Consider the following 115,343-nt stretch of genomic DNA (forward strand, 5'->3'; position numbering starts at 1 on the left):
GGATGGCAGGTTTCTACAGCCTGCGTTCGAACCAAGTTGCGGCTCTGATGGTTTACCGAGATGCCGCCGGGGAAACGGGGGATAAGCGATCGAGGAGTCCGCGGGAGCGGTTGCGACGGGAGTTCGCCGGGCTCGGCGATGCGGTGGATCGGGTGCTGGAACTGTGCCCGGAGCATCCGTACGATGATGCTGTCGCGCAGATCATTATGCCGGGCTGGCAGAAGGGGCGAACCGTTCTCGTAGGGGACGCTTGCGGGGCAGTGTCGCTCCTCGCCGGGCAGGGCGGCTCGCTGGCCATCGCTGGGGCCGCGCTTTTGGGGGACATTCTCGGTCCCGTGCCCTCCCCTAAGGGAGTAGGTCCCGCCCTCGCTGAATTTGAGCGATGCTGGCGACCCGTCGTCGAGGATGCCCAGACGGCAGGGCGGCGCATCGCGTCGTCATTTCTGCCCAGGAACCACGTCCAGCGCTTTCTGCGGCGTTGGATCATCAGTGCAACTCATGTGCCGGGAATCGACCGTATGGTGGCACGCCGTATCGTGGGCAAAATTGCAAAGTAGGAATCAAGGGGAGCCGGCCGCCTAACCGGCAGGAACTACTGGGCTTCCGGGGACCTGCTAAGTTGCGGGGAAACCGAAGAGAAGACCCGGTGTCAGGTGACTGAGTTGCTTAATTGGGAACGTATGGGGCGTATTGCTCTAACGTCCCGTCGAGTACGGCCACGTCAAAACTTGTTGTGTCGCCTTGAGTACTGACTGTCAGGGCGGTCCGCGCGCCTGGGCTTGCTTCGGTGCTGGTTAAGACGGTCGGTGAATCCTGAAATTCAAGCTTTTCCCCGGCTGGAATGCTCATGGGCAGCTCGTCGTCGCGGTCCCCTATGACAAGATCGATGCTCTCGTCAGTCTTATTGAAGATCGTGCCCAAGATGCGGCCCGGTTCGTTCTCGGCCGCAGTGACAATGAATATGCTGCGCAGTTCAAGGCCAGCGAAGTCCTTATTTGACCCCACCGCTATCGCATACTGGTCCTCGTCAGGTGGGGGTGTGCACGCCGTTAGTAGTAGGGCCACAATGGTTGGCGCCAGCATTGCGGCGGGAAAGGGTTTTGCCTTATTCATGTGGTGTCCTTCCGGGTTGCCACCGATCCGACTGCTGGACAGGGCTTACTCAATCGGAACTTCAGAAAACCGCACCATCACCGACTTTCCCAAGGTTGCCGCTGAGCTTGCTGACTTCTGCCATTTTTTCTTCGGACATGGTGTTGTTCCTCCCTTGCGGGCGCACAAGAGCACACTAATGAGGCTGGGGCCCTTTTGCTGTGGGCTGTGTCCCGGACATCTCACGGGTCCGGGGTGCAGGTTCTGCGTCCTGTCCGCATTGTGGTTCCGTTACCGGTTCCGCAACGCCCTTCACTATTCAGGCTACGTGGCTGATCTGTACCGACAACCCCGTGTTATGCACCTGTGATGGGGTTCAGACATTCTTGACGCGCCCGTAACGCACAGCGCCGGGAGATTTTCGAGATGGAGTGGTTGATCCAGGACATTGACCGAAACGGGGTAGCGGCAACACCGCAGGAGGCTGATGCCCGCCCCGTCCCGGAGTACGAGGAGTCTGCAGAACGCAAGTGCCCGGGGCGCTAAGTCCTCCACCAGCACGCAAGCCTGGAGTGTTCACGATCGGAACGGGAGCTTGAGATTGCCCTTCTGCTGACAAGGCGTCAGTTGCGGCTATGCGCTTGAGCTGCTGAGCGGGCCAATCGGCGGCCGACGTCGATCGGTGAGTGGGGGTAGCCGCGCAGGAAGGCGGTAAGGGTTCCGCTGTAGGCCAGGAGTACCTCGTCGGCCAGGTCCTGGGCGCGGGCTCCGGCGAGGGGGCGTGAGAAGTGCAGGAGGCGGGTAGCGAGCAGCTCGGTATCCGCGGCGAGGACGGCGCTGATCTCGTCCGCAGCTGCGGGAAGCTCGGTGGCTGCGGCCAGAAAGGCGCACCAGCGTGAGGGGTGGTTCTGGTCGCGCCGGTAGGAGCTAAGGGCGTCAAACACTGCCACTAACCGCCCCATATCGTCGCTGGCGGCCACAATGTGCTGGTCCCACGCTGCCTGCCAGTCCGCGAGCCTGACCCTCAAGGCTTCAGCGACCAGCGCGTCTTTGCTGCCGAAATGCGTGTACAGGGTGGCGGCGGAGACCTCCGCCTGGTGGAGCAGCGCATCGACGGGCGTGGCCCGGATGCCCTGGTCGAACAGAACCTGGTCGGCTGCCTTGAGCAAGCGTGCGCGGGCAGGAAGTCGCTGGCCGGTAGTCACCACCCCACTGTAACTGCCCCTATTGCAGAACGCTAGTTCTCCTGTAGCGTAACGAGCGTTCTGGTTGTGTTGCGTGAGGAGGATCCCGTGCGGGCGATGGTGGTCAGTGGAATGGCACTGATAGCGGCGACCTATGGCCTGGCGCGCTTCGGTTACGGGCTTTTCCTGCCCCGGTTCACGGAGGCCTTTCAGATGGGTTCGGCCACTGCGGGGTTCATCCAGGCCGGCAGTTTCCTCTCATTCTGCTTCGCGGCGGTTCTCGCTTTGCGCCTCGCTTCCCGTCCTCGACTCGTCATCGTGTGCGCGGGGGTAACGGCTGCCCTGGGATCGATGGGAGTGGCGTTTGCGCCTAATGTCGAGGTCCTTGCGATGAGTGTCGTCCTGGCCGGTGCCGGCGCAGGGTTCGCAACCCCGGGCCTGGTGACGCTCATCGAAAGCAATGTCGTCCCGGCACGACAGGAAAGCGCGCAGACGATAGTTAATGCCGGCACCGGGGCAGGCATCGTCGTCGCGGGCATCTTCATGCTCCTCACCATTGGCCAATGGCGGCTCGGCTGGATGGCAATCGCGGCCCTGGTCGCCGTCGCCACCGTTGCCACCCTCCGTGCTGACCGGACTGCAGCCCGGGACCGCGCTCCCGGCCGGCAACCTCAGGTGCGGCCCCGCGAGCTGGCCCCACTGGCCTGGCCCATCGCCGCGGCAGTCATGGCCGGGGCGTCCAGTGCCGCGATCTGGACTTTCGGCCGCACCGTCATCGCCGCTTCCCGCACGGGTGAAGAAACATACTCCATCCTTGCGTGGATGATCCTGGGCGCCTTTGGGGTATTCGGCGCGACCGCCGGAAGGATCGTGCAGGCCTGGAGCCTACGGACTGCCTGGAACCTGACCTCGCTGGCCATGGCAGGGGCGACGATCCTCTTGGGCGTGGCACCGGGTAATGCCCTTACCTCGTATTCCTCCGTGGCACTTTTCGGCGCCAGCTACACCGCCTTGTGCGGGGTTCTTATCATCTGGGCAGTCCGCACTGTTCCCGACCAGGCCGCCGAAGGCACTGCCGTGCTGTTCATCGCCCTTGCCATCGGCCAGGCGCTTGGCTCTGCAACACTTGGAGTCCTGTTCGACCACGTCTCACCGGTACTGGCTTTCACGGTGGCCGGAATCCTCGGAATCCTCACAGTACTGCCGGCGATGAAAGGCCAGCCCGTCACACCGTCCCCTACAGCGATAGGACAGCGGGCCACATGAGGTTCGATGCATCCGATACGCGAACGGTTCGTGAGACTGTTTCCAATGCTTGATCGCAGGGTGTGGGGGTGCAGAAGCGTAGGGAGTTTGCTGTCAAAGTTCAGTGGCAGCTGTCCCCTTTGGCGGGCCGTTGTCTCCTTCGATTTATGGTCAACGACCTGCGTTTGGCGGTAACGCTGCAGTAACGCTCACGCCAATAGGGTCCCACTACCTTTACGTTGCGTTCACGGGTGCCCGGGGAGCTGATATGGCCAATCTCAGACTATGGAAAGAGATACAGGAGCAACTTCCGTCCAATCGACCCGATGACCGCTCACTTCGTACGGCGCTGTCATGAGCCTTTGGGACGATCTCCCGTCCGACGTCCGCAACACTGGAGCGCTGGATCCGCTGGAGAATGCCCTTAGGGCGATTGACACCGCCGGGCTGACGCCGCGCGAGGTCACCGATGTGGATGGCGCCTGGAGCGTGAGATCCGTTGCGGTGGACGTGCCGCAGCTCGTCGGGGTCACCGTCGACCCCGCGACCGGGCGCTGGGGCGGGGCCGGGTCATCCACGCCCATCGAGCTCACCGGCACCCAGGTCACCATCACGTACGGCCGCCACCTGAGCGGCCCGGGCGGCACGGAGGACGGCGGCTGGCACCTGGACCTGGACGTGCCCGGGATACGGCTGCTCGTGCCCTACCTAAGGGGTGCGATGCTGGACACCCGCGGCCAGCTGGTCTTCGACCCGGCCAACCCGCAGGTCCGGTTCATCCTTCCGCGCATCGTCATCCGGACCATGCAGCTGGCCGGCGCCGCGGTCGGCACCCGGCTGCGCTCGGCGTCGACCTCGGGCAGCCCCGTCGACGACATCTACTCCTTCATCCGCATGACCCCGGGCCACGCGCTCATCGGCCCGGGCAACACGGTCGGCTTCGCGTTCCGCACCGCCGAACTCGACCTGTCATCGCTTGCCGACCCGCCCGGGCTGCCACCCGGGGCGCGAGCCGTCCCCGGCGAGTGGCAGGGACTGCACCTGCCGGAGGTCCGGCTGTTCGTCGCCCCGGACGGGCTTGAGGGCCTGGCCGTCTCGGCGGGCGTCCGGGACCTGTGGATCGGGATCGGGGTGCACGACGGCGTGACGGGCGCCTTCAGTGCCGAGGTCGTCAACCGCGGCGGCTCCCCGACGGTGCTGGCCCGGTTCATCAGCCCGGCCGGGCGGCACATCGCGGCGGTCGCCGGTGGGGCGGTCGAGGCGCCGGACCAGAGCGTGTTCCTCGTCGATGCCTCGGGCGGGCTGGCCCCGCACACCATCAGGATCGAGGTCGTCGGCGGGCCGACCGTCGCGGGGGACCGGCTGCCGGTGACGGTGCCCGCGGCCGGCACTGTCGAGCTGCGGGTCACGGTCACCGACGCCGGCGGGCACTCCCACGGCCCGGTCTCCTTCCGGGCGCTGCGACCCGCGATTGGGGAAGGCGCCGCCCCGGCGCTCGCGAACCCGGCCGCCCTGCGGATGCTGACGCCCGAGCGCGGGCGGATGGTCATCGTCTCCCAGAGCGCCGCCGACGTGACCGTGCGGCTCGACCCCGAGGTGCCCGCGGACTGGGCCTGGCCCGGCGGCACCTCGACTGGGACCCGGGCCACCGTCCCGGTGATGGCCGGCAGCGCCGCGGCGGTCTCCGGCACCCCGACCCAGCCCGCGGACGCGCGCCCGGCCACGCTGGACTGCTACTTCCGGTTCAACCACCCCTCCCCGAGCGAGACCACCGACTCCTGGTGGCGCAACCCGGCCAACACCGGCTCGGCTCCCGCGTCCGGGCGGACCGCCGCCCCCGCTGGGCAAGCCTTCACCGACCTGGCGCGGTCGCGGCAGGCAGACATCGGCACCACCCCGCTCGTCGTGGACGGCTACGCCTCCTACGAAGGCAACGACACCCCCACGAAGCGGACCGACAACCTGGAGCTCAGCCGGCGCCGCCTCGACGCGGCGGTCGAAATCCTGCGCGACCTGGGCTACGCCGCAACCGCCGGCACCCCGCACGGCCACGCCGACGCCCGGGACCGCACGCCGCTGGACCCGCCCGAGGCGGCGCCGGCCCAGACATCGGGGGAGTGGTGGCTAGCCCGGGCCCGGGCCGCCGCGGCCCCCGCTCCGGAGGCCGTCCGTGCCGAACTGTCCCGCCCCCCGGCCAGCCAGCCGCCCGAGCAGCGCGACCCGCAGCCCCCGGGCACCGGCCGGCCCGACTGCTTCCGCCGGCTCGGCGTCGAGGTCGAGCTGATCAGGACCACGTTCGTCCGGCTCGAGGTCTGGGGTGAGTTCGACGTCCAGACGGCCATCGAGGCCTCGCTCGACGAAGGCGGCCAACCGCCGCTGGGCGGGCGCGGCCCCACCCCCGGCGACGGCCTGTGCGCGTTCCGGGTCCGGCTCCGGCTGGCCACCGACCGCGAGTCCTGGCAGGTCTTCGGGGAGTTCCGCGCGCTCGAGGCGGACCTCGACGGGCTGTGGGAGGGCCGCCACACGGACGCCGGCATCGACGCCGGCAGCCTCAACGTGCTTGGAGCCCTGGCAGTGATGGGACCTCTCGCCGCCGGCGCCGCCGACCTCTCCCCGGCCGCCGGGACCCTCGTCCAGCTCGGCTCGGTCGCGCTCGGCGCCAGTGATCTGGTGCGGACCCGCATCCTGACCCTGCGCGGCGCCGAGGTGATGGTCAGCGACGGCATTATCGCGCCGGACGGCTCGACCGCCACCAACCGAAGCACCCAGGTAAGCGTCCTGCTGGACGTCGAGGTGCAGTTCTGGTTCGACCTGACCGTCATCCGCGTGCCCGAGGACCGGCCCATCCGGACCCGCTACAAGGCCGTCGGCGTCCGGTCGGAGTGGGGCACTGGTGCGGAGGTGGAGTATGTGCCGATCCCCGTGTTCGACCCCAACCGGGGCTACGAGCTCGACATCCAGCCCGGCTCCCTCATCGCGAAGCCGCCGCTGGACGAGATCCTGCGCGTGTTCGGGATCCGGGTCAGCCGCGACAACCCGACCTACCTCGAGGTCGAGGCCGGCATCGACGTCCCGCTGGGCCCCGTGACCGTCGACACCATCCGGGTCCGGGCGAGGCTCGACGCCGTCGAGCTCCCGCAGTTGACCAAGCTCGGCGCCACGCTCGACATCCCCGGCACGGTCCACGGCGCGGGCTCGATCGAGCTGACTGGCGCCGGGTTCAAGGCGGCGTTCGACCTCACCATCGTGCCGCTGAGCATCCGCGCCGCCGCGACCCTGGCGATCGAGACCAAGGCCGGCGTCACCGGCCTCCTGATCGGCGTCGAGGTCGAGTTCCCCGCGCCCCTCCCGCTGGGCAACTCCGGCCTGGCGCTGTATGGGCTGCTCGGCGGGGTCGGCGTCAACTACGCCCGGCTCGAAAACCCGGCGGCGAGGGTCCCGGCGCTCGACTGGCTCATGGCACAGCTCGCCCCGCCGCGGAAGAGCGTGATGCACCCGGACGGCTGGACCCACAGAGCCGGCTCCTTCGCCGTCGCGGCCGGGCTGCTGCTTGGGACCACCGAGGGTGGGTTCATCCTGCACCTGAAGGGCATCATCCTCATCGAGGTGCCCGGGCCGCGGCTGCTGCTCGTGATGAAGGCGGACGTCCTGAGCCTCCCGCCCGCCATGGGCTCCACCCAGGAGGCGACCTTCCTCGCGGTGCTGGACATCGACTTCGGTGCCGGCACGATAACCGTCGGCGTCATCGCGGACTACGCGATCGAGCGGATCCTGCGCATCCACGTCCCGGTTACCGCGTTCTTCGACGCCCGGAACCCGGAGAAGTGGCTCGTCGACCTCGGCTCCTACGACGACCGGGTGACCGTGAAGGTGCTCGACGTGTTCACCGGCACCGGCTACCTCATGGTGCACGGCGACGGCATCGCCATCCCGCCACTGCCGGCCACAACCGGCCTGTCCGTGGCCACCGGCTTCCACATCCAGGCCGTGCTGATGGGCTCCAAGGCCGCCCGGCTGTACGTCGAGGCGGCGGCGGGGTTCGACGCCGTGCTCGGCTTCGACCCGTTCTTCCTGGCCGGCAAGGTCTACGTCCGGGGCGAGCTGCGGCTGTTCATCGTCTCGATCGGCGTGAGCGCCGAGCTCACGCTCATGGTGGGCACCCGGATCCAGGACGGCGTGCCCCGCGACGACCCGTACCTGCATGGCGAGGTTTGCGGCAGGGTGGACTTCTTCTTCTTCAGCGTCAAGGGGTGCGTCGGGATCACCATCGGGCACGAGCCTGACCCGGACCCGCCCGTGCGCGACCTCGTCGCAGGACTGTCCCTCGCCGGACGGACGCCGGCGCTGCTTGAGGGCACCGCCGGCCGGCCCGCCGACTCGACCGTCGGCCAGGCTGCAAAGGTGGACGGCGCCGTCGTCCTTGGCGAGGTGCCGACTGTGCCGCTCGACGCCGTCCCGGTGCTCCGCTTCCATGTGGCGCCCGACGCTGAGGGGCTGAGCGTGCTGGGCAATGCTCCGCTCGGCTCAACAGGCGCGGCGGGCGTCGGCGCCTGGCGCCGGATCGGGGAGCGCTGGTGGGCGTACAAGGTCACGGGCGTCACCCTCAGCGGCACCCTCACCGCGGGCACGACGCCGTCGGTCTGGTGGAGCGCGTCGGCCCCCGGTTCGTCAACCGCCGAGCCGCCGGCTCTGGCGCTGCTGCACTGGCTGCCGACGCCGTTCACCAGCACCGTCACGTACGGCGAGGTGCTGCGAGAGCAGGTCGAGCACCGCTGGGGGACCGTCTGCCGCCCGGCTTCGCCGCCGCAGCCGCAGCTATGGACCTTCCTGGGCGAGGCGCTCGGGCCCAGCGCCACCGGCCGGCGGCTCGACCCGGTGCTGTGGCCGGACCCTGACGGGCTGCTGCGGACTGCCCCGGCAGGCCGCAGGCTCCGGGTCACCGAGCCGTGGCGCACGGGCGACGCCGCGGCGGACCTGCTGGCCGGCGGAAACCCGGCCGAGGTGGCCGGCGACGCCGTCGGCTGCCCCATCGACCGCACCCCGCCCGAGGACCCGTTCAGCCGCTGGTCGGAGGAGAACGGCCCCCTCGACCCGACCACCTGGGCGGGGGCCGGGGCTGCCCCCTACGCCGAACTGGCAGAGTTGCTCGCCGCCGGCGCCACCGCCAACGACGTCGCCGGGCACTGGATCGAGCGTAGCCCCGACCCCGAGGCAGGCCGGCTCAAGGGCTGCGAGGGACGGATCCTGGCCTCGCCCGTGCGCACCGACGGCGAGGCGACTTTCGGCAGCAGGGCCGACCGGGAGCTGGTCGAGCGGGCCCGGCAGGAGGCCGGGTGGAAACCCGACCCGCTCGCAGACGCGGTCGCGCTCTCGCTCGGGGAGGACCTCGCCGCGTTCGACCTGCTACTGCTCGTGCCGCGCGAGAAGCACCGGTCCCTGCTCATCGAAGTCCGTTCGGGGACGGGGGAGACCCTCGACCGCCGCGAGGTGGACTGGCCCGCAATGGTAGGCCCCGACAACCCCTTGCCTAAACGCTGGGTCGCCCCCGACGGGCCCTGGGCCGAGCCGGTCGAACTGGCCGGGCGCATGGCGGCGAAGGTCGCCGGGACCGACCGGGACCGGCCGATGCTCGCCCTGATCCGCTGGGAGGAGCTGCCGGAGGGTGCGGCCGCCGTCGTCGTCGGCTGGGGCGAGGACCACGGCCAGCGGATCCGCGCCCAGCGCTACTGGGTGGTCGCGGCTGCTGGCCTGACCCGGGCCGAGGTGCGCCGGCACGAGTACGACGAGACGATCGTCTCCCGCGACCGGGATGCGCTCGAGACCGGCCTGGCCCAGGACCCCTCCGACCACGCCCTGCTCGAGCCCGGACAGACCTACGACGTCACCGTGAGCTGGACCTACGACGTCGAGGCCGGGGACTCGGTGCCGGCGCGGACACCGTCCTTCGCCGACGAACACACGCAGACCTTCCGGTTCGCGACCGCCCCGGCATCCGAGGTCCCCGCCGACCTGGGGCCGTGGCTGCTCGACACCAACCCGGGGATGGGCGATGCCGGCGTGTTCTGCCGGGAGCCGCTGCGGGTCACTCTCGCCACCCAGAACGTGCTGCGGCTGTTCGATGCCTACGACCACCGGCTCGAGGTGACCGTGCTCGCCGCCTCCGGCCACCACCCCGCCCCGCCCGGCGGGGGAGCACCCGGCCAGCCGCTCGTGCTCCCGGTCGAGGCGGTGCTCGCTGCCGGGTCCGTGCTGCAGCCTAAGGCCAACGCCGTCGTGCTCACGCCGTGGGACCAGGCCGTCGGGGAGCTCGTGGACGCCCTCGAGTGCATCCAGGCCGAGCACGTCACCCGGGAGGTAGAGGAAATCGTGCTGGCGTACGAGCTCGAGCCGCTGACCGACTACCTCCTCGACATCCACGCGGTGCCGACCGGCGGCGCCGGGCCGCGGAAGCGTGTGCACCGGGCGAACTTCACGACCTCCCGCTTCGACGGCGTCGAGCATCTGGCGTCGTGGATCGCGCCGGCACCGATCGACCACCGCGTGGTCCGCGACGCCGCCCCACTCGCCGGCCTGCCGGACAGGCCGACCGGGCGGGAGTGGGACGACGCCGTGCAGCAGGCCGGGCTGCCCGTCCCGCAGACCCCGTCGGCGCCGGCTGTGCAGGTCTGGTGGTCGGCGGACGCCGTACCGCAGCCGCTCGCCGTCGTCATCGAGTGCTCCGAGCAGCTCGTGCGGGAGCGCGTCATGCCGGTCCAGCTGAGCGCGCCGCCCGACGGCGTCGATCCCTCGCACGCGTGGTGGGCCGCCCGGCCGGCGACCTGGCTGGACGTGCGGCTCGCCGCGACGCCCCCGGACCCGGCGGCCGCCGCAAGCGTCGGGCGGGTGGTCCGCGGGCCGGGCGGCACCCGGGCGATGGTGCTGCTGGCTGCGGGGCAGCGCGGGCGGCGCCTGACCGTTGAACTGGTGCAGGCCCCCGACCCGCTCGCAGCCGACCCGGGCCGGGCCGTCACGATCGTCGACGTGACCCTTACAGGGGCACCGTGGGAGGTGGAGTTCTGATGCGCGTGCACGACGTGAGGAAGTTCCGGGCCGTGGGCGCACGGCTCGACTGGCTGGACATCGCCCGTCGCATGCTGCGGGCCGGACACGGCGAGGGGATCGACGACGCGCTGCTCGAGCGGCTCAAGGAGCGCGGCCCGGACACCCGGCTGGCCTGGGGTTGCTCCGCAGACCTGGGCGTGCCGCGCGATGCCTTCATGGTGTGGGGCCGGCCTGTGCGGGACCGCCGGTTGCGGGATGCCGAGCTGGTCGGCGTCCCCGTCGACGAGGGGGAGCTGGTCTGGTGGGGCGGTGAGGAGGCCGCGCACGTGCAGGTCCGGTGCCAGGTGCAGGACCCGGCCCGGCCGGTCGCGCTGTTCCTGCTGCGGACCGGGCTGGACCCGGCCGGCGCCGTCGGCACCGCCGCCGTGGCGCCTGCAGGCAGCCCCACCGTGACCCAGACCGCCAGCGCGGGTGCGGCCACCCACGCCGTCCTGGTCAACGCGCACGCGCTCGCGGTGCGGATCCAGACCGTGCAGGAGGTGGTCGACGCCGACGACTGGCAGCCGCTCGAGCGCGTCGGCCTGCCGGTTGACGGCCACGAGCTCGGCGCGTACGTTCCCGACGAGCAGGGCCTCGTCGTCGCCCCGACCGCTCCAACGAAGGCCGCCGCCCAGCGCATCGACCGGGCCGGGGTGCCGCTCGGCTGGTACCCCGTGACTGAGACCGGCCGGACCGCCCCGCCCTGGAAGCCCTCGGACCCCGACGGGCTGGTCGAGGAGACCCGCAAGTTCCTCCTGCCCGAGCTGCGCCCGCTCTACGCGTCCGGAACCGGCGAGACGGACCAGCACGCGCTCGAGGACCGGCGCGCCGTCGCCCCTCCCTCCCGCGCCGACGGCACCGCCGCCGACCAGCCTGCGACAGCCCGGCTCAAGCCGCTCGCCCTCCTGCTGCTGGCCGCGGGTACCGACCCGGCGGCGAACCTTGCGACGGGCTTCGGCACCGCCTACCGGGCCGCCGACCTGGCCGAGCTTATGCCCGACCAGCGGGGCGAGCTCGAGTACCTCGTCACCGGGCACTACCGGCGCTCGGTCCTCGGCGACGGCGTCGAGGTGGCCGCGTACATCCCGCCGGTGCAGCGGCATGCGGTGGTGCCGCCGGTCGTGGACCTGCGGGCCGCCCGGGCGGCGCTGCTGCCGCCCGCGCTCCCCAACGGGCCGTTCCACGAGGCGATCGAGGTCAGCTGGCGGCCGGGCCCGCGCCTGGCGACGATGACCGGGCCGGTGGCGCATGCCTTCGCCGGCTGGCGCCACGGCGCGGGATCTGCCGAGGACCTGATGCCGGAGCGGCTGCTCGGCGGGTCGCAGCCGCGGGCCATCCCCCGCCCCGACGCCCACGACACCACCGTGGCCGGCGGGGACCGGCCGAAGGTCGTCCAGGGCGACCAGGAGCTGCCCGTCGACGGGTCGATTGACCGGGGGTACGGGGTCGCGCAGTGCGACATCTTCGGCATCTGGTCGCGCTGGGAGGACGTGGAGCTGACCACCTCCTCGCCCGGTGTGGCGCCGCCGCGGCTCGCACACCTGGGGCTCGTGGCCACGTACGCGGGATCCCCGGTCTGCCCCTCCGTGCTGACCGCGGACCTGGCCACAGAGTGGACGCAGCGCACGCCCGCGGCGATTGAGCTGCGCGCGGTGTTCTACCCAATGCCCACCGGCGCGACGCCGCCGCCGTTCGGGGCGCCGCCGCCACTGCCCCCGCCGGCGCCCAACCTCGGGCTGGACAGCACCCTCACGTTCACAGGCGACGCGGCCACGGCGACTGCGGGGACCGTGGTGCCGCTGCGCGAGGACGGCTCGGTCGCGCCGAGCTGGGGCGCCCCGGAGCAGGGCGGCGAGGCGCGCTCCTACCGGTTCACGGTGCCCGGGCCCGGCCTGGACTTCGGGGCAGTCTCGCGCTGGGGAGTCCGGGTCTGGGCCCGGCAGACCGCGCCCGGCATAGCCGCCCCCAGCGTCTGGGTGCCCGTGCCCGCACAACCTGCCACGGCGGTCGCGGGCAACCCTGTCCCCGCCGTGCCCACGCCGCCGCCGCTGCCGCCGGGAGTGCCACTGGGCAGCACCCCGGACGCCCAGGGCGTGTCCCACGTGAAGGTGGGCTGGTCGGGCCTGTCCGGCCCGCACGTGGACCGGGTCGTCGTCTGGGAGGCCTCGGAGACCACGCTGCGCCAGCGGCTCGCACCCGGCAGCCCGCCGGACCGGACACTCCTTCCAGGCGTCCGGCTCCAGCAGTTGTGGGACCTGTACGACGCCGCGTCCGCCGCCCAGCGCCCCCTCGGTTTCCGCCGGGCCGCCGAGGTGCCGGCCGTCCCGGCCGCCGCCGATCTCACCCTGGCCCGGGGGAGCGAGGACATCCACCTGTTTCTCGTCACTGCCGTCACGACCACAGGGGTCGAGTCCCCCTGGCCGGGCCCGGGCGGCGGCCTGCCCGCGCACGCCCACCTGCAGGCGGCCGCCGCACCCCGGCTGCGGCGCCCTGCCATGCCCCTCGTCCGGCCTGCCGTCCAGCCCGACGGCAGCCTCACCGTGGCCATCGAGGCGGCCTCACCGATCCCCGTCACGGCCTTCGAGGTGTTCGCGACCCGCTCCGAGCTCGCGGCCCGCGACCACCTGACCATGGGGCCGCCGCTGGCACAGGTGCCTGCCGGCGCCGCGTTCGATCCGGTGACGGCGGATCCCCGGCTGGACCCGATCACCCGCCAGCGGGTCTGGACCGCGGACTGGTCCGGCGCCCTGCCGCCCTCGTGGGAGCCCTGGCACCTGCGGGCCGTCGCCGTACCGGAGCGCACGGTGCCCGTCTCCGCCGTGCGCGGCCTGGTGTCGCCGGCCTCGGACGTAGTCAGCGCCGTCGTCCTGCCCTCGGCGGCGCCGCAGCTCGACTCGCTGGTCGCGGAGGTGGTCGGGGCCGACCATACAGGCATGTTGATCCGCACCGGAACGTCCGCCGCCGACCGGGTGGTACCCGCGGGGTCGCACACGGTCCAAGTGGCGCTGGGCGCGGTCACCGCTCCGGTCCAGCCGCTCGAGGCGACGGCGCGCGTGGCGAATGAGTCCACCCCGCCGGACACCACCGCCGGCCCCGTCGTGCAGCGGCTGCCGCGCGAGGCCGGGCGCACGCCGCTGCTGGTCTGGGGCCGCCGCGACGACCCGTCCGTGCCGGTCCAGGCGATCGTGCGCGTGGCAGACCCGCTCGGGCGGGTTGCGGAGCAGACCCTGCTCATCCCCGGCTGGGTCGAGCCGCGGCCCGAGCTGACCCTGAAGATCATCGACGTCTTCCGGATCGCCGGCCGCGGCTACGTGGCGAGCCTGCTGACCAGCGCCGATCCCGCGACCGAACCGCCCCATGTCCTCACGGTCGTCGCTACACTGCCCGGCACCATTCCGCCGGGCCCCCTCAGGCGCCGTTCCTTGCGCGCCTCCTGGGAGCTCCCGGACATTCCGACACGGCGCTCCCCGGTGCCACCGCGGGGCGCAGAGATCACGGCCGTGCGGTCGAGGGGCTCGCAGGGGACAGAGATCGGACTGTGGATACCCGCCGCGCGGATCACCGGCCTGACCGCAGCCATCACCCACCCCGTCGAAGGAGAGGTGCAAGACGGCTGGCACCCGGCCTGACAGGCGGGGAAGCCGCCGGATGATGCAGAGTTAGCGGCACCGTCAGCAATGCCCCGAGGGGTGGGCCGGGTGGCCACCCGGTAAGAGGGGGTTTTCGGCTCCCGCCACGTTCTGCTGGCGCCCGAAGGCGTGCCTGCCTCAGGGACCGTACCCGATCCTTTCGATGCAGTCGGCTCCGTTCCGCGCTCCGTTCTGGGCGCGGAGGCGTCCGCCCGTGCGTGCGGTCGCTGCGATGACCGCGTGGTCGGTGAGGATGTCATGAATGGTTTGGCCGATAATTTCCGGGGGCACGCTTGCGGAGAGGGTGCGGCCGAGCATGTTGCGTTCGATGACCTTGCCTATGAGTGGCTGGTCGGACGAGGGGTCCAGCGGCAGCACCAGGAGGGGGATCCCGTGGGCGAGGGCTTTGAGGGTCGTGGAGTGTCCGCCGTGGCCGATGACAAGGTCGGCGTGAGGCATGATGTGCTCGTGGGGGATTCGGCCTAAAAGCTCCACGTTGGCTGGCAGCGGCTGCACGTTTTTTATCGGCACTCCGCCGGAGGTCACTATGGCCCGCACCGCTGATGCTCCCTTTGTCAGCTGCCCCAGCGCGGTGATGATCCTCCGGTACACGTCCTCTTGGTTCTTCTGCCAGACGGTACTGAGGCTGACCAGGACGAGCGGCGGGATTCCGGCAGCGCGGAGGGCTGGGGGAGTTGCGTGCTCCGTTGTGCCGATCCAGTCGAACGCGATCCGGCACCTTCCTTGCCCGGCCGGATCTATGTCGCGGTCAGTGGGCAGGAGCCGCGCAGCGCACCGCTCAAGGAGAGCCATGGGGCTGAGGCCAAACGGCCGGAGCGCCGCGTTCACGGCAGGGTTGCCCATGCCCTGCTCCCAGAACTTCCCAAGTGAATGAAACAGCACGGCGGACGGGGTGCCCGTACTGAGGGCTTCGCGCAGCGAAGTCAGCATGACGCCGTCAACAACGATCGCATCGGCGCGTTGTCTGGCAAGCAAAGACCGGACATCCCGGGCGGTCGCTCGCCCCAGTGCCATCCGCATTAGCGCAGGCCAATGTCCGAACGTCCCCGTAGGCCTGGTGACGTCCATTCGTGCCAGGGCGGGCAACTGCACCATCGTCACGCCTGCGGGGGCTGACCCCTGGGCGCGCACGCGCACGCCGGCAATGGTCACGTGATGCCCGCGCCGCGCGAGTTCTCCGGCGATCGCGAAAGTCGGCGGGAGGTTCCCCCCGATGTCACCGCTGAGGAATATGACGTCGAGCGGCAGGCGCTGCCGTGGCTGTCCGGTCATGACGGGATCGTCAGCACCGCATGCACGCGGCCGCCCCTTAACGTGCTCGCGGCGGAGGGCATGCCACCGGGCTTGGCCGCCCGCCCGCCCCTGGAGGTCACGACGACGGCCTGGCACAACGTGCCGCTTCTTTCGTTTGCTGCGACTTCGATCCCGAAGGCCACTTCACCCGGTGGCATACTGACCGCCGCAGGTGCCGAGGTGGTGGAGTGCCCTGATCGCCGTTCCCAGGCTCATAAACCCATTATGGCCGCGTCCTCTCTGGGCTGACGAGAAGCTTTTCCTCTCCACCAGGCCTGACTGGGCCAAAGGCAGGGGGATGCCAGACGTAGCTTTCGACTGGTAGCCCCTTTGGTCTCAATGGGCCGGTGAGGAGGTTCAGTCGGGGAGGCCGGCGATCTCCTGCAAAGCACGCAGGTGCGCGCCGAAGGCGTTTCGCCCTGCCGGGGTGAGGGCAATCCAGGTCAGGCGGCGGGCGTCGCTGCGAGAGACCGATGCGGCTTTGCTCAGGCTGACATATCCAGCCTCCGTCAGGGTCTTGAGGTGCTTTGAAAGGGTCGCGTCTGAGACGTCGAGGGTGTCGCGCAGTACAGCGAAATCCATCTGCTCTACCTGCCGCAACAACCCGCAGATCCGGAGCCGTACCGGGGCATGGATCAGTTCATCGAACAGCGCTTTGGTCATCGTCGCAGCTGGTCCAGTGCCGAGCGGAAGGCGATGCCGCCGAGCCACGTGACCAAGCCGAAGGCGGAAAAGCTGGTCAGCAGGACCGCCCAGCGCGCGCCGAAGGAAACCAGACCGAGCGAGATTGAGAACAGGATCAGGCAGAGCACGGGAATGGCAGCCATCACCAGGGCCGCCCGGGGCCCCATCTTGCGGAAGCGGATTCCGGTTTCGCGGCGGATCAAGTGAGCTATCACCAAAGCTGCGACCAAGCCCAGCCACCCGGACGTTGGCGGCTCGTAGTTCCCACCCGGGTTGGCCACTGCAGCCCCAGCCACCCACCAGGCAGCCACGCCTCCGAGCGCGGCCAGCAGCATCGTCGGGACCTGCACCCTATCGGCCAGGGCCTGCCTGTCGGCACCCAGGTCCCGGAGACTGGCAGCGGCCTCCTCGGACGATGGACGCCCTTCAAAGTCGTTTTCCATATTGGAAAGTCTATAAAGAGACTTTCCGATTCGGCAAGTTATTCGGTTTGCCGTAATGGGGAGTGTGGTTAGCCCACGCTTGATAACGCTGGGAAGATGCCCGCCCTGCGTCACTCCGCAATTCTTCCTGAGCCCTAAGCTGCTGCACCCGGGCCAAGCGGGCCGGTTTATGGGCTCAAGGGCGGTGCCGGTGGCGCCCGGTCTAAGCTAAGCGGCCCTTTCTTCGGAGCTTTGGATCTCCGCACCCTGGAGTGCGTGTCTGACTTCTGTGGGCGGCCGGCGCCGGTCTTTGACCCGAACAATCAGCATGGTCAGGATGGTGACCGTCCAGGCAATCGCGGTGAGGAACACCAGGCCGATCGCCACTAAGGGGTGCATGCCGAAAGTCTAGGACCGAGGAGCCGGGAATCCCGGCCGCAACACCGCAGCATCAGAGCACGAAAAAGGTGCGCCCCGTTCGCTGAGCGCACCCTTCTCGATTCCCCTCACAGTCGCATCCCCATCCGACTGGAACCATCATAAGCATGCTTAGGATTATGTGCGCAAGCCCGATACCCACACCGAAGCACTGAGGCAGACGGCTCCGAACAGGACAGGGGCTGCTCGTGGGTTCACGCTTGCTGCTGGGCGCGGTCGGCCTGACCCCTGGTCGGCATGTTCGCTGACAATGCGGTCTGGGGCCAGATCCAGGCGGAGCGCAGGATGAAGGCCAGGAGCAGCACCTCGATTGCGATGTGGAAGCCGTAGTAAAGAGCCCAGTCCCAGGACGCCCCTGCCGCGTTGAACACCGTGATGGGGATGTAGAGCGTTGCCACGACGAGGTTCGTGGCGCGGTTCACCCGGGCGGGCAGCGTCATGGAGAGCATCACCATCAGGGCCGGGATTCCTATGACCGCGACGAAAATGGTCATCAACGTCGGGGTGATGTTGAACTCAAAGATGCCGCCACCCCGGATTTGGTCGATGGCGCCGGGTTGGTAAAGGTGGAAGTAGTCGATGTAGATGTAGAAGAACATCAAACTGGCCCAGGCTGCGGCGAGCTTGGCTTGCACCGGGATCCGCTGGTCTTCCAGTGTGGTGGTGGGTTGACGTGTTCTCATCATGGACTCCGTTGTTGTGGTGAGGATCGGTAGTTCCACGATCGCTGAGTCCGGCGGCGGGCACATCGGCCCGGAGGCTGGAGTTTGACTGGCCGATGGCATGGTCTCCTTCTCGTGCTTTCGGCTGATCCGCCGGTGCCGCTCTGGTTCTAAGCTGGACAGATGGTGACGAAGGCGTTGCGCTCGTTGTGGGCTGAGCCTCGACCGGCGAATCCGCCGCGGCGGGTGTGGCGGGATGGGGTGCTCGTCGGGGTGCTCCTGGTGTGGTCGGTGGTGGAGGCGGTGCTCCGTGAGGACATAATGTGGCGCCCGCTGGTGCTCGCCGCCATGGTTGTGGTCCTTGCTCCCTTGTGGTGGCGCCGCACCCACCCGCTGGCGGCGGTCGCGGTCTCCTTCGGCACGCTGACGGCTGTCGACGTTGCGAGGATCCTCGCGGGCGAGGATGCTCGTCTCTTGACGAGCATCGGGGGCGTGCTCGTCTTGGCCTACGCGCTGTTCCGGTGGGGAGCCGGCCGGGAGGCAGTGATCGGTCTGGTGGTCATCCTGGCCTGGCTGGTCATCACGCACGTCGCCGATCCGACCAGCCAGGCAGATGTGGTGGGTGCATTCGCCTTCTTCCTGTTCGCGGCAGCCCTGGGCGCTGCAATCCGTTACTACGCGTCCGCGCGCACCCGCGACATTGACGAGGCCAAAGCTCTGGAGCGTGAGCAGTTGGCGCGTGACCTCCACGACACGGTCGCCCACCACGTCTCCGGGATCGTCATCCAGGCCCAGGCGGGACGTGCCGTCGCAACATCGCACCCTGAGCGTGCCGCTGAGGTTCTTGCGGTCATCGAGGACGCGGCCTCGCGAACGCTGACCGAGTTGCGCACCATGGTGGGTGTCCTGCGTGCCTCCGAGGGGGCGGACTTCGCGCCAAGCCAGGGCGTGGCGGACCTCGGGCGGCTCGCCGGTCAAGCCGGGGGAGTGCCACAGGTCGATGTTGAGCTGTCCGGTGAGCTCGACGATCTCAGCCCTGTGGTTGGTGCCGCGCTCTACCGGCTGACCCAGGAGTCGGTCACCAACGCGCGACGGCACGCCCGCTCCGCGACGCGGGTAGACGTGCGTGTCGTGGGTGACGCCGAGCAGGTGCGGTTGACGGTCGATGACGATGGTGCCGTCAGCACGGCCGGCGGCAGCCCGTCGGGCTTCGGCCTGGTCGGTATGCGGGAACGCGCCGAGCTGCTGGGTGGCACGTTCCACGCCGGCCCGTCCGCGGGCGGTGGCTGGCGGGTTGAGGCGATACTGCCCCGAGCGGGCGCCCCCCGATGACCATCCGGGTGCTCATCGCCGACGATCAAGACATTGTGCGCAGCGGCCTGACGATGCTGCTGAACGCCCAGCCCGACATCGAGGTCGTGGGTGCCGCCACCGATGGGCGACAGGCGGTGGCCCTGGCGCGTCAGCTGCACCCGGACGTGTGCTTGTTCGACATCCGCATGCCGCTGATGAACGGTATCGAAGCCACCCGCCAGCTCGCCGGACCCGAGGTCACCGACCCCCTGCCGATCGTGGTGATCACCACTTTTGACCTCGACGAGTACGTCCATGGGGCGTTGAAGGCCGGCGCCCGGGGCTTCCTGCTCAAGGACGCCGGACCTGCGCTGCTGACCCAGGCGATCCATGCCGCAGCCGACGGTGATGCCCTGATCGCTCCCGGCGTGACCGTCCGCCTGCTTGCGGCGTTTGCCAGGTCGCAGAAGGCACCGTCCGCGCAGCCGATAGAACCGCTCACCTCCCGGGAGGAGCAAGTGCTCCTACCCGTGGCGCAGGGCCGAACCAACAGTGAGATCGCCATCGATCTCCACATCAGTCCCAGCACCGTTAAGACCCATCTGGCCAGCCTGATGCGCAAGCTGGGCGCGCGTAATCGGGTCGAGCTCGCCATGTGGGCTCATGAGACAGGCCGCACCTGAGGTTGCGGCGGGGGCCATAGATGCAAGCGTCGGGGGACGTGTGGCCCTCCTGGACAAGCCACACCTTGGGTATCGCCTGAGCCGGGCGTTGACCTGGTAAGGCCTTCTACAGCGTGGATGGTTACTTGGCACCGGCCGGGTCGAGCGACGAGCTCGCGACCTTGTGCACGGACTGACCGGTGACCGTGCGCTGCTCGCGCCACAAGGAGAATCCGAGGGCGACCAGGGCGACAGCGTTGGGCAAGGCGAACAGTCTGAAGTTGATCTGCGGCAGCACCAGGATCGCAATAGGAGCAAGGGCGCCAACGGCGAGCAGTACTGCAGACCAACGGACGAGGATCTTTGCGCGGAAGAGGGCGATAGCGAAAAGCAGGCCGCCGCCCAGGTAAGCGATTCCCATGAACGAGATGAGTGGCTGGATCAGGCCAATGTCACCGGCCGCACTGCCGTTTGTGGACACGGCAAGGACGTCGTTGACGTAGCCGGGCGCGCTCTCGGCGATGGATGGGAGGACGACCATTGCAATGGTTTCGACGCTCAGCATGGTGAGGTAGCCTGCGCTGAAAAGGACGTACCCGATCAGGCCAAGGACCCCAGTCTCCTTGGTCTGGCGCAGGTACATTCCCGTGATTCCAACGAGCGCCAAAGCGGCCATCAGCACCTTCATCCCTTGCCGGACCGTCCATTCGGTTGTGGTGACAAAGGTGGCATCCAGATGGGGATGGTTGATCTGGACGGCAGCAAACAGCAATCCTGCGGCAATGGCGCTCAGGCCAGCCGCCCCGGCGAGCTTGGTGGCGGTGATGGACATGTCCGGCTCCTTGTTTCCGCGTGTCCGTGGCCGAGTGCTACGGATGACTCAAACGTAGGAACCAATGGGGTGACCAGGCGTCACCCAAGGATGTGATTGACGGGGTGAGATCCGGGCAACCCGGACCCCTATACTGGGGGCATGCCGACGCCTGTGCTGGCTACGAAGCTCTTTTTTCCGGCACCGCGCCCGCAGATCACTTCCCGGCCACGGCTGCTCAAGCGTCTCAACGATGAACTGGGCGCAAGCCGGAAGCTGTCACTCGTTTGCGCTCCGGCGGGCTTCGGCAAAACCACCCTGCTCAGCGAGTGGATCATCCAGCGCAGACGGCAGCACCCCGGCGTACACATCGCCTGGTTGTCCCTGGACGCGCACGATAACGACCCGTCACGCTTCTTGGCCTACCTTGTTGCTGCCCTGCAGGGCGTTGACGCGGAAATCGGCGCAGAGATCACAGGCATGAGGCACAGCGATCAGGTCCTGGTGACGGAACCAGTGCTGACGTCCCTGATCAACGACATAGCGCGGTCCGGGAAAGAGTTCATCCTCGTGCTCGATGACTACCACGTCATTGAAGAACGACCGGTTCATGAAGCCCTCGCGTTTCTTCTGGACCATCTGCCGCCACAGCTGCACCTGGCCATCGCCACCAGATCGGACCCGCCGCTGTCGCTGGCCCGCCTGCGGAGCCGCGGCGAGCTGACCGAGCTCCGGGCCGCCGACCTGCGCTTCACACCGGACGAAGCGGCTGATTTCCTCAACCAGGTCATGGACTTGGGTCTTTCAGCGGATGACATCGCTGCTCTTGCGACCCGGACCGAGGGGTGGATCGCGGGACTCCAGCTGGCCGGGCTGTCCCTACGGGAGCACGAGGACGCCTCCGCGTCCATCAGGGCTTTCACGGGAAGCCATCGCTTCGTCATCGACTACCTGGTGGAGGAAGTGTTGCAGCGTCAGCCGGAAGAAGTCCGCAACTTCCTGTTGACCACCGCTCTCCTGGACCACCTGACAGGAGGTCTGTGTGAGGCACTCACAGGCGTGGGCGGGGGCCAGGCCATGCTTGATGCGCTGGACCGGGACAATCTGTTCGTTATTCCACTGGATGATCGGCGGCAGTGGTATCGCTATCACCATCTGTTCGCCGAAGTCCTGCGTGCACGGGCCCGGCAGGAACTGCCCGGCCGTATACCTGAGCTGCATCGACTGGCAAGCGAATGGTACGAACAGAATGACCTGGCAGAGGACGCGGTCCACCATGCACTGGCGGCCGAGGACTTTGAACGGGCCGCCAACCTGATCGAAGCGGTTCTGCCGCAAATGCGCCGGACCCGGCAGGATGTCATGATGCTGGCCTGGCTGACGGCGCTTCCTGACAAGGTGATCCGTTCCCGCCCACTGCTCAGTGTCTTCTACGCCTGGCGCATGCTCGTCTCCGGCGACCTCGACGCCGTCGAGCCCTGGCTTCGGGCAGCTGAACAGGGACTGGAAGCTGCAGCAGAGGGTCCAACAGACTCCGCCCCGACATCAATCCGCGGGCACGAGTTCCGAATGCTGCCATCAACCATCGCAATGTACCGGGCCTCACTGGCTCAGGCCAGGGGTGACGTCTCCGCCACGGCACACCACGCGCGTGAGGCGTTCGAACTCGCCGCACCGGAAGACCATTTCGCCCGCGGGGCCGCAGCAGGGTTTCTGGGTCTGGCTTCCTGGGCGCAAGGTGACGTTGATACGGCTGTCGACACCTTCTCAGAGGCAGTCCTGAGCCTCCATGAAGCGGGAAACCTCACCGATGAACTCAGCAGCACCATCCTGCTGGCAGACATGCGGGTCGCCGCGGGACAGCTTCAGGAAGCGCGAAAGCTCTACGAGAGGGCCCTTGGCCGGCCGGCCGCCCAAGGGGGCTCCGTGCCCCGTGGCACTGCTGAGCTGCATGTGGGCTATAGCGAGCTCTGCCTTGAATTAGGGGACTTGGAGAGCGCAGCCCGGCATCTTCAAACCAGTAAGGAGCTGGGCCGGCACGTCGCTCCCCTGACCGAGCACTCTTACCGGTGGTTCGTTGCGATGGCAGCCGTAAGGGAAGCCGAGGGGGACATGGCCGGGGCCATCGAATCCCTCGATCAGGCCCAGCTCCTGTACCGGCGTGGATTTTTTCCGGAGATCCGTCCCATCCCCGCGTTGAAGGCGCGCGCAGCGATCAGGCAGGGGCTGCTGTCAGAGGGCTTGGCGTGGGCACGCAGCACCGGCCTGCTGGCGGTGGGGGAACTGACCTACCTGCGGGAATTTGAGCACCTAACCCTGGTGCGCCTTCTCGTCGCCCAATACAGGGTCCAGCCGGAAGAAAAGACGATACAGGAGGCGGCGGACCTGCTCGTGCGCCTGCTCAAAGCTGCGGAGGCAGCCGGACGCAAAGGAAGCACCTACGAGATCCTCGTGCTGCAGGCCCTCGCACTGGACGCCCAGGGCCAGCACGCGCTGGCGCTGGTGCCCCTGGAACGTGCCCTGGCGGAAGCCGGACCGGAGGGTTACGTCCGCCTCTTCCTTGATGAAGGCGCGCCCCTGGCGCCGCTGCTGGCCGAGGCAGCAGGCAAAGGCACCGGCCCGGCCCACACCGCCCTGCTGCTCCGATCCCTGGAAACCGTGAAACCTCCAACAGCCATCAGGAGGGCTGCCGCACCTCAGCCAGAGGACCTGAGCAAACGCGAGCTGGAGGTACTGAAGTTACTGGGCTCGTCATTGAGCGGACCGGAAATTGCCCGCCAGCTCTTTGTCTCGGTCAACACCCTGCGCACCCATACCAAACGCATTTTCACCAAGCTCGAGGTCAACAGCCGGCGGGAAGCAGTGCGCCATGGCAAGGAGCAGGGCCTGATCTGAGGGCCTGCGAAGCCCTTGGGGGAGTCACTACCTTCCTGGATCAATTGGTTCGAAGGCATGGCCCTCACACAAGAAAACGATGGCGGTCAATGGGGAGATATAGGGCCAGCCACCTCATCAATCACCACAAGTGGTGACGCCAAGTCACTAAGCGCCCGCCTAGTTTCAACTTATCCGGCACCCCCGTTCATGAGACCTCCTACACACTCGTTATTCGCGCAGAACCCTTTAGATAAGAGCTCCAAATGTCATCCAGAATCGAAATACTCCTACCTGCAGCACTCATAAGGATCCTTGCCTTCGGCGGATTTATCTCAGCAGCAATCCTGCTGGTCAACGCGGCAAAAAGAGCAGGGATCATTCCCACATCACCTTTCACCCAGCTCGCTGCACCGATAGCTCAAATCGCGGCCATCGGATTGGTGATCGGGATGTATCTGTTGATGTCCCGCAAGGCCGGGACCCTCGCAGCCTCAGGTGCCGTAATCTCCGTAATTTCGCTGGCCGGCCTCGTTGGGGTTGAGTTCGTCCTCAACCTCGTCTTTCCCTACATTGGCCAAGATGTTGTTGCCGTCCTGCGTTCAGGTCCCTTGGGTATTGCCCTCACAGTGGTATCGATGCTCTTCCTCGTGGGTACCGTGATCTTCATGCTCGCGCTGTGGGTCACGTCAAGCGTTCCCAGAAGCGCCATAATCCTCTACACGGCGAGTTCACTTCCCATCGCCCTGCGAACGGTGTTCCCGGAAACTGTGCTGCAACTTGGGCTGGTTGGTTTGGCCGTAGCCGCCGCTTTCCTTGCAGCCTGGATGCTTCACACCATTCCTCGTACCGCAGCGGCCGACGGGGCTTCTGTGGCACAGCCAGCATCGGTGACCGCAACCTAACCAGAACACGCAGAGAAAGCCGCTGCCCGCAATTTTCTAAACGTCGACTGCAATCAACCACTGCCGGACATTGGCCCGGCTCTTGTACCAGGAGTAGCAATGAGTTCGCTTACAGACCACACAAAACGTCGCCGGCCCTTCCGTCGCACTCGCAAAATACTTGGCGTCGTCGCTGCCACTGCGCTGGGCACAACGCTTGCATCCACAGGGGCAAACGCGTTCCTGGAACAGCAGGAGAGGTGGGGTACAGCCCAGTACGGAGAACTGGTGGAAGTCGCGGGAGGCTCACTGAACGTCGTTCGGGCGGGCACCGAAGGTGGGCAGCCCCTGGTCCTGCTCAGCGGCCTGGGCACGATAGCTCCGGCGCTGGACTTCGCACCTTTGATCAGGGAACTCGTTGCTTACGACGTCATCGTCGTCGAGCGCTTCGGGTACGGCTACAGCGACATGGGCGCACGCGATCGGACCGTGGAGAACACCAGTACTGAGCTTCACGAGGCCCTGTCCTCACTCGACATCGGGAAGCCCTACGTCTTGGCTGGGCATTCGATCGCGGGCTTCTACACACTCGACTATGCCAACCGGTACCCTGGCGAAGTAGCCGCTGTCCCCCACCGTGCCCACCACGGAGTTGGAGAAGCCATCCGCGGCTGGCGGCATCAATATCGCCGGGATACTGTCCGCCATTGGCCTGGTCCGGACAGTCGTCTCAATTGCTCCCGGATCGGTAGACCCGACAGGCGACGACTTCACCAAAACCGAATTGGAACGCATGCGCCAAATGACAATCTGGAATTTCGGCAACGCGGCAGTCGCCGACGAAAGCGCCCGGGTTGCCAGCAACGCTGCAGCACTCCGCGGAATGACCTATCCGCAGAACATACCCGTCCTTCACTTCCTTGCCAGTGACAGCGTGGCTGCCATTCCCGACTGGCTCGAGTCGCACAAGAACCAGCTCAAGGGCGTCAACCGTCACCAAATCGTCGAATTCCAGGGTCTGCATAACCTGCAATGGACGCAGTCAACGGCCATGGCTAAGAAGATTACGCAATTCCTTCAGGACAGTGCTCCGTCTCAGACGAAGCCCACACCTCCTCAGGTGCAGTGATCTTATTGGAAGCGAACACGGTCGGGACAGCGACCCCCTCGTCGGGTCATTCGATGCGTGACCTCTCTGGGGCGGAGTCGGTTTGGCGCAGGAGTGAACGAAGTCCCGGCTGAGACCGTTGTCAACGGTGGGCGCTTTGGATGGTTTGATTAGTCGGTGCTTCGTCTCAGACGCCTCGTTGTTCTTATCCTGTTTACGGTTGCTGTCACCACCGCTTCCTTGTCCTGGGCGCTTGGGCAGCCTGCCGCGGACGCCCGTCGGGCTTTTTCTCCACCGCCGCGAGCGGAGGCTGAGCTCGAAACGATGTCTTCCGGTATGACCACCGCAGTGAACGTCACCAGAAACCCGGATGCCGAGTGGGTGCTCCGGGCTGCAAAGGAGACTGGAATTCCTGGCCGTGCCCTGCGGGCGTATGTTGCGGCGGCGGTAACCGTGAATGCTGCTGCTCCGGCGTGCGGAATCGGTTGGAACACCCTGGCGGCCGTGGGCTTCGTTGAAACAGCACACGGAACGTACGGCGGCGGCAGCCTCACGGCATCGGGACAGGTGAGCCGCCCGGTCACGGGCCCGGTTCTCAACGGTGCCGGGTTCGCCGCCATCGCCGACACGGACGCAGGTGTCCTCGACGGGGACGCCCGCTGGGACCGTGCTGTGGGGCCGATGCAGTTCATTCCTTCCACGTGGAAGCTCGTAGGGCGGGACGGGAACGGGGATGGAACGGCGGACCCGTTCAATATCGATGATGCCGCCCTCAGCGCAGCGACCTACCTGTGTGCCGGCAGCCGGGACCTGACAACTGCGGACGGCTGGACAGACGCCATTTACGCGTACAACCAGTCTGATGCCTATATCAGGCAGCTGCGGGACCAGGCCACGGCCTACGCCAAGAAAACAGGCGCCGCAGGATGAGCCCTACTCCTAAACAGCCATGCTCGGTCGGGTAAAGCGGAACGTCGGATCCCTTCGCGGGGGCAGCACTAACTGCGGAAGGGGCCTTGCCCGCCTGGTCCTGCTGCTGCCGGGGCGTCCCCGTCTGGGCGCCTGATCCGACCCGATACCGGATTAGTAAGAGTGCTGCGGCAAGCCATTCTGCAAGCCCGTCACCGGGCCTGCAGAATGGCTTGCCGCGGCAGCCGGGCTTTGGAACTACCGAATCGGTTTGATTTCGCGGATGGTCAGGTCTCGGAAAGTGGCGGCACCCTCGTGGGCGTAAAGGCGGATTGCGTTGTCGCCTTCAAGGGGGAACACCCGGTGCGAATGCACCACCCGTCCGTCCCCGAGGAACATCTCCACGCTTGTGAGGTCCACGAGGATGCGGATGCTGAGCCGTCCAGCCGAGGGGTCGATCGGAGTCTGGGTTTCGCCGCCAGTCGGGTTGATCGTTGGACGCCTGTTGAGGTAGGCGAAGGGGCCCCGGAGGAATGCGCCGGCGGCAACGTGCCTGCCCCCGCCCTCTGCGCGGCACACTTCAAGGCCAACGTTGGCAGGTGGGGAAGCGGGGTCCCAGACAAGCTCGCACGTCAGGTCGTAAGCGGATGACCGGACGTCCAGGTCGCGGGTGCCTTTTACGACGACGTCGCCCAGCATGTGGGTGCGCTTCACGTGGTTTTCCAGCGCTGACGTAGGTGCGGACACGAGGTGGTAGCCGCCGTGCGCCTGTTTGAGGCGGATGTCGCGCACGATCATGTCGTCCCCGTTGTAGGCATCGGTCTCAAGGGTCGGTGTGTTGTGGGGGTAGTCCCAGAAGTTCGCCCATCCGATGGCCCGGCGCAGAGTCTCGTCCTCCGCCCCGGAAGCGTCGTGGTGGGGATACGTGACTGCCCCGTAGAAGTCATAGCCGTAGTCGAGCCATTCAGGCTCGGGCTGGTCAGGCGTGAACGACGTTCCGTCGAAGGTGCCGGTCCAGTAGGCGTAGGTCGCGGGCAGGCCGCGGCCCTTGCCGTTGGCGCTCGTGCCTAGGATCCAGTGGGAGGTGCCGTCGTCAGCGGTCATGCGGAAGATATCAGGGCATTCCAAAAGTCCTAGATCGGTGCGTACGAACTCGCCGACGCGCTGCCAGGAGCGGAGGTCGGCGGATGTGTAGAAGCCGAGCTTCTGCCCCTCGGCGTTCGCCATGAACCAGCGTCCGCGGTCAGCGTCCCAGATGACTTTGGGATCGCGGAAATCATGTACTCCCGGGTTCGGCAGCACCGGGGCGGCCCCGGCGGCCTTGAACGAGCGTCCGCGGTCGGTCGAGTACCAGAGGTACTGCGCCTGGCGGCCTTCGGGCGCCTGCGTCACCAGGGCGATCACCGCGCCCTCGCCATATCCGGCCGTGTTCAGCTCGTCCACCACAAGGGATCCGGACCAGCAGTCGCCGTTGCCGTCGCTGAACTTCGGGATCGCGACGCCGTGGTCAGTGAATTCGACGTGGTCCGTGGTGGTGGCGCGGCGCCATGATGTGCCTCCGCCGCCCTGCAGGTAGTCGGCGTTGTACAGGTAGTAGTAGTGGTATTCCCCGTCCATGTAGATGGGGCGCTGGGGGTCGTTCTTCCAGTTGTCCGGGACACTGAAGTGATAGGCGGGGCGCATCCGGCGTGATCCTTTTGACATTGAGCCGTTCGATGCCGGATCTGGTGTCCTGGCCGGTGCGGCTGCGGCTGATTCGGCGATCGCCGCTGACAGTGCGAGAGATCCGCTGAGCGCAGCCGCCCCGCTTCCGGCAAGGAGTGACCGACGAGAGACCGCGGGTGAATTTTTCATGGGTTCCTTCTTCAGGGGCAGCCTCGATGCTGCTGTAAGAGTTGATGGTGGTGTTCTGCCCCGCTTCAGGGAAAGAGGCTCCGGGTACCGTCAAAAATGTCGGCCATGGTCCAGGCGTCTAGGGAGAGCACCTCTGCCGTTCCTTCGGCGGCAAGGCTCACGTGGCCCCCGCCCAGGGTGGGGTAGACGCGGGCAGTGAGCGCTATCCCGTTGGCAAAAATTTCGACGGCGGACCGGTCCAGGATGACGCGCAGGTGCACCCGCCCGTCGGGCATGGGGACGGCTCCGGACTTGTCTTCCGCATCAACGGCTGGATCTAGGCTGCTTTGGGTGCGGTCCAGGCGGAGCGTGCCGTCGCCAGTGCCGTCAGCCGCCCTGCCCAGCTCGATGACCGTTTCCTCGGCGGGGCTGCCGGAGGTGCCCCGATCAGTGGAGCCCAGTACACCGAGCCGCAGCAGTGCGCCCGGTGCCAGTTGGAGTTCCAGTTCGAGGTCGAGTTGCGTGCCGGACAGGCCGGTTTCCAGGGGTTCCAGCAAACGGCCCCGCACCTGACCGGAGAGGCGGGTATGGCCACGGCGCAGCTTCTTGATTTCCGGCACGGGTGCGAAGCGGAGGGTCCCGTCCTCGGCCGCCGTGACGGTTCGCGGCAGGCTCATCACTCCGGACCAGCCGGCCTCCACCATCGCGGCATCGCTTCGGCCTTCCTGCATCCAGCCGAACATGACGCGCCGGCCGGACTCATCCTGGAACGATTGCGGTGCATAGAAGAAGCGGCCGCCGTAATCGAGCCGGTGCAGGGCCGCAGGCTCGAAGCTGTCCCCGGCGTACCGGCCGGTCCAGTACAGCGGGTGGCGGGTGTCGCCGTCGTTCCATGCTGAGAAAACCAGCACATCCGGCGAGCCGTCAGAGGGTGCGGACCCCAGCGAACCCTGCCCTGCCCGGAAAAGGTCCACGCATTCCCACATGGTTCCCGTCCAGTCAGTGTCGGCAGGGTCACCCTGCGAGGCATCGCCGATGAACAACGGCCCGATGTAGTCCCAGGTCCGCAGGTCCGCTGACTCGTACAGGAACGCCGTACCGCCGCGTCCGCTGATGCCCGAACCCACCAGCTGCCGCCACTTCGTTCCTTCACGCCAGACGCAGTGGTCGCGGTACGCCGTGATGTCTACTCCCGCCGGCGGCGCTGCGATCACGGGGTTTGCCGCGTCCTTGGTCCAGGTTAGAAGGTCAGGGGATCCTACGGCGACGCAGGGCAGCTCCTTGCCTTCGAGCCGCCCCGAATACACCAGGGTGGGCGTGCCGCCGTCGTTCACCAGGACCCCGGACCAACAGCCCTCGGCGTCCGGTCCTGCGGACGGTTCCAGGGCAACGGGCTGGTCCGTCCAGGTGACGAGGTCCGTGCTGGTGGCGTGGCCCCACTGGATGCGGTGGTGGAACGCGCCCTCCGGGTTGTACTGGTAGAAGAGGTGGTACGTGCCGTTCCATTGGCTGACGCCGTTGGGATCATTAAGCCAACCGGCCGGTGAAACGAAATGGAAGCGCGGCCGGAGGGGGTCGGCTTCGGCCCTGGCAACCAGCTCATCCTGTGGAACGGTTGCGAGCGGGTGGGTCAGTTCAGTCATGCGGAAGCCTTTTCTTGAGCGTTCGACGCCGGGCGGCCGGGTTGGGTTGGTTCGCCCGCCAGGGCATGGCCGGCGGCGCCGGCCCACGGCCGGTAGAGGTGGCAGCGCACCCAGTGCCGGTTTTCGGGGTCCCCAACCTGGTGGCGCACGGGTTCATCGGCTGAACAGGCCTGGTTCGGATCGCCGTCGAAAGCGCACGTGGTGGAAGCCATGACCGCCTGCCGCAGTTCGGCCCGGCGGACGGGATCGTAGGAGCCTGCCCGGGCCGGGTCCGGGACGGCCGAGACCAGGAGTTGCGTGTAGGGGTGCGCGGGGTTGGACAGCAGGTCCAGGGACTCGCCTTCCTCGACGAGTTCACCGGCGAACATCACTGCCGTCCGGTCCGCCAGATAGCGGGCGGACGCGAGGTCGTGGGTGATGTAGAGCATGGAGATGCCCTGCTCGTCGCGGAGCTTGCGCATCAGGTTCAACACACCGATCCGGACGGAAACGTCAAGCATGGAGGTGGGCTCGTCCGCCAGGATGACTTGTGGTTCAACGGCGAGGGCCCGGGCAATCGCAACGCGCTGGCGCTGGCCGCCGGAGAGCTCGTGCGGATACGAGTTCAGCATGTCGGCCTGCAGGCCAACAGTGGTCATGAGCTCTTCGAGCCGCCGCACGGTCTCTTCGCCGGAACTGCCGCCTTTGCCGTGGATCGCCAGTGAACGCCGCAGGAAGTGCTCGATCCTGTGGGCCGGGTTCAATGAACCGAAGGGGTCCTGGAAGACCATCTGCAGCTGGGACCGGAACGCACGCGACGCCTGGAACCGGTCGCGCTTGAGGATGTCGACGCCGTCGATCAGGATCGCGCCGCGGCTCGGCTTCTCGAGCCGGGCAACGCAGCGGGCCAGGGTGCTCTTGCCGGAACCGGACTCTCCCACAAGCGCGACGATTTCGCCGCGGTTGATTGTCAGGTCCACGCCGTGCAGGGCGCGGACCGAGTCACGGGAGAACAGCCCTCCGATGGGGAATGACTTGCCCAGGCCACGGATTTCAAGGGCGGGGGTGCCGGTGGCGGACGCAGCCGCCGGGGATGTCAGGGAGTGGCTCATCGTTGGGCTCCTGCCAGGTCTGCGGAATCAATCACTGGAGCGTCGGCACCAAGCGGAGCCACGAAGTGCCCGGGTGCCGCTTCGGTGAGGTCCGGAATGTTCCGGAACTTCACGCCGTCGGGCAGTCCCGTCAGCGGTACCCGGGGGCCGGTAAGGGGCGGGAATGCGCCCATCAGTGCCTGGGTGTAGGGGTGGCGGGGGTTGGTGTAGACGTCCTGCGCTTTCGCGGTCTCCACGATCCTGCCGCCGTACATCACGGCCATGCGGTGCGAGAGTTCCACCATGAGTGACATGTCGTGCGTGATGAAGAGGACAGAGAAGCCAAGCTCGCGCTGGAGGTCCTTGATCTGGGCCATGATTTCCTGCTGCACCACCACGTCCAGGGCGGTGGTGGGTTCGTCCAGGATCAACAGGGACGGTTTGAGGGCCACGGCCATAGCAATCACTGCACGCTGGCGCATGCCGCCCGAGAGCTGGTGCGGGTAGGACTTGAGGCGTGCGGGGTCGATCCTCACCAGTTCCAGCAGTTCACCGGCGCGCCGGAGGGACTCCTTGCGGGAGTAGCCGGCGTGGGTGGTGAAGATGTCCACGATCTGTTCGCCGATGGTCAGCACCGGGTTGAGTGAGTTCATGGCTGACTGGAAGACCATGGCCACGTCCTGCCAGCGGAAGCGCCGCAGCTCCTCCGGGCTCATGGCCAGGACGTCCTTGCCGCCAAAGGAAATGCTGCCGCCTGCGATCTTCGCGGGATCCTTGAGCAGCCGCATGATCGAGTTGGCGATGGTTGATTTTCCGCAGCCTGATTCCCCTGCGAGGCCGAACACCTCACCGGTGCCGATGCTGAAGGAAACGCGGTCCACGGCGGTGGTGGAGCGGGTGTCGCCGATGTACTTGACGGTGAGGTCCTTGACGTCCAGGACGGGTTCGTGGGAGCCGAAGGACACTTGGGAGATGGTCATTTGGAGGCGCTCCTTTCGGTATCTTTCGGGGTTTTGATCTTCCGCAGGCGCGGGTTGGTGACCTCGTCCACGGCGTAGTTGATGAGGGCCAGGGCGAAGGCAACCAGTGCGATGCAGACGCCCGAGGGAACGAACACCCACCAGCTGCCGGTCAGCAGGGCGCCTTCGTTGCCTGCCCAGAAGAGGTTGTTGCCCCACGAGACCGTGCTGGCGTCGCCCAGGCCCAGGAACTCCAGGCCTGCCTGGGCACCAATGCCGTAGATGACGCAGGCCAGCAGGGTGCCCATCACGATCGAGGCCATGTTGGGCAGGATTTCGCGGAACATGATCCGGCCGGCCCGTTCACCGGACACCACGGCCGCGGCCACAAAGTCCTTCGAGCGGATGGACAGGGCCTGTGAGCGCAGGACGCGTGCTGAGCCTGCCCAGCCGGTGACCACCAGGACAAGAATCACTGTGCCCAGTCCCGGAGGGAGGAACGCGGCCAGGATGACCAGCAGCGGCAGGCCGGGAAGGAGCAGGAAGACGTTGGTCATCAGGGACAGCGCTTCGTCGATGAACTTTCCGAAGTACGCCGAGGCAAGTCCTACCAGGATGCCGATGAAGGTGGACGCGAAGCCTACGGTGAGCCCCACGAAGAGGGAACTCCGGGAGCCGTGGACGGTCAGGGCGAGCACGTCCTGTCCCTTGGCGGTAGTTCCCAGCCAGTGCTCGGCTGAGGGTTCCTGGGAGGCCATGGCGGTGATCCGCGACGGGTCGCCGGGGAAGAGCACCGGTGCCAGCAGGGCCAGCGCGATGAAGACGAGCATCACAGCCATGCCTGTCAGGGCTTTTTTGTTGGTGAGGATGCCGTGGACGAAGCTGCGGTTGGGCTTGCGGGCCGCCGGGGTTTTGGCGGCCGTTGTGCCGGGTTGCTTCAGGATTGCGGTTGTCATGATCGATCCCTCTAGTTGCTGCGCACGCGCGGGTCGAGGCGGACGTAGAGGATGTCCACCAGGAAGTTGGCCAGCAGCACGGCGGCGGTGATGGTCAGGAACAGGCCCTGCATGAGCGGGTAGTCGAGGCCCTGGACGGCGTTGAGGAGCTGGTATCCGACGCCGGGGTAGGCGAAGACCACCTCGGTGAGCAGCGCACCGCCCACCACGAACCCCAGTCCCATGCCGAAGCTCGTGACCGACGGGAGCATGGCGTTGCGGGCTGCGTAGCGGAGCATGATCCGGCCCGGGCGGAGTCCCTTGGCTTCGGCCATGGTGATGTAGTCCTCGGAATTGGTGGCGATCATGGTGTTGCGCATGCCCAGCATCCAGCCGCCGATGGAGACCAGCACGATGGTCAGGGCCGGAAGCACCAGGTGGGCTCCGACGTCGCCGATGAACTCCCACGTGAATCCAGGCTCCAGGCCGGCGGTGAAGGCATGGCGGATGGGGAACCAGTTCAGTACTACGCCGAAAAGGTACAGGGCGCCCATTGCGAGCCAGAAGTACGGGAACGAGCCGATGAATACGAGCAGCGGTGGAAGCGCGGAGTCGATCGCGCCGCCGCGCCGCCAGGCGGCGAGGACGCCCAGCAGGTTACCCACGACGGCGGCAATCACCAGTGCGGTTCCGCCGAGCAGGAGGGTCCAGCCGATCTGGGACGAGATGACCTCGGTGACCGGGGTGGGGAAGCGGGAAATGGAGACGCCCATCTGCCCGGTGAAGATGTTGGTCATGTAGCCGATGTACTGCTCCCAGAGGGGCCGGTCATCAACACCCAGCAGCTTGCGCAGGGCCTCGATCTGTTCGGGCTGCATTCTGTCCTGGGAGCGGGCGAACATGCGGGAGACGGGGTCCCCGGGCATGAAGCGGGGGAGCAGGAAATTCAGGGTGATGGATGCCCAGAAGGCGATCAGGTAGAAACCCAGGCGGCGCAGGATGAAGCGCACGGTTTCCCTCCATTCGGGAATTACGGAAAGTTTGGGGGCTGGCCGCCGGATGATCCGGCGGCCAGCAGTGGTGCGTGATGGGCCCAAGCGGCCAGGGAGGCGGTGGGTGGGCCCACGCCGCCGCGGGGCCCTTACCGAGGGGCCCCGACCGAGCTTGCGAGCTTGGGGAGGTAAGGGGAGGTTCCCTGGCCGAAGCGAAGCGCGGCCAGGGAGGCGGTGGATGGGCCCACGCCGCCCGGGTTCCCTGGCCGAAGCGAAGCGAGGCTAGGGAGGCGGTGGGGATTACTTGCGCGGTTCCAGCGTGGTCAGGACGAGCACCGTAGAAGGTGAGCGGACCGAAAGGGTTGCGTAGGGGTTGTCCTCGGTGGGCCAGCCGGTGAAGCGGGTGTCGTTGAAGGCGCCCCACTCCGGACCGGAGAACAGCGGCACCAGCGGTGCGGCGTCGTCGTATTCTTCCTGCAGCTTGTTGGCGATGTCCTTCTGCTTGGACTCGTCCGACTCCGCCGCGAACTCTGCCAGCAGGGCGTCAGCCTCGGCGTCGCCGAAGCGGTGGTAGTTGTCGAACGTCTTGGTGCCCACGGGCTTGACCGTGGCCGTGCCCATGGAGGAGTTGAAGTACTTGTACGGGCTGGGGTCGTTGGCGCTCCAGACGATGCCGGAGTCGAAGTCGCCCGTCTCGTAGCCGGCAACCACGGCAGCCCAGTCCGGGGACTCCACCTTTGCCGTGACGCCGACTTCTGCCAGGTTCTGCGCGATCACGTTGGCCACGGACAGCCAGTCGGAAGAAGACGCTCCCACGGAGATCTTGAATTCGAACGGCTTGCCGTCCTTGAGCGTGCGCTTGCCGTCGGCACCCTTCCGGTATCCCGCCTTGTCCAGCAGCTCATTGGCCTTCTGGACGTCCAGCTTGGTCCAGGTGCAGTTCTCCTTGACCTCGTTGTTCTTCCACGTCTCGTAGTTGCCGGAAAGCCCAGTGCAATCCGCAGGCTCGGCGTAGCCGCTCATGCCGATCGTGGTGACCTGCTCCCGGTCGACGGCCATGCTCAGGGCCTTGCGGACGTCAACATCGTTGAAGGGCGCCTTGGTGGTGTTGAGCTGCCAGTTAATCATGGCGCCGGTGGCCGGGAACCAGTAGTGGCGGTGTTCCTTGTCCTTGGAAACGAACGTCTTTTCGATGTTCGGGATGTACTGCGGGGCCCAGTCCACATCGCCGTTCGCGGCGGCGAGGTTGGCGCCGTCGTTTCCTGCGAAGGCAAGCATCTTGATACCGGCGATCTTTTGCTTTTCCGGCTGCCAGTAATTGGGGTTTTTCTTCAGCACGAACGACTGGGCCTGGAAACTGTCAACCTCGGTGTAGGGGCCTGTGCCGACGGGCTTGGCATTGGCCTCCTTCTCCGGGTCGGCGAGGGTGGACCAGATGTGCTTGGGCAGGATGGTGAGGTGCCCGACGTCGTACAGGGCCGGCGACCACGGCTTGTTGAAGGTGAAGGTCACTTTGTTGGTGCCTTCGGCGCTCACGGTGTCCAGGTACTCGAAGCCACCCTTGATCTTCTTCTGGAGCTCGAAGGTGTAGGCGACGTCCTCGGCCACGAAGGGCTGGCCGTCGGACCACTTAACGCCGTCGCGCAGGGTGAAGCTGATGGACTTGCCGTCGTCGGCGGCCTCCCAATCAGTGGCCAGCCACGGCACCGTGTCACCCTTGGCCGGGTTGAAGATCAGCAGCGACTCGTAGATGGACTGCTGGACCATTGGGTTGACGGTGGGGGCGAACGGGTTGAAGTTCTGCACGAACGTGCCCATGTCCTCACGCGGAATGGTGAGGAAGGCGCTGGCGTTGGCTGCGGCGTCGGTGCCGGCAGCCTTGTTGCCGTTGGCCGCACAGCCGGTCAGCAGCAGTGCGCCTACCGCCAGCCCGGCCGCCGTGGTGCGGGCAGCCCTCAGGAATCGGGGTTGTGTCATGATGGTTATCTCTTTCCTATCTTCATCAGCAAGGTGAAGGGGTGGGGGAGGGGTTGCTCTTCGAAAGTGATTTCGCGGTCAGACCGAAGAGCGTTCTAGCAGCGGACAGCCGACCAATTGCTGGTCGGCAATAATCGGCTGTCCTGCTGTCAGAGCTGCGAGCGTCTGGACTCCCAGGGCGCCCATTTCTTCAAACGGCAACGCAACTGTGGTCAGCTTGGGCCTGAGGTAGGCCGCAATCAGTTCCTGGTTGTCGAAGCCAATCACGGCGATGTCCCCGGGGATGGTCAGGCCCCGTTCCTTGATGGCGTCGTAAGCGCCCATCGCCATGCGGTCGTTGAGGCAGAACAGCGCGGTTGGCCTGTCCTCCTGCGGGTAGCGGTCCAGGATGCGGCATGCGGCCTCATACCCGCCGTCGGCCGTTGCATATCCCGGCACCACGAGCTCGGGGTCCAGCTCGAGCCCGGCGTCGGCGAGTGCTTCGCGTGCACCCTCCAAGCGCCCGATTGCCGCGGGAATGGCCGGGTCCAGGTTGATGACTCCGATCCTGCGGTGGCCGGCCCGGAGCAAACGTTCGACGGCGGTGCGGCCGCCGGCGCGTTCGTCCGGGACGATCGAGGGCAGCTTCCCGTCGGCGTCGAAGCAGTTGATCAGTACGGTGGGTACTTCCTTGGCGGTCTCGGGCACGTGCACGCCACGGTGGAATGTGGCTGCGTACAGAAGTCCTTCCACGCGCTGCTCCAGCAGCTTTTCGGTTGCTGCGTCTTCCAGGCCCTGGTTGGGTCCTACGGCATCGGCCTGGTCGGAGGGCGCGATGAGCAGGAACTTGCGGTCGAGCCAGGCTTGGTCCTGTGCACCTTTGATGATGTCGACGGCGAACGGTGCCGTGACGATCTCGGTGACAATCCCGTACCAGTCACTGCGCTGGGATGCCAGCGCACGTGCCCCGGCATTCGGGCGGTAGCCCAAGGCCTGGACAGCTTCGTTGATCCGGGTGCGGGTCTCGTCTGAGATGCTGGCATTTTCGCGGTTGCTCAGCACGAACGAGACCGCAGTCCGGGAAACCCCCGCATGTTTGGCAACGTCATTCATGGTGACACCCCGCTGCCGCGCGGGCCCGGCATGGTTCGAGGTGGTGGTCTTCGCCATTGAATGCTCCGGTGTAATCGGTAGTGCTGCCAGTTAGGTAACGCGCGTTACTTTGCGCATATAGAGAGGTTACGCGCGTTACTAGTCGTGTGTCAAGGGTTACATTTCCGGGCAGGGGAGTCGCCGCTCAATGGGCGATCAACGCACCTGGCACCGAGGGTGCGTGCTATGCGTGGGAGTGCAGCAGGTACTGATGCTGGAGCTGTGTGCGGAGTTCGTCTTCGGTGGGGGGCCGGGCGCCGGCCCGGGATACGGTGATCGCGGCCGCGGCTGCCGCCGTGCGCCCCAGCTGGTCTAGGACGGAAGGGGCCAGGCCGCCGGTTCCGCGCGTGAGGAGTCCCAGGATCAGGGCCGCCATATAGGAGTCACCGGCGCCGATGGTGTCAACCACGGAGGTCTTCACCGCAGGAATGCTGAGGGTGGTGCTGGATGTGGCGAGCAATGAGCCTGATGAGCCCCTGGTAATGACCGCAAGCTCCGCTCCCAGATCCAGGATGTGCGTCGCGGTTTCCTCGAGAGTCTTCCCCGGGTAAAGCCATGCGGCGTCCTCGTCGCTGAGTTTGACCACGGTGCTGAGCTGCACCAGTTCCTCGAAAGTGCGACGTGCTTCGGCATGGGTTCCCAGCAGGGCTGGCCTGATGTTGGGATCGTAGGTGATGATGCACCCGCTGCGGAGTTCCTGGAGCATGGCTTTGACGCTGCCGGCGCCCGGTGGCAGGAAACTTGCGATCGAACCGGTGTGGACGATCCTGGGCCGAGGAAGGGCAGGATCCAGCGGTTCCACATCCCAGTCGATGTCGAAGGCGTAGCTCGCCGAGCCATCGCGGCCGAGCGTGGCGGTCGCCGTCGACGTTCTTTCCAGTGACCGGGAGCCGGGCAGGAGCGTCACCCCGGCGCCCGTGAGGTGCTCCTCAAGGACGTCGCCACGGTGGTCAGTGCCCATGGACGTGAGCAGCCCGGTGCTCACTCCCAGGAGGGCCAGGCCGTAGGCGACGTTGGCCGGTGACCCGCCGGGATGTTCATGGGTTCCCTCGGGCGTTGTCACGACGTCGATCAGGGCCTCCCCGATAACGACGACGTCCAACGCCTGCCCGGGAGGGTTCGGTTTCCCGTTGTTGTGCATGTCTGTTGTTCCTTGCCTTGGTGCTGCCCTACCCGAGCTGCGTGACCTGGAGGGTGTTCATTGTTGCCGTGCCGCCTACGGCGTATGCGGCGAGGTCGGTGCTGGTTTCGGCCGGGAAGATCAGTTCGGTCATGGTGACCTGGCCGTCCTGGGCAAAGACTTCAACGGAACAGCGGTCCACGTAGATGGTGAGCTCGTAGGACCCCTGCCTGGCCAGGATGGGAGCGGTGTCGATGGAGCTGAAGGATGCGTGGAAGTCTGTCCTGCCGGATTCGCGCCGGTCCACGAACAGTGTGCCTTCACCGGGCCGGATGCCCACGCGGGTTCCGTTCGTGCCGTCCCCACGCAGGATGAGGCCGAATTCCTCTGCGCTTCCGGGGGTGAAGCTGACGTCGATGCGCTGGACGGTGCCGGCCGCGCCCGCCAGGACCTGCACGCCGTCGTGGATGGTGGTTCCGGAAAGGTGGAACTGCTCCGTGCCGGCCAGGGCAGTCCAGTCGCCCGCGGGCTGCTGGACCAGGCACAGTTCTCCGTCGCGGGCCTGGAGTGAAATTTCCCGGGCGAGGCTCATGGGGCTGCGCCAGGGCGTGGTGGGGATCTGGTTGGCGTATTCCCAGTTGTTCATCCAGGCGATCATGAGGCGGCGGTTCTCCGGCGCGTCGCTGAAGGAGACGGCCGCGTAGTAGTCGCGGCCCCAGTCCAGCCACTGATAGTCGCCCAGCCGGTCCGGGTCCTGGAGGCCTTCGGTCACGGTGCTGGCGGAGGTGAATGTGGTTCCGTCGAAGTCACCGATGAAGTATTGGCCGGCGGAGCCGTTGTTGGGCCCGCCGGGATTGAGGTTGACGGTGAGGACCCATTTGACGTTTTCCGGGTCGCCGTCCACGGGCAGGGGGAACAGGTCCGGGCATTCCCAGACCCCGCCGGTGGCGTTTGCGGGCCCGAAGGTGCTCAGCAGTTCCCAGGCCTTCAGGTCGCGGGACTTGTAAAGCACCACCTGGAAGTCTGTGGCTTCGACGGCGACCATCACCCAGTAACTGTCCGCGCCGCCGTCGTACCAGATGACCTTGGGGTCCCGGAACTCGGCGGACCCGCGGTTAAGCACAGGGTTGCCTCCGTGTTTTGTCCAGCTGTAGCCCCCGTCCAGGCTGTAGGCCAGTGACTGGGCCTGGACGCCCTCGTGCAGGGAGCCCGGTTTGAAGGCGCTGGTGTAGATCGCCACCAGGGGCGCAGTGGATCCGTCGCCGAAGCCGCTGGTGTTGTGACGGTCGTGGACGATGCTGCCGGAAAAGATGTCCTCGTTATCGTCACAGGCGATGGCGACCGGGTGCTCGGTCCAGGTCAGGAGGTCGGTGGAGGTGGCGTGGCCCCAGGACATGTTTCCCCAGACGTTTCCCAGCGGGTTGTTCTGGTAGTAGAGGTGGTAGACGCCGTCGTGAAAGATCAGGCCGTTGGGGTCATTGAGCCAGGTGTCCTTGGCGGAGTAGTGCAGGGCCGGGCGGTAGCTGTCTGTTGTTGCTGCCGTGCTGGTCGGGGTGAGTGTATCCATGGGGTTCCTTTTGAAAGTACGTGTTATTTGCTCGCGCCGGCCGTGAGGCCCTCGCGCAGGGTGCGTTGGCCGAAGATAAAGACCACCAGTGCGGGCAGCATGGACAGGATCACGCCGGCGAGGACCACGGATATGCTTCCGGTGCCGAGGTTGCCTTGGAGCGTGACCAGGCCGAGGGGAAGCGTGAAGTTCTGTTCGCTGATAGTGAGGATCAGCGGCCGGAAGAACTCGTTCCAGTGGAAGTTGAAGGCGAGGATCCCCACGATGGCCATGCCCGGGACCGCCAGGGGTGCGTAGACGGAGCGGAAGATCCGCCATGGTCCGGCGCCGTCCAGGGCGGCCGCTTCCGCAAAGTCATTCGGCAGGCCCAGGAAGTACTGGCGCATCAGGAAGGTGCCGAAGGCGGTGGGAATGGCCGGCAGGATCAGGGCCAGCAGTGTATCGGACAGGCCCATCCCGCGGATGAGCATGAACACCGGAACGATGGTGACCTGCACCGGAACCATCATGGTGGCCAGCACCAACGAGAAGATGGCCTTCCTGCCGCGGAAGTCCAGGCGGGCGAAGGCGTAGCCGGCCAGGGTGGCGGAAGCCATCTGGCCAAGCGCGATCAGCCCGGTCACCAGGGCGCTGTTCAGCACCAGGAGGCCGACGTTGATCTGCTTGAACACCTCCTGGTAGGCGGTGAAGTCAGGGTTGATGGGGAGGAAGGACGGCGGCAGGTTGAAGGATTCCGACGGCGTCCGCAGCGAGGTGGACAGGGTCCACAGGACAGGGCCGAGGGTCAGCGCCGCCGCCACCGCCAGCGCGGCGTACCGGCCGACGGTTCCGGCTGCGGGCAGGCGGCGGTTGCGGTAGGCCTTGCGGGTGGCCGGCGTGCCGTTGCTGGAACCCGAATGCTCGTCGGTCCCGGTGTGCAGGGTCTGGCTGGACATAAGGGACCTCACTGGTAGAAGACGAAGCGGCGGCTGAGGCGGAACTGGAGGGCGGTGACGGCGAGGATCAGCACGGTCAGGACCAGGCCGATGGCCGAGGCTTCGCCGAATTCCAGTTGCTGGAAGGCGGATTCGAAGATCACCATGACGGCGGTACGGGTGGAATCCCCTGGACCGCCGTTGGTCAGGACGTACGGCTGGTCGAAGACCTGCAGGGCACTGATGATCGCCATGACGGAGGCGACCAGCACCGTGGGGCTGATCAGGGGAAGGGTGACGTTGCTGAACTGTTTCCAGCCCGTGGCGCCGTCCAGGTTCGCTGCCTCGTGCAGTTCCTTCGGGATGTTGCTCAGGGCGCCGAGGAACAGGAGGAAGGAGAACCCGAAGTTCTGCCAGACGTACACCAGGACGACGACGGCGGCGGAGGCCACGGGACTGGTCAGCCACGGGACTGCGGGAATGCCGATGAGCGACAGGAGCCAGTTCACCACGCCGAACTGTTCATTGAACATGTACCGCATGAAGATGGACACCGACGCGGCGGACAGCACCAGGGGAAAGAAGAAGGTGGAACGGAGGAACACCCTGAGCCAGGACGGCATCCTGGCCTGGAGCATGGAAGCCAGGCTGAGTGCGATGCCGAGTTGAAGGATTACTGCGACGACGACGAACACGATGGTGTTCAGGAAGGACACCCGGACGGTGGGGTCCTGTGCCAGGGAGGCGAAGTTGGCGAAACCGACGAACTCGGGTGCTGAGATGATGTCCCAGCGGAAGAAGGCCAGCACCAGCGAGCCGATGATCGGCAGGAAGGTGAACAGGGCCATCCCCAGCAGGGTGGGGGCAAGGAAAATCATCGCCAGCCATCGTTCGACGAAGGAGCGGCCCGCGGCCGGTGGTTTGACCGTTTGGCGCGGGGCGGTGGAAGTGGTGGTCATGCGTTCCTCCTGAGGGCCAGTTCGAGATCACGCTGCAGGGTGCCCAACGCTGACCGTACGCCGGCGGAGCTGCCGCTGACGGCGGTGGACACGTTCTTCATCAGGGCAGTTTCCACGGCCGCCTGCTGCGGCGGCGCGGGGATCGGGCCGGAGGTGGGGAACCTGTCGAGGGTGTCGTAGAAGACCTTCCAGTGCCGCGGGCCGGTGGCGGCATAAAAGGACTCGTTCACCATGGAGCGGCGGGTGGGTGTGGTGTTCGGTTTGGGCATGGCCAGCTGCATCGCTTCGCGGCTGGAGCAGAACTTCACCCATTCCCAGGCTGCGTCCTTGTCCCTAGCCGTACGCATGATCGCGTAGCCGGCAGCACCGAACTGCTGCCGCTGCGTCCGCCAGCGGGGGAAGAACTGCACATCGAACTGATCAGCCGTCATGCCGGCTTCATGCAGGCCCTGCGCCCAGTAGCCGCCCGCCGGCGTGGTGCCGATGCGGTTGTTCGCGAACAAGCCCACCAGGGCGTTGCCGCCGCCGGATTCAGGCCGCACGCCCAGTCCTTCGGCAACAAGTTCGCGCAGGTAGTCGAAGGTCTCGACAACCCGCGCGTCCTCGGCGTTGGGGGCCAGCCACTGATACCCGCCCCCGCGGGTGGCCCGGGCCGGGTCCTTGGGATAAAAGCGGTCCCACAGCCAGTCCCCGCCGGAAGCCTTGCTCTCGGTGAGGAAGCTGGTGTCGTTGGCGTACAGCCACGGGACTACTCCGCCAAAAAGGCGGTTGGTCCAGTAGTACGGGGTGAAGTCCGCCGGCCGTGCTTTCCGCAGGGCGCGGAGGGTGGCACTGAAGTCATCCTGCGTCCAGTCGTCTTTCGGCCGGTCAAGGCCGGCCTGGGCGAAGGTAGTGGTATTCAGGTACATGTTCGCCGCGTTCCAGTCCAGCGGCAGCTGGTAGAGGCTTCCCTGGTACATAAAGGCTTCCAGCAGGCTCGGATGAACGTCATCGAAGTAGTCGCTCATCTCGGCTGCATCCCGGCGGACATAATCATCCAAGGGTTCGGCGAGCTTGTCGGCGAACAGTTGGGCACCTTCCGTGGCCACGTACACGACGTCCGGCGGTGTGCCGGCCGCCACCATGGTGAGGATCTTGGAAAAGAAGTCTTTCCAGTCGGCGCCCTGGATGGCCTGCACCTGCACGGGAATATCCGGATGGGCGGCGGTAAAGGCCTGGACCAGGCCCTGGCGGGCTGTGGCGTCCGCTGCAGTTCCAAGGATGGCGATGTTCAGGGCCTTGCTGCCCCGGCCGGGAATATCAGTCCCGGTAAGCCGCGGCCACGCTGCGACGGTAGCTCCCGCCACGGCGAGTCCCGTAAGGCCCAGCATGGAACGCCGGGTGAGTTGCGAAATCCCGCTGCCGGACCGCGGCGCGAACGAGGGGGTGGGTTGCCCCTGTGTCTTTTCAGACGTCATTGTCGTCTCCTCCTAACACGTGTTAAGTAGAGTAGATACCGGACCTAACACGTGTCAAGTGATGAGGGGTGCTCTTTGTGCGGCGTCATTCGGAAGGTACGGGAAGGCAGGCCGTGTCCGGCACAAAGGCATCCAGGCAAGGGCTGGTACTGGCCGTTCCTGCCGGGTTCACCTGCGGTGGATAAACGTCCGTCTGCTTAGCCCGCGGGGACGGCAGCGGTTGAAGCCCGTGGGATGACCCGGCAAGGTACGTGGAGCGTTCCCTCTTCCTTGTCCTCCGTGGCCGCAGTTTTTCCTTCCACCGCATCCAGCAGCATGGACATGGCTGCCGCTCCAATTTCGGCGTGCGGAAGCGCCACGGTGGTCAGCGCGGGAACAAGGTTCGCGGCAAGGTTCTGCTGGTCGTCGTAGCCCACCACGGACAAGTCCGTCGGTACGCGCAGTCCCGCGGCAGCCGCGTACAGCAGTACGCCGGTGGCCACCCTGTCGTTTGAGCAGACGATCGCCGTCGGCGGGTTGCTGCCGCCCAGCACCGAGGAAGCGGCCCGGTAGCCCTCATCGATGTCCCATCCGGTCGCGTGGACGTGCTGCTGATCACGGCCCAATCCCGCTGCTTCCATCGCCTCGCGGTAACCCAGTTCACGCTGTGGGGCGGCAGGGGAGCTGAGGGTCCCAGTCAACAGCGTGATGCGGCGGTGGCCCAGGTCAATCAGAAGCTGTGCCGCGGCGCGCCCGCCTTCGACCTCCGCCGGTATGACGGACTGGAGCCCGGAGTCCGCATCCGTGCAATTGGCCAGGATAGCCGGCAGGGTAAGCATCGCGGGCGGGGCGGTAATTTCGCGCAGGCTGCCGGCGGCATACATGATTCCGTCCACCTGCCGGTGGACGAGTTGCTGGGCCGCGGCGCTCTCGCGGGACTTGTCATGTTCCGTGTCGACCACCAGGACCATGTACCCGCGGGCCAAGGCCGTGCGGGACGCGCCGCTGATCAGCCGGCCCGCAAAGGGGCTGGTAACGATGTCGTCCGTAATGATGCCGATTGTGGACGTTTGCTGGTTGCGCAGGCTGACGGCAACCGAATTGGGGGTGTAGTCCAGCTCTGCCGCGGCGCGGAGCACGCGCTCCTGGCGTTCTGCGGTGACATTGCCGGTTGCCCTGCCGTTAAGCACCAGTGACACCGCGCTGCGGGACACCCCCGCCCGCCGGGCCACGTCCAGTGCCGTCGCTTTACGTTTGACCATACCGGCCCCCTTGCTTTTCGGCCTAGCATACCTAACTCGTGTGAGGTTAGGAGATGCGTATCCCGCACATGGGCTTGGCGGAGCCACAAGGGGCCTGAAGGGGGCTTGGCGTCAGCGGGGCAGGAGGAGGCGGATCTGGCTCCTGATGTCCTGGACAATGTCCTCGACGCGAAAGGCGGGATCCGGCCTGCCGGACATGCCGAGGAACATGATCGCCGAGACGATGCGGGCGGTGGTTGCGGCATCGCCGGCTGTGAACTGCCCGCCGCGGCCCAACACGGCAGCGATGGCCTCCTCGGTCTGCGCGACGATGTGCAGGGCTTCGCTGTGACGTGGCTCGGCCGGGTCGCCGAAGACCATCTCCCGCAGGTAGGTGCGGCCGTTCTCGACCTGGACGCGGTTGCATTCCACAATCGGCTGGAGAATGGCCATCACGGCGCCAAGTGCATCGGGGACAGCTTCAGCAGCAGCGCGCCCCCGTTCCAGCGCTTCCGCGTAGTGGGCATTCTGCACGAGCAGGAGCAGTTCTCCTTTGGTCTTTGCGTACAGAAACAGGGTTCCGGTGCCAATGTCGGCCTTATCGGCGATCTGCTGCGTTGTCACATCGTCGATCCCGTGTTCTGCGAAGAGCTCGCTGGCTGCGGCAGTGATGCGGTCCAGCTTTTCCTGCTTGTTCCGCTCGCGGCGTCCGAGCGGCTGGGGAGCGGCAGGCATGGCGATACCTCCTGAGGTTAAGTGACTGGACTCAGTTATGAGTGTAGCGTCCCACGGCTTTTTCCCCGGGTCGGGTCAGGCGGCGAGGAAGTCGACGGCGGCACGGGCGAACGCCGCATGGTGCTGGAAGATGCCGCCGTGGCCCGAGTCGGGGTAGATGATTAATTTGGATCCCTTGATGCGCCGGTGCAGGTCCTCGGAGAGGATGGAGGGAACCATGCGGTCGTTGTCGCCGTTGGCGATGAGGGTTGGGTTGGTAAGCGCGGAGAGGTCCGGCGGGGCCGAGCGTCCGAACTTCCGGATTGCCTTCAGTTGCGTCTGGAAGGCACTGGTGCTGACCGGCCTGTCACGGTCCACTGTGCGTTCCTGGAGGCGGCTGATGAAGGCTTTCGCGGCCGGCTTGCCGGTGGCGTTGCGGTTGAAGAACAGGAACTCTTTGGGGTCCGACCGCGTGAGGCTGGCGCGGAATATGTCCCAGTAGGTGGTGGCGACCACCTTGTCCATGTCTTTGCCACCCCGCGGACCCGTTCCCGCCAGCACGAGCCTGCGGACAAGGCCGGAATGCTTGAGTGCAAGGTCCTGGGCGATCATGCCGCCCATCGAGAAGGAGAACACGTCGATGCTCTCGAAGCCGAGGGCGGTGATGAAGCTGTAGGCGTCGTCGGCCATCGCCTCGATACTGTCCGGAACCTGCCCGCTGGAGGCGCCAACGCCAGGCTGGTTGAAGGTGATAACGTGCCGGTTCCGGGCCATGGGGTCGATGATGCGTGGATCCCAGTTATCCATCGTGGCAGCGAGGTGCGCGAAGAAGACGACCGGAATGCCGCCCTTCGGCCCCAACTCCCGGTACGCGTAGGTGGTGCCCCCTGCGGTGACCGTGTTGGCAGGTGCTTTGGCGTATGAGGTGACGACGGCATCGTGCGGGGTGTCGCTGATGTCCATGGTTGTTCTCCTGGGAGGTCTGATGGATGGAAAAGCCCGACGCCGGTCAGGTACCGAGGGTGACCACGGCTTTGCCGCGGATCCCGCCCTGGGCGAGGGATGCCAGCGCCTGCGGGGTGTCGTTGAAATCGAAGACTTTGCCCACCACGGGCCGCAGCACTCCGCTGTCCACCAGTGCGCTGATCTTGCGCAACTGGTCCCCGCTGGCCCGCATAAAGAGGAATTCATAGCTGACGCCAAGCTTCCTGGCCTGCCTCCGGATTTTGCTGCTCAGCGCGGTGATCGCCAGGCGCAGCACGGGGTTGAGCCCGGCGCTGCGGGCGAAAGCCGGGTCCGGCGGGCCGGAGATCCCTATCGCCTTGCCGCCGCGTTTGAGGATACGCAGTGACTTCTCCAGGTTTTCCCCGCCGAGGCTGTCCAGCACAAGGTCGTATCCGGTCAGGAGCTGCTCGAAGTCCTGGGTGCGGTAGTCGATCACGATGTCCGCGCCAAGTTCACGCACGAACCCGGCATTCGAGCTGCCCGCGGTGGCAGCAACGGTCGCGCCGAGGTGTTTGGCGAGCTGGATGGCAATCGAGCCGACCCCGCCGGCCCCCGCGTGAATAAGGACCTTATGTCCGGACTGCACGTTTCCCTGCTCGACGAGTGCCTGCCAGGCCGTCAGGGCAACGAGTGGCAGCGAGGCGGCCTCCTCCATGCTGGCGGCCGTGGGCTTCAGCGCCAGGTCTTCCTCCGCGACGGCGATACGCTCGGCGAAGGTGCCGATGCGGTCCGTGGCGGGGCGGGCGTAGACCTGGTCACCCGGTTTGAACGCCCGCACTTTTGGCCCGGTTCGGATTACGGTGCCGGCAAGGTCATGGCCGAGGACCAGCTGGAGCTTGTAGGGGAGGACCTGCTTGAACTCTCCAAGCCGGATCTTCTCGTCCAGCTGGTTCAATCCCGCAGCCTCGACGCGGACCAGAACATCCCTGTCCCCGACGACGGGCTCAGCGACTTCCGTTTCGTGCAGCGGCTCCTTGTATTTCGTGATGACGAACGCTCGCATGCCTTGGTGCTCCTTTTGGGTTGCTGGCTGGCGGCGCCGGGTCTCAGCACAGCAGTACCTCGACATGGGGACTGCGCGTTGCCAGATGATTACGCTCAATTATGACTCTACTCATTGTTTGAGTCAAGACCTCTTGAGGTGCTGCCGGCAGGGTGCAAAAGTAGCTGCTCTCCTTCTACAGCTGCACGTCCTCGAAAGCGTGAAGCTCTCGGGCTGGAGTTGCGGTGGCCAGCGCCTCCTGGGCGTGGGGGAGCGGCTCGGACTCGTTGTTCATCGGGTCCCAGCCAGAGAGCTGGCCGAAGTCCAGGCCGGTAAGTTCGCTGATCCTGCGGACCGGGACCTGGAAGGTAACCGGCGTGAAGGCCTCCTTCAGCATGTCTCCAACCAGTTCATGTTGGCTGATCATGAAGGCACTGGCTGAAGGGCTGCCGTCCGGGCGTTGGAAAACGGGGATTTTCCAAAATGCCAGCGGGATCCGTGTTCCCTGGAACTCCGGATCGCCGTCCGTGAAGACCGGGCCCGTGAACACCGTGAGCCGCAGCTTGTCGGCCTTCGCGGTGTCCAGCAGGTAGTCCTCAAGGCCGGCCCACAGGGATGCGCCTTGGTTGAACTTTTTGTGTTGCGGGGAGCAGTTGGCGAAATGGAAGGTGTCGTCGTTGGCTGCCCGTGCAAGGGTGTCCGGACCCCATACTGGGTCCAGCCGGCGGACAAGGTGCCCGCGGTCAAAGTCATTGCCCGCGTAGAGGTCTCCGCCAATCTGTTCGGACCGGTCCAGCCGGGGGTCGAAGTACCACCTGTCCCGCTCCCGCTTGGGGGATTGGCTGAGCCGGCCATCGACGTTCACGGCCGTGTAGAGGGCCAGCCTCCTCCTGCGGTTCATGACGAGGCTGAAGTGGTGGTAGTCCAGCACCGTTGGATCCTGCCCGGGGGCCGCACGGCGGTTCTGCGCCGCGTCCGCGCGCTGTTCGGCTGTGAGGGACGGCAACGGGATATGCACACCCAGGAACTCAGGGTCGTATCCTTTCCTCCCCGAATAGTCGGGGTCTATGGCTACGGCTTCCTCGACCACCGCGCCGCCGCTGACCTGGACAGTGTTCCCCGGAATAACGTTGGCGGTCCGGTCCGCATCGGAAGGTCCCGGCGCGTGTGCCGCCTGTACCGTGCCCAGCCGGACAGTGATGTGGAGGGGGATGGTGAGGGACACAGCCCCATCCGTAGGGACCAGGGGTTGCTCCGCCGGTTGAGGTTGGGGCTGGGCCGGGGGCTGGTGTTCTTCCACCGGATGTGGTGCTTCAGCAGGCAGGGGAGGCGGGTTGAGTGCTTCCTCCAGCAGGGCCCGTTCTTCGTTTCTCATGCCGTCGGCGTGCGTACCGAGCCAGGCCAGGATGCTGCTGATGCGGATCCCCTCGTTTGCCACCCATTGGATCCGCAGCTCATCCTGGGTCTTGTCCCACACGGTGCCGTCCACGGTCAGGATCTCTCCTGCTGCATTGCGGGCCGGTACGCCGGAATGGTGGAGGCCCAGCACTTCCCACTGGTTGTTGAACAGCGGTGAACCGGAGGAGCCCGGCGATGTGTCTGTGTGGTAGTGCAGGAACTGGTCGAAGCGGTCGATGAGTTCGTTCTGCTGGAGCGCGAGCTGTTTCTCCTGGCCTTCCGGGTGCTGGATGATGTTGATGGACTCGCCCAGCAGGATCTTGCCCTGCTCCTTGGTGGTGCGGTTGAAGCCGAAGCCGGCCAGCGGCACGGAGGTGCCCGCCCCGTCGGGACGTGACGCCGCTGCAACCGCTATGACGGTGACATCCAGTCCGGCGTCCGTCCGGAAGAAGGCGTCCGGCTCAAGATCGAACTGCGATGCAGCAAGGGGAAGGCCGTTGAGGCCGTTTTGGAAGTTGAATTCCAGCCGTGAGAAGCGGGCGGACTGTGCGTCTGCCAGCACGTGGTTGTTTGTCAGCGCCAGGCGCGGCGAGATCATGAAGCCTGTCCCGAAGGAGCGGATCTGGAACCGGTCGCGGACAATAACCCTGCCCACACTGCGTGAGACCGCCGTGCCCAACTCGAGGAAAGCGATGCCCAGCAGGTTGTTTCCGCCGATAATCCTTTCCAGCACCACCTCATCCCGCACCTGGCCACGTGCTGCCGGTGAGGTCTCCGCCGTTGCCCTCAGCGCGTCGACAACCATCGGCTGGCGCATGACCCGCCTGCTGCGCAGTTCCACGCGTTCCGTCGAATCGACGTTGAGGATGCTTCCCTGCGGGGTATGGGCCTCCGCGATCTTTTCCTCCGTTCCCGCGCGTGGGCCCTTGCGGGCCTGGAACCGCGCCTGGGTGGCGGTCAGCACGTCGTCCGGTATGGCCATTTGTCCGCTCCTTGGGACTTACTGCGGGCCCGTCACTGGCCGCTTCGGGTAAAGCGCCGGGCCAACCTAGTTGGCATTCGTGGGTGACTGCACCAGGCCCGCCCCAACGTCCACGGGATCAGTGCCGGCCTTGAGCGGCTTGAACGTTCCGGAAGCGATCAGTTTTGCCTGGAGGAGCACAGGACTGAGGGGTCCCTGCGCCAGGAGCCGCTCCGCCCAGAGTGCCGCGACGCCGGCCACGTGCGGGGTGGCCATGCTGGTGCCGCTGATCGTTCTGGTTCCGCCGTTGAGCCAGGCGCTGAACACCCCGACGCCGGGGCCGGCCACAGTCGCCATTGTGTTGGAGAAGGGCGCCACGGTAAGTCCGCCCCCGCCGTCGGCCAGGGCAGCCACTGACGTGATCCCGAAGGCGGCAGCCGGTGGCGCCACGTTGATCTCGTAGGCGGGGTTGCCGTTGCGTTCACTCTCATTGCCGGCAGCTGCGACCACAATCGTCGTCTGGGCAACGGAGGCTCGCGCGTTGAGAAGGTTGGCGAGCTGTTCGAAAAGCCGGATGTTGGCGCGGTAACCTTCGAGCGCTATGGAGGTGGCGGCGGGGATGGTCAGCCCGTGCACCTGCACCAGCTCGTCCACCCATCCGGGGAAGTCAATGCCCAGGGACATGGAAATGACGTGGGCGCCGTTGTCAGTGGCCCACAGCATCGCGGAGGCCAGGATGTCGCTGCTGCCGCCGTTGGGGCCTCCGAGGACTTTGCCAATGACCGCTTTCTGGACGCCGGGTGCGACGCCGATGCGCTGGCCTGAGATGTCACGGCCAAAGATCGTGCCGGCGCAGTGCGTGCCGTGGCCGTTGTCGTCCTCGGCACTGCCCGCACCGGTGAAGTCTTTGGTGACCAGGTTGACGCCGGTGAAGGCCGGGTGGTTGGCGGCGATGCCGGTGTCCAGCACCGAAACGGTCACTCCGGCCCCGGAGAACGGGGAGGTGTCCGCCCCAACAGCCTTGACCCCCCACGTTGCCGCAGCGGACGGCGCAGCATCGGCGTCGAAGGGTTCAATGAGCTTCATGGGCATGGCGGGGGCAAAACCCAGGACCGTGGGGTCGTTCCGCAGGGCGTTGAGGGTCGCAGCGGAGGGGTTCTCGTCCCGCTCGACAGTCATGCCAACAGCCCGTTCGGCGATGTTCTGCGCTGCGCTTTCGAGCCCAGGGGAGGCTCCCGGTCCATCGAACGGGTCACGGGTGGCGCCGAGGGACGGCGCGCGCAGAATCATGATTTTCTGGTTGAACAGCTTGGTCATCCTGGGCTCCTTGGCCTCTACGCGGAACGGTCTGCGCCAATGGCGCAGCGGCGGCAGGGGACGTATCAGCCAGCACGGTGAACGTCTGGCCCCACCCGTGGGCAGTTGTACGCCGGGAAGCGTTACGCCAGCGTTACTGCCCGGGAGGGCCGGGCACAACAGCCCCGTCAACTCCGCTGCCCCTCCCCAATGCCGTGCCGTTTTACCTCTTCGCGCTATCGTTTCCCCTATTGCGTGCCACTCTGTACAACGGATTGTGAGGGGACCTGAATGGGCGACGGTTTAACGGAAGGCCGGCTGGAGTGCCTGTCCACGGGCTCGGTCTGGGCGGAGGGGCCGGTGTGGGTTCCTTCCTCGCAGGCCGTGCGGTGGAGCGACATCCCCAACAACCGCATTCTTGAGTTCACCGCGGCCACAGGAGCCACCAGGGAATACTCCCTCGACGCCGGGTACACCAACGGCCGGACCCTGGACGCGGACGGCAGCGTTGTGCAGTGCAGCCACGGGCGCCGCCGCGTGGAGCGCGACGCCGAGGGGACAGTGACGGGGCTGGTTGACTCTTTCCATGGCCGGCGTCTGAACTCACCCAACGACGTCGTGGTTGCACGCGACTCCAGCATCTGGTTCACCGACCCGCCGTACGGGATCCTGCCGGGAACAAAGGAAGGGCACGAGGGGGAGCAGGAATACGGGGGCTGCTACGTCTTCCGGTTTGAGCCTGGTACCGGGACCCTTACAGCTGTTGTGACGGACCTCGTGTATCCGAACGGACTGGCGTTTTCGCCGGATGAGTCGGTCCTGTACGTGACGGACACGGCCGGTCCGGCCCATGGCGTGCCGCTGAGGATCGCCTCCTACGATGTGCTGGGGACCGTGTGCAAGCGCCGGGCATCCGCCGTCGAGCTTGGCGACGGCCATGCCGCGGACGGCCTGCGCGTGGATGTCCAGGGCCGGATCTGGACCTCAGCCGGACCGGCAGTGCGTGTCTATTCCCCGTCGTTCGAACTCCTGGACACCGTTGAAGTGCCTGAGGAAGTATCGAACGTATGCTTCGGAGGCCCGGACGGCCAGGACCTCTACATCACGGCCACCACCAGCCTCTACCGGATCCGCACCACAACCCGCGATGCGGCCGCCCGGGCCGCAACGTCCGCCGGCAACTGACAGCGAGGACAACCATGCAGTACAGAACCCTGGGAAGCAGCGGCACCGTCGTGTCAACCTTTGCGCTGGGAACCATGACGTTCGGGGCGGAAGCCACCGAGGAATCGTCGCACGCCATCCTGGACAGCTATTTCGACGCCGGCGGCAACTTCATCGACACCGCTGACGTCTACAGCGCGGGAGTCTCGGAAGAGATCATCGGACGCTGGCTGGGGAAGCGCCCGGATGCCAGGGATGCGGCGGTGATCGCCACCAAGGGGCGCTTTCCGATGGGGACGGGACCGAACGACGTCGGCACCTCCCGCCGAAGGTTGACGCGCGCCCTGGACGATTCGCTCCGGCGCCTGGGCGTGGAACAGATCGACCTGTACCAGCTGCACGCCTGGGACCCTCTCACTCCCCTTGAGGAGACGCTGCGGTTCCTTGACGACGCGGTCAGCCGCGGAAAGATCGCCTATTACGGCTTCTCCAACTTCCTGGGGTGGCAGCTGACCAAGGCCGTCCACGTTGCCCGCGCCCACGGCTGGTCTCCCGCGGTGACGCTGCAGCCCCAGTACAGCCTGCTGGTAAGGGACATTGAAGCCGAGATCGTGCCGGCCGCGCTCGACGCCGGAATCGGGCTGCTGCCATGGTCCCCTTTGGGCGGTGGATGGTTGTCCGGCAAGTACAAGCGGGACCAGGCTCCCCAGGGTGCGACGCGGCTCGGCGAGAACCCCGAGCGCGGCATGGAGGCCTGGAAGGCGCGCAATGACCATCCTGGTACCTGGCAGGTGATCGGCGCCGTGGAGGAAATCGCCGCTGCCCGCGGGGTGAGTTCCTCCCAGGTGGCGCTTGCGTGGCTGGTGGACAGGCCGGCGGTGACTTCGGTGATCCTGGGTGCCCGGACCACGGAGCAGCTCGCGGACAACCTTGCCGCCGCCGGGCTGCACCTCGGCCCTGACGAAGCCGGCCACTTAACCCAAGCCAGCCAGTCCCGGACAGGGGTCTACCCGTATGGCCCGATGGCGCAGGAGCAGCGCAGCCGCAGGATCGAAGGTGGACGGTAGCGCGGCACCTTGCCGCCAGGTCAGTACGGCCTTGAGGTCCAGCTGGCACGGGGCTACGATTGCCGCCACCTGCCACCAGAAGGAGACGGTCATGGGCGCGGCATCTGAACAGGAGCCATCCTCCGCGGAGCTGATGGTAGACCTCATCATTTCCCTGGATGGCTACGCCTCTGCCGAAGGATGGCCCGGCTGGTGGGGACTGGAGGGCCCGGAATACCTGGCCTGGCTGGAGGAGGAGGGCCAGAAGGGCCGCACGTACCTTATGGGCGCGAACACCTACCGGCTGATGGCCGGCATGTCCGAGGAAGCCGCTGCGGGAGGCCCGGGTTTTTCCGAGGAGGAAGGGGAGAGCCTCACCGGCCTGGCAGCGGTGCCCAAGGTTGTGTTTTCCTCCACGCTCCAGGGGCCGCTGGGCTGGCCGAACTCGACGCTGGTCAGTGCGGACGCCGTGGAGGCCGTAAGGGAAATGAAAGGGAAGGGCTCCGGCCCCTTGTGCACCCTCGGCAGCCTTCGCCTGTGCCGGTCGCTGCTGACTGCCGGCCTCGTGGACAGGTTCCGGCTGGTGGTGTTCCCTGTCATCACGGGCCGCACCGGCAGGGAGCGGATCTACGACGGTTATCCGGACGTCGCGCTTGAGATGGTGGACAGCCGGACCTTCGACGGCAGGCTGCAGTTGCTCGAATACATCCCCACAATCCTGGACGGTCCGCCGGGCAGTGCCGACCTGCCCGGCTCGTAGGAGCCGGAGGCTCCGGACACGGACAATCGTGGCGGGCCGGGATCGGGCACACTTGATGGCATGACTGATACCGATGCTGCCACCACCGGACACTCAACCGTTGAGGAGTGGACGCGTGCCCTTGCGGAGTCCAAGGGTTCGCCGGGCGGAGGGGCCGGGACAGGCGTGATGCTTGCGATTGCCGCGTCCCTGGCCTCAATGGTTGCCGGCTATACGGAACCGAAGGAAGGTCAGCAGGCGGAGCTCGCCTCCCTGCACGAGCGTGCATGTGCGCTTAGGGAGGCCGCCCTTAAGCTGGCCGACGACGACGCTGCCGCCTCCGAGGCGTTCGGCGCTGCCTTTCGCCTCGAACGGGGCCCGGAACGGGACGCGGCAATTCACCGTGCATCTGTCGCTGCAGCCAAAGCATCGGCTGTGCTGGGCGAGCGGGCTGTAGCTGCCATTGATGACCTTGGTTGGCTTGCCGTCCACGGCAATCCGGCCCTCATAGCTGATGTCGTTGTCGGATTCGGTGCACTGAGGGCGGCGGTGGCCGGGGCGCGCACCAATGTCAGCTTCGACCTTGCCACCCTCAGGTCTGCCGGGGCCACCCTGGAGCAGATCAGGGAGCAGCACCCGGGCCTGTGGTCTGCTGTCGAGCAGTTGACTGCAGCCCTTGAACGCATCGACCACCACACCGCGGCTGTTGATGACCGGGCGGCGCCCACCGATGTCGCCTGACGTCCCGCAGCATCTGCCGGGAAGCAACTGCGGTCCTGCTCGCGACCATTAAGGGATGAGCAGGGCGGTCCGGAGGCCACGCAACACTTTCGCTGCCGCGCAAGGCGCGGGGCTTATTGCGCCGGGTATATTGCGCCGGGTACCGGTGTGCCTTAGCCAGCCAGCGGTTCAGCGGTGGAGTTCAACAGGATAACCAAGGCGCGCTCAGCAGTCGTGGCGCCAAGCGTAAGCCAGGACCACCCCCGGGCGTACGCGAAAAAAGTCCTCGATCCGCGGCTGGTGCGGGGCTACGGTGGAGTGGTGACTCCTCGTCCCGATATTTTCACCGTTGGTGAATTGCGTGCCTCCGGCCATGTCCTCAAGGACCTGCGCCAGGAAATCCGTGGAAACCTGCTCGCCGCGCTCGCGGCCGGTGAGGATCCATGGCCAGGGATGTACGGCTTCGGCCGGACCGTGCTTCCCCAGCTTGAGCGTGCCCTGATCGCCGGGCATGACGTGGTCCTGCTCGGCGAGCGCGGGCAGGGCAAGACGCGGCTCCTGCGCACCCTGGCCGGGCTCCTGGACGAATGGTCGCCCGTCATCGAGGGGTCGGAACTGAACGAACACCCGTTCGAGCCCATTATGGATCATTCCCGCGCGCTTGCCCTGACGGAGGGTGACCGGCTGCGGGTGGCCTGGCGCCACCGGTCGGAACGGTATGTGGAGAAGCTCGCCACCCCGGACACCTCCGTCGCGGACCTCATTGGCGACGTCGACCCGATGCGGGTGGCCGAGGGCCGCAGGCTGGGAGACCCCGAAACCATCCACTACGGCCTTGTCCCGCGCTCCAACCGCGGCATTATTGCCATCAACGAACTGCCGGACCTTGCCGAACGGATCCAGGTGTCAATGCTCAACGTGATGGAGGAGCGCGACATCCAGATCCGGGGCTACGTGCTCCGGCTTCCACTGGACGTGCTGGTTGTCGCCTCCGCCAACCCGGAGGACTACACCAACCGCGGCAGGATCATCACGCCGCTGAAGGACCGCTTCGGTGCGGAGATCAGGACCCATTACCCCCTGGAGCTGGACGACGAGGTGGCCGTGATCCGGCAGGAGGGGCAGCTGGTGGCCGATGTCCCGCCGGTGATCCTCGAAATCCTGGCCCGCTACACCCGTGCGCTGCGGCAGTCTCCGGCGATCAACCAGACCTCCGGGGTCTCGGCACGGTTCGCCATTGCCGGGGCCGAAACGGTGGCAGCCGCCGCGCTTCGCCGTGCCAGCATGCGCGGGGAGGCAGAGGCTGTAGCGCGGATCGTGGACCTGGACACCGCGGTGGAAGTCCTCAGCGGCAAGATCGAATTCGAATCCGGTGAGGAAGGCCGCGAACAGGCCGTCCTTGACCACCTCCTGCGCACCTCCACCGCCGAAGCCGTGCGGGCTCACTACCAGGGCCTGGACATGGGCCCGCTGGTGGCAGCGCTGGACGGCCACACCACGGTGACCACGGGGGAGCACGTGACTGCACGGGAGTTCCTTGAAGGCCTGCCTTCCCTGAACGGGGCAGGCCTGTATGACGAGATCGGCAGCCGCCTCGGTGCGGAGAACGAGGGCCAGCGGGCGGCGGCCATCGAACTGGCGCTGGAGGGGCTTTACCTGGCCCGGCGGATCTCCAAGGAGTCCGACGACGAAGAGACGGTCTACGGCTGACGGCACCACGGTGCGTGGCTGGGCAAACGGCTGAAGCGAGGGACGGACGGCACCATGAACATCCATAACCATTCCGCCCGGTACGGCCGGTACGCCGGCGGACCGGACCCGCTCGCCCCGCCGGTTGACCTGGCGGAGGCGCTTGACGCCGTCGCGGAGGACGTGATGGCAGGATACTCGCCCCGCCACGCCCTGCAGGAGTTCCTCCGGCGCGGCCGGCGGAACCGGGAAGGCCTGGATGATCTGGCCAGGCGCGTGCAGGAGCGCCGGAATGACCTGCTGGGCCGGCACAACCTGGACGGCACCCTCAACGAGGTGAAGAAGATCCTGGACACTGCCGTCCTGGAGGAACGCAAGCAGCTGGCCCGCGATGCCATGATGGACAACGCCGACCGCGCCTTCCGGGAAATGCAGCTGCAGAACCTGCCCGCGTCCACCGCTGCGGCGGTTAATGACCTGGCCTCCTATGACTGGCAATCCGGCACGGCACGGGAAGCCTACGAGCGGATCAAGGACCTGCTGGGCCGCGAGGCCCTGGACCAGCGGTTCGCGGGCATGAAGCAGGCACTGGAGGGCGCCACGGAGCAGGACCGCGAAGCCGTCAGCGCAATGCTGCGCGACCTGAACGCGCTGCTGGACAAGCACCGCCGCGGGGAGGATGCCAATGCCGACTTCCAGGAGTTCATGGCCCGGTACGGCGACTACTTCCCTGAAAACCCGCAGTCGGTTGAGGAACTGATCGACGCCCTTGCCAAGCGGGCCGCTGCTGCCCAGCGGCTCCTGCAGTCCATGTCCCCGGAGCAGCGCGACGAGCTGATGCGGCTTTCGGCCCAGGCCTTCGGATCGCCGGAGCTCATGGCCCAGCTTGACCAGCTCGACGAAAGCCTGCGCGCCCTGCGCCCAGGTGAGGACTGGACCGGCTCCGAACGCTTCCAGGGCCAGGAGGGCCTGGGCCTGGGCGACGGCACCGGAGTGCTCCAGGACATCGCCGAACTGGACGAGCTCGCCGAACAGCTCTCCCAGTCCTACAACGGCTCAACCTTGGGCGACCTGGACCTGGATGCCCTGGCCCGCCAGTTGGGACCGGACGCCGTAGTCACCGCCCGCACGCTGTCCGACATCGAACGCGCCATGCAGGAGGGAGGCTACCTGCGGCGGGGCACGGACGGGGACCTCCGGCTCTCACCACAGGCCATGCGGCGGCTGGGCAAGTCGCTGCTGCGGGACACCGCCAGGCAGCTGTCAGGCCGGCAGGGGCGCAGGGACACCCGCGAGGCCGGGGCGGCCGGGGAGCAGACCGGATCAAGCCGTCCATGGGAGTTCGGGGACGCGGAGCCCTGGGACGTGACCCGAACGCTGACCAACGCGATCAGCGGCACAGCGGCGGGCGGTGGAACCCCGGGCAGCGGTCTCCGCCTCACCCCGGCGGACATCGAAGTCAGCGAAACGGAAGCGCGCACGCAGGCCGCCGTCGTCCTTCTTGTCGATGTGTCCTTTTCGATGGCCGCCGAGGGAAGGTGGGTTCCCATGAAACGCACCGCGCTGGCGCTCCACCACCTGGTCTCCACCCGTTTCCGCGGCGACAGGCTGGAACTGATCACGTTTGGCCGCCATGCCCAGGCGATGGACATCGGTGAACTCACCGCTTTGCCGCCGCTGCGGGAGCAAGGAACAAACCTCCATCACGGGTTGCTGCTGGCCGGCCGCTTCTTCCGCAAGCACCCTTCCATGCAGCCGTTCCTCCTGGTGGTCACGGACGGCGAGCCCACGGCACACCTGCTGCCGGAAGGCGAACCGTGGTTCTGCTGGCCGCCGGACCCGGAAACCATCCGCGTGACAGTGGCGGAGCTCGACCGGCTGGGGCGCGCGGGCACGCAGGCCACGTTCTTCCGGCTGGGCTCGGACCCCAGCCTGGAACGGTTCGTCCGGCGCATGGCCCGCAGGGTGGGCGGCCGGGTGGTGGCTCCCGAGGCAGGGGAACTGGGCGCCGCCGTGGTGGGGGAGTACCTCCGCGCGCACTTCCGGGGACGGGTCTTCGGCGATTCCGACTGGGCCTCCTAGCCAAGGGGCCGCCGGTGAAAGGGCCGGAGGCGTTGCCCCGTTTCCAAGCCTATCCATGTGAGGATCGAAGCATGCCTGACCGCCTCATGCTGCTGGATACTGCATCGCTGTACTTCCGCGCCTTCTACGGCCTGCCGGACACGATCCGCCGCGGGGACGGCACACCGGTCAACGCCGTCCGCGGCCTGCTGGACATGATCGCCCGGCTGACCACGGACTACCACGCAACGCACCTCATCGCGTGCTGGGATGACGACTGGCGCCCGCAGTGGCGGGTGGACCTCCTGCCCACCTACAAGGCCCACCGGGTGGCGGAAGCCGTCCCGGGTGCCCCTGACATCGAAGTTGTCCCGGACGCGCTGGAGGCGCAGCTTCCCATGATCCGCCAGGTGCTTGGGCTCGCCGGCATCGCTATTGTGGGCGCGCCCCACCATGAGGCCGACGACGTCGTGGGCACGTACGCGAGCCACGCGGACCTTCCCGTCGACGTCGTCACCGGGGACCGCGACCTTTTCCAGGTCTGCGACGACGAACGCCAGGTCCGCGTGATCTACACCGCCCGCGGCATGAAGAACCTTGAGGTCATCACCGAAGAATCAGTGGTGGCCAGGTACCGGGTGCTGCCCCAGCAGTACGCCGACTACGCGACATTGCGCGGCGACGCCTCGGACGGCCTGCCGGGGGTTGCCGGAATCGGTGAAAAAACCGCGGCCTCCCTGCTGCTGAAGTATGGAACCTTGGAGGGGCTGCTGGAGGCGGCGGGGCTTCCAGGCAGCGGCATGGCGGCCCCCGTGAAGGCCAAGCTGGCCGCCGCCGCGGACTACCTTTCGGTTGCCCCCACAGTGGTGAGGCTGGTGCGGGACCTGGACCTGCCCACTCCGGAGCAGGCGGGCGCGGAACTGAATCCCGTTTCAGGCGAGCCGCGGGTCGAGCTCGAGCGGCTGGCCACTGAGTGGAACCTGGGTGGTTCCGTAAGGCGGCTCCTCACGGCTTTGGAACGGCGGCATTAGCCCCGGCGCACTCCTCCTCCGGCGCCGCGCTTGCTTCATCCGCGTCAGGTAGTAAGCTTGCTGACCATTAGTACTAAGCTTGCTGATTAATTACCAGTGGCGGGAGCGGGTCGAACGAATGAATGCAATTGTTGTTGCCATCTGGGCCCTGGCGGCCGCTTCCGGAGCGGGCTTGGCGGCCAGCGCGCCGTACGGTGCCGCGGGCAATGGTGGCCAGTATCTCGCCGGCCATGTTCTCTTGGGCCTCGGACTCGGGCAGTTGCTCGCAGCCTTGGTGCGGTTTGCGGTGCGGCGCATGATTGCCGGAACAGCGTCACGGCCATCGCCGGCGCGCCTCGTGGCGGTCCCGGCAACGGAAGCCGCAGCAGTGGCCCCGCCGGCAGGGGACACGGCGGCCGTGACCGTCCTCTACCCCCGGCCTGCCGCCGTCGTCCCGTTGCGGGGCCGGCATGCCGCCTGATCGTCTCCAGCCGTCTCCGGCGCAGGGCGGCGCCCCCGTGCGCCCCCAACGGAGGGTATGGGCTGGAGTAGCTGCAGCGCTGGCAGCGGCCGCCCTCACCGCCGCTGCCGTCGTGGTTTCCCCGGCTTTCGGCGGTGCCGATTCGGATGAGGCCACTCTTCGCGGTTTCCAGATCCGCGTCCTCAACATCACCCAGGCTGCTGCGGAGAACAGGCTGGACGGGGTCCTCGATGCCGTTGAGGCGCTTGAGCGGGACTTGGACCTGGCCGCCGGCCAGGGTGCGATCTCGGCGGCCCGCTACCGCGGCATCGACGCCGCGCTTGAGGCGGTCCGGGCAGACGTAACCCGCACCATTACAGCCCAGGCGGCCTCCGCCAGAGATGCGAAAGCCGCGGCAACTGCGGCGGAGCAGCCCACGGTGAACGTCACGGCCCCGGAGCCGGTGCCGGAGCCAGTCGCAGAGCCCCAGCCTGTTCAGGTCCAGCCGGAAGCCCCCGCAGCGCCCGCGCCGGCCCCTGAGCCTGCCCCCCAGCAACAGGACCTGCCTGATGCTGCCAAGGAAGCCAGGGAAAAGGGCAAGGGCGCCGGAAGGCCCTAAGCCCCGAGACCTGTTCCTTCCGCTGCAGTCCGGGGCGCCCTGGATTCAGTGCCCTGGGGTCCAGTGTCCTGAGCCCTTTGTCCCGAATCCTTTGTCCCGAGTATGGTGCAGGGCGAGGACGTGGTCCGCAGCACACCGGTTGGCCGGGCAAAATGGAGGGATGACTTCCCCGAGCGGACGGCAGGAACCGCCACCTGGCCAGGCCTTCCACCTCCGGGCCATCGGCGCCGGCCTGCCCTTTGCCAACTCGCTCCCGGCCCTGGCCGAAGCGCTGGGCGATGGCGAGCCGGGAGGAGCGGCAGTAGTGCAGGCGCCCCCGGGAACGGGCAAGACCACCCTGGTTCCGCCCCTGCTGGCAAACCTCGTGGCGGGACTGCCTGCGGGTCCCGGCGGGCGGCACCGTACGGTTATGGTCACCCAGCCGCGCAGGGTAGCTGCCCGTGCCGCCGCCCGCAGGCTTGCAGCCCTGGACGGCAGCCCGCTGGGCAACCGGGTGGGGTATACAGTCCGCGGAGAGCGGCAGGCCGGATCCGGAACGCTCATAGAATTCGTCACGCCAGGCATCCTGCTGCGCCGACTGCTGGCCGCTCCGGACCTGCCGTTGGCAGGCGCGGTGGTCCTGGATGAGGTCCACGAACGCGGCCTCGAAACGGACCTCCTGTTCGGCATGCTCACTGAAGTACGCCAGCTGCGCGGTGACCTTACCGTCGTCGCCATGTCCGCCACCCTTGACGCTCCCAGGTTCGCTGCCCTGCTGGGGGATCACGACGGCGGCGGGCCGGCTCCCGTCGTCGACTGTCCCTCGGCGCTCCATCCACTGCGGACGGAGTGGCGTCCGGGGCCCGGCCAGCGGTTGGACGGCAGGGGAGTGACCCGCACTTTCCTTGATTTCGTTGCAGGGACCGCCGCGGAGGCCCACCGGCAGGCGCTGGCAGCGGACAGCGCTGCGGACGCCCTGGTCTTCGTTCCGGGGGCATGGGAAGTCTCGCAGGTTGCGGCAGGGCTGCGCAGCCGCGTGGGGCCGGGGACTGACGTGCTGGAACTTCACGGCAGGGTGGGCCCCGCCGAGCAGGACCGGGCCGTGTCCGGGCGCGGGCCGGGGGAGAACGCCAGGATTATCGTCTCCACGGATCTGGCCGAGTCATCGCTGACCGTGCCGGGGGTCCACCTCGTCATTGACTCGGGGCTGGCCCGTGAGCCGCGGCGCGACGCCGCACGGGGAATGAACGGGCTGGTGACGGTCTCCTGCTCCCGGGCCTCCGCTGACCAGCGTGCCGGACGCGCCGCCCGCCAGGCCCCTGGGACGGTGGTCCGCTGCTACAGCCAGCAGGCATTCGGCGCCGCCCCGGCCCATGTGACCCCGGAAATCACCGTGGCGGACCTCGCCGGAGCCGCCCTGGTGATGGCGTGCTGGGGATCACCGCGCGGGCAAGGCCTGGCCCTGCCGGACGCCCCGCCGGAGCCGGCCATGGATGATGCCATGGAAATCCTGCACGAACTTGGTGCCGTGGCCGGCGACGGCCACGCTACCAGTGCCGGCAGGACCCTGTCGGGACTCCCGGTGGATCCGCGTCTGGGCCGCGCCTTGCTCGACGGCGCCGCTGCCGCCGGCCCCAGGGCGGCGGCAGAGGTGGTGGCCGCCGTGGCAGGTGATGCGCGGGCGTCCGGCGCTGACCTGCCGCGCCTCCTGTCCGAACTCCGCAGCGACAAAGGCCCCGCCGGCAGGCGCTGGGCAGATGAAAGCCGCCGCCTCCAGGTCCTTGCGCAGCAGGCGGGGCCCCTGCCAGGCGCTCCGGCCCTGCCGCCCCTTGCCGGTGGGAGCGCCCTGGTGGGCGCCGTCGTCGCCCTTGCCTTCCCCGACCGCGTGGCACGCAGGGTTCCCGGCGGCGGGCCCGAGCAGTACCTGCTGTCCTCTGGAACCCGGGCAGGACTGCCCGCCGGAAGCAGCCTGTCCGGGCATGAATGGCTGGCAGTGGCTGAGGTGTCCCGCGGCGGTGGGAGGGACTCAGCCGGGACGGGCGCCGTGATCCGCGCCGCAGCCCCGCTCTCCGCCAGCCTCGCCGAATCAGCCGCATCCCACCTCGTTGCTGAGGCGGTGGAGGCCGCCTTCACGCAGGGCCGGGTTACCGCGCGCAGGGTCCGGCGGCTCGGCGCGATCGTGCTCGCCTCCACCCCGGTGCGTCCGTCGCCTGCCGAGGGCCGGGCCGCGCTGGCAGGAGTGCTGCAGAAGGAAGGGCTGGCTGCCCTCAACTGGTCGACGGCGGCAGCGGCGTTGCGCAGGCGGCTCGCTTTCCTGCACCGTGAGCTGGGGGAGCCGTGGCCGGACGTATCGGAGGCGGGGCTTCTCCGCCGCCTGCAGGACTGGCTGGGACCGGAGCTGGAGGCGCTTGCGGCCGGCGCAGACGTGAACGCGGTGGACCTTGCCGGGCCGCTGCGGCGGCTGCTTCCCTGGCCGGAGGCAGCCCGGACGGATGAGCTCGCCCCGGAAACCCTGGAAGTTCCCAGCGGCTCAAGGGTGCGGATTGACTATCCCGAATGGTCGGATGCCACGGCCCCGCCGGTGGTGGCCGTCAAACTCCAGGAGTGCTTCGGGCTGGCCGCCACGCCCCGCCTGGCCGACGGCCGGGTGCCGGTGCTGTTCCATCTGCTCTCACCGGCCCGGCGCCCGCTGGCTGTTACCGGCGACCTGACATCATTCTGGTCCGGCCCGTATGGCCAGGTCCGCGCCGAAATGCGGGGCCGCTACCCGAAGCATCCCTGGCCCGAAGATCCCTGGTCCGCGCCTGCCACTGCACGGACCAAACAGCGTAATTAGCGTCCCGCCGGGGCAGCCTCCCCGGCCCGTGAACGGTGCGTGAGATGTCCGATACATGCTTGTTACTTCCAGTCGACCCGCTGAAACATGCGCCGCATAGGCTCTTTTCCACCTGGACAGCGTGGTCCACACGCAGACATGGAAGGACCTACAGATGTTTATCCTCAACAGCCTCAACCTCCTGCTCGACGGCCGCCGGGGCGATGACAGCCGCTTCCACACCGGAGGCACCGGCAGCACGGAATTCCCCGAAGGACAGTTCACCTCCGCAGCCTGGGAAGGCTGGTGGCACGAAGAAGCGGCCTGACAGCCGGTCTTCCACAAGGCAGGCCCCGTGACTTTCCGGGCGTCAGCCGGAGGAATGGATAAAGCGGGCCACCGGCTCCGCCAGGGAGGCACCCACCTCTGCCGGGGAGCGCTTGAGGCCGGCCACAGCAAAGGAATGGTCACCGCCGTCCACCCACTGCAGGACGGCGGAGGGCCCAACCCGTCCCACCACGTCTTCCAGGAGCGCAGGGGTGGCGAACGTGTCCCGGCTGCCCTGGAGGAAAAGCATGGGGACGGTGATGCCGTACAGGTGAGCGTCCCGCAGCTTCTCGGGCTTCCCCGGAGCATGCAGGGGGTACCCCAGGTACACCAGCCCGGCGGCGTCCATTCCCTCCGCGACCGCCATCGAGGCCATCCGGCCGCCGAAGGACTTGCCGGCCGCCCACAGCGGACCGGTATCGCCGTATTCTGCAGCCCGTTCTGCCGCGGCCGCCATCACCGCACGCCAGGCGGCGATTGCCGCTGGTGGCCGGTCCGGAAATTTCCGTCCCGCCTCGCGGTAGGGAAAGTTGAAGCGCAGGGTAGTGATTCCCAGGGCGTTCAACGCGTCGGTAAACCCGTGTATAAAGGGATGTTCCATGCCGGCGCCCGCACCATGGGCCACCACCACAGTGGCGGACGGGTTGTCGGGGCGGGCAAATACGGCAGGGACCGTGCCCTCGCCCACAGGGATGCGGAAGTCTGATGCTGAAACGGACATGCCTCCATCTTGCCGGACAGGCTGAGCAAATCTGCCGGTCCTTCGATCCGGGGGTGTACGTTGTCCCCATGGCGAGTGAACAGACCACCCTCACGGTCCAGGGCCCCCACGGCGAGCGCGAGATGCGCATCTCCAGCCCCAGCAGGGTGATCTGGCCCGAACCCGGGATCACCAAGCTCGGCCTGGCGCGGTACATCACCGACGTCGGCGAAGCTTTTATGGCTGCCAACGGCGGCAGGCCGGTGGCGCTGCAGAGGTATTCGGGCACCATTGAGGGGGAGATGTTTTTCTCCAAGAACCCGCCCAAGGGCGCCCCGGAATTCATAAGGTCCACCCCTGTGGTGTTCCCGAGCGCCCGCTCGCATCCCATGCTGATACTGGACGAACCTGCCGCGGCCGTGTGGGCCGTGCAGATGAACACCATCGTGTTCCACCCCTGGCCTTCGCGGGCGGACAACACGGACAACCCCGACCAGCTGCGCATCGACCTCGACCCCCAGCCCGGAACGGACTTTGACGACGCTGTCCCGGCTGCGCTGGCGCTGAAGGAGGTGCTGGCAGAGGCAGGACTGGAATGCTTCATCAAGACGTCCGGCAACCGTGGACTTCACGTCTATGCCCCTATCGAACCGTCCCGGGAGTTCCTTGACGTCCGGCATGCCGTGATCGCCGCGGCCCGGGAACTGGAGCGCCGCATGCCGGACCAGGTCACCACGGCCTGGTGGAAGGAGGAGCGCGGCCAGAGGGTGTTCGTGGACTTCAACCAGGCCAACCGGGACCGGACCATCGCGGGCGCCTACAGCCCGCGGCCGCTGGCCCATGCTCCGGTGTCCTGCCCCATCACCTGGGACGAGCTGGAACGCGTGGACCCGAAGGACTTCACCATCCTGACCGTGCCGGACCGCCTCAAAACCGTCGGTGACCCGTGGGCTGGCATGCACAGCAAGCCTGGGACCATTGACACCCTGCTGGACTGGTGGGAACGGGACCTTAAGTCAGGGCTGGGCGAGCTTCCGTTCCCGCCGGACTACCCCAAAATGCCGGGGGAGCCGCCCCGGGTGCAGCCCAGCAGGGCCCGGAAACAGGCCTAGCCCACCCCGGAAGGGGCGGGCCGCCGTCGATATACCTGCGACCGGACCGGCTGGATACCTGTGCCAGGACCGGCTGGCGGTTCCGTCTATTCGAAGCGGGACGGGTCTCCGGTTCCGCGCCGGACCACCTCAGCCACGCCGCTGGAAAAGTCAATGACGGTAGTGGGCTCGGAACCGCAGTCACCGGCATCGATCACAGCGTCCACCTGGTGGTCCAGGCGTTCCTTGATCTCCCAGCCCTGGGTCAGCGGGTCCTCCTCATCCGGCAGCAGCAGGGTGCTGGAGAGCAGCGGCTCACCCAGTTCCGCCAGCAGTGCCTGGACCACGCGGTTGTCCGGGATCCGCACGCCAACAGTCTTCTTCTTGGGATGCAGCAACCGCTTGGGAACTTCCTTCGTTGCCGGAAGGATGAAGGTGTAGCCGCCCGGGGTGACTGCCTTGATGCTGCGGAACACATCATTCCCGATGTTCACGAACTGCCCCAGCTGGGCAAAATCCCTGCAGACCAGCGTGAAGTGGTGTTTGTCGTCCAGGCGGCGAATGCTCCTGATCCGGTCCAGGGCGTCCCTGTTACCCACCTGGGCGCCCAGCGCATAGCAGGAATCCGTGGGGTAGGCGATCAGGCCGCCGTCGAGCACTATCTTGACCGCCTGGGTGATGGCGCGCGGCTGGGGGTCCTGGGGGTGAACGTCAAAGTATCTGGCCATGCCCCAGAGCCTACGGCCCGGCCGGACACTTGTGCACCACCTGCCCCGTTTTCCCCTACCACCGGCCCTTCGTTTGAGGCAGGATGGTGTCTGGTTCCACCATGCTCCGTCCCCACTCCAAGGAGATCCACCATGCCAACCACCCTCAATCCCTACCTCAGCTTCCGCGACAACGCCCGGGAAGCCATGAATTTCTACCAGGCCGTCTTTGGCGGGGAGCTGACCCTGAGCACCTTCGGGGAGTTCCAGGCCAGCGACGATCCTGCCGAGTCGGAGAAGATCATGCACGGCATGCTGACCACCGCCCAGGGGATGGTGCTGATGGGTGCCGACACGCCCAACAGCATGGGGTACACCCCGGGGGCGTCCATTTCCATCTCCCTCAGCGGTGACGATGAAGCGGAGCTCCGCGGCTACTACGAGAAGCTCAGCGCCGACGGCGGGACGGTAACCGTGCCCATGGAGCAGTCGCCGTGGGGTGACATCTTCGGCATGTGCACCGACCGTTTCGGCGTGGCCTGGCTGGTCAACGTCAACGGTGCCCACGGCGCCCCGGAAACGCGCCAGGACTGACCGGCACTACGGAGGTTCGCGGTTTTCCGGGGCGCCGCTCCGATACTGGGGCCGACGCCCGTTTCTGACGTCGGGTCCGGGTTCTTGAGGAGGCTGCGGGGCGGTGCGAGGATGGACCCGTGGAATCCCTTTTTGAGTTCCTTGACGACAAATGGTGGCTGGTCTTCCCGGCGATCGCTTTTGCCGGGCACTGGGCAAACTCGCTCCGTAGAGCCGGTGAGCGGCGGCACCAACGCCGGGTGGAGCTGTACAAGCTCAGGAACCAGGCCCGGGAGTCCGAACGGGCTTCCGCGGCGGACGTCGATGCGCTTGTCGCCACCCACGACGCCACCAACAAGCGCTGGCTTGACTACGAACTGGACGTTGGGAAGCTCATTGATTTTCCGCTCATGACCGATGTCCGCGAACCGCTCACCGTCGCCTTCCTCCGGGCGAAAAGGGAAGCGGACGGCATGCGCCCGGATTCCGCTGCGGACATGGATTCGCCAACGAGGCTGGAGGCCTACCGGAAAGCAGTCAACAGCTTCGCTGTGGCGCTGGACGTGGCCGAACGTGAAGCCCGGCGGATCAGGGACAGCAAGTTCACGGGCCCGGAACGTGAACGCCTTGCCACTGCCCGGCAGCTACTCAGGATCGCCGGGGACCATGCCGCCACGCCAGCCGAGCGGCAGGCGGCCTACAAGCGCGCGCGCCGCGAGCTCGATGGCCTGATCGTCCTGCCCGATGCCGCGGTCGCCGTCCTCGAGGCGCAGGTGGCGCCAGGGCTGGACGCCGGCCGGGAACCTTCGGACTTCCGGCACCACTAGGTTTCCTGGACTGCCGGCCGTGACCCGCACGCTCTACATCGATGTGGACGGCGTTATTTGTCCGTTCGGACCGGAGGGCGCCAGCGGCTGGGGATCCGGCTGGCAACATTCCGATGCGGGGCTCCTGCCCGTGGCCTACGCGCCGGAACTGGTGGACGCGTTGAACGGGATTGCCGCCATGGCAGGGGTGCGTTGCGTATGGCTTACAAGCTGGGAGGAACTCGCACCGCAGTATTTATGCCCCGCCATCGGCCTTAACGGGACTCAGTGGCCCTACCTGACCGCGGATGGGGCGGGTACTGGCGCCGGCTGGTGGAAGCTTCGTGCCATCCAGGACGATGTTGAAGAGACCGGTCCGGAAGCCGTGGCCTGGATCGATGACCAGCTTGGGTTCGAGGCGGAGGCGCAGTCCTGGGCCAGGCTCCTTGGCCGCCGGATCCTGGCTTTGTCTCCGGACCCGAGGCGCGGAATTTCGCCTGCCGAACTGCAGCAGGTGCGGTCGTTTCTGGTGCGGCCGTTGTTTTGACCTGATGCCGTGGACGCGTACGATCGATAGGGTTTCACGCCGGTTGTGTTAACGCCACAGGTCATTCCAAGCGAACAGCTGGTGAATTATGCTGTGCAAGGCAGCCGGGGGAGATGAAACTGCTGAACGTCGACTCTGCAGATTGGGCAACAGGTGGATATCACCTTCATGGTGGCGCTGGTCATCGCACTGGCACTATTTTTCGACTTCACGAACGGCTTCCATGACACCGCGAATGCCATGGCCACGCCCATTGCAACCGGCGCCATCAAGCCGAAGACGGCGGTGACCCTGGCGGCCATCCTGAACCTCGTGGGCGCATTCCTGTCCACCGAGGTGGCCAAGACGGTCTCCGGCGGAATCATCCGGGAAGGGTCGGACGGAATCCAGATCACTCCGGACATCATTTTCGCCGGGCTCATGGGGGCCATTCTCTGGAATATGATCACGTGGCTCAAGGGCCTGCCGTCGAGTTCCTCGCATGCTTTGTTCGGCGGTTTGATCGGCGCCGCGATCGCCGGCATCGGCTTCAACTCGATCAACCTCGAGGGCCTGATGCAAAAGGTCATCCTCCCCGCCATCTTCGCTCCGCTGATCGCCGGCATCGTCGCCTACATCTGCACGCGCCTGGCATACGCGCTGACGTCCCGGCATGACCCGGAGACCGGCAGCAAGCTTACCCAGAAGCGCGGCGGTTTCCGTACCGGACAGATCTTCACCTCAAGCCTGGTGGCCCTTGCCCACGGCACCAACGACGCCCAGAAGACCATGGGTATCATCACGCTGGTCCTGATCGCCGCAGGCACGCAGGAGACCGGATCCGGCCCCCAGTTCTGGGTCATTGCCGCTTGTGCGTTCGCCATCGCCATCGGCACGTATGCCGGCGGATGGCGCATCATCCGCACCATGGGTGCCGGTCTCACCGAAGTGAAGCCCGCCCAGGGTTTCGCGGCCGAGACCAGCACCGCCTCCGCCATCCTTGCGTCCTCGCACCTCGGCTTTGCGCTCTCCACCACCCAGGTGGCTTCCGGTTCCGTCATTGGATCCGGAATGGGCCGCAAGGGTACCAGCGTGCGCTGGAGTATGGTGGGCAAGATCGCCCTGGGCTGGCTCTTCACCCTCCCAGCCGCCGGCATCGTGGGCGCCCTCACCGCGCTGCTGGTGAAGACCGGTGTCATCGGCGTCCTGATCGCCGCCGTCGCCGGCACGGCAGCAGTGCTCTTTATGTTCTTCTACTCACGGAAGTCCGCCGTCGGCCACCACAACGCCATCGAGGTGGAGGAAGCAGGCCAGGCCGTGCGCTTCGCGAAGAAGAAGGCCATGGCGCGTGCCCGCGCCCATGCGAAAGCCAAGGCGCAGGCAGATGCTGACGCTGACGCCAACAACCAGAAGGAGACTCAGCGATGAAGTGGTTGGAACTCCTGACCGTTGCCGGCGCCACATTGGCTGCTGCGGTCACGGTGGTGGTCCTGTATTCGCTCGGCGTACGTCTTACGGCCATCGCCGCGGACGTCCAGCAGACATCCCCGGGCATCAAGCGGTCCCTTGCCTACATCTGCTTCGGCCTGTGCAGCCTGGCAGTCCTCTTCGGGCTGTACCTGATCATCCCCTACTTCTCCGGCTGACGAGGCCCCCTGGTGCCGCTGCACCAGGGTGGTCCTGGCTCCGCCTGATGCTTCGTTCGAGGACGTTTTCTTCTCGGCACATGCATGTCTACCGGGCTCTGGCAGCTGCTCGCGCGGTTGGCTAGGCTTGGCCCATGCCTCGCATCCAGTATTTTGTCGCCGCGTCTCTGGACGGCTTTATTGCCACCCCCACTGACGACCTGGGCTGGCTCCTGCAGTTCGACGGCTTCGAGGGCGGCAAGGAAAGCTATGAGTCGTTCATGGCGGATGTGGGCTGCATCGCCATGGGTGGTGAAACCTATTCCTGGCTTCTGGAACATGAACCGGACAGGTGGCCTTACCCGGATACCCCCTCCTACGTGTTCACCCACCATGAGTACACGGCGCCGGCGGGCTCTGACATCACGTTCGTCCGCGGGGACGTTACCGAATTCGCGGTTGACTTCAAACGGGACGCGGGCGGCAGGAACGTCTGGGTGGTGGGCGGCGGCAACCTTGCAGCGCAGTTCGCTGCCGCCGGCCTGCTGGACGAAATCATCCTGTCGGTGATTCCCGTGGTGCTGGGAAACGGCAAACGGCTGCTCCCCCTGGAAGGGCCGACGCCGCCGCTTGAGCTGGTTGCCTCACGCACCATGGGCAGGGGCATTGTGGAGCTGCGGTACATCCTGGCCCGCCGCGCGGCCGCCAGTGGCACTTCGTGACTGTCCGGGCAGTAAGCGTCATCTAAGTCCCGTCGCGGTTAGCACGGGTGTAACAAGCAGAGTGCGTTGACCGCAGACGTTAGGGCCGGAGGCCGCTGCTCCGCAACAGGAGGGTTCCCGACTGCGGACTGATTTTCGAGGCTGCCCCCGGATGCACTTGCCCGTGGACTGGACTGGCGGGCAGTCAGCCGCTGGAGTCTAAAAACCGCTCCAGTTCGACTTCTGCCAGGGATAGCGGTCGATGAAGCAGATCCGCGTGGCCGGCACGCTCAGTGGGCATGGACGTGCAGGGCGGCGGGCGGTGGGGTTGTCCCTTGTGGCGTTCCCGTGGTTTCAGGTGCGCGGGCAGGGCCGGTAAAGACTGTTTCCGGCCAGTGGGGTGGTTCCCAGTCCTGGTGTTCGCTTTTGTAGTGGCGGCCGGTGGGTGTTGTCCAGCCGGGTGGTTCGGTTTTGGTGGCTGGTGTTGGTGTCCACCCGCTGGAGTGTCGGAGTTTGTGGTGTTTCGGGCAGGGCTGTCCGAGGTTGCTGATGCCGGTGGTTCCGCCGTGCTGCCAGGCGAGGAGGTGGTCTGCTTCGTTGTCCAACGAGTTGTTGTTGCAGCCGGGGAAGGGGCATTTGCCGTCCCGCATTCGGAACCAGTTCCGCATGGCTTTGGTGACCCGGTAGCTGGTCCGGCCGATCTCCAATGGGGCCCCGTCCCGCGGGTCAACGAGGACGCGGTGTAACGAATCGGCGCCGTTCGCGACGAGGTCCCTGGCCATGGACGGCGGGATGGGTCCGTACCCGTCCAGCATGGCGGGCTCGTCGGTCAGGCCCATGAGAGAGAATACCGGGACGGTGACGAGGACCTGCGCCCGGACCGTCGAGGACAGCCTGGCGGGATCCGTCCCTGCGCCCACCCCGTCGCTGGTACCTGCCCCGCGGCCGATGCATGTGCTGTTACCGGCCCAGCGGTCGTTGCCCGCCCAGTCGCTGCCGCCGATGTCTGTGTTCTTGCCTGTACGGACGCTGGAATTGTCACCAGTACCGCGGCTCGTGCCGCTGGTGAGGATGGCTTGGGCGAAGTGGTCGGCCCGGAGTTGGGTGAGGGTGCGTGGTTCGTTGGGTCCTTGTGCGGCCCGGGCGAGGGCGTTGATCCGGTTCCAGCCCGCTATTGCCTGGTCGGCGGGGAGGTAGGCCGAGAGCCAGGCCATGCCGTCCTGGTCCGGCCGGTACTCGACCCGCCGGTCCACCACAGCCTTGGTGTGGCGTTTTTCGATGGATTATGTGTGGTGGCGTTCGCGCCAGGTGCGGGCTTTGTGCCGGAGCCGGTGGGCGGGGATTTCCCCGACCGGGGCGGCGGTGGTCGGGCCTGGGCGTGTCGGGGTCGAGGAAGTGGGCCTCGAGGGCGGCGGCGCCAGCGGGGTCGAGGGTGGCGGCCTCGTCCGCCAGGGCCAGGGCGTGCTGCCACGAGATTGCTCCGGCCTGCAGGGCCGAGAGGGTCAGGGGCAAGGTCGTGTCCAGGGCGTGGGACGCGGCCAGGAACGAACTTGCGGCCCGGGCCCCGATGGCCAGCACGGCCCCGATTTCCGCGGCGATGGCCATCTCCTGCGCCCGGGCCGGCATGTCCGGTGCAAGGGCGTGGGCGGTGTCGGCGTACTTCATGGCAGCCCGGGCTTTCAGGCCTGCGAGCCCGGCTTCTGCTTCCTTGGCGCCGGCGAGGATGTCCAGGGTCCCATCGGCCAACCCGGTCAACGGATCAGCAGCCGAGAACGGCTCAGCACCACACCCGTCCACCTCCGCGTTGAGCACAGCAAGGGCGGCGCGGATGTCCGCAAAAGCCTTCTCCACCGCTTCCCTGCCCATGTACTAATCATCGGGGGAGGGTCTGACAATCACGGGTACGGCCAGGCCGCGCAGGATTTCGGCTCCGTGGCGAAGAACTCGAGCAGTCGCACGAATTGATGATGAGTCTAAAGTTCCCGGGTTGATCTTTCAGCATCTGGCAACCTTCTGATGAAATGCCGGACACGTTTTCGGCAAAACTCTGGAAGCTGTGGAGTCGTGTGCTGAGACCTTCCGGTGAATGGGCCGGCGATATAACGTAAAGGGCGTGATCGTCCCGAAGAGTTCCCCGAATGCTGTGACGGTCGCCGATCATTACGACGAGCTCGATCCGATTTATCGCCGGGTATGGGGTGAGCATGTCCATCATGGGCTGTGGACTTCGGGTGGCGAGACGCCCGCCGAGGCCGTCGAAGCGCTAGTCGACACGGTCGGTAGTCGGCTGCAGCTTCTGCCAGGCGAAACGTGCGTCGACATCGGCTGCGGCTACGGTTCCACAGCAAGGCAACTCGCGGCGGCACACAGGATCCGCGTTACCGGCTTTACGCTTTCCGCTGCGCAGGCCGACTACGCCACCGCGCATCCCGTACCCGATGTACACATCCATCTCCGCGACTGGCTCGCCAACGGGCTGCCCGATGCCTCGGCGAGTGCCGCATGGGCGATTGAGTCAAGCGAGCACATGGTGGATAAGCCCCGGTTCTTCGACGAGGCGCACCGCGTACTGTCGCCCGGCGGCCGCTTCGTCGTCTGCGCGTGGCTCGCCGAGACCGATGCCGGCGGCTGGAAGGTCCGCCACCTGCTCGAACCGATCTGCCGCGAAGGGCGCCTGCCCTCGATGGGCACGCGCGAAGACTATGAGGCGATGGCCAGGGCGGCGGGATTTGCTATCGATGGCTATGAGGACGTCAGCCGCCGCGTCGCGCGCACGTGGACGATCTGCGCCCGTCGTCTTACGAAGGCCTTGCTCGCCGATCGCGAGACCCGTCGCCTCGCCCTTGGCGCACGCAATCGCATCTTTGTTCTGAGCATCCCCCGGCTCATCCTGGCCTACCGCACCGGTGCGATGCGCTATGGGATCTTCACGCTGTCGAAGGCAAGGGAAAACGGGGAGCCAGGCTAACCCCTATTCCTGCCCTGTTGGTGGGACGTTATCCCGGATCATGTTGGTGATGCGCGCCGTTGAGAGCCGTCTGCCCTGCTCGTCTGTCATCACGATCTCGTGGGTGGCCAGTGTCCGGCCCAAATGGATGGCGGTGCACGTCCCCGTCACGGTTCCGGTAGCGATGGAGCGGTGATGGGTGGCGTTGACTTCGATGCCCACCGCATGGCGCCCCGGCCCTGCGTGCATCCCGGCCGCGAAAGACCCCAGCGTTTCGGCCAGCACCACGTGCGCCCCGCCGTGCAGGATTCCTGCAACCTGCGTGTTGCCCTCCACGGGCATGGTGGCAACGCTGCGCTCGGGGCTCATCTCCTGGAACCGGATCCCCATTTTCACCACCAGTGCACCAATCCCGAACCGGCCAAGCCAGGCGTGCAGGTGCTCAGGGATGCCGGCGGCAGAAAGCTCCTCGGCGAAGGGGCCGGGCGTGAAATTGTCCATCATGGCAACTAGGCTGGCACCTGTGAGTGAAACAACCAAACCGGCCCCTTTCCCGTCCCAAACCCTGCAGGAGGACAACGCCCCGCTGGGCTCTACCGCCCTTAAGGACGCTTCAGCCGGGGAAGGTGCAGGTCAGGACAATGTTGAGGTCCCGGCCGCCGCGTCTGTTTCAGCAACCGCTGCCCCCGTCGTTCCCATGACCGGCCAGCCGCGGCTCCTGGTCCTGGACGGCCACTCCATGGCATTCCGCGCTTTTTTTGCTCTTCCTGCGGACAAGTTCTCAACCACCAACGGGCAGCACACCAACGCGATCCATGGATTCACGTCCATGCTGATCAACCTCATCAAGGAGCAGCAGCCAACACACATAGCGGTTGCCTTTGACGTTTCCGACGAGTCCACCCACCGCAAGACCGAATACAGCGAATACAAGGGTGGCCGGAACGAAACCCCCCGGGAGATGAACAACCAGATCGACCTCATCGGCCAGGTCATGGAGGCCTGGGGCATCAAGACCATCAAGATGCCCGGGTATGAGGCTGACGACATCCTGGCCACCCTCGCGGCCATGGGTGAAAAGGCCGGGTATGAGGTGCTGCTGGTCTCGGGGGACCGCGACGCGTTCCAGCTCATCACGGACAACGTCTTTGTGCTGTATCCCAAGAAGGGCGTCAGCGACATTCCGCGGATGGACGCCGCCGCCATCGAGGCAAAATATTTCGTCAGCCCGGGCAGGTACTCGGACCTCGCTGCACTTGTGGGCGAGACCGCGGACAACCTTCCGGGTGTGCCCGGCGTCGGGCCGAAGACCGCAGCTAAATGGATCAACCTCTACGGGGGGCTTGAGGGCGTCCTGGAACACCTGGATTCCATTGGCGGGAAGGTGGGCGACGCCCTCCGCGAGAATGTGGAGGCAGTGAAGCGGAACCGCCGGCTGAACCAGCTCCATACGGATCTGGAACTGCCCGTCACACTCGATGACCTGTACCAGCCGCGCCCGGACCAGGCAGCTCTTGAGGACCTCTTCGACAAGCTCGAATTCAAGACCATCCGCAACAGGCTCTTCGCGCTGTACGGCGATGAGGACAAGCCGGCCGCCGAGCGGGAAAGCATCGACACACCCGAGTACGTCACGCCCGCCAACGCCGCGGAGTTGTCCACGTTTCTCGACGGCGCCACCGGACAGCGTTCCGCGGTCGCTGTGGACCTGGTTCCCGGCAGTATCGGCGAGGACGCAGCAGCGCTGGCCATCGTCCGGGACGGTGCCGCCGCCTACATCGACCTCTCGGGGCAGGACGCCGAAACGGAGAACGTCCTGGCCGCCTGGCTGCGCGATCCCGCCTCCCCGAAAGTGCTGCATGGGTTCAAAGCCGCCCTTAAGGCCTTGACCTCCCGCGGGCTGGAGCTCGAGGGCGTAGTGGACGATACCTCCATCTCCGGCTACCTCATCCAGCCTGACCGGCGCACCTATGAACTCGCTGAGCTTGCCCAGCACCACCTGAACGTGGCCATCCCGGGCGCCACTGCCAAGGCAGGTCAGCTGGAGCTCTCCTTCGACGGGGAGGACGACGCCGCCGCCGACGCGCTGGTCCAGGCCGCCGCCGTCGTCCTTGCCCTCAGCAGCTACTTCGAATCGGAACTGAAGGAGCGCCGGGCAGAGGAGCTCCTGTCCACCCTGGAGCTGCCGGTCAGCCGGGTCCTGGCGGACATGGAACTTGCAGGCATCGGCATCGACATGGCACGCATGGATGACCAGCTCGCCGACCTGGCCAGGGTCATCGACCAGGCACAGGAACAGGCGTTCGCGGCGATCGGCCACGAGGTCAACCTGGGTTCGCCCAAGCAGCTCCAGACCGTCCTCTTCGAGGAACTTCAGCTGCCGAAGACCAAGAAGATCAAGTCCGGCTACACCACGGATGCGGCGTCGCTGAAAAACCTCCTGGAGAAGACGGGGCACGAGTTCCTGGTCCAGCTGATGGCACACCGGGAAGCCGCGAAACTGCGCCAGATGCTTGAATCCCTGAAAAAGTCGGTGGCCGAGGATGGCCGCATCCACACCACCTATGCGCAGAACGTGGCAGCAACTGGCCGGATCTCTTCCAATAACCCCAACCTGCAGAACATCCCCATCCGGAGTGAGGAAGGCCGTCGCGTCCGCGGCATCTTCGTGGTGGGCGAGGGATACGAATGCCTGCTGTCTGCGGACTACTCGCAGATCGAGATGCGCATCATGGCGCACCTGTCCGGCGACCAGGGCCTGATCCAGGCCTACAAGGACGGCGAGGACCTCCACAGGTTCGTCGGCTCAAACATCTTCCACGTGCCGACGGAAGAGGTCACCAGCGCCATGCGCTCCAAGGTGAAGGCAATGTCCTACGGTCTGGCGTACGGCCTGACATCCTTCGGCCTGTCCAAGCAGCTGGAGATCTCCGTGGATGAGGCACGCACCCTCATGAAGGACTACTTCGACCGGTTCGGCGCCGTCCGCGACTACCTGCGCGGAGTGGTGGACCAGGCACGCGTGGACGGCTACACGGCAACTATCGAGGGACGGCGGCGGTACCTGCCGGACCTGACCAGCACGGACCGGCAGCTGCGCGAGAACGCCGAGCGCATCGCGTTGAACAGCCCCATCCAGGGCTCGGCGGCGGACATCATCAAGCGCGCCATGCTGGGTGTCCACGCTGAACTGAGGGCGCAGGGACTGAAATCGCGGATGCTGCTCCAGGTCCACGACGAACTGGTCCTGGAAGTCTCCACGGGCGAGCGCGCAGCCGTGGAGAAGCTGGTTACCGAGCAGATGGCCGCCGCAGCGGACCTCAGCGTTCCGCTGGAGGTCCAGATCGGCGTGGGGCCCAGCTGGTACGACGCCGGGCACTAAGCCCCGCACAACGCAGAAGAGGTGGGACGGCGAAACCGTCCCACCTCTTCTGCGTTGTCAGCAGGTCCCAGCCCTCCCAGGCAGGGCATGTTGTCAGATGTTCCTTGCCGACTCCCGCCGCTGCTTCAGCCGCTCCAGAAGCTCGTGCTCAGCATCCGCGCCGGGAGTGATGCCGGAGGGGATGCGGAACAACAGGACTGCTCCGAGCACCCACCAGAGGCCGAACAGGATCCACGGCGGCGGTGTGAGGGCTGCGGGCATGCCGGGCATGTAGAGGCTGAGCAGTGCGACGCACAGGACCACGGCGGTGATGCCGATCAGGATGCCCCCGTTGCCCCGTCCACCCACGCGGAGCGGACGGTCCATCTGGGGCTCTCGCCGGCGCAGGATCACAAAGACCACGGCTACCAGGATGTAGGCAATGACAATGCTGGGAGCCCCTGAATCCACCAGCCAGCCGAGCATCGATACGCCGAAGAACGGCGCAACGAAGGACAGGACGCCGATGAAGACGAGGGCGTTGACCGGAGTGCGGTATTTCGGATGCAGTTTGCCGAACCAGGCGGGCAGCATGCCGGAGCGCGCCATCGAGAACATCAGCCGCGAGGCGCCCAGGAGCAGGGAGTTCCAGGAGGTCAGGATGCCCGCGATTCCACCGGCAATCAGGATCTTCGCCATCACGTCACTGCCGAACAGCGCGCCCATGGCATCGGCAGTTGCAATATCGGCTTGCGCTATCTCGCCCGCGGGCATCGCCGAAGACGTGGTCAGGACGGTCATGACGTACCAGATGGTGGCGAGGATGACGGCGACGACGACGAGCCGGCCGATCTGCCGTGCCGGGATATTCACTTCTTCCGCTGACTGGGGGATGACGTCGAAACCCACGAACAGGAACGGAACAACCACCAGGACGGCGAAGTAGCCGTTCAGGCCGCCCGTGAAGAACGGCTCCATGTTCGTGGCCGAACCTCCAACAAAGGAACCGAACACCAGCATCAGGCCAATGACCAGCAGGAAGACCACCACGAACGTCTGGGCAACGCCCGCAAGCTTCACCCCAAGGATGTTGATTCCCGTAATCACTACCGCCGCTACAGCCCCCACCAGCGCCCACGTGAGATGGACCTGGTAGCCCGCCACTTCCCACAGGGGGATCTGGCTGAGGTTCGGGAAGAGGTATTGCGCTGTCCGGGGCAGGGCCACGGCCTCAAAGGCAACGATGGTGATGTAACCTCCGGTGATGGCCCAGGAGCCGATGAAGGACCAGCGCGGACCCATTCCGCGGAGGAGGAAGTTGTGTTCACCACCCGCCTTCGGCATGGCCGCAGTCAGCTCTGCGTAGGTCAGGCCCACCACGCCCATGATGGCGCCACCGGTGATCATTGCCAGGACGGCTCCCATGGTGCCGGCCGACGCAATCCAGCCGCCGGTGAGGACCACCCAGCCGAAACCGATCATGGCTCCAAAGCCGAGCGCAAGGGCGTCCCAGTTGCCCAGGACTTTCAGCAGGGATGCGTCCGGCGTTTTTTCCGCTTCAGAAACTTGCATGTGTCCTCGCTAGGGTCGGGTATGGCGGGCAGAAATGTCGCGTGGGCCCAAACCGCATGTCCCACGTATGTGAAACGCGTCACGTCTTGCTCTAACTTAGACCCCCGGGGCTGCCGACGCACTGTGCCTTGGCTCAGGATGCTGCAGCCGTATCTGAACGGGATGCCGACGGCGGGTGCCTGCACATGAGCTTCGGCCGGGGAGCGTGGGTGACTGGTGAAGGCCGCCGGCCGTGGCTAGGCTCGTACCCGTGGCTGATGTGAGTGGCAACTATGAAATCCGGCGCTTCGCCGCCGTGGCCGAGGGCAAGGACGGTTACGCGGAGGCGGAAGCGTGGTCCCGTGCCGTGTCTTTCGGGTTCCACGAATCCACCAGGACACCCGAGCACGTGGCAAAATCGCTCGCCACGTACGAGGCTGACGGCCGCGTGCTCACCGGCGCCTACCAGGCCGGGGCGGTGGCACCGTGCTCCATGCCGGCAACGGTGCCGGTGGCCACGTTCGCGACCTTCCGCAAAACGTTGAATATCGGATTTGGCCGCATGCTGGAGTCCCAGCTTGTCACGTCGGTGACCGTCCGGACTTCCCACCGGCGGCGCGGCCTGTTGCGGCGCATGATGAGCGAGGACCTGCGACTCGCCAAGGACGACGGCATCGCCATGGCTGCCCTGACCGCCTCGGAGGGGAGCATCTACGGCCGCTTCGGTTACGGCGTCTCAAGCTTTGAGCGCGCAGTCAAGGTGGACACCACCGCGCGCTTCAACCTGCGGCACCTGCCTTCGGGAAGCGTGGAGATTGCAGATCCCAAAGCCCTGCTGCAACTGGCGCCGGAGGTCTTCGAACGGGTGCACCGGCTTACCCCCGGGTCCATCGGCCGGCAGGACTGGTACAGGCAGCTTGCATCCGGATCCCTGGCCCGCGACGGCAAGGAGGACCCGGCCATCAAGGTGGCACTCCACTACGGTCCGGGCGGCGACATTGACGGCTATGTCTCCTACAAGTTCCTCGGCTGGGACACCGAGCCCTACACGGTGGAAGTAGTGGACCTGCTGGCCGGCAGCAATGATGCCTACCTGGAGTTGTGGCAGTTCCTGGGCGCCATCGACCTGGTGGAGCGCGTCTCGTGGAACGAAGCACCCATTGACGATCCGCTGGCCTGGGCACTCGAGGACCCGCGCTGCATCGATTCATCGGACAGCCGGGACATGCTGTGGCTCCGCATCCTCGATGCTGCCAAGGCGCTGGAAGCCCGGCACTACCCCGTGGACGGACGGCTTGTTTTCGCCGTTGCGGATCCGCTCGGCCTCACGGCGGGAAAGTACGCCCTGAACGTCGCCGGCGGCCAGGCCGCCGTCGAACGCCTGCCAAACAGTGCCCAGGCGGACCTTGCGCTGGATGTCTCCGCCCTGTCCTCGATGTACCTGGGCGGGGTGTGTCCCGTCACGCTGGCCGCGGCCGGGCGGCTCACGGAGAACAGCCCCGGCGCTGCACTGAAAGCGCGGCAGATGTTAGCGGTTGAGCGGGCAACGCATTGCCTCACGCACTTCTAGGACTTCTGCTGGTCCCTGGCCCTGCATAACAGTGTCATTCCGCGGCAATACGGCGGAGAGTATGGTGGGCACTGCAGGCACCTCCGGTCCGGGACCAGCCGGGCGCTTGCCGGCAGCTGGGCAATCGATTTGGACCTATTGTGGGACGGACGCCATGGCGGTGGGATTCGGGAATTGGTCGTCGTGGCTCCGGGAATGGTCCCAATCCCTGGGCGTGGGCCTGGCCATGGTCACCCTGGCCTCCTCCCTGATAGCCGTGCCGCTGTCCGCTGCGGGGCAATTGAATCTCGCGGACGGCCAGGTGACCGCCTGGGTGATGACCATCTACACCGTTCCCTGTGTGCTGGGCCTCGTCCTGACGCTCCACTTCCGCCAGCCCCTGCTCCTGACGGGCAACATCTTCGTGCTGATCTTTATAGTGTCCCTCCAGGGGAGGGTGCCGTTTGCCGAACTTGCGGGCGCCTCCCTGGTGGCGGGGGGCGCAGTGCTGGCCATTTCCGCGCTCGGGCTGGCGGACCGCCTGGCGCGGCTGATCCCCGAACCTGTTGTGGTTGGCCTCCTGGCAGGCTCCACGCTGCCATTCGTCGCCGGCGTCTTCACCGGTATGGAGTCGGAGCCGGCAGTGGTGGGCGCCGCCTTCCTGGCATATATCCTCGGCCGGAAGTACCTGGAGAGCCGAGTTCCGCCGATCTTCCTTGCACTCGCGGTGGGGACTGGGGCTGCTGCCGTCCTGGGCAAGTTTGGCGGGGCAACCGCTGGTGTTGGACCGTCGCTTCCGCTGCTTACTGTTCCCGTCTTTACGTGGAGTGCGATCCTGACGGCAACCCCCGTGATGGTGGTGCTCATTGTCCTCCAGTCCAACGTCCCCTCGCTGATTTTCCTGCGGGGTGAGCAGTACCGGCCGCCGGCCCGGCTGGTGGACTACGTGAGCGGTGCGGGGACCATGGCTGCGTCATTCCTGGGCCCGGCAGGCGTGTCGCTGTCCCTTCCCGCGACAGCCATGGTGGCGGGCGCTGACGCCGGTCCGCACCAGTACCGTCACCGGGCCGTGGTCCTGGCGTATGCCGTATTCCTGGCCCTTACCCCCTTGGCGGTCTTCGCGGCCGGTGCTGCCGGCGTCCTCCCGCTTGAGCTGCTGGTGGCCATTGCGGGGCTTGCCGTGATCGGTGTCCTGGCCATGGCCCTGCGCCGGATCAGCAGCGGCCCGCTCACCCACGGGCCGCTGGTGGCTTTTGCCGTCGCCGTCTCGGATGTGTCAATGCTCGGACTGGGCCCTTACTTCTGGTCCCTGCTGTTTGGTGTTACCGTCTCCTGGATCCTTGAACCGGACGGCATCCGTGAACTGCGGATGCGGATCAAGGACTGAACCCCCTCCAGGGTGTGCTCCGCTTTGACCCTCGTAACGGGCAACGACTAGAATGAACAGGCGTGTGTTACGTGTGCCCAGCTTTGGGCGCATGCCAACGCCGCGCAATCAGGATGACCCGGCAAATCCGCCGCGCTCCGCCTCCAGGTCAGTACCCGGAAGTGGTGGTCGCCTGATCAACTAACTATCCACAACGGAGCCCCTACTACATGACCATCACCTCCACCGAGAAGCCCGGTACCCCCGTAGTCGCCATTAACGACATCGGTACCGCTGAGGACTTCCTCGCAGCTGTCGACGCCACCATCAAGTACTTCAACGACGGAGACCTCGTCGAAGGTACCGTCGTCAAGGTCGACCGCGATGAAGTCCTGCTCGACATCGGTTACAAGACCGAAGGTGTCATCCCCTCCCGTGAGCTGTCCATCAAGCACGATGTTGATCCCGGAGACGTCGTCTCCGTTGGCGATCAGGTCGAAGCCCTGGTGCTCACCAAGGAAGACAAAGAAGGCCGCCTGATCCTCTCCAAGAAGCGCGCTCAGTACGAGCGTGCCTGGGGCGACATCGAGAAGGTCAAGGAAGAAGACGGTGTTGTCACCGGTACCGTCATCGAGGTCGTCAAGGGTGGTCTTATCCTCGACATCGGCCTGCGCGGCTTCCTGCCCGCATCCCTCGTCGAGATGCGCCGTGTGCGCGACCTGGCTCCGTACATCGGCCAGCAGATCGAAGCCAAGATCATCGAGCTGGACAAGAACCGCAACAACGTTGTTTTGTCCCGCCGTGCATGGCTCGAGCAGACCCAGTCCGAGGTCCGCTCCACGTTCCTCAACAAGCTGGAAAAGGGCCAGGTCCGTCCCGGCGTCGTTTCCTCCATCGTCAACTTCGGTGCCTTCGTGGACCTGGGCGGCGTAGACGGCCTGGTTCACGTTTCCGAGCTGTCCTGGAAGCACATCGACCACCCGTCCGAGGTTGTCGAGGTTGGCCAGGAAGTCACCGTCGAGGTTCTCGAGGTGGACCTGGACCGCGAGCGTGTTTCCCTGTCGCTCAAGGCTACGCAGGAAGATCCGTGGCAGACCTTCGCCCGCACCCACGCCCTCGGCCAGGTTGTTCCGGGTAAGGTCACCAAGCTCGTTCCGTTCGGTGCGTTCGTCCGCGTCGAAGACGGCATCGAAGGCCTGGTCCACATCTCCGAGCTGGCCGTCCGCCACGTGGAGCTGGCCGAGCAGGTTGTCTCCGTTGGCGACGAGCTGTTCGTCAAGGTCATCGACATCGACCTGGAACGCCGCCGCATCTCGCTGTCCCTCAAGCAGGCCAACGAGGGCGTCGACGCCGACAGCACCGAATTCGATCCGGCTCTGTACGGCATGGCCGCAGAGTACGACGAAGAGGGCAACTACAAGTACCCGGAGGGCTTCGATCCCGAGTCCAACGAGTGGCTTGAAGGCTACGAGAACCAGCGCGCCGCCTGGGAGCAGCAGTACGCTGACGCCCAGACCCGCTGGGAAGCCCACAAGAAGCAGGTTGCCCAGCACGCTGCCGACGACGCTGCAGCTGCAACGTCCGGTGACAGCGATTCCGGCACCACCAGCTACTCCTCGGAGCCGGCTGCTGAGTCCAACACCGGTGCAGGCACGCTTGCATCCGACGAGGCCCTCGCTGCCCTGCGCGAGAAGCTGACCGGCAACTAATTGCCGACGGCCCGGTTTTCCGGGCCAACGCAACAGACCCCCTGCCCACAGGCAGGGGGTCTGTTGCGTTAACGATGCAGCATCAACCGTCAGCCGCGCATGGCTGAGCGCGCCTTAAAGTTCGACGACGGCGCGGACCGTCCCGTCGTCGTCGTGCGTCAGGACGGCCCCGGCGGAGGCCAGGAGGTGCTGGGCACCGAGGTTGGCCGCCAGGGTTCGGGCTGTGACCCGGGAAAGCCCTGCCCTTCGTGCCTCCTCCAGCACCAGGCGCAATGCGGCGCCGCCAACGCCCCGGGACCGGAAGCTTCGGCCAAGCCAGATGCCCGTATCGGCCACCGCGCCGCCAGGTCCGGATTCGGCGGTGCCGGATGTGATGCGGCGCAGCCTGATGGACCCGGCCAGGCTGCCATCGGCGAGGATTCCCCACGTCTTCTCCCCGGCCTCCCCACCGAGGCCATGCGCTGCAGCCCGGTGGTAGCCCAGGAACCAGGCGGTCCGTTCCAGGTTCCACCCCGGCCCGCCCAGCGGTGGAGCCACCTCATCGGGGGAAGCATCGCGCTTTGCGAGGGCGAGGAGGTTGTCCAGGACCGCCTCATCCACGTCCACCAGGGACACCTCAGGGGAGCGGGACATCCACCCACTCCGTTCCCGCGGCCACCAGCGTGGCACTACCGGCCGTCAGTAACTGCACGCGCTCCGCGGCGTCCGCGATCGCGCCGGCGTCATCCGGGGCGGCCACCTGCAAAACGGTGTGCCGCGCTCCGTAGCTGGTGCCGGCCATGGCCAGCCCTGCGGCCCGCAGGTCGTTCTCGAGCTTCCCCGCTGCGGCGTGCGGCACCTCCACCGAGCAGATCCGGAGGCGGCTGCGGCGCACCATCGGCGCCAGGGACAGCGCCGAGGACACCGATTCGGAGTACGCCCGCACCAGTCCGCCCGCCCCGAGCAGGACACCGCCAAAGTAACGGACGACGACGGCGCTGACGTCACTGAGGTCGGCCGCCCCGGGCGTCGTCTCCCGCTTGGCCAGGGCTTCCAGCATGGGAACACCCGCCGTCCCGGACGGTTCGCCGTCGTCATTGGAACGCTGGATGCCCCGGTCGGGTCCGATGATGAATGCCGAGCAATGGTGGCGGGCGTCATGGAACTCGCGGCGGAGTCCGGCCACCAGGTCCCGGGCCGCGTCCTCGCTGTCTGCCCGGCGCAGCACCGTGATGAACCGGGAACGCTTGATCTCCAGCTCGTGGCGGAAGTCGGAGCCCGGCGCCAGCGTGGTGTAACTGGTGGCCCTGCTCTCTTCCCCTTGCACCCGCTCAAGTCTAGGCCCAGGGCGCGTTCAAAGGATTAAGGCCCGGTTAAGGGCCAGCGGGATTCTTGGAACACCAGGAGTTGGGTCGGCAGAGGAATCACTGGCAGCATCCAGCGGAAAGGTTTAGAGACGCACCTTGCCTCCGGCCATGGGCGCGGCGGGTGGGATTAGTGTGGTGGAGTGCTGAAGATCGGGTTGACGGGTGGAATCGCCTCAGGGAAGTCCGTAGTCGCTTCGCGGCTGAGCGAACGCGGTGCGGTGCTGGTGGACGCTGACGCCTTGGCCCGCGATGTGGTGGAACCGGGCACCGAGGGCCTGGACCGCATCGTTGCCGGGTTCGGCAGGGATGTCCTGGACACTGCCGGGCGGCTTGACCGCCCCAAACTCGGCGCCCTGGTGTTTGGAAGCCCTGAGCGGCTCGCGGTGCTTAACGGCATCGTCCACCCCCTGGTCCGTGCACGGGCCGCAGCCATTGTGGCTGCCGCGGCCGATGGCGCCGTTGTGGTGCAGGACATCCCGCTGCTGGTGGAAACGGGCCAGGGCAGCGACTTCCACTTGGTGCTGGTGGTGGACGCCCCGGACGGGATGAGGCTGCAGCGGATGCTGGAGCACCGCGGCATGACGGAGGAGTCTGCACGCTCCCGCATGGCCGCGCAGGCGACGCGGGAGGAACGGCTGGCAGCGGCGGACGTGGTCCTCGACAACTCGGGCAGCATTACGGACCTGTTGGGCCACGTGGACCGGCTGTGGGAGGAGCGCCTGGAACCCTTCGCCCGGAACCTCTCGGCGGGACGGCGGGCAGAGCGGCCCGGGGGACCGGAACTTCTGCCCTCCCAGCCGGCATGGCCCCGCGATGCGCGGCGGCTGATGGACCGTATAACCAAAGCCCTGGCCGCAGGGCATCAGGATGCCGTGCTTGGGCTGGACCACATCGGCTCCACCGCCGTCCCCGGGCTGCCAGCCAAGGACGTCATCGACCTCCAGTTGGCCGTGCCGGACCTGGAAGCAGCCGACGCGCTGGCCCCTGCCCTGGCCGCTGCAGGTTTCCCGGCGGTCCCGGGAAGCACGGCCGATACTCCGAAGCCCACCCATCCGCGGCCTGAGGACTGGCAAAAGCGGTTCCACGCAAACGCCGATCCAGGGCGGGCGGTGAACCTGCACGTCAGGGCCGCCGGCTCGGCCGGATGGCGGTTCGCACTCTGCTTCCGGGACTGGCTGAGGGCCAATCCGGAGGCGCTGAAGCTCTACTCGGAGCACAAAGCGGAACTGGCGGGACGGTTCACCGGTTCTTTGGACACAAGGGCATATGCGGAAGCCAAGGAGCCGTGGTTTACCGATGTCGCGTGGCCGCAGATGTCCGCCTGGGCGGATGCAACCGGGTGGGTGCCGCCGTCGTACGGGTCCTGACGCACCTCCAAGGGCCTGGGCTTGTTCGCCTGTAACGGACTTCGCCGCCCCGTGTCGGTGCCCGGTTGTAGATTAGATCCATGAGCCTTGCGCAGGATATCAACCGTGTTGTAGCACCCTTCGAGGTCATCAGCGAGTTCAAACCGGCGGGGGACCAGCCGGCTGCCATCGCCGAACTGACGGAGCGCATCAGGAACGGCGAAAAGGACGTTGTGCTGCTCGGCGCCACCGGAACCGGTAAGAGCGCCACCACGGCCTGGCTGATCGAACAGGTCCAGCGGCCCACCCTGGTGATGGTCCAGAACAAGACCCTCGCCGCCCAGCTGGCCAACGAATTCCGCGAACTGCTGCCCAACAACGCGGTGGAGTACTTCGTCTCCTATTACGACTACTACCAGCCGGAAGCGTACGTGGCGCAGACCGATACCTTCATTGAGAAGGACTCTTCCATCAATGAGGAAGTCGAGAGGCTCCGCCACTCCGCCACCAACGCCCTGCTGACCCGCCGGGACGTGATTGTGGTGGCAACGGTGTCCTGCATCTACGGCCTGGGCACGCCGGAAGAATACATCGCAGGTATGGTCACCCTCCGCAAGGGCGCTGAGATGAACCGGGACGACCTCCTCCGGAAGTTCGTCTCCATGCAGTACGCCCGCAACGATATGGACTTCCACCGGGGTACGTTCCGGGTCCGCGGGGACACCGTGGAGATCATCCCGATGTACGAGGAACTGGCCATCCGGATCGAGTTCTTCGGCGACGAGATCGAGAACATCCAGACGCTCCACCCGCTCACCGGTGAGGTGATCCGGGACGAAGAGGAAATGTACGTCTTCCCCGCTTCCCATTACGTGGCCGGGCCGGAGCGCATGGCCAGGGCCATCAAGCGCATTGAGGACGAGCTCGCCGACAGGCTCAAGGTGCTCGAAGGCCAGAACAAACTCGTGGAAGCCCAGCGCCTCCGCATGCGGACCAACTATGACCTGGAAATGATGCAGCAGATGGGTTTCTGCAACGGCATCGAGAACTATTCCTCGCACATTGACGGCCGCGCCCCGGGAACAGCCCCGCACTGCCTCCTTGACTACTTCCCGGACGACTTCCTGCTGGTAGTCGATGAATCCCACGTGACCATCCCGCAGATCGGCGCGATGTATGAGGGCGACATGTCCCGCAAGCGGAACCTGGTGGACTTCGGCTTCCGCCTGCCCTCAGCCATGGACAACAGGCCGCTGAAGTGGGACGAGTTCCTGCAGCGCATCGGCCAGACCGTGTACCTGTCCGCCACGCCCGGCAAGTACGAGCTCGGCAAGGCGGACGGGTTCGTGCAGCAGATCATCCGGCCTACCGGGCTTATCGACCCAGAGGTGGTGGTCAAGCCCACCAAGGGCCAGATCGATGACCTGCTGGGAGAGATCAAGACGCGAACCGCCAAGGATGAGCGCATCCTTGTCACCACCCTGACCAAGCGGATGGCGGAGGACCTCACCGACTACCTCCTGGGCCATGGCATCAAGGTGGAGTACCTGCACTCCGATGTGGACACCCTGCGTCGCGTTGAGCTGCTGCGCGAACTCCGGATGGGCAAATTCGACGTCCTGGTGGGCATCAACCTGCTTCGAGAGGGCCTGGACCTGCCGGAGGTGTCGCTTGTCAGCATCCTGGACGCCGACAAGGAAGGCTTCCTGCGCTCCTCAACGTCGCTGATCCAGACCATCGGCCGTGCAGCCCGTAACGTGTCGGGTCAGGTGCACATGTACGCTGACCGCATCACGGACTCCATGGCGCATGCCATCGACGAGACCAACCGGCGCCGCGCCATCCAGGTGGCCTACAACACCGAGCACGGCGTGGACCCGCAGCCGCTGCGGAAGAAGATCGCGGACATCACGGACCAGCTGGCCAAAGAAGACGCCGACACCCAGGAGCTGCTCAACAACAACAGGCTCGCCAAGGGCGGCAAGCGGAAGTCTGCTGCGAAGGGTGCCGCGCAGGTGCGTTCCGACGGCCTGGCAGCAGCCCCGGCCGAGGACCTCGTGGGGCTGATCGAACAGTTGACGGAGCAGATGCACGGTGCTGCCGCCGAACTGCAGTTCGAAGTCGCGGCCAGGATCAGGGACGAAGTCAGCGAGCTGAAGAAGGAGCTGCGCCAGATGCAGGCGGCGGGGCACGCCTGACACAAAGGTCAAAGGGTCGGGCCGCCTGGAGGACTGCGGTACAGTTAACGTCACGTAGGGGAGTATCCCGAGCGCTACGATCGTCAACACGCAGGGCATAGTTGCCCGGCCGGGCGTAGCGGGCCGCCATTCCAGCACCAAGTGCACAGGCAGGCCGGAGAGACTTACACCGCATCTCTGTACCCTGCGAAAGGCTACCCTGTGCTCGAATTGCCCGTGTGGTTCGAAGTCGGCTCACTTGTCGTCCTCGGCCTGATCCTCCTGATCGACCTTCTCTTGGTGGTCCGGCGCCCCCATGAACCTTCCATGAAGGAAGCCGGACTCTGGGTAGCGTTTTACGTCAGCCTCGCCCTGGTGTTCGCCGGGGCCATGTTTGCCTTCACCGGCCCTGAATACGGCGGCCAGTTCGTCGCCGGTTGGGTGACGGAATACAGCCTCAGCATCGACAACCTGTTTGTCTTCATCATCATCATGGCCCGCTTCTCCGTGCCCCGGAAGTACCAGCAGGAAGTGCTGATGGTGGGCATCATCATCGCCCTGATCCTGCGCGGCATCTTCATCCTGCTCGGCGCCATCGTGATCGAGCAGTTCAGCTGGGTGTTCTACATCTTCGGCGCGTTCCTGCTGTGGACTGCCTGGAAGCAGGCCCAGGACGAGGGCGAAGACGAAGAAGACCGGGAAAACCCGCTCATCGCCAAGATCCGCAAGGTCATCCCCATGTCGGAGAAGTTCGACGGCGGCAAGCTGCGCACCACCGTGGACGGCAAGAAGGTCTTCACCCCGATGCTGATCGTGTTCATCACCATCGGCCTCACTGACCTGCTGTTCGCCGTCGACTCCATCCCCGCAATCTTCGGCCTCACCCAGAGCCCGTTCATCGTGTTCACGGCCAACCTCTTTGCATTGATGGGCCTGCGCCAGCTGTACTTCCTGCTGGGTGGCCTGATGAACCGCCTGATCTACCTGAAGCACGCACTGTCCTTCATCCTGGCCTTCATCGGCGTCAAGCTCGTCCTGCACGCCATGCACGTGAACGAACTGCCGTTCATCAACGGCGGCCAGCACATCGAATGGGCTCCCGAGATCCCCACGTTCGTGTCCCTGGCGGTCATCGTTGGCACCATTGTGATCGCCGTGATCGCCAGCCTGATCAGTTCCAAGGCCAAGGAATCGCACCTTGACCCCCGCCTCGAAGAGGACATCCGGAAGAGCCACAGCGACGCCGAGTAGTCTCACCTCCAGGTTCCATCGGGCAATCCCGGCCGCAGTGCGGCCGGGATTGCCTGCTTAAACCCAGCCCTGCTGCCCGGTCCGGCGGGGACTATGCTCAGTTGCATGGGTCCGATCCTGCTGACAGAACAAGGGGTGCGCCACGTGCAGCGGCGCACCGTGGCGCTGCTGGGCACGGCCCAGGTCTTTGGCGGCATTGGTACCGGCGCCACGGTGTCCATCGGGTCGATCCTCGCAGTCGAACTGTCAGGCTCCAGCGCCTGGGCGGGTGCCGTAGCCACGGTCATGACCCTCGGCGCCGCGCTGGCAGCACTGCCTCTTGCCGCCCTGGCAGATCGCCGGGGACGCCGGATCGGCCAGGTTGCCGGGCTGTCCGCGGCCCTGGCGGGGGCGGCCTTGATGGTGCTCGCGGTGGTGTCCGGTCTCTTCGTCCTGCTGGTGCTGGGGGCAGCAGGCATCGGAGTGGGCAGCGCGGCCAGCCTGCAGGCGCGCTTCGCCGCAGTGGACCTTGCCGAACCGGAGCACCGTGGGCTGGCGCTGTCTACGGTCGTATGGGCAGTGACCATCGGCGCCGTCGCCGGACCCAACCTGATCCAGCCAGGCAGTCTAGTGGGCCAGGCGCTGGGCCTTCCGCCCGTGGCGGGGCCCTTCGTGATTTCCGGTGCCGGGCTGCTCCTGGCCGCCGTCCTGCTCTTTGTTGGGCTCCGGCCGGATCCCTTGCTGCTCGCCAGGGAACTCGCCTCCCGGCAAGCGGGCGAGGACCCGCGGGCAGCCCAGGCAGCCCAGGCCTCGCAGGACATGCACGCTGTTGAGCCGCTGGCGGCGCCGGGGGTGGACGGCCGTGCAGGTACCGGCCCTGCCGGGCAGGCACTGCACGACGGCGGCACGCTGGCCCGCGGCATGCGCGCCATCCGCGGCTCCCGGACTGCGCTCCTTGCCGTGGCGGCCGTCGTCGGAGCTCACGCTGTCATGGTCGGCGTGATGTCCATGACGCCCCTGCACCTGCAGGAGCTGGTGGAGGGGCGCGGCGCCAGCCACGCAGGCCATACGGCATCCGGCGACGTACTGGTGGTCATCGGATTCACCATCTCGCTGCACATTGCAGGGATGTTCGCCCTGTCGCCGGTGATGGGGTGGCTGACGGACAAGGCAGGCAGGGCCCAGACCATCATGATCGGGTTCAGCCTGCTCATAGTCGCCGTGGCTGTCGCCGGGTTCGGCCAGGCCTCCACTGCAGCCGTGGCGGTGGGCCTGGTCCTGCTGGGCCTGGGCTGGTCCGCGGCCACCGTATCCGGCTCCACGCTGCTGGCCGAAAGCGTCGGGCAGGAGTCCCGGGTTGCGGTCCAGGGCGTGTCCGACATGCTCATGGGTGCTGCCGGCGCCGTGGGCGGGGCAGTGTCCGGCCTGGTCCTCAGCTGGATCGGTTACCTGGGACTTAACCTCCTTGGCGGTGCGGTGGGCGCAGCAGTCCTGGCCGCGGCATTCCTGACCATCGTGGCCGCACGGCGGCAGTCAGCGGCCGCCTGACCGCGCCATGCCCAGGAGCCGGGCGAAGATCCCTTCCCCGTCGTCGGCAATACCGTCGTGGTGGAAGTCCGCGGACTCCCACACCTGCAGCCCGCGCACGGCGGATGCCGTCTCCAGGGACAGCTTCCGGTCCACATAGATATCGTCCGAGTAGACGGCGGCGGCCACCGGAACGGTGTTGGCTGCCAACTGCTCGCGGTCGTAGAGCGGTTTCCAGTCCTCTTTGGCGGCAAGCAGGTCAGCCACCTCCCGGAGGGGCCGGAGTGCCGGGTCCTGCTCGAAGTACCACGGATAGACCATTTCGCCGGTCAGCAGCAGCGGCCCCGCGTCCGGCCTGAACTCGGGATACTCGTCAAGGACGCGCCAGGCCGCCCAGCCGGTGGCCTGCCCCTGGCCGTAGATTGACTCGTGCATCAGCGCGTAGAGCGGGTTTGACCGGCGCGACACAATGCCCTGCACCTGGTCCAGGAAGGCGTCGGAAAGCCGTGGTCCTCCGGCGGTTTCCGTGAAGGCGTCCTCCAGGAGGTGGTGCAGGCTGTCCACCCTGGTGTTCCCGCCCAGGAAAGCACCCACCATCTGGAAGCGCTCCACGGTGAGCGGGCCGCCGTCGGGCAGGAACTCCGCGGTGCGCCGCAGGTGGCGGGCAATCCGCTCAACAGTGGCCCGGTCCTCCGGGTACCAGTCGAAGTACTCGGCGTTCCGGGCGGCCACGCGCTGGAACGTTGCGCGGTAGACATCGTCGGCCGGACCGGCCAGGGGCCCAAGGCCGCCGGTGACCAGCACTTCCCGGAGGCCCTCCGGGGCAAAGGACAGGTAGGTGAGGGCACAGAAGCCCCCGTAGCTCTGCCCGTAGACCGTCCACGGGCCCGACCCCAGGGCTTCCCGGATCAACTCGGCGTCTGCCACGATCGAATCGGCGCGGAAGTGTTCCAGGTAGGCGGCCTGGTCTGCAGCCGGGCCGCGAAGCGGAAGCGTGTTCCGGTCTACGGGCGCGGAGAGTCCGGTGCCCCGCTGGTCCAGCATCAGGATCCGGAAGTCCTTGGTGGCCGCCTTGCTCCAGCCTCCCAGGGATCCGAACCGGTTGCCCCGCCCGCCCGGGCCGCCCTGGAGGTACAGCAGCCACGGAAGCTCCGCGGCCTGTTCCTCTGAATGTGCTGCCGAGACGTACTCGCGGGCAAAAACCGTAATGGTTTCGGCGTCGGGGGAGTCGCTGAAGTGGTCGAGCGGCACCGTGAAGACATGCTCTGCGGTGCGCATGCCACGGAACGCGTGCCGGGCCCTGACCTCGTGCTGTACCCGTGCGGCGGGGCGGGCCGGAGCCGGCGTCCTTGCGTCAGCCATTGGCGCGGGCCGGGACGGCGCTGCCGAACTGTTCAAGCGCCTCGCCGGTCAGCCGGAACGTGGACCAGCCGTCCATGGGCCGGGCGCCAAGGCTGCGGTAGAAATTGATGGACGGCTCGTTCCAGTCAAGGACGCTCCACTCCACCCTGGCGTATCCGTTGTCCACCGCGGTGGCGGCCAGGTGCTGGAGCAGCGCCTTGCCGTGCCCTTCCCCCCGGGCCTCCGGACTGACGTAAAGGTCCTCCAGGTAGATGCCATGCACACCTTCCCAGGTGGAATAGTTCAGGAACCACAAGGCGAAACCCTGGACTTCCCCTGCCGCATTCTCCGCCATGGCTGCGAACACGCGCGGATTCTCACCGAACAGCACCTCCTGGAGCATTTCCGGAGTGTTCCGGACCGCGTCCGGTTCCTTCTCGTAGTGCGCCAGTTCGTGGATCATTCGTAGGATTGCGGGAACGTCTTGCCGGTTGGCGGGGCGGATTACACTCATTGTTCGAGCTTACCGCCGGTCAGCGTCCAGCTGTTTGACCGCCCTCTCGCTGGACGGCCCAGTCGTTGGACCGCCAGCCGTTGGACGGCTCAGCCGTTGGACGGCTCAGAGCCGGTTGACCTCTGTCACCCTGATCACGGCGGTCCCGGTCTCGTCCGAGGCGGCGAGGTCAACCTCGGCGGAAATTCCCCAGTCGTGGTGGCCGGCGGGATCGTCGAAGATCTGCCGTACCTTCCACCGGTCCCGTTCCTCGGTGATCATGAGCAGTGCCGGTCCGCGGGCGTCCGGCCCGGTGCCGATGTCATCGTGTTCGTCGAAGTAGTCGTCCAGGGCGTCTTCCCAGCGCTCGGAGCTCCAGCCTGCCGCGCCGTCGAGGTCGCCCAGCGCTGCTGCGTCCTCGTCAGCGAAGAGTTCCACGCGGCGGAACATCTCGTTGCGGACCATCACGCGGAAGGCCCGGATGTTGGACGTGAGCGACGGCGGAGGCGGCGGGGGAGCGTCATGCGGGGTGGGCGCCAGGCCGGAGGCAAGTTCCTCCCATTCGTCCAGGAGGCTGGAATCCACCTGCCGGACCAGTTCGCCCAGCCACGCCACGAGGTCCTCCAGGTCCTCGCGGAGCATGTCCTGCGGCACGGTCTGGCGGAGGGCCTTGAAGGCGTCCGCGAGGTAGCGCAGCACGATGCCCTCCGAACGGGCCAGCCCGTAGAACTGGACGAACTCCCCAAAGTTCATGGCGCGCTCGTACATGTCCCGGACCACCGACTTGGGCGCCAGCTCAAAGTCGCCCACCCAAGGCGCGGCCTTCCGGTACACCTCGAAAGCTTCGCCGAGGATTTCCGCCAGGGGCTGGGGGTAGGTGACGTCGTCCAGCATGGCCATCCGCTGGTCGTAGTCGATGCCGTCCGCCTTCATGGCTGCCACCGCTTCGCCGCGGGCCTTCTTCTGCTGCGCGGAGAGGATCTGGCGCGGTTTCTCCAGCGTCGCCTCGATCACGGACACCACGTCCAGGGCGTACGACGGCGACTCCGGGTCCAGCAGTTCCAGTGCGGCGAGCGCGAAGGGGGACAGCGGCTGGTTCAGTGCGAAGTTCGGCTGGAGGTGGACAGTCAGCCGGACTGTGCGGCCATCGGGTCCCTGCTCGTGGGCGGGGATTCGCTCCACGACTTCCGCCGCGAGCAGCTCCCGGTAAATGCCCAGTGCCTTCTTCATGAGCTGCAGCTGGGAGGACCGGGGCTCGTGGTTTTCTGTCAGCAGTCGCCGGGCAGCGGCAAACGGGTCGCCGGGCCGTTCCATCAGGTTCATCAGCATTGCGTGGGTTACGGTGAAACTGGACGTCAACGGGTCCGGCGCCGACTCCACGAGCCGCTTGAACGTCGGTTCGCCCCAGCTCACAAAGCCCTCCGGCGGCTTCTTCTTGACCACCTGGCGCAGCTTCTTTTGGTCGTCACCGAACTTGGCGACAGCCTTGGCCATGGCCTTCACGTTCTCGGTCACGTGCTCAGGAGCCTGCACCACTACTGTTCCGGCGGTGTCGTAACCGGCCCGGCCGGCCCTGCCCGCAATCTGGTGGAACTCACGGGAGTTCAGCAGCCGGGTGCGGACGCCGTCGTACTTGCTCAGGGCCGTCAGCAGGACGGTGCGGATGGGCACGTTGATGCCCACCCCGAGTGTGTCGGTGCCGCAGATGACTTTGAGCAGCCCCGCCTGGGCGAGTTGCTCCACCAGCCGGCGGTACTTCGGCAGCATGCCTGCGTGATGTACGCCGATGCCGTGCCGGACCAGCCGGTTCAGCGTCTTGCCGAAGCCGGCCGCGAAGCGGAAGTTCGCGATGAGCTCGGCGATCCTGTCCTTTTCTTCGCGGGTGCAGACGTTGATGCTCATCAGGGTCTGCGCACGGTCAATCGCTTCGATCTGGCTGAAGTGCACCACATACACGGGCACCTGTTTGGTGGAGAGCAGCTCCTCCAGGGTCTCGTGGACCGGCGTCTCGTGGTAGTAGTAATGCAGCGGAATGGGCCGCTCTGCCGAGCTAACGGTGGTGGTGGGCCGCCCGGTCAGGTGCGTCAGGCCTTCCTCGAAGCGGCTGACGTCACCGAGCGTGGCGGACATGAGGAGGAACTGTGCCTGCGGCAGCTCCAGCAGCGGCACCTGCCAGGCCCAGCCGCGCTGCGGGTCGGAGTAGAAATGGAACTCGTCCATGATGACGGTGCCCAGTTCTGCGGCAGCCCCTTCGCGAAGGGCGCTGTTGGCCAGGATCTCCGCCGTGCAGCAAATGATGGGCGCATCCTGGTTGACGCCGGAATCGCCCGTTATCATCCCCACGTTCTCCGCACCGAAAATGTCACACAGGGCAAAAAACTTCTCGGAGACCAGCGCCTTAATGGGGGCGGTGTAGTAACTCCGGCGCCCCTGTGCCATGGCCTGGAAATGCGCTGCGATGGCCACCAGGGATTTCCCGGACCCCGTGGGTGTGGCCAGGATGACGTTGGCCCCGGTTGCCAGCTCCATGATCGCCTCGTCCTGCGCGGGGTACAGGGCCAGCCCCCGGCTTTCTGTCCACTCCACAAAGCGGGTGTAGAGGTCATCGGGGTCGACGCCGGCAGGCAGGCTGGGGGCGGAAAGTTCGGTCAGCTGATCCACGAGTTTCATTGATTTCCAGCTTAGTGCCCGGCCGGGCCGGTGATTCCGCCGCGCCCGGGTTAGGCTTCGCCAGTAAACGAGACGGTATCAAGGCGTGGAGATGGACATGGAATGGGATCCGGCGAAATACGTGCAGTTCGGCGATTACCGGGATCGGCCCTTTTTCGACCTTACCGGGCGGGTCCACGCGGACCGTCCGGTCCAGGTGGTGGACCTTGGCTGCGGACCGGGGAACCTGACGGCGACGCTGGCGGAGCGCTGGCCTGCCGCGGACGTGGTGGGCATTGACTCCTCTGCCGGGATGCTGGCGGAAGCAGCGAAACTGGCCGGTGAGGGCCAGGGCCTGCGCTTCGAGCAGGCGGATATCGCCGGCTGGAAGCCCACTGCGGACACGGATGTGGTGGTCAGCAATGCCGCCCTGCAGTGGGTGCCGGGCCACCAGGAGATGATGGGCGCCTGGCTGGACCTGCTCCGGCCGGGGGCATGGTTCGCCCTGCAGGTCCCGGGGAACTTCAACGCCCCGTCCCACGCACTGATGCGCCGGCTGGCGGGCTCACCGAAGTGGTCGTCACAACTGGACGGGGTCCTCCGGGGCGGGGAATCGGTGGGCGAGCCCTCAGACTACCTCCACATCCTGCTCGACGCCGGGTATTCAGCCGACGCCTGGGAGACTACTTACCAGCAGGTCCTGCCCGGCAGGGACGCTGTCCTGGAATGGGTCCGCGGCACTGCGCTGCGTCCAGTCCTGGCTGCCCTCTCCGCGGACGATGCTGCTGAATTCGAGGCGGAGTACGCGGCAGCGCTCCGGGAGGCGTATCCGCAGACCGGGCACGGCACCGTCTATCCCTTCCGCAGGATCTTCGCGGTCGGGCGCAAGAAGCCCTGACCAGGGTCTCCTCCCTCGAGTGCCTCGACAATGCGGTCACGTGGCGTGACAACGGCGGAAAGTGATCTGGCTTACAATAGCGGGGTGGCTGGAGGGGGAGAGGCTACCGCCGGCTGCCCTTCGGCTGACAGACCTGAGTGGAGGTACGTTGCTGACCGGACTAATGAGGCGGCTGCTCGGGGCCCACAAAGCCCACGTGGTTGCCATCGTTGTTCTCCAGTTGATCCAGGCGGCCGCCACCCTGATGCTGCCCACCGTCAATGCCGCGATCATCGACGACGGGATCGTGGCCGGCAACAATGCGGTCATTACCCGCCTGGGCGCTGTCATGGCGGCAGTAGCCGTGGTCCAGGCGGCGGCTGCCATCGCGGCAGGGTACCTGGCGGCCGTGGTGGCGATGAAGATCGGACACCAGCTCCGGGCCGAAATCTTCACTAAAATCCAGTCACTGTCCTCGCAGGAAGTGGCAGCCTTCGGCACCCAGAGCCTTACCACCCGGGCCACCAACGACACCCAGCAGATCCAGGCCTTCTCCGTGTTGGTCTTCACCATGCTGGTTGCGGGACCGGCCATGGGCCTGGGCGGAATCGTCCTTGCCCTCCAGCAGGACGTGGCACTGTCCGCGGTGGTGATCGTCATCGTGCCACTGCTCCTGCTGATCATGTACCTCATAGTCCGGCGCCTGATTCCCCTCTACCGCGAGGGCCAGGACCTCCTGGACCGGGCCGGGGACATCCTCCGCGAACAGATCATGGGCGCCAACGTCATCCGCGCCTTCGTCCGGCAGGACCACGAGGTCCGGCGCTTTGCCCGGACCAACAGCAGCCTGACAGCCAATAATCTCCACTCGGCCCTCCTGGTGGCCGGAATGCTGCCGCTCATCATGCTCGTGGTGAACATCTCTTCCGTGGCCGTCGTATGGTTTGGCGGCCATCGGATCCAGTCCGGCCTGATGAACATCGGAGCACTGGCCGCCTTCATTGCCTACATCCTGCAAATCCTGCTCGCCATCATGATGGCAATGTACGTCCTGATGACGGCGCCCCGGGCGGCCGTGTGCGCCGAGCGCATCGGAGCCGTCCTCACCACTGAACCCTCGGTGCGTGACCGGCAGGAAACCAACGGCCGGCGGCCGGCAGCAGGAAGCCGCTTCCGGCTGCAGGATGCCCGCGGGATTGTGCAGTTCAACCGGGTGGGTTTTTCGCACCCCGGGGCGGAAGCTCCTGTCCTGGCGGAGATCAGCTTCACGGCCGGGCCCGGCACCACCACAGCCATCGTGGGCTCAACGGGGAGTGGAAAGTCCACGCTGCTCAACCTGATCCCCCGTTTCCTTGACTCCACGGCGGGGACCATCAGCCTGGACGGTACAGACATCAAGGACCTGCCGCTGGACACCCTCCGGGCGGCCATGTCGATAGTTCCCCAGCATTCCCACCTGTTTACGGGCACCATTGCGGACAACCTCCGGATGGCGGCGCCGGATGCCACGGACGCAGAACTGTGGGAGGCCCTTGAGGCAGCACAGACCATGCGGTTCATGCGTGAACTGCCGCTGGGGCTTGACACGCCCGTAGGGCAGGGCGGAACGACTCTTTCCGGCGGCCAGCGCCAGCGGCTGTGCATCACGCGGGCCCTGCTCCGCCACAGTCCGCTCTACCTGTTTGACGACAGCTTCTCAGCGCTGGACTACGACACCGATACCAGGCTGCGGCAGGCTTTGGCCTCCAGGCTCGCTGCCGCAACGGTCATCGTGGTGGCGGAACGGATCTCCGCGGTGGAAAACGCCGACCTTATCCTGGTCCTCGACAACGGGCACATGGTGGCGCAGGGCACCCACCTCGAGCTGCTGGAAAGTTCCTCCACCTACCGGGAGATCGCAGACTCGCAGCTGGCACTGGATGGGCCGGTATGACGCCGCCGGCCGTAGCCCCGGGAGCGGCTGAAAAATTCTGGCCCACGGCCTGGCGGCTCCTTGGCCGGCTGCGGCCGTTCAGGCGGTCCATGCTTGGCGCCGTGGCTGCAACGTGCGCCTTCGCCGGGCTCAACGTGGCGGCGCCGAAGTACCTTGGCGATGCCACCGACGTCGTGGTGGAAGGGATGCTCCAGGGAGCTTTGGACCAAGGGCGGCTGGGCCTCCTGCTGGCTGGAGTGGCCGTGATGTATGTCCTTGCCTCCCTGTTCAACTGGATCCAGGGGGCGCTGACAGCCCGGTCCGTACAGGGGCTCATGTACGGACTGCGGGCTGCGCTCGAGGACAAGCTGCACCGGCTGCCGTCCGCCTACTTCCAGGAACGGTCCCGCGGGGATGTCCTGAGCCGTGCCACGAACGATATCGACAACATTGCCCAGGCCCTCAACCAGCTCCTGACGCAGCTGATCATGTCCGTCCTGATGCTGTGCGGCTCCCTGGCCATGATGCTCTGGATCTCGCCCCTGCTCGCTGTGATCGCCATTGCCACCGTCCCGCTGTCCACCCTGATCACCGTTCTCGTGGCCCGTCGTTCCCAGGCGCACTTCGCAGGGCAGTGGACGGAGACCGGAGAGCTGAATGCGCACGTGGAGGAGTTTGTCTCAGGACACGAGGTCATCAAGGCCTTCGGACACCAGGCCCAGGCCGCAGACACCTTCGGACGGAGCAATGACCGGCTTGCCCGGGCAGCCACGAAAGCCCAGTACTCGGCCGGGATGGTGCAGCCCCTGATGGTGCTGATCTCCAACCTCAACTACATCGCCGTGGCCGTGGTGGGAGCCCTCCAGGTCATTGCGGGTGCCATGACCATCGGCGGTATCCAGGCCTTCATCCAGTTCAGCAGGCTCTTCACCCAGCCCGTGGGACAGATCGGCGGCATGCTGAACCTCATCCAGTCCTGCGTTGCCTCCGCCGCGCGTGTTTTTGCCCTCCTGGATACGGAGGAGGACCCGCCGGATCCGGAAGCGGACGCAGCGGTTCCAGCAGGCGGCCGCATCGTTTTCGACGACGTCACCTTCGGCTACCCGGACTCGGCCCCGGCAGTCCACAACCTTTCCTTCTCCGTGGAGCCCGGCCAGATGGTGGCCATAGTCGGGCATACCGGGGCGGGAAAGACCACCGTCGTGAACCTCCTGATGCGGTTCTATGAGCCCGGCTCCGGCCGGATAACGATTGGCGGGACAAACATCGCGGCCATGCCCCGGGACCGGCTCCGGGAGCAGTTCGGAGTAGTGCTCCAGGACGCGTGGCTCTTCGGGGGTACCATCCGGGAAAACATTGCCTACGGCCGGCCGGGCGCCACGGAAAGCTGCCTCATCGCGGCGGCCGAGGCCAGTTACGTGGACCGGTTCGTCAGGGCGCTGCCTTGCGGTTACAGCACAGTCCTGGAAAACGGCGGTGAACCCCTGAGCCAGGGCCAGCGGCAGCTCCTCACCATAGCCCGAGCCCAACTGGCGGGCAGGGCGGTCCTGATCCTGGACGAGGCCACAAGTTCTGTTGACTCGAGGACCGAGCTCCTCATCCGCAAGGCTATGCAGCGCCTGCGGCAAGGCAGGACCAGCTTTGTCATAGCCCACCGTTTGTCCACTATCCGGAACGCTGATCTAATTCTGGTCATGGATCATGGACGCATCGTCGAACAGGGCACGCACCACAGCCTCCTGGCTGCCAACAGCTACTACGCCCGGCTGCACAACGCCCAGTTCTCTGCGGGTTCCGGCCGGACTGATGCACTTGAGGCCGGCATTTGACGCCCGCAGCCGGCTTTCCCGGGACATGGAGGCCGAACACCGCCAGCACCGTGGCGTTGTTCGAACAGCTTCGGCTGCACGTCATCCACCTGGCGGACAACGGATCCCTGCCACCCGGAACAAAGCTGCCCGCCGTCAGGGCGCTGGCCGGAATCCTCGACGTTGCTCCGCATACGGTGGCCCGTGCCTACAAGGAGCTTGAGGCAGCCGGAATTGTCGCCACCCGGGGGAGGAACGGCACGGTGGTGTGCGCACGTGACGAACGTCTCGGTGGGCTCTCCACCGCAGCCGCAGCCTACGCCGCCGCGGCCAAAGCCCAGGGTGCCAGCTTCGCCGAGGCAGTGAAGCTGCTGGCTGCTGCCTACGATGTTCCCTGAGGGCGGAACCGTGCAAGTTCGAAGAAGTTTTCGATTAGCATTATGGGGTGCCTAAAGCCGTAGCTGAAGAAACCTCCGCCCCCTCCACAGCCTTGACAGTTCCCCCTGCGGCTGTCCCGCAACGCCCGGACCTCTCCCGCCTTGTGGTGAAGGGTGCGCGCGAGCACAACCTCCGCAACGTGGACCTCGACCTGCCCCGGGACGCGATGATCGTCTTCACCGGGCTCTCCGGGTCAGGGAAGTCCTCGCTTGCCTTCGACACCATCTTCGCGGAGGGCCAGCGGCGCTACGTTGAATCGCTGTCCGCCTACGCCCGCCAGTTCCTGGGGCAGGTTGACAAGCCCGACGTCGACTTCATCGAAGGTTTGTCCCCGGCGGTTTCCATCGACCAGAAGTCCACCAGCAAGAACCCCCGCTCCACGGTGGGCACCATCACTGAAATCTACGACTACATGCGCCTGCTCTGGGCCCGTGTTGGCCGTCCGCACTGTCCTGTGTGCGGCGAGCCTGTGGCCAAGCAGACGCCCCAGCAGATCGTTGACCAGCTGCTGGAGCTTGACGAGGGCACGCGGTTCCAGGTGCTGGCGCCCGTGGTGCGCGGACGCAAAGGCGAGTTTGTTGACCTTTTCAAGGAGCTGACCGCCAAGGGCTACTCCCGTGCCCGGGTGGACGGAAACCTGGTGCAGCTGAGCGATCCGCCCAAGCTTGGCAAACAGTTCAAGCACACCATCGAGGTGGTCGTGGACCGCCTGGTGGTCAAGGAAGGCATCAGCCAGCGGCTCACGGACTCCATCGAAACGGCCCTTGGCCTGGCGGAAGGCCGTGTCCTGGCAGAGTTCGTGGACCTTGAGGCGGACGACCCCGGCCGGCTGCGGGCCTTCTCGGAAAACCTGGCCTGCCCCAATGAACACCCCCTTGCCATTGACGAAATTGAACCCCGGTCCTTCTCGTTCAACAACCCGTTCGGCGCCTGCGCCGCCTGCAGCGGCATCGGCACAAAACTGGAAGTGGACGAGGAACTGATCGTTCCCAACCCGGAACTCTCCCTGGGTGAGGGCGCCATCGCTCCGTGGTCACTGGGCACGGCCACCACGGAGTACTGGAACAGGCTGCTCGAGGGACTTGCCAAGGAGCTGGGGTTCTCCATGGACACCCCGTGGGAGAAGCTGGGCAAGGACGTACGCCAGACCGTCCTGCACGGCAAGGACCACAAAGTGGTGGTGCAGTACCGGAACCGGTTTGGCCGGGAACGGAAATACAGCACCGGATTCGAAGGTGCCATCCAGTACGTCCACCGCAAGCATGGCGAGACGGACTCGGACTGGGCCCGTGACCGCTACGAAGAGTACATGCGGCAGATTCCCTGCCCCGCCTGCAACGGTGCCCGGCTCAACCCGGCGTCGCTGTCCGTGCTCATCAACGGCAAGTCGATTGCCGACGTCGCGGCCCTTCCCATGCGGGAATGCGCCGACTTCCTGAACAACCTGGTGCTGACCGGCCGTGAAGCGCAGATCGCGCACCAGGTCCTCAAGGAGATCCAGGCACGCCTGACGTTCCTGCTGGACGTCGGACTTGAATACCTGAACCTCGAACGTCCGTCCGCCACGCTTTCCGGCGGCGAGGCGCAGCGCATCCGCCTGGCCACCCAGATAGGTTCCGGCCTGGTGGGGGTCCTCTACGTGCTGGACGAGCCGTCCATCGGCCTGCACCAGCGCGACAACAGGAGGCTGATTGACACCCTGACCAGGCTGCGGGACATGGGAAACACGCTCATCGTCGTTGAACACGATGAGGACACCATCCACGTTGCCGACTGGATTGTGGACATCGGACCCGGCGCGGGGGAGCACGGCGGCCAGGTGGTCCACTCCGGCTCCTACAAGGAACTGCTGGACAACACGGCGTCACTGACCGGCGACTACCTGTCCGGGCGCAAGAAAATTGAAGTCCCCAAGAAGCGCCGCAAGTACGACAAGAAGCGTGAGCTGAAGGTTGTGGGGGCGCGCGAAAACAACCTCCTGAACGTGGACGCCGCGTTCCCGCTTGGCCTCTTCACTGCGGTTACCGGGGTGAGCGGCTCGGGCAAGTCCACCCTGGTCAACGAGATCCTGTACAAAGTCCTGGCCAACAAGCTCAACGGCGCCAAGCAGGTGGCCGGGCGGCACAAGACTGTCCAGGGCCTCGAGCACCTGGACAAGGTGGTCCACGTGGACCAGAGCCCTATCGGCCGCACCCCCCGGTCCAACCCCGCCACGTACACGGGCGTCTTTGACAACATCCGGAAGCTCTTCGCCGAAACCACTGAAGCCAAGGTGCGCGGCTACCTTCCGGGCAGGTTCTCGTTCAACGTCAAGGGCGGCCGCTGCGAGGCCTGCTCCGGTGACGGAACCCTGAAAATCGAGATGAACTTCCTGCCGGACGTTTACGTCCCCTGCGAGGTCTGCCACGGCGCGCGCTACAACCGGGAAACCCTGGAGGTGCATTACAAGGGCAAGACCATCGCGGACGTCCTGAACATGCCCATCGAGGAAGGGGCGGAGTTCTTTGCCGCCTTCTCACCCATCGCCCGGCACCTCAACACGCTGGTGGACGTGGGGCTTGGCTATGTCCGGCTGGGCCAGCCCGCCACCACGCTCTCCGGCGGCGAGGCGCAGCGCGTCAAGCTGGCCGCGGAGCTGCAGAAGCGCTCCAACGGACGCAGTGTGTATGTCCTGGACGAGCCAACCACCGGGCTCCACTTCGAGGACATCCGCAAGCTGCTGATGGTCCTCCAGGGGCTGGTGGACAAAGGCAATACCGTCATCACCATCGAACACAACCTGGACGTCATCAAGAGCGCCGACTGGATCGTGGATCTCGGGCCGGACGGCGGTTCCGGCGGCGGCCAGGTGGTTGCCTCGGGTACGCCCGAGCAGCTTGCCAAGTCCACCGCCAGCCACACGGCAGCATTCCTGGCAGAAATCCTGGAGTAGGGGCAGAAAACTACCCCGTTATATTCCCTTGCGCGTATGCGAGTTTCAGGCTTGAGTGCTGTCGTGAGAAACTAACCCGGTGACTCAAACAACAGTGCCCGTGATCTTTGACCTGGACGGCACTCTTGTCGATCCGGCCGGTGGGATAACAGACGGAATAGCGTCGGCACTGCGTGCCGTCGGGCTGCCGGTTCCCGGCCAGGACCTGCTGCACTCGATGATCGGCCCGAAGCTCAGTGATTCGCTGCTGACCGTGGCGCAGGTGCCGGCGGAGCTGCTGGACGAGGTGATCCGCCTCTACCGCGAGTATTACGTGGCCACCGGAATCGCGCAAAGCCGGATCTATCCTGGCGTCCGCGAAGTCCTGGAGTCCTTCGCTGCGGCCGGGCTTCCGGTTGCTGTTGCCACCCAGAAGCCGCAGCGCCTGGCCCGCACGGTCTTGGAGCACCATGGGGTGGACGGGCTTTTCCACGGCATCCACGGTTCCGCGGATGACGAGAGCGCTGTGGAAGGGGTCCCGGTGGGCAAGACCGGGATCATCGCTGCTGCCCTCAAGGATCTGGACACGCAGCATGCCGTGATGGTTGGGGACCGGGCGCAGGATGTTTCCGGCGCCCTCGCCAACGGCCTGGACTGCATAGGAGTGGCGTGGGGATTCGCCCCGGACGGCGAACTGGAGGAGGCCGGCGCGGTGGCCATCGTGGAAACCGCGGAAGGCCTCGCGGAACTGATCGGACGGATGCAGGCTGCCCGCGCGGCTGCAATGGGCGGGGTGAGCAACGATGGCCATGTTTGATGCGGTGCGCTGGACCACGCGCAGCCTGATCTCGGGCACCTGCCGGCCCACCGTCGTCGGCCTCGAAAACGTCCCGGATGACGGGCCGTTCATCGTGGCCCCCAACCACCTCTCCTTTTTCGACAGTGTCATCGTCCAGGCGCTGATGCCGCGGCCGGTCGCCTTCTTCGCCAAAGCCGAATATTTCACCACCGGCGGCGTCAAGGGCAAGGTCATGAAGGCCTTCTTCGAGTCTGTCGGCTCCATCCCCGTGGAACGGGGTGAGCAGGCGGCCAGCGTGCAGGCGCTCAAGACGCTGCTGGACATCCTGGAATCCGGCAAGGGCATCGGCATCTATCCGGAAGGGACCCGCTCCCGGGACGGAATCCTCTACCGCGGACGCACCGGCGTCGGATGGCTTGCCCTGACCACTGGTGCCCCGGTCATACCCGTTGGACTGATCGGAACCGAGAATCTCCAGCGCGCCGGCGAAAGCGGGGTAAAACCCCAGCATTTCACCATGAAGGTGGGGGAGCCCCTGTACTTCGACAAGACCGGCCCGGACCACTCGCTGCCGGCCCGCCGGGAAGTGACGGACCGCATCATGGACGCCATCGCCGAACTCAGCGGCCAGGAACGGTCCACCAGCTACAACCAGAGCAAGGCTGCGGAGTAGCAGAATACCGCCGGCCGCGGCTGCGCAGGCCGGCCGGGTGGAATTTTCTACCCGGCGCGCCTCAGTAGACTGTATAGGTGGCAAATCCAGCAAGTTACAGGCCCAAGACGGGTGAAATTCCCACCAACCCAGGGGTGTACCGGTTCCGTGACCAGCACGGCCGGGTGATCTACGTGGGGAAGGCGAAAAGCCTCCGCTCCCGCCTGAACTCCTACTTCGCCAACCCTGCAGGACTGCTGCCCAAGACCTACGCCATGGTCCACGCTGCCAGCAGCGTCGAATGGACCGTGGTGGGCAGCGAACTTGAGTCGCTGCAGCTGGAGTACACCTGGATCAAGGAATTCAAGCCGCGCTTCAACGTGGTCTTCCGGGACGACAAAACCTACCCCTACCTGGCCGTGACCATGAACGAAAAGTATCCCCGGGTCCAGGTGATGCGGGGCGACAAGCGGAAGGGAACCCGCTACTTCGGCCCCTACACGGCCGGTGCCATCCGCGAGACGATGGACACCCTGCTTCGCGTCTTTCCCGTACGCAGCTGCAGCGCCGGTGTGTTCAAGCGCGCTGAAGCGAGCGGCCGGCCCTGCCTGCTGGGCTACATCGATAAGTGTTCAGCCCCCTGCGTGGGCCGGATCTCCCCGCCGGACCACCGCGCCCTGGCCGAGGACTTCTGCGCCTTCATGGGCGGTGAAGCCAAACGCTTCATCGTCAAGCTGGAAAAGCAGATGGCTGAAGCCGTGGCGGAGCTTGACTACGAGCGCGCCGCCCGGGTCCGCGATGACATCACCGCCCTGCGCAAGGTCTTTGAACGCAATGCCGTTGTGCTCGCAGACGAGACTGACGCCGATATTTTCGCCCTGCACGAGGATGAACTTGAAGCCGCCGTCCAGGTGTTCCACGTCCGCGGCGGGCGGATCCGCGGCCAGCGCGGCTGGGTGGTTGAAAAGGTGGAGGATTCCACCACCCCCGACCTCGTGGAGCATCTCCTGCAGCAGGTTTACGGTGAAGACGGCGACAGCCACGGAAGGCTGCCCCGCGAGGTCCTGGTGCCCGTGACCCCGAGCAACGCCGAAGAGCTGGCGCAGTGGCTCGGCGGACTCCGGGGTGCCAAGGTGGACATCCGCGTGCCGCAGCGGGGGGACAAGGCCACGCTGTTGTCCACGGTGCGGGAGAACGCCGAACACGCCCTGAAACTTCACAAGACCCGGCGCGCCGGGGACCTCACCGTCCGGTCGCAGGCGCTCCAGGAGCTGCAGGAAGCACTTGACCTTCCGGTCCCGCTCCTGCGCATAGAGTGCTTCGACGTCTCACACGTCCAGGGCACCAACGTGGTGGCTTCCATGGTGGTGGTGGAGGACGGGCTGCCCAAGAAATCCGACTACCGGAAGTTCTCAGTCACCGGACCCGCTGCGGCCGACGATACCGCCGCCATGCACGATGTCCTCACGCGCCGGTTCCGCCACTACCTCCAGGACAAGTCCGCGCAGGTGGATGAGGCCGCCCTGGCCGGTGCCGCTGGCAAAGCGGACCCGGACCCCACACCCGACCAGGCGCGGGACACCGCCCTGGACACCACCACGCCAGCACCACGGGCAAAGTTCGCCTACCCTCCCAACCTGGTGGTGGTGGACGGCGGCAAGCCCCAGGTGAACGCTGCAGCCCGCGCCCTTGCGGACCTGGGCATCGAGGACGTGTACGTGGTGGGCCTCGCCAAACGCCTGGAGGAGGTATGGCTGCCGGACAGTGACTTCCCGGTGATCCTCCCCAGGACCTCGCAGGGACTCTACCTGCTGCAGCGCATCCGGGACGAGGCCCACCGGTTCGCTATTTCCTTCCACCGGCAAAAGCGCGGGAAAGCGATGACCGTCTCCGCCCTGGACGGGGTGCCGGGGCTCGGGGCGTCCAAACGCAAAGCCCTCCTGGCGCACTTCGGTTCGGTCAAGGGGGTCAAGGCCGCCTCCGCCGCCGAACTGTCGCAGGCGAAAGGCATCGGACCGGCCCTTGCCAGCGCGATCGTCAACCACTTCGCGGCGGACGGGCCGGGCGCTGCTCCGGTGCCGGCCATCAATATGACCACCGGCGAAGTGATCGAAACTTAGCGGAGTTCGGCGAAACTTGGCTAGGGTAAAGATCGGGGTTTCCGCCAACGCGGCAGCCTGCGCGACAACAACATGAACGGGGCGGACCTAATGGCAGACACGACGGCGGAATCCGGAGCCGGGCAGGACGGGCTGCAGCCCGTCAAGCCCCTCGAAGCGGAGCTGCTGGTGGTCACCGGAATGTCAGGCGCCGGGCGGAGTACCGCCGCTGACGCCCTCGAGGACCACGGCTGGTATGTCGTGGAAAACCTGCCGCCGCAGATGCTGGGAACCCTGGCGGAGCTGGTATCCCATGCCCCGCAGTCCATTCCGCGGCTGGCGGTGGTCATCGATGTCCGCAGCAAGGGCCTGTTCGCGGATATCCGCGCCGCGCTGGGAGCGCTGGCCGCCAGCGGAGTTGCGTTCCGCGTGCTCTTCCTCGATGCCAGCGACAACGTCCTGGTCCGCCGGTTCGAGCAGGGACGCCGGCCGCACCCCCTCCAGGGCGGCGGCCGCATCCTGGACGGCATCGCAGCCGAACGGGAGCTGCTGCAGGAACTCCGCGACAGCTCCGACGTCGTGCTGGATACCTCCGGCTACAACGTGCATGGCCTGGCCACGGCCATCACCGAACTGTTCAGCGAAACCGGCCCGGTGGCACTGCGCCTGAACGTCATGAGCTTCGGTTTCAAGTACGGCCTGCCCGTGGACGCCAACTACGTGGCCGACGTCAGGTTCATCCCCAACCCACACTGGGTTCCCCAGCTGCGCCCGCACACCGGCCTGGACAAGGAGGTCAGCGACTACGTGCTCGAAGCCGAGGGCGTCAAGAACTTCGTGGACCGCTACGTCATGGCCCTCGAGCCCGTCCTGGACGGCTACCGCCGCGAGAACAAGCACTACGCCACCATCGCCGTAGGCTGTACGGGCGGCAAGCACCGCTCCGTGGCAGTCGCCGTCGAACTTTCCAAGAAACTGGCGCAGTACCCGCGCGTCACGGTGACCACCACCCACCGGGATCTGGGCCGGGAGTAATGTCGCTGTTCACCGGCGCCCTGCCACTGGTCCCGCCCGCGGGGTCGGCAGCGGGCCAGCATGACAAGGGGCCCAAGGTTGTTGCCCTGGGCGGCGGCCACGGCCTTTCCGCGTCGCTTTCTGCCCTGCGCCTGCTCACCTCCGACCTGACGGCCGTGGTGACAGTAGCGGACGACGGCGGATCGTCAGGGCGTCTGCGCGAAGAGTACGGTGTCCTTCCGCCCGGCGACCTGCGGATGGCGTTGTCCGCCCTGTGCGACGACACGGACTGGGGGCGGACCTGGCGGGACGTCATGCAGCACCGGTTCCGCCCAGGCAGGGGCCCGGGCGGCTCCCTGGACGAACACGCCATGGGAAACCTGCTCATTGTGACCCTCTGGGAACTGCTGGGCGACGCCGTGGCCGGGCTTCGCTGGGCAGGCGCGCTGCTGGGGGCACGCGGCCAGGTGCTGCCCATGTCCACCGTGCCGCTCACCATCGAAGGGGACGTGCGGGTCAACGCACCCGACGGCGGCTCCGCCCTCCACACCATCCGCGGCCAGGCCCGCTGCGCCGTGGCGGGGTCGCTGGAGCAGGTGCGGCTCCTTCCGGAGGCGGCGCCGGCCTGCGTTGAAGCCCTCACGGCGATCGAACTGGCTGACTGGGTCATCCTGGGCCCGGGCTCCTGGTACACCTCCGTGCTGCCCCACCTCCTCCTGCCCGAGATGCGCCAGGCGCTGTGCCAGACTCCGGCCAAGCGGTGCCTGACCATGAACCTGGCCACGGACACGAAGGAAACAACGGGCATGACCGCCGCCGACCACCTCGACGTGCTGCGGCGCTACGCCCCCGAGTTCAGCGTTGACGTGGTCCTTGCCGATCCCGCCTCCGTCCCGGACCGGCAGGAGTTCGAGAAAGCCGCCGCGATGATCGGCGCCGAGGTTGTCTTGGGTAAAGTAGGGGCGTCGGGCCGCCGTCCCGTCCACGACCCTTTACGTCTGGCAACGGCGTACCAGGACATTTTTGGGAACAGTTAGGAAGGTGCCATGGCACTGACAGCATCGGTCAAAGAAGAACTGTCCCGTCTGGACATCAAAAAGTCATCAGTGCGCAAGGCCGAGGTCTCCGCCATGCTCCGCTTTGCGGGCGGGTTGCACATCATCTCCGGCCGGATCGTCATCGAGGCGGAAGTGGACCTCGCCTCCACCGCCCGGCGCCTGCGGGCAGCCATCGCCGAAGTCTACGGACACCAGAGCGAAATCATCGTGGTCTCCGCCGGGGGACTGCGCCGCGCCAGCCGCTACGTGGTCCGGGTGGTCCGCGACGGCGAGGCGCTGGCGCGCCAGACCGGCCTCCTCGACGGCCGCGGCCGTCCCGTGCGCGGGCTGCCGTCCGCCGTCGTCAACGGTTCCGCCGCTGATGCCGAAGCCGTCTGGCGCGGCGCCTTCCTGGCGCATGGTTCCCTGACCGAACCCGGACGTTCCTCGTCCCTTGAGGTGACGTGCCCGGGACCGGAGTCCGCACTGGCGCTGGTGGGCGCGGCACGCCGGCTGGACATCCAGGCGAAAGCCCGCGAAGTCCGCGGCGTGGACCGGGTGGTCATCCGTGACGGGGACACCATCGCGGCCCTCCTCACCCGGATGGGCGCCCATGATGCGCTGATGGTCTGGGAAGAACGGCGGATGCGCAAGGAAGTGCGCGCCACAGCCAACCGCCTGGCGAACTTCGACGACGCCAACCTGCGGCGCTCGGCACAGGCAGCCGTGGCGGCAGGCGCACGCGTGGACCGGGCCCTTGAGATCCTTGGCGACGACGTCCCGGACCACCTGAAGTACGCCGGTGAACTCCGGGTGGCGCACAAGCAGGCCAGCCTGGATGAGCTGGGACGCCTGGCGGACCCGGTCATGACCAAGGACGCCATTGCAGGCAGGATCCGCCGGCTGCTGGCCATGGCGGACAAGCGCGCCCTCGACCTGGGCATCCCTGGGACTGACGCCAATGTGACGCCTGAAATGCTGGACGAGTGACAGCCCCATAGAATCAAAAAGATTCCGGGCGCCAGCCGCCCGGATGCATAATCCGAGAGTTACCAACCGGACCGAATGTCCACGATATTGGAGGATTTTGTGACCGAGTACGTATTGCCCGAACTCAGCTACGATTACGCCGCCCTGGAGCCGCACATTTCCGCGCGCATCATGGAGCTGCACCACAGCAAGCACCACGCAGCCTACGTGGCCGGCGCCAACAACGCCCTGGCCCAGCTGGCGGAAGCCCGGGAGAAGGGCGACTTCGCCAACATCAACCGGCTCTCCAAGGACCTCGCATTCCACACCGGCGGGCACGTCAACCACTCGGTGTTCTGGAACAACCTTTCCCCGGACGGCGGCGACAAGCCCGAAGGCGAACTCGCGGCAGCCATCGATGACGCGTTTGGCTCCTTCGACGCCTTCCGTGCCCAGTTTTCCGCGGCAGCACTTGGCCTGCAGGGTTCCGGCTGGGGCTTCCTGGCCTACGAACCCATCGGCGGCAACCTGGTCATCGAGCAGCTGTACGACCAGCAGGGCAACGTGGCGCTCGGCACCACCCCGCTGCTGATGCTGGACATGTGGGAGCACGCCTTCTACCTTGACTACGTCAACGTCAAGGCCGACTACGTCAAGGCGTTCTGGAACATCGTCAACTGGGCCGACGTCGCAAAGCGCTTCGAAGCAGCCCGCACCAACGCCACGGGCCTCATCACCCTCCCGTAGTGAGGTACACCGCACCAACGTGTAACAAACTTCACAATCCGGACATATAAAGGCCGGGATGTGGACGGTCCGCCCCCGCACTTGCGGGGGCGGACCAAGTTAAACGTAAGATAGGTCACGGAAGGCGGTTAGCCTTCAGCAATGAGGCTGGTCGCCCTCCGTATGTAAATCATCTCTGCCCAATGGCGTGCGGGATCTGTTAGTTGGCTTGATAGCCCGCTCAACTAGTTGTGCTTCTGAAAGCACCAAGGAGACTGAAAAAGTGACGACCCGTATTGGTATCAACGGCTTTGGCCGTATTGGCCGCAACTACTTCCGCGCAGCACTCGCACAGGGCGCGGACCTGGAGATCGTTGCAGTCAACGACCTCACCAGCCCCGAAGCACTCGCGCACCTCTTCAAGTACGACTCCGTCGGCGGCCGCCTGAAGGAAACCATCGAGGTCAAGGACGGCAACATCGTCGTCAACGGCACCGTCGTCAAGGTGCTCGCCGAGCGCGACCCCGCCAACCTGCCGTGGGGCGAGCTGGGCGTGGACATCGTGATCGAATCCACCGGCTTCTTCACCAAGGCTGCCGATGCCCAGAAGCACATCGACGCCGGCGCCAAGAAGGTCCTGATCTCCGCACCGGCCTCGGACGAGGACATCACCATCGTGATGGGCGTGAACCACAACCTCTACGACAACGCCACGCACCACATCATCTCCAACGCATCCTGCACCACCAACTGCCTCGGCCCGCTGGCCAAGGTGGTCAACGATGAGTTCGGCATCGAGCGCGGCCTCATGACCACCGTGCACGCCTACACCGCCGACCAGAACCTGCAGGACGGCCCGCACAAGGACCTGCGCCGCGCCCGCGCCGCCGCCATCAACATGGTGCCCACGTCCACCGGTGCTGCCAAGGCAATCGGCCTGGTCCTGCCGGAGCTCAAGGGCAAGCTGGACGGCTACGCCATCCGCGTGCCCGTGCCCACCGGCTCCGCCACCGACCTCACGGTCACCGTCTCCCGCGAGACCACCGTGGAGGAAGTCAACGCCGCCCTCAAGCGCGCTGCCGAATCCGAGGAGCTGCAGGGCTTCCTGACCTACACGGACGAGCCCATCGTCTCCAGCGACATCGTCGGCGATCCCGCTTCGTCCATCTTCGACTCCGGCCTGACCAAGGTCATCGGCAACCAGGTCAAGGTTGTTTCCTGGTATGACAACGAATGGGGCTACTCCAACCGCCTCGTCGACCTCACGGAGCTTGTCGCAGCCAAGCTGGGCTAGGGTTAGAGACATGACATCCAACACCCTCAACGAACTCATCGCTGAAGGTGTCCGCGGGCGGTACATTCTGGTTCGAAGTGACCTGAATGTGCCGCTCGACGGCTCTACAGTCACTGACGACGGCCGCATCAAGGCCTCACTGCCAGTGCTGTCAAAGCTCACGGACGCCGGTGCCCGCGTGCTGGTAACAGCCCACCTCGGCCGCCCCAAGGGTGCACCCGAGGAGAAATACTCCCTTCGGCCCGCAGTAAACCGCCTGGCTGAACTGGCCGGCTTCAAGGTGACCCTCGCCGCCGACACCGTCGGCAGCGCCGCCAAAGAAGCAGCAGCATCCCTGCAGGACGGCGAAGTGCTCGTCCTCGAGAACGTCCGGTTCGATCCCCGCGAAACCAGCAAGGACGACGCCGAGCGCGGCGCCTTCGCTGACGAGCTGGTGGCCCTGACCGGCGGGAACGGCGCCTACGTGGACGACGCCTTCGGGGCGGTGCACCGCAAGCACGCCAGCGTGTACGACGTCGCCACCAGGCTTCCGTCGTACCTTGGCGACCTTGTGCACACCGAGGTGGAGGTCCTGCGGAAGCTGACCACGGACACCCAGCGCCCCTACGTGGTGGTGCTCGGCGGCTCCAAGGTCTCGGACAAGCTTGCGGTCATCGACAACCTGCTGGGCAAGGCCGACACCATCCTGGTGGGCGGCGGAATGCTCTTCACGTTCCTCGCGGCAGCCGGGCACAAAGTGGCCTCCAGCCTGCTCGAGGAGGACCAGATCCCCGTGGTCCAGGACTACCTCAAGCGCGCAGCAGACGCCGGCACGGAGTTCGTGGTCCCCACGGACGTCGTAGTGGCTGAGAAGTTCGCGGCAGACGCCGGCCACGAGACTGTCCCCGCGGACAACATCGAGGGCAGCAGCTTCGGCGCCCAGGGCATCGGGCTGGACATTGGTCCGGATTCGGCGGCAGCATTCGCCGAACGGATCAAGGGGGCCAGGACGGTGTTCTGGAACGGTCCGATGGGGGTCTTCGAGTTCGAAGCGTTCTCCGCCGGAACCCGCGCCATCGCCCAGGCACTCACGGAAACCGAAGCTTTCACCGTCGTGGGCGGCGGCGACTCAGCCGCTGCGGTACGCACGCTCGGGTTCGCCGACAACCAGTTTGGGCATATTTCCACCGGCGGCGGCGCCAGCCTGGAATACCTCGAAGGCAAGGAACTGCCGGGGCTCAGCGTCCTGGACCGTTAGGCCCTGCCCGGTACTTCCGGCAGCAGTACCTGAACCTTCAGTCCCTCCGGCCGGCAGGTTGCCCACGGCAGCCTGCCGGCCGAACACTTATCAAGAACTTTTTGGAGAACACGTGACAACGTCAACGAACGGCGCTTTCGACCGCAAACCATTCATCGCGGGCAACTGGAAGATGAACATGGACCACGTGCAGGGCATCACCCTGCTGCAGAAGCTTGCCTGGACCCTTTCCGACGCCAAGCACGACTACAGCCGGGTCGAGGTTGCCGTCTTCCCGCCGTTCACCGACCTCCGCGGCGTCCAGACCCTTGTCCAGGGCGACGACCTGGACATCGCCTACGGTGGACAGGACCTCTCACAGTTCGACTCCGGCGCGTACACCGGCGACATCTCCGGACAGTTCCTGAACAAGCTCGGCTGCAAGTACGTCCTGGTGGGCCACAGCGAACGCCGCACCATCCACAACGAATCCGACGACGTCCTCAACGCCAAGGTCAAGGCTGCCTTCAAGCACGGCGTCACGCCCGTGCTCTGCGTCGGTGAAGGCCTGGAGATCCGCCAGGCGGGCACGCACGTCAACCACACCCTGGAGCAACTGCGTGCCGGTGTGTCCGGGCTGACCGCTGACCAGGCCGCCGAACTGGTAGTCGCCTACGAGCCCGTCTGGGCCATCGGCACCGGTGAAGTAGCCGGGCCGGAAGACGCACAGGAGATGTGCGCGGCCATCCGTGCCGAGCTCGAGCAGCTGTTCGGAGCGGACACCGCCGCGAAGACCCGCCTGCTGTACGGCGGCTCGGTCAAGGCCAACAACGCGGCCGCAATCCTCAAGGAACGCGACGTTGACGGTCTGCTGGTGGGCGGGGCGAGCCTCGATCCGGCCGAGTTTGCTAATATTGTCAGGTTCGAGAGTCACCTGGTGACGGACTAGTCCGTCCCGCCGCACACACTCCCGCAATTCCAACTTCCTGAAAGGCCGTCGTGGACGTTCTTCATGTCATTCTGCAGATCCTCCTGGGCATCACCAGCCTCCTGCTGACGCTGCTCATCCTCCTCCACAAGGGACGGGGCGGCGGGATGTCGGACATGTTCGGCGGCGGCATGAGCTCCGGGCTCAGCTCCTCGGGCGTGGCCGAACGCAACCTGAACAGGTTCACCGTGGTCCTCGGAGTAACCTGGGGCATGGTCATTATTGCCCTGGGCCTCATCATGCGCTTCAGCGGCGGCGGGGACTCCTGATCCCGTAGGTTGGGACAAGGCCCTGCGCGGACACTGCCGCCGCGCGGATCAGGGAACTAAACTGTGGCTGTCGGTTCCCGACAGCCACAGTTTCTGTTTAAGCAGGCAGGAGTCCTTCGATGATTCACCCGGCATCAGGCTTTCGCGGTACCCGGGCGGGCGTCACGGAAGGGACGGGTTCAAGCTTCCAATCCGAGGACCACGGCAAGGCGCTTCCCCGCATCCAAATCTCCTACTGGTGCGCAAAGGGGCACGAGACGAGGCCGGTTTTCATCAAGCTTCCCGACGACCAGATTCCACCGGTGTGGGACTGCCGGCGCTGTGGCGCCCCCGCCTCACGGGACGGCCAGGCAGCTGCTGCCGCGGACGCCATGGACGACGGCTACAAGACACACCTTGAATACGTTAAAGAGCGGCGCTCCGGCCAGGACGCCGAAGACGTCCTGGCCGGAGCGCTGGAAAAGCTACGCGCCCGCGGCGTCCTTCCGGACGAGCTGCTGCGGGACACGTGAAGCGGCGTTCTCGTCAATCAGCCACAGGGTCCGGGACGTGCCCCGCGGACCGGCTGCCGGAACCTGGACCGGATTGGCGCCGGCCAGTGCCAGCCCTACGGCGCCTGCCTTGTCCTCTCCCGCCACCACCATCCAGACTTCAGAAGCGGTGTTGATGGCCGGCAGGGTCAGGGAAACCCGCAGCGGCGGCGGCTTGGGTGAATTCCTGACACCCACCACGGTGCGTTCCTTTTCGCGGACGCCGCCCTGCTCAGGAAAGAGCGAGGCGATGTGCGCGTCCGGGCCCACACCCAGCAGGACAACGTCCAGGCGGGGGAGGGCGGCGGGTTCCTCCGGCCGGTCATCGGACATGTCCGCAGCGTGTTCGGCCGACGCAGCCTGCCGAAGCCTCTCCGCGTAGTCCTCGGCCGCTTCTTCTGGGCTGTCGAAGTCATCCGAAGTCCCGGGCTCGTGGATCCGTTCAGGGTCCACAGGAATGTGCGAGAGCAGGGCCTCGAACGCCTGGGTGGTATTCCGGTCGGGGTCCCCGGCGGGAAGGAAGCGTTCGTCGCCCCACCAGAAATTCACCTTGGACCAGTCCACGGCGGGAGCCGCCGGGGAGTCCGCAACAGCCTTGAGCGTGCCGATACCCACGGTTCCGCCGGTGAGCACCACGGTGGCCTCGCCGAATTTATCCTGCACATCAACGAGCTTTGTGATCAGGCGGGCGGCAATGGCGGCCATCAGGACGGACGAGTCAGGATGAATGCTTACTCTTGGGTCAACGCTCACTGGGTCGGACGCTCCTTAGATTGGTACGTGGCAGTCCAATAGTAATCACTTCCCCAAACACCTCGTCGGGGTCCAGGCGGCGGAGCTCCTCGGCGAGGCAGTCCCGCAGGCTGCGGCGCGGAAGCGAAATCCGCTGCGCCGGCTGGCCGGGCTGGGTCAGCTCGGCCACTGACAAACCGGGCCGGAAGAGCTGGATGTCCCCGCCGGGCCGCGTCAGCCGGACACGCCGGATGCCTGTCCCGGCAGGGTCGGCGACAATGGTCACCGGAGCGTCCAGGGTCAGCGTCAGCCAGGCCGCGAGGAGGATGGTGCTCGGGGAATCCGAGGCACCCTCGACGGCCACGGACGTGACGGGGGAGGAGTCCACCTGGTCGAGGACGGCCGCAAGCTGGATGCGCCAGTTGGTCAACCGGGTCCAGGCGAGGTCGGTGTCCCCGGCTTTGTACGTTGACCGGATGTTCTCCAGGGCACGCTGCGGGTCGGGTTCGTTGGCGGAGTCGGTGATGCGGCGGTGGGCGATGCGGCCGATGGAGGTTTCGCAGGCGTTCTCCGGGGCGCCGTGCGGCCACCAGGCCACGATCGGTGCGTCCGGGAGCAGCAGCGCGGCCACCAAGGACTCGCTCTCGTGGGAGAGCTGGCCGTAGCCGCGCAGCACGATCACCTCGGAGGCACCGGCG

Annotated in this window: 92 protein-coding genes and 1 pseudogene (2 of these 93 cut by a window edge); 54 read left to right on the forward strand and 39 right to left on the reverse strand. The window is 66.3% G+C overall.

The annotated features are described in order from the left end of the window. A protein-coding gene (locus tag ACIQF4_RS03710) for an FAD-dependent monooxygenase (RefSeq protein WP_400515720.1) crosses the window boundary here: on the forward strand, positions 1 to 557 show its end. 634 nt of this gene lie to the left of the window's left edge; 557 of the gene's 1,191 nt are visible here — the last part of the coding sequence; its start codon lies beyond the left edge, outside the window; its stop codon occupies positions 555 to 557. A 109-nt stretch (positions 558 to 666) separates the two neighbouring features. On the opposite strand, the gene ACIQF4_RS03715 is transcribed toward ACIQF4_RS03710, so the two are convergent. Then, entirely contained in the window at positions 667 to 1,113 is a 447-nt protein-coding gene (locus tag ACIQF4_RS03715) for a hypothetical protein (RefSeq protein WP_400515718.1), read from the reverse strand. A 602-nt stretch (positions 1,114 to 1,715) separates the two neighbouring features. Continuing rightward, entirely contained in the window at positions 1,716 to 2,297 is a 582-nt protein-coding gene (locus ACIQF4_RS03720) for a TetR/AcrR family transcriptional regulator (RefSeq protein WP_400515717.1), read from the reverse strand. 66 nt (positions 2,298 to 2,363) lie between these two features. On the opposite strand from ACIQF4_RS03720, the gene ACIQF4_RS03725 reads away from it, so the two are divergent. The 3 genes from ACIQF4_RS03725 (at position 2,364) to ACIQF4_RS03735 (ending at position 14,230) form a co-directional block, all read left to right on the forward strand. Next, the gene (locus tag ACIQF4_RS03725; protein WP_400515715.1) at positions 2,364 to 3,542 is read left to right on the forward strand and encodes an MFS transporter; all 1,179 of its coding nucleotides are present in this window, start codon (positions 2,364 to 2,366) and stop codon (positions 3,540 to 3,542) included. 333 nt (positions 3,543 to 3,875) lie between these two features. After that, the gene (locus ACIQF4_RS03730) at positions 3,876 to 10,580 is read left to right on the forward strand and encodes a DUF6603 domain-containing protein (RefSeq protein ID WP_400515714.1); all 6,705 of its coding nucleotides are present in this window, start codon (positions 3,876 to 3,878) and stop codon (positions 10,578 to 10,580) included. A 695-nt stretch (positions 10,581 to 11,275) separates the two neighbouring features. Beyond that, a complete protein-coding gene (locus ACIQF4_RS03735) occupies positions 11,276 to 14,230 on the forward strand; it encodes a hypothetical protein (protein ID WP_400515713.1) in 2,955 nt (984 codons plus the stop codon). 138 nt (positions 14,231 to 14,368) lie between these two features. Here ACIQF4_RS03735 and ACIQF4_RS03740 read toward each other — a convergent pair whose 3' ends face one another. The 5 genes from ACIQF4_RS03740 to ACIQF4_RS03760 all read right to left on the reverse strand — a co-directional run bounded on the left by ACIQF4_RS03740 (position 14,369) and on the right by ACIQF4_RS03760 (position 17,771). Beyond that, entirely contained in the window at positions 14,369 to 15,523 is a 1,155-nt protein-coding gene (locus tag ACIQF4_RS03740; protein ID WP_400515712.1) for a glycosyltransferase, read from the reverse strand. 378 nt (positions 15,524 to 15,901) lie between these two features. Then, positions 15,902 to 16,207 carry a transcriptional regulator gene (locus tag ACIQF4_RS03745; RefSeq protein WP_400515711.1) on the reverse strand — a complete coding sequence of 102 codons (306 nt, stop codon included), beginning with the start codon at positions 16,205 to 16,207 and terminating at the stop codon, positions 15,902 to 15,904. Beyond that, on the reverse strand, positions 16,204 to 16,671 hold the full coding sequence (locus ACIQF4_RS03750; RefSeq protein ID WP_400515710.1) for a hypothetical protein: 468 nt from the start codon (positions 16,669 to 16,671) through the stop codon (positions 16,204 to 16,206). The genes ACIQF4_RS03745 and ACIQF4_RS03750 overlap by 4 nt, the downstream gene beginning before the upstream one ends. A 207-nt stretch (positions 16,672 to 16,878) precedes the next feature. Then, positions 16,879 to 17,049, reverse strand: coding sequence for a hypothetical protein (locus ACIQF4_RS03755; protein WP_350002310.1), 171 nt, complete (start codon positions 17,047 to 17,049; stop codon positions 16,879 to 16,881). Positions 17,050 to 17,282: 233 nt separating this feature from the next. Continuing rightward, entirely contained in the window at positions 17,283 to 17,771 is a 489-nt protein-coding gene (locus tag ACIQF4_RS03760) for a DUF6326 family protein (RefSeq protein ID WP_400579841.1), read from the reverse strand. A gap of 225 nt (positions 17,772 to 17,996) precedes the next feature. Between ACIQF4_RS03760 and ACIQF4_RS03765 the strand changes: the two genes are divergently transcribed. Together ACIQF4_RS03765 and ACIQF4_RS03770 are read left to right on the forward strand one after the other, a co-directional pair. Continuing rightward, on the forward strand, positions 17,997 to 19,082 hold the full coding sequence (locus tag ACIQF4_RS03765) for a sensor histidine kinase (protein ID WP_400515707.1): 1,086 nt from the start codon (positions 17,997 to 17,999) through the stop codon (positions 19,080 to 19,082). Further along, positions 19,079 to 19,726: a response regulator gene (locus ACIQF4_RS03770; RefSeq protein WP_400515705.1), complete on the forward strand. Its 648-nt coding sequence runs from the start codon at positions 19,079 to 19,081 to the stop codon at positions 19,724 to 19,726. Before ACIQF4_RS03765 ends, ACIQF4_RS03770 begins: the two co-directional genes overlap by 4 nt. A gap of 121 nt (positions 19,727 to 19,847) precedes the next feature. Here the strand turns inward: ACIQF4_RS03770 and ACIQF4_RS03775 are convergent, their stop codons facing one another. Then, positions 19,848 to 20,537 (reverse strand): hypothetical protein, encoded by a 690-nt coding sequence (locus ACIQF4_RS03775; RefSeq protein ID WP_350002314.1) that lies wholly within the window; start codon positions 20,535 to 20,537, stop codon positions 19,848 to 19,850. A 141-nt stretch (positions 20,538 to 20,678) separates the two neighbouring features. On the opposite strand from ACIQF4_RS03775, the gene ACIQF4_RS03780 reads away from it, so the two are divergent. The 4 genes from ACIQF4_RS03780 (at position 20,679) to ACIQF4_RS03795 (ending at position 26,312) form a co-directional block, all read left to right on the forward strand. Further along, entirely contained in the window at positions 20,679 to 23,411 is a 2,733-nt protein-coding gene (locus tag ACIQF4_RS03780; protein WP_400515703.1) for a LuxR C-terminal-related transcriptional regulator, read from the forward strand. 245 nt (positions 23,412 to 23,656) lie between these two features. Then, positions 23,657 to 24,295, forward strand: a complete 639-nt coding sequence (locus tag ACIQF4_RS03785; RefSeq protein ID WP_400515702.1) for a hypothetical protein — start codon at positions 23,657 to 23,659, stop codon at positions 24,293 to 24,295. A gap of 99 nt (positions 24,296 to 24,394) precedes the next feature. Further along, entirely contained in the window at positions 24,395 to 25,204 is an 810-nt protein-coding gene (locus tag ACIQF4_RS03790) for an alpha/beta fold hydrolase (RefSeq protein WP_400515700.1), read from the forward strand. Between the two features lie 514 nt (positions 25,205 to 25,718). Next, positions 25,719 to 26,312: a lytic transglycosylase domain-containing protein gene (locus ACIQF4_RS03795; protein WP_400515696.1), complete on the forward strand. Its 594-nt coding sequence runs from the start codon at positions 25,719 to 25,721 to the stop codon at positions 26,310 to 26,312. A gap of 237 nt (positions 26,313 to 26,549) precedes the next feature. Here ACIQF4_RS03795 and ACIQF4_RS03800 read toward each other — a convergent pair whose 3' ends face one another. The 19 genes from ACIQF4_RS03800 to ACIQF4_RS03890 all read right to left on the reverse strand — a co-directional run bounded on the left by ACIQF4_RS03800 (position 26,550) and on the right by ACIQF4_RS03890 (position 50,445). Beyond that, positions 26,550 to 27,974, reverse strand: coding sequence for a glycoside hydrolase family 32 protein (locus ACIQF4_RS03800; RefSeq protein WP_400515778.1), 1,425 nt, complete (start codon positions 27,972 to 27,974; stop codon positions 26,550 to 26,552). A gap of 236 nt (positions 27,975 to 28,210) precedes the next feature. Next, a complete protein-coding gene (locus ACIQF4_RS03805) occupies positions 28,211 to 29,767 on the reverse strand; it encodes a glycoside hydrolase family 32 protein (protein WP_400515694.1) in 1,557 nt (518 codons plus the stop codon). Beyond that, positions 29,764 to 30,858, reverse strand: a complete 1,095-nt coding sequence (locus ACIQF4_RS03810; protein ID WP_400515692.1) for an ATP-binding cassette domain-containing protein — start codon at positions 30,856 to 30,858, stop codon at positions 29,764 to 29,766. Before ACIQF4_RS03810 ends, ACIQF4_RS03805 begins: the two co-directional genes overlap by 4 nt. Further along, positions 30,855 to 31,817, reverse strand: coding sequence for an ABC transporter ATP-binding protein (locus ACIQF4_RS03815; protein WP_400515690.1), 963 nt, complete (start codon positions 31,815 to 31,817; stop codon positions 30,855 to 30,857). The genes ACIQF4_RS03810 and ACIQF4_RS03815 overlap by 4 nt, the downstream gene beginning before the upstream one ends. Further along, a complete protein-coding gene (locus tag ACIQF4_RS03820; RefSeq protein ID WP_350002323.1) occupies positions 31,814 to 32,752 on the reverse strand; it encodes an ABC transporter permease in 939 nt (312 codons plus the stop codon). The genes ACIQF4_RS03815 and ACIQF4_RS03820 overlap by 4 nt, the downstream gene beginning before the upstream one ends. Positions 32,753 to 32,763: 11 nt before the next feature. After that, on the reverse strand, positions 32,764 to 33,741 hold the full coding sequence (locus ACIQF4_RS03825) for an ABC transporter permease (protein ID WP_066275479.1): 978 nt from the start codon (positions 33,739 to 33,741) through the stop codon (positions 32,764 to 32,766). Positions 33,742 to 34,023: 282 nt separating this feature from the next. After that, on the reverse strand, positions 34,024 to 35,700 hold the full coding sequence (locus ACIQF4_RS03830) for an ABC transporter substrate-binding protein (protein ID WP_400515688.1): 1,677 nt from the start codon (positions 35,698 to 35,700) through the stop codon (positions 34,024 to 34,026). Between the two features lie 78 nt (positions 35,701 to 35,778). Next, positions 35,779 to 36,849 (reverse strand): LacI family DNA-binding transcriptional regulator, encoded by a 1,071-nt coding sequence (locus tag ACIQF4_RS03835; RefSeq protein ID WP_400515686.1) that lies wholly within the window; start codon positions 36,847 to 36,849, stop codon positions 35,779 to 35,781. A gap of 166 nt (positions 36,850 to 37,015) precedes the next feature. Next, positions 37,016 to 37,972, reverse strand: coding sequence for a carbohydrate kinase (locus tag ACIQF4_RS03840; RefSeq protein WP_400515684.1), 957 nt, complete (start codon positions 37,970 to 37,972; stop codon positions 37,016 to 37,018). A 28-nt stretch (positions 37,973 to 38,000) separates the two neighbouring features. After that, positions 38,001 to 39,518: a glycoside hydrolase family 32 protein gene (locus ACIQF4_RS03845; RefSeq protein WP_400515682.1), complete on the reverse strand. Its 1,518-nt coding sequence runs from the start codon at positions 39,516 to 39,518 to the stop codon at positions 38,001 to 38,003. Positions 39,519 to 39,541: 23 nt separating this feature from the next. Continuing rightward, positions 39,542 to 40,453 carry a carbohydrate ABC transporter permease gene (locus ACIQF4_RS03850; RefSeq protein ID WP_400515680.1) on the reverse strand — a complete coding sequence of 304 codons (912 nt, stop codon included), beginning with the start codon at positions 40,451 to 40,453 and terminating at the stop codon, positions 39,542 to 39,544. Positions 40,454 to 40,461: 8 nt separating this feature from the next. Continuing rightward, positions 40,462 to 41,391 carry a carbohydrate ABC transporter permease gene (locus tag ACIQF4_RS03855; protein ID WP_400515678.1) on the reverse strand — a complete coding sequence of 310 codons (930 nt, stop codon included), beginning with the start codon at positions 41,389 to 41,391 and terminating at the stop codon, positions 40,462 to 40,464. Continuing rightward, the gene (locus ACIQF4_RS03860; RefSeq protein WP_400515677.1) at positions 41,388 to 42,848 is read right to left on the reverse strand and encodes an extracellular solute-binding protein; all 1,461 of its coding nucleotides are present in this window, start codon (positions 42,846 to 42,848) and stop codon (positions 41,388 to 41,390) included. Before ACIQF4_RS03860 ends, ACIQF4_RS03855 begins: the two co-directional genes overlap by 4 nt. Before the next feature lie 197 nt (positions 42,849 to 43,045). Then, entirely contained in the window at positions 43,046 to 44,089 is a 1,044-nt protein-coding gene (locus ACIQF4_RS03865) for a LacI family DNA-binding transcriptional regulator (RefSeq protein ID WP_400515676.1), read from the reverse strand. Between the two features lie 111 nt (positions 44,090 to 44,200). After that, positions 44,201 to 44,803 carry a TetR/AcrR family transcriptional regulator gene (locus ACIQF4_RS03870; RefSeq protein WP_400515675.1) on the reverse strand — a complete coding sequence of 201 codons (603 nt, stop codon included), beginning with the start codon at positions 44,801 to 44,803 and terminating at the stop codon, positions 44,201 to 44,203. A 75-nt stretch (positions 44,804 to 44,878) separates the two neighbouring features. Beyond that, entirely contained in the window at positions 44,879 to 45,745 is an 867-nt protein-coding gene (locus ACIQF4_RS03875) for an alpha/beta fold hydrolase (protein WP_400515673.1), read from the reverse strand. 46 nt (positions 45,746 to 45,791) lie between these two features. Beyond that, positions 45,792 to 46,790: an NADP-dependent oxidoreductase gene (locus ACIQF4_RS03880; RefSeq protein WP_400515671.1), complete on the reverse strand. Its 999-nt coding sequence runs from the start codon at positions 46,788 to 46,790 to the stop codon at positions 45,792 to 45,794. A 175-nt stretch (positions 46,791 to 46,965) separates the two neighbouring features. After that, the gene (locus ACIQF4_RS03885; RefSeq protein WP_400515670.1) at positions 46,966 to 49,149 is read right to left on the reverse strand and encodes a DNA/RNA non-specific endonuclease; all 2,184 of its coding nucleotides are present in this window, start codon (positions 49,147 to 49,149) and stop codon (positions 46,966 to 46,968) included. 66 nt (positions 49,150 to 49,215) lie between these two features. Next, a complete protein-coding gene (locus ACIQF4_RS03890) occupies positions 49,216 to 50,445 on the reverse strand; it encodes a S8 family peptidase (protein WP_400515668.1) in 1,230 nt (409 codons plus the stop codon). A 270-nt stretch (positions 50,446 to 50,715) separates the two neighbouring features. Between ACIQF4_RS03890 and ACIQF4_RS03895 the strand changes: the two genes are divergently transcribed. The 11 genes from ACIQF4_RS03895 (at position 50,716) to ACIQF4_RS03945 (ending at position 63,054) form a co-directional block, all read left to right on the forward strand. Next, complete coding sequence (locus tag ACIQF4_RS03895) at positions 50,716 to 51,609, forward strand: SMP-30/gluconolactonase/LRE family protein (RefSeq protein WP_400515666.1); 894 nt, start codon at positions 50,716 to 50,718, stop codon at positions 51,607 to 51,609. A gap of 14 nt (positions 51,610 to 51,623) precedes the next feature. Beyond that, positions 51,624 to 52,655 (forward strand): aldo/keto reductase, encoded by a 1,032-nt coding sequence (locus ACIQF4_RS03900; protein WP_400515663.1) that lies wholly within the window; start codon positions 51,624 to 51,626, stop codon positions 52,653 to 52,655. Between the two features lie 91 nt (positions 52,656 to 52,746). Beyond that, positions 52,747 to 53,394: a dihydrofolate reductase family protein gene (locus ACIQF4_RS03905; protein ID WP_400515661.1), complete on the forward strand. Its 648-nt coding sequence runs from the start codon at positions 52,747 to 52,749 to the stop codon at positions 53,392 to 53,394. Positions 53,395 to 53,454: 60 nt separating this feature from the next. Continuing rightward, on the forward strand, positions 53,455 to 54,114 hold the full coding sequence (locus ACIQF4_RS03910; RefSeq protein WP_400515658.1) for a cyclodeaminase/cyclohydrolase family protein: 660 nt from the start codon (positions 53,455 to 53,457) through the stop codon (positions 54,112 to 54,114). Between the two features lie 300 nt (positions 54,115 to 54,414). Next, a complete protein-coding gene (locus ACIQF4_RS03915; protein ID WP_350002342.1) occupies positions 54,415 to 55,803 on the forward strand; it encodes a sigma 54-interacting transcriptional regulator in 1,389 nt (462 codons plus the stop codon). 54 nt (positions 55,804 to 55,857) lie between these two features. Beyond that, entirely contained in the window at positions 55,858 to 57,864 is a 2,007-nt protein-coding gene (locus ACIQF4_RS03920) for a VWA domain-containing protein (protein ID WP_400515655.1), read from the forward strand. 71 nt (positions 57,865 to 57,935) lie between these two features. Further along, positions 57,936 to 58,874, forward strand: a complete 939-nt coding sequence (locus tag ACIQF4_RS03925) for a 5'-3' exonuclease H3TH domain-containing protein (protein ID WP_400515653.1) — start codon at positions 57,936 to 57,938, stop codon at positions 58,872 to 58,874. 118 nt (positions 58,875 to 58,992) lie between these two features. Further along, complete coding sequence (locus tag ACIQF4_RS03930; RefSeq protein ID WP_400515650.1) at positions 58,993 to 59,334, forward strand: hypothetical protein; 342 nt, start codon at positions 58,993 to 58,995, stop codon at positions 59,332 to 59,334. 37 nt (positions 59,335 to 59,371) lie between these two features. Beyond that, positions 59,372 to 59,932, forward strand: coding sequence for a hypothetical protein (locus ACIQF4_RS03935; RefSeq protein WP_400515648.1), 561 nt, complete (start codon positions 59,372 to 59,374; stop codon positions 59,930 to 59,932). A 160-nt stretch (positions 59,933 to 60,092) separates the two neighbouring features. Further along, positions 60,093 to 62,747 carry an ATP-dependent helicase HrpB gene (hrpB, locus tag ACIQF4_RS03940; protein ID WP_400515646.1) on the forward strand — a complete coding sequence of 885 codons (2,655 nt, stop codon included), beginning with the start codon at positions 60,093 to 60,095 and terminating at the stop codon, positions 62,745 to 62,747. 154 nt (positions 62,748 to 62,901) lie between these two features. After that, a complete protein-coding gene (locus ACIQF4_RS03945) occupies positions 62,902 to 63,054 on the forward strand; it encodes a hypothetical protein (RefSeq protein WP_350002348.1) in 153 nt (50 codons plus the stop codon). A gap of 42 nt (positions 63,055 to 63,096) precedes the next feature. Here the strand turns inward: ACIQF4_RS03945 and ACIQF4_RS03950 are convergent, their stop codons facing one another. Further along, positions 63,097 to 63,774, reverse strand: coding sequence for an alpha/beta family hydrolase (locus ACIQF4_RS03950; RefSeq protein WP_400515643.1), 678 nt, complete (start codon positions 63,772 to 63,774; stop codon positions 63,097 to 63,099). A gap of 68 nt (positions 63,775 to 63,842) precedes the next feature. Between ACIQF4_RS03950 and ligD the strand changes: the two genes are divergently transcribed. Then, a complete protein-coding gene (gene ligD / locus ACIQF4_RS03955; RefSeq protein ID WP_400515640.1) occupies positions 63,843 to 64,865 on the forward strand; it encodes a non-homologous end-joining DNA ligase in 1,023 nt (340 codons plus the stop codon). 86 nt (positions 64,866 to 64,951) lie between these two features. On the opposite strand, the gene ACIQF4_RS03960 is transcribed toward ligD, so the two are convergent. Further along, positions 64,952 to 65,572: an L-threonylcarbamoyladenylate synthase gene (locus ACIQF4_RS03960; RefSeq protein WP_190611817.1), complete on the reverse strand. Its 621-nt coding sequence runs from the start codon at positions 65,570 to 65,572 to the stop codon at positions 64,952 to 64,954. 132 nt (positions 65,573 to 65,704) lie between these two features. On the opposite strand from ACIQF4_RS03960, the gene ACIQF4_RS03965 reads away from it, so the two are divergent. The 6 genes from ACIQF4_RS03965 to ACIQF4_RS03990 all read left to right on the forward strand — a co-directional run bounded on the left by ACIQF4_RS03965 (position 65,705) and on the right by ACIQF4_RS03990 (position 69,803). Then, on the forward strand, positions 65,705 to 66,145 hold the full coding sequence (locus ACIQF4_RS03965; protein ID WP_400515638.1) for a VOC family protein: 441 nt from the start codon (positions 65,705 to 65,707) through the stop codon (positions 66,143 to 66,145). 119 nt (positions 66,146 to 66,264) lie between these two features. Beyond that, positions 66,265 to 66,951: a hypothetical protein gene (locus ACIQF4_RS03970; RefSeq protein WP_400515636.1), complete on the forward strand. Its 687-nt coding sequence runs from the start codon at positions 66,265 to 66,267 to the stop codon at positions 66,949 to 66,951. Positions 66,952 to 66,970: 19 nt separating this feature from the next. Then, positions 66,971 to 67,477 carry an HAD domain-containing protein gene (locus tag ACIQF4_RS03975; protein WP_400515634.1) on the forward strand — a complete coding sequence of 169 codons (507 nt, stop codon included), beginning with the start codon at positions 66,971 to 66,973 and terminating at the stop codon, positions 67,475 to 67,477. 153 nt (positions 67,478 to 67,630) lie between these two features. Continuing rightward, positions 67,631 to 68,884 (forward strand): anion permease, encoded by a 1,254-nt coding sequence (locus tag ACIQF4_RS03980; protein ID WP_400515632.1) that lies wholly within the window; start codon positions 67,631 to 67,633, stop codon positions 68,882 to 68,884. After that, positions 68,881 to 69,102: a hypothetical protein gene (locus ACIQF4_RS03985; RefSeq protein ID WP_066275545.1), complete on the forward strand. Its 222-nt coding sequence runs from the start codon at positions 68,881 to 68,883 to the stop codon at positions 69,100 to 69,102. Before ACIQF4_RS03980 ends, ACIQF4_RS03985 begins: the two co-directional genes overlap by 4 nt. A 134-nt stretch (positions 69,103 to 69,236) precedes the next feature. Beyond that, a complete protein-coding gene (locus tag ACIQF4_RS03990; RefSeq protein WP_400515629.1) occupies positions 69,237 to 69,803 on the forward strand; it encodes a dihydrofolate reductase family protein in 567 nt (188 codons plus the stop codon). A gap of 269 nt (positions 69,804 to 70,072) precedes the next feature. Here ACIQF4_RS03990 and ACIQF4_RS03995 read toward each other — a convergent pair. Beyond that, positions 70,073 to 71,648: pseudogene (locus ACIQF4_RS03995) on the reverse strand (endonuclease). A gap of 247 nt (positions 71,649 to 71,895) precedes the next feature. On the opposite strand from ACIQF4_RS03995, the gene ACIQF4_RS04000 reads away from it, so the two are divergent. After that, positions 71,896 to 72,750, forward strand: coding sequence for a class I SAM-dependent methyltransferase (locus ACIQF4_RS04000; RefSeq protein WP_350002356.1), 855 nt, complete (start codon positions 71,896 to 71,898; stop codon positions 72,748 to 72,750). A gap of 3 nt (positions 72,751 to 72,753) precedes the next feature. Here ACIQF4_RS04000 and ACIQF4_RS04005 read toward each other — a convergent pair whose 3' ends face one another. Continuing rightward, a complete protein-coding gene (locus ACIQF4_RS04005; protein ID WP_350002357.1) occupies positions 72,754 to 73,233 on the reverse strand; it encodes a hotdog fold thioesterase in 480 nt (159 codons plus the stop codon). A 235-nt stretch (positions 73,234 to 73,468) separates the two neighbouring features. Between ACIQF4_RS04005 and polA the strand changes: the two genes are divergently transcribed. After that, on the forward strand, positions 73,469 to 76,111 hold the full coding sequence (gene polA, locus ACIQF4_RS04010; RefSeq protein ID WP_400515777.1) for a DNA polymerase I: 2,643 nt from the start codon (positions 73,469 to 73,471) through the stop codon (positions 76,109 to 76,111). A 93-nt stretch (positions 76,112 to 76,204) separates the two neighbouring features. On the opposite strand, the gene ACIQF4_RS04015 is transcribed toward polA, so the two are convergent. Next, entirely contained in the window at positions 76,205 to 77,662 is a 1,458-nt protein-coding gene (locus tag ACIQF4_RS04015) for an APC family permease (RefSeq protein WP_400515625.1), read from the reverse strand. 259 nt (positions 77,663 to 77,921) lie between these two features. Here ACIQF4_RS04015 and ACIQF4_RS04020 point away from each other — a divergent pair, with 259 nt between their 5' ends. From ACIQF4_RS04020 to rpsA, 3 genes are all read left to right on the forward strand, one after another. Beyond that, positions 77,922 to 79,211 carry a GNAT family N-acetyltransferase gene (locus tag ACIQF4_RS04020; protein WP_400515776.1) on the forward strand — a complete coding sequence of 430 codons (1,290 nt, stop codon included), beginning with the start codon at positions 77,922 to 77,924 and terminating at the stop codon, positions 79,209 to 79,211. 154 nt (positions 79,212 to 79,365) lie between these two features. Further along, positions 79,366 to 80,577: a benzoate/H(+) symporter BenE family transporter gene (locus ACIQF4_RS04025; protein WP_400515622.1), complete on the forward strand. Its 1,212-nt coding sequence runs from the start codon at positions 79,366 to 79,368 to the stop codon at positions 80,575 to 80,577. A 209-nt stretch (positions 80,578 to 80,786) separates the two neighbouring features. Continuing rightward, complete coding sequence (gene rpsA / locus ACIQF4_RS04030) at positions 80,787 to 82,265, forward strand: 30S ribosomal protein S1 (protein ID WP_188808985.1); 1,479 nt, start codon at positions 80,787 to 80,789, stop codon at positions 82,263 to 82,265. Between the two features lie 114 nt (positions 82,266 to 82,379). Here the strand turns inward: rpsA and ACIQF4_RS04035 are convergent, their stop codons facing one another. Both ACIQF4_RS04035 and ACIQF4_RS04040 read right to left on the reverse strand, forming a co-directional pair. Next, positions 82,380 to 82,898, reverse strand: a complete 519-nt coding sequence (locus ACIQF4_RS04035) for a GNAT family N-acetyltransferase (RefSeq protein WP_400515619.1) — start codon at positions 82,896 to 82,898, stop codon at positions 82,380 to 82,382. Continuing rightward, entirely contained in the window at positions 82,882 to 83,571 is a 690-nt protein-coding gene (locus ACIQF4_RS04040) for an IMPACT family protein (protein WP_400515617.1), read from the reverse strand. The genes ACIQF4_RS04035 and ACIQF4_RS04040 overlap by 17 nt, the downstream gene beginning before the upstream one ends. Positions 83,572 to 83,751: 180 nt before the next feature. On the opposite strand from ACIQF4_RS04040, the gene coaE reads away from it, so the two are divergent. The 4 genes from coaE (at position 83,752) to ACIQF4_RS04060 (ending at position 89,912) form a co-directional block, all read left to right on the forward strand. Next, complete coding sequence (coaE, locus tag ACIQF4_RS04045; RefSeq protein ID WP_400515615.1) at positions 83,752 to 84,978, forward strand: dephospho-CoA kinase; 1,227 nt, start codon at positions 83,752 to 83,754, stop codon at positions 84,976 to 84,978. An 80-nt stretch (positions 84,979 to 85,058) separates the two neighbouring features. Then, on the forward strand, positions 85,059 to 87,155 hold the full coding sequence (uvrB, locus tag ACIQF4_RS04050) for an excinuclease ABC subunit UvrB (RefSeq protein WP_350002364.1): 2,097 nt from the start codon (positions 85,059 to 85,061) through the stop codon (positions 87,153 to 87,155). A 201-nt stretch (positions 87,156 to 87,356) separates the two neighbouring features. After that, entirely contained in the window at positions 87,357 to 88,385 is a 1,029-nt protein-coding gene (locus ACIQF4_RS04055; RefSeq protein ID WP_350002365.1) for a TerC family protein, read from the forward strand. A 105-nt stretch (positions 88,386 to 88,490) separates the two neighbouring features. Further along, positions 88,491 to 89,912 carry an MFS transporter gene (locus ACIQF4_RS04060; RefSeq protein ID WP_400515612.1) on the forward strand — a complete coding sequence of 474 codons (1,422 nt, stop codon included), beginning with the start codon at positions 88,491 to 88,493 and terminating at the stop codon, positions 89,910 to 89,912. Here ACIQF4_RS04060 and ACIQF4_RS04065 read toward each other — a convergent pair. The 3 genes from ACIQF4_RS04065 to ACIQF4_RS04075 form a co-directional block, all read right to left on the reverse strand. Continuing rightward, the gene (locus ACIQF4_RS04065; protein WP_400515610.1) at positions 89,898 to 91,253 is read right to left on the reverse strand and encodes an alpha/beta fold hydrolase; all 1,356 of its coding nucleotides are present in this window, start codon (positions 91,251 to 91,253) and stop codon (positions 89,898 to 89,900) included. The two genes, ACIQF4_RS04060 and ACIQF4_RS04065, sit on opposite strands and share 15 nt — an antisense overlap. Further along, positions 91,246 to 91,746, reverse strand: a complete 501-nt coding sequence (locus ACIQF4_RS04070; RefSeq protein ID WP_350002368.1) for a GNAT family N-acetyltransferase — start codon at positions 91,744 to 91,746, stop codon at positions 91,246 to 91,248. The genes ACIQF4_RS04065 and ACIQF4_RS04070 overlap by 8 nt, the downstream gene beginning before the upstream one ends. Before the next feature lie 105 nt (positions 91,747 to 91,851). After that, positions 91,852 to 94,395, reverse strand: coding sequence for a DEAD/DEAH box helicase (locus ACIQF4_RS04075; RefSeq protein WP_400515607.1), 2,544 nt, complete (start codon positions 94,393 to 94,395; stop codon positions 91,852 to 91,854). A gap of 97 nt (positions 94,396 to 94,492) precedes the next feature. Between ACIQF4_RS04075 and ACIQF4_RS04080 the strand changes: the two genes are divergently transcribed. The 17 genes from ACIQF4_RS04080 to ACIQF4_RS04160 all read left to right on the forward strand — a co-directional run bounded on the left by ACIQF4_RS04080 (position 94,493) and on the right by ACIQF4_RS04160 (position 113,895). Further along, entirely contained in the window at positions 94,493 to 95,272 is a 780-nt protein-coding gene (locus ACIQF4_RS04080) for a trans-aconitate 2-methyltransferase (RefSeq protein ID WP_350002401.1), read from the forward strand. A gap of 163 nt (positions 95,273 to 95,435) precedes the next feature. Beyond that, positions 95,436 to 97,184: an ABC transporter ATP-binding protein gene (locus ACIQF4_RS04085; RefSeq protein WP_400515604.1), complete on the forward strand. Its 1,749-nt coding sequence runs from the start codon at positions 95,436 to 95,438 to the stop codon at positions 97,182 to 97,184. After that, the gene (locus tag ACIQF4_RS04090) at positions 97,181 to 98,992 is read left to right on the forward strand and encodes an ABC transporter ATP-binding protein (protein WP_400515601.1); all 1,812 of its coding nucleotides are present in this window, start codon (positions 97,181 to 97,183) and stop codon (positions 98,990 to 98,992) included. The genes ACIQF4_RS04085 and ACIQF4_RS04090 overlap by 4 nt, the downstream gene beginning before the upstream one ends. After that, positions 98,989 to 99,369, forward strand: a complete 381-nt coding sequence (locus ACIQF4_RS04095; protein ID WP_350002371.1) for a GntR family transcriptional regulator — start codon at positions 98,989 to 98,991, stop codon at positions 99,367 to 99,369. Before ACIQF4_RS04090 ends, ACIQF4_RS04095 begins: the two co-directional genes overlap by 4 nt. Positions 99,370 to 99,416: 47 nt before the next feature. Continuing rightward, complete coding sequence (gene uvrA / locus ACIQF4_RS04100; RefSeq protein ID WP_350002372.1) at positions 99,417 to 102,341, forward strand: excinuclease ABC subunit UvrA; 2,925 nt, start codon at positions 99,417 to 99,419, stop codon at positions 102,339 to 102,341. Positions 102,342 to 102,420: 79 nt separating this feature from the next. After that, positions 102,421 to 103,137: an HAD hydrolase-like protein gene (locus ACIQF4_RS04105; protein WP_400515598.1), complete on the forward strand. Its 717-nt coding sequence runs from the start codon at positions 102,421 to 102,423 to the stop codon at positions 103,135 to 103,137. Next, the gene (locus tag ACIQF4_RS04110) at positions 103,124 to 103,792 is read left to right on the forward strand and encodes a lysophospholipid acyltransferase family protein (RefSeq protein WP_350002374.1); all 669 of its coding nucleotides are present in this window, start codon (positions 103,124 to 103,126) and stop codon (positions 103,790 to 103,792) included. The genes ACIQF4_RS04105 and ACIQF4_RS04110 overlap by 14 nt, the downstream gene beginning before the upstream one ends. A gap of 77 nt (positions 103,793 to 103,869) precedes the next feature. After that, positions 103,870 to 105,891, forward strand: coding sequence for an excinuclease ABC subunit UvrC (uvrC, locus tag ACIQF4_RS04115; RefSeq protein ID WP_400515595.1), 2,022 nt, complete (start codon positions 103,870 to 103,872; stop codon positions 105,889 to 105,891). Positions 105,892 to 105,981: 90 nt separating this feature from the next. Then, positions 105,982 to 106,905, forward strand: a complete 924-nt coding sequence (rapZ, locus tag ACIQF4_RS04120; RefSeq protein ID WP_400515593.1) for an RNase adapter RapZ — start codon at positions 105,982 to 105,984, stop codon at positions 106,903 to 106,905. After that, positions 106,905 to 107,921: a uridine diphosphate-N-acetylglucosamine-binding protein YvcK gene (yvcK, locus tag ACIQF4_RS04125; RefSeq protein ID WP_231457572.1), complete on the forward strand. Its 1,017-nt coding sequence runs from the start codon at positions 106,905 to 106,907 to the stop codon at positions 107,919 to 107,921. Before rapZ ends, yvcK begins: the two co-directional genes overlap by 1 nt. Positions 107,922 to 107,930: 9 nt before the next feature. Beyond that, entirely contained in the window at positions 107,931 to 108,911 is a 981-nt protein-coding gene (gene whiA, locus ACIQF4_RS04130; protein WP_015937022.1) for a DNA-binding protein WhiA, read from the forward strand. Positions 108,912 to 109,010: 99 nt separating this feature from the next. Further along, the gene (locus ACIQF4_RS04135; protein WP_188808970.1) at positions 109,011 to 109,637 is read left to right on the forward strand and encodes a superoxide dismutase; all 627 of its coding nucleotides are present in this window, start codon (positions 109,011 to 109,013) and stop codon (positions 109,635 to 109,637) included. 262 nt (positions 109,638 to 109,899) lie between these two features. Continuing rightward, positions 109,900 to 110,910: a type I glyceraldehyde-3-phosphate dehydrogenase gene (gene gap, locus ACIQF4_RS04140; protein WP_104187307.1), complete on the forward strand. Its 1,011-nt coding sequence runs from the start codon at positions 109,900 to 109,902 to the stop codon at positions 110,908 to 110,910. A gap of 10 nt (positions 110,911 to 110,920) precedes the next feature. After that, the gene (locus ACIQF4_RS04145) at positions 110,921 to 112,147 is read left to right on the forward strand and encodes a phosphoglycerate kinase (protein ID WP_400515591.1); all 1,227 of its coding nucleotides are present in this window, start codon (positions 110,921 to 110,923) and stop codon (positions 112,145 to 112,147) included. Between the two features lie 112 nt (positions 112,148 to 112,259). Continuing rightward, on the forward strand, positions 112,260 to 113,075 hold the full coding sequence (gene tpiA, locus ACIQF4_RS04150; protein ID WP_400515589.1) for a triose-phosphate isomerase: 816 nt from the start codon (positions 112,260 to 112,262) through the stop codon (positions 113,073 to 113,075). Between the two features lie 50 nt (positions 113,076 to 113,125). Beyond that, positions 113,126 to 113,383 carry a preprotein translocase subunit SecG gene (secG, locus tag ACIQF4_RS04155; RefSeq protein ID WP_066275628.1) on the forward strand — a complete coding sequence of 86 codons (258 nt, stop codon included), beginning with the start codon at positions 113,126 to 113,128 and terminating at the stop codon, positions 113,381 to 113,383. A 119-nt stretch (positions 113,384 to 113,502) separates the two neighbouring features. Continuing rightward, positions 113,503 to 113,895 carry an RNA polymerase-binding protein RbpA gene (locus ACIQF4_RS04160; protein WP_350002380.1) on the forward strand — a complete coding sequence of 131 codons (393 nt, stop codon included), beginning with the start codon at positions 113,503 to 113,505 and terminating at the stop codon, positions 113,893 to 113,895. On the opposite strand, the gene pgl is transcribed toward ACIQF4_RS04160, so the two are convergent. After that, the gene (gene pgl, locus ACIQF4_RS04165; protein ID WP_350002381.1) at positions 113,848 to 114,666 is read right to left on the reverse strand and encodes a 6-phosphogluconolactonase; all 819 of its coding nucleotides are present in this window, start codon (positions 114,664 to 114,666) and stop codon (positions 113,848 to 113,850) included. The genes ACIQF4_RS04160 and pgl overlap by 48 nt on opposite strands. Next, on the reverse strand, positions 114,656 to 115,343 hold the 3' portion of the coding sequence (locus ACIQF4_RS04170) for a glucose-6-phosphate dehydrogenase assembly protein OpcA (RefSeq protein WP_066275634.1). It continues 254 nt past the right edge of the window; the window shows 688 of its 942 coding nt (coding positions 255–942); its start codon lies off the right edge, out of view; it ends in the stop codon at positions 114,656 to 114,658. The genes pgl and ACIQF4_RS04170 overlap by 11 nt, the downstream gene beginning before the upstream one ends.

Source organism: Pseudarthrobacter sp. NPDC092202 (assembly GCF_044755505.1).
Classification (GTDB): Bacteria; Actinomycetota; Actinomycetes; order Actinomycetales; family Micrococcaceae; genus Arthrobacter.

Coding starts and splice junctions, on each gene's coding strand:
- polA (WP_400515777.1), top strand. CDS start 73,469: ATGGCATTCCGCGCTTTTTTTGCTCTTCCTGCGGACAAGTTCTCAACC.
- ACIQF4_RS03870 (WP_400515675.1), bottom strand. CDS start 44,803: ATGCCTGCCGCTCCCCAGCCGCTCGGACGCCGCGAGCGGAACAAGCAG.
- ACIQF4_RS03985 (WP_066275545.1), top strand. CDS start 68,881: ATGAAGTGGTTGGAACTCCTGACCGTTGCCGGCGCCACATTGGCTGCT.
- ACIQF4_RS03830 (WP_400515688.1), bottom strand. CDS start 35,700: ATGACACAACCCCGATTCCTGAGGGCTGCCCGCACCACGGCGGCCGGG.
- ACIQF4_RS03895 (WP_400515666.1), top strand. CDS start 50,716: ATGGGCGACGGTTTAACGGAAGGCCGGCTGGAGTGCCTGTCCACGGGC.
- ACIQF4_RS03875 (WP_400515673.1), bottom strand. CDS start 45,745: ATGGACATCAGCGACACCCCGCACGATGCCGTCGTCACCTCATACGCC.
- ACIQF4_RS03810 (WP_400515692.1), bottom strand. CDS start 30,858: ATGAGCCACTCCCTGACATCCCCGGCGGCTGCGTCCGCCACCGGCACC.
- ACIQF4_RS04080 (WP_350002401.1), top strand. CDS start 94,493: ATGGAATGGGATCCGGCGAAATACGTGCAGTTCGGCGATTACCGGGAT.
- ACIQF4_RS03805 (WP_400515694.1), bottom strand. CDS start 29,767: ATGACTGAACTGACCCACCCGCTCGCAACCGTTCCACAGGATGAGCTG.
- ACIQF4_RS04035 (WP_400515619.1), bottom strand. CDS start 82,898: ATGTCCCGCTCCCCTGAGGTGTCCCTGGTGGACGTGGATGAGGCGGTC.
- ACIQF4_RS03770 (WP_400515705.1), top strand. CDS start 19,079: ATGACCATCCGGGTGCTCATCGCCGACGATCAAGACATTGTGCGCAGC.
- ACIQF4_RS03930 (WP_400515650.1), top strand. CDS start 58,993: ATGAATGCAATTGTTGTTGCCATCTGGGCCCTGGCGGCCGCTTCCGGA.
- uvrB (WP_350002364.1), top strand. CDS start 85,059: ATGAGCCTTGCGCAGGATATCAACCGTGTTGTAGCACCCTTCGAGGTC.
- ACIQF4_RS03740 (WP_400515712.1), bottom strand. CDS start 15,523: ATGACCGGACAGCCACGGCAGCGCCTGCCGCTCGACGTCATATTCCTC.
- ACIQF4_RS03925 (WP_400515653.1), top strand. CDS start 57,936: ATGCCTGACCGCCTCATGCTGCTGGATACTGCATCGCTGTACTTCCGC.
- ACIQF4_RS04110 (WP_350002374.1), top strand. CDS start 103,124: ATGGCCATGTTTGATGCGGTGCGCTGGACCACGCGCAGCCTGATCTCG.
- ACIQF4_RS03860 (WP_400515677.1), bottom strand. CDS start 42,848: ATGACGTCTGAAAAGACACAGGGGCAACCCACCCCCTCGTTCGCGCCG.
- ACIQF4_RS04025 (WP_400515622.1), top strand. CDS start 79,366: ATGGCGGTGGGATTCGGGAATTGGTCGTCGTGGCTCCGGGAATGGTCC.
- hrpB (WP_400515646.1), top strand. CDS start 60,093: ATGACTTCCCCGAGCGGACGGCAGGAACCGCCACCTGGCCAGGCCTTC.
- ACIQF4_RS04060 (WP_400515612.1), top strand. CDS start 88,491: ATGGGTCCGATCCTGCTGACAGAACAAGGGGTGCGCCACGTGCAGCGG.
- ACIQF4_RS03965 (WP_400515638.1), top strand. CDS start 65,705: ATGCCAACCACCCTCAATCCCTACCTCAGCTTCCGCGACAACGCCCGG.
- ACIQF4_RS04015 (WP_400515625.1), bottom strand. CDS start 77,662: ATGCAAGTTTCTGAAGCGGAAAAAACGCCGGACGCATCCCTGCTGAAA.
- ACIQF4_RS03840 (WP_400515684.1), bottom strand. CDS start 37,972: ATGCACAACAACGGGAAACCGAACCCTCCCGGGCAGGCGTTGGACGTC.
- ACIQF4_RS04075 (WP_400515607.1), bottom strand. CDS start 94,395: ATGAAACTCGTGGATCAGCTGACCGAACTTTCCGCCCCCAGCCTGCCT.
- ACIQF4_RS03795 (WP_400515696.1), top strand. CDS start 25,719: ATGACCACCGCAGTGAACGTCACCAGAAACCCGGATGCCGAGTGGGTG.
- ACIQF4_RS03880 (WP_400515671.1), bottom strand. CDS start 46,790: ATGCGAGCGTTCGTCATCACGAAATACAAGGAGCCGCTGCACGAAACG.
- ACIQF4_RS04160 (WP_350002380.1), top strand. CDS start 113,503: ATGATTCACCCGGCATCAGGCTTTCGCGGTACCCGGGCGGGCGTCACG.
- ACIQF4_RS03890 (WP_400515668.1), bottom strand. CDS start 50,445: ATGACCAAGCTGTTCAACCAGAAAATCATGATTCTGCGCGCGCCGTCC.
- ligD (WP_400515640.1), top strand. CDS start 63,843: ATGGCGAGTGAACAGACCACCCTCACGGTCCAGGGCCCCCACGGCGAG.
- ACIQF4_RS04065 (WP_400515610.1), bottom strand. CDS start 91,253: ATGGCTGACGCAAGGACGCCGGCTCCGGCCCGCCCCGCCGCACGGGTA.
- yvcK (WP_231457572.1), top strand. CDS start 106,905: ATGTCGCTGTTCACCGGCGCCCTGCCACTGGTCCCGCCCGCGGGGTCG.
- ACIQF4_RS03990 (WP_400515629.1), top strand. CDS start 69,237: ATGCCTCGCATCCAGTATTTTGTCGCCGCGTCTCTGGACGGCTTTATT.
- ACIQF4_RS04005 (WP_350002357.1), bottom strand. CDS start 73,233: ATGATGGACAATTTCACGCCCGGCCCCTTCGCCGAGGAGCTTTCTGCC.
- whiA (WP_015937022.1), top strand. CDS start 107,931: ATGGCACTGACAGCATCGGTCAAAGAAGAACTGTCCCGTCTGGACATC.
- ACIQF4_RS03775 (WP_350002314.1), bottom strand. CDS start 20,537: ATGTCCATCACCGCCACCAAGCTCGCCGGGGCGGCTGGCCTGAGCGCC.
- ACIQF4_RS03910 (WP_400515658.1), top strand. CDS start 53,455: ATGACTGATACCGATGCTGCCACCACCGGACACTCAACCGTTGAGGAG.
- ACIQF4_RS04085 (WP_400515604.1), top strand. CDS start 95,436: ATGAGGCGGCTGCTCGGGGCCCACAAAGCCCACGTGGTTGCCATCGTT.
- ACIQF4_RS03845 (WP_400515682.1), bottom strand. CDS start 39,518: ATGGATACACTCACCCCGACCAGCACGGCAGCAACAACAGACAGCTAC.
- ACIQF4_RS03755 (WP_350002310.1), bottom strand. CDS start 17,049: ATGCACCCCTTAGTGGCGATCGGCCTGGTGTTCCTCACCGCGATTGCC.
- ACIQF4_RS03885 (WP_400515670.1), bottom strand. CDS start 49,149: ATGGCCATACCGGACGACGTGCTGACCGCCACCCAGGCGCGGTTCCAG.
- ACIQF4_RS03815 (WP_400515690.1), bottom strand. CDS start 31,817: ATGACCATCTCCCAAGTGTCCTTCGGCTCCCACGAACCCGTCCTGGAC.
- ACIQF4_RS03715 (WP_400515718.1), bottom strand. CDS start 1,113: ATGAATAAGGCAAAACCCTTTCCCGCCGCAATGCTGGCGCCAACCATT.
- ACIQF4_RS03960 (WP_190611817.1), bottom strand. CDS start 65,572: ATGGCCAGATACTTTGACGTTCACCCCCAGGACCCCCAGCCGCGCGCC.
- ACIQF4_RS03855 (WP_400515678.1), bottom strand. CDS start 41,391: ATGACCACCACTTCCACCGCCCCGCGCCAAACGGTCAAACCACCGGCC.
- ACIQF4_RS04090 (WP_400515601.1), top strand. CDS start 97,181: ATGACGCCGCCGGCCGTAGCCCCGGGAGCGGCTGAAAAATTCTGGCCC.
- ACIQF4_RS03945 (WP_350002348.1), top strand. CDS start 62,902: ATGTTTATCCTCAACAGCCTCAACCTCCTGCTCGACGGCCGCCGGGGC.
- ACIQF4_RS03785 (WP_400515702.1), top strand. CDS start 23,657: ATGTCATCCAGAATCGAAATACTCCTACCTGCAGCACTCATAAGGATC.
- ACIQF4_RS03730 (WP_400515714.1), top strand. CDS start 3,876: ATGAGCCTTTGGGACGATCTCCCGTCCGACGTCCGCAACACTGGAGCG.
- ACIQF4_RS03905 (WP_400515661.1), top strand. CDS start 52,747: ATGGGCGCGGCATCTGAACAGGAGCCATCCTCCGCGGAGCTGATGGTA.
- ACIQF4_RS03850 (WP_400515680.1), bottom strand. CDS start 40,453: ATGTCCAGCCAGACCCTGCACACCGGGACCGACGAGCATTCGGGTTCC.
- ACIQF4_RS03865 (WP_400515676.1), bottom strand. CDS start 44,089: ATGGTCAAACGTAAAGCGACGGCACTGGACGTGGCCCGGCGGGCGGGG.
- ACIQF4_RS03950 (WP_400515643.1), bottom strand. CDS start 63,774: ATGTCCGTTTCAGCATCAGACTTCCGCATCCCTGTGGGCGAGGGCACG.
- ACIQF4_RS03760 (WP_400579841.1), bottom strand. CDS start 17,771: ATGAGAACACGTCAACCCACCACCACACTGGAAGACCAGCGGATCCCG.
- ACIQF4_RS04070 (WP_350002368.1), bottom strand. CDS start 91,746: ATGAGTGTAATCCGCCCCGCCAACCGGCAAGACGTTCCCGCAATCCTA.
- ACIQF4_RS04145 (WP_400515591.1), top strand. CDS start 110,921: ATGACATCCAACACCCTCAACGAACTCATCGCTGAAGGTGTCCGCGGG.
- ACIQF4_RS03835 (WP_400515686.1), bottom strand. CDS start 36,849: ATGGCGAAGACCACCACCTCGAACCATGCCGGGCCCGCGCGGCAGCGG.
- ACIQF4_RS03920 (WP_400515655.1), top strand. CDS start 55,858: ATGAACATCCATAACCATTCCGCCCGGTACGGCCGGTACGCCGGCGGA.
- rapZ (WP_400515593.1), top strand. CDS start 105,982: ATGGCAGACACGACGGCGGAATCCGGAGCCGGGCAGGACGGGCTGCAG.
- ACIQF4_RS03790 (WP_400515700.1), top strand. CDS start 24,395: ATGAGTTCGCTTACAGACCACACAAAACGTCGCCGGCCCTTCCGTCGC.
- ACIQF4_RS03800 (WP_400515778.1), bottom strand. CDS start 27,974: ATGCGCCCCGCCTATCACTTCAGTGTCCCGGACAACTGGAAGAACGAC.
- ACIQF4_RS03750 (WP_400515710.1), bottom strand. CDS start 16,671: ATGGAAAACGACTTTGAAGGGCGTCCATCGTCCGAGGAGGCCGCTGCC.
- ACIQF4_RS03900 (WP_400515663.1), top strand. CDS start 51,624: ATGCAGTACAGAACCCTGGGAAGCAGCGGCACCGTCGTGTCAACCTTT.
- rpsA (WP_188808985.1), top strand. CDS start 80,787: ATGACCATCACCTCCACCGAGAAGCCCGGTACCCCCGTAGTCGCCATT.
- ACIQF4_RS03780 (WP_400515703.1), top strand. CDS start 20,679: ATGCCGACGCCTGTGCTGGCTACGAAGCTCTTTTTTCCGGCACCGCGC.
- ACIQF4_RS03745 (WP_400515711.1), bottom strand. CDS start 16,207: ATGACCAAAGCGCTGTTCGATGAACTGATCCATGCCCCGGTACGGCTC.
- ACIQF4_RS03820 (WP_350002323.1), bottom strand. CDS start 32,752: ATGACAACCGCAATCCTGAAGCAACCCGGCACAACGGCCGCCAAAACC.